Annotated in this window: 89 protein-coding genes, 1 tRNA gene and 8 pseudogenes (1 of these 98 running past the window's edge); 53 read left to right on the forward strand and 45 right to left on the reverse strand. The window is 70.4% G+C overall.

Annotation, left to right across the window (positions count from 1 at the left end; all coding sequences use genetic code 11):
- Positions 1-173: 173 nt before the first annotated feature.
- Together ACWEK3_RS20505 and ACWEK3_RS20510 are read right to left on the reverse strand one after the other, a co-directional pair.
- The gene (locus tag ACWEK3_RS20505) at positions 174-2,870 is read right to left on the reverse strand and encodes a cellulose binding domain-containing protein (RefSeq protein WP_453250266.1); all 2,697 of its coding nucleotides are present in this window, start codon (positions 2,868-2,870) and stop codon (positions 174-176) included.
- A gap of 188 nt (positions 2,871-3,058) precedes the next feature.
- Positions 3,059-5,977, reverse strand: a complete 2,919-nt coding sequence (locus tag ACWEK3_RS20510) for a glycoside hydrolase family 48 protein (protein ID WP_453250267.1) — start codon at positions 5,975-5,977, stop codon at positions 3,059-3,061.
- A 296-nt stretch (positions 5,978-6,273) separates the two neighbouring features.
- On the opposite strand from ACWEK3_RS20510, the gene ACWEK3_RS20515 reads away from it, so the two are divergent.
- The 4 genes and pseudogenes from ACWEK3_RS20515 to ACWEK3_RS20530 all read left to right on the forward strand — a co-directional run bounded on the left by ACWEK3_RS20515 (position 6,274) and on the right by ACWEK3_RS20530 (position 11,514).
- The gene (locus ACWEK3_RS20515; RefSeq protein WP_453250268.1) at positions 6,274-7,749 is read left to right on the forward strand and encodes a cellulose binding domain-containing protein; all 1,476 of its coding nucleotides are present in this window, start codon (positions 6,274-6,276) and stop codon (positions 7,747-7,749) included.
- 124 nt (positions 7,750-7,873) lie between these two features.
- On the forward strand, positions 7,874-9,595 hold the full coding sequence (locus ACWEK3_RS20520) for a glycoside hydrolase family 6 protein (RefSeq protein ID WP_453250269.1): 1,722 nt from the start codon (positions 7,874-7,876) through the stop codon (positions 9,593-9,595).
- Positions 9,596-9,773: 178 nt separating this feature from the next.
- Positions 9,774-10,694 (forward strand): class I SAM-dependent methyltransferase, encoded by a 921-nt coding sequence (locus ACWEK3_RS20525; protein ID WP_450543860.1) that lies wholly within the window; start codon positions 9,774-9,776, stop codon positions 10,692-10,694.
- A gap of 82 nt (positions 10,695-10,776) precedes the next feature.
- Positions 10,777-11,514: pseudogene (locus ACWEK3_RS20530) on the forward strand (SDR family oxidoreductase).
- Between the two features lie 19 nt (positions 11,515-11,533).
- Here ACWEK3_RS20530 and ACWEK3_RS20535 read toward each other — a convergent pair.
- The 4 genes from ACWEK3_RS20535 to ACWEK3_RS20550 form a co-directional block, all read right to left on the reverse strand.
- Entirely contained in the window at positions 11,534-12,229 is a 696-nt protein-coding gene (locus ACWEK3_RS20535) for a glycoside hydrolase family 75 protein (protein ID WP_450543862.1), read from the reverse strand.
- Between the two features lie 118 nt (positions 12,230-12,347).
- On the reverse strand, positions 12,348-13,184 hold the full coding sequence (locus ACWEK3_RS20540; RefSeq protein ID WP_450543864.1) for an aldo/keto reductase: 837 nt from the start codon (positions 13,182-13,184) through the stop codon (positions 12,348-12,350).
- A 124-nt stretch (positions 13,185-13,308) separates the two neighbouring features.
- The gene (locus ACWEK3_RS20545; RefSeq protein ID WP_450543865.1) at positions 13,309-15,135 is read right to left on the reverse strand and encodes an AMP-dependent synthetase/ligase; all 1,827 of its coding nucleotides are present in this window, start codon (positions 15,133-15,135) and stop codon (positions 13,309-13,311) included.
- A gap of 527 nt (positions 15,136-15,662) precedes the next feature.
- Positions 15,663-16,535, reverse strand: a complete 873-nt coding sequence (locus ACWEK3_RS20550; RefSeq protein WP_450546798.1) for a LysR substrate-binding domain-containing protein — start codon at positions 16,533-16,535, stop codon at positions 15,663-15,665.
- Between the two features lie 209 nt (positions 16,536-16,744).
- On the opposite strand from ACWEK3_RS20550, the gene ACWEK3_RS20555 reads away from it, so the two are divergent.
- On the forward strand, positions 16,745-17,761 hold the full coding sequence (locus ACWEK3_RS20555) for a bile acid:sodium symporter family protein (RefSeq protein ID WP_450546799.1): 1,017 nt from the start codon (positions 16,745-16,747) through the stop codon (positions 17,759-17,761).
- 40 nt (positions 17,762-17,801) lie between these two features.
- Here ACWEK3_RS20555 and fdhD read toward each other — a convergent pair whose 3' ends face one another.
- Positions 17,802-18,650, reverse strand: a complete 849-nt coding sequence (gene fdhD, locus ACWEK3_RS20560) for a formate dehydrogenase accessory sulfurtransferase FdhD (RefSeq protein ID WP_453250270.1) — start codon at positions 18,648-18,650, stop codon at positions 17,802-17,804.
- A 330-nt stretch (positions 18,651-18,980) separates the two neighbouring features.
- Here fdhD and ACWEK3_RS20565 point away from each other — a divergent pair, with 330 nt between their 5' ends.
- From ACWEK3_RS20565 to ACWEK3_RS20645, 17 genes are all read left to right on the forward strand, one after another.
- Positions 18,981-19,928 (forward strand): beta-ketoacyl-ACP synthase III, encoded by a 948-nt coding sequence (locus tag ACWEK3_RS20565; RefSeq protein WP_384434470.1) that lies wholly within the window; start codon positions 18,981-18,983, stop codon positions 19,926-19,928.
- A 221-nt stretch (positions 19,929-20,149) separates the two neighbouring features.
- Entirely contained in the window at positions 20,150-20,827 is a 678-nt protein-coding gene (locus ACWEK3_RS20570; protein ID WP_453250271.1) for a GntR family transcriptional regulator, read from the forward strand.
- Positions 20,828-21,106: 279 nt separating this feature from the next.
- A complete protein-coding gene (locus tag ACWEK3_RS20575; RefSeq protein WP_453250272.1) occupies positions 21,107-22,288 on the forward strand; it encodes an ROK family protein in 1,182 nt (393 codons plus the stop codon).
- A 285-nt stretch (positions 22,289-22,573) separates the two neighbouring features.
- Complete coding sequence (locus tag ACWEK3_RS20580) at positions 22,574-24,130, forward strand: sugar ABC transporter ATP-binding protein (protein WP_453250273.1); 1,557 nt, start codon at positions 22,574-22,576, stop codon at positions 24,128-24,130.
- Entirely contained in the window at positions 24,127-25,167 is a 1,041-nt protein-coding gene (locus ACWEK3_RS20585; protein ID WP_376551309.1) for an ABC transporter permease, read from the forward strand. Before ACWEK3_RS20580 ends, ACWEK3_RS20585 begins: the two co-directional genes overlap by 4 nt.
- A gap of 55 nt (positions 25,168-25,222) precedes the next feature.
- A complete protein-coding gene (locus ACWEK3_RS20590) occupies positions 25,223-26,266 on the forward strand; it encodes a substrate-binding domain-containing protein (protein WP_453250274.1) in 1,044 nt (347 codons plus the stop codon).
- A 79-nt stretch (positions 26,267-26,345) separates the two neighbouring features.
- The gene (locus ACWEK3_RS20595) at positions 26,346-27,566 is read left to right on the forward strand and encodes a Gfo/Idh/MocA family protein (protein ID WP_401770666.1); all 1,221 of its coding nucleotides are present in this window, start codon (positions 26,346-26,348) and stop codon (positions 27,564-27,566) included.
- 12 nt (positions 27,567-27,578) lie between these two features.
- Positions 27,579-28,580, forward strand: a complete 1,002-nt coding sequence (locus ACWEK3_RS20600) for a sugar phosphate isomerase/epimerase family protein (protein WP_390728117.1) — start codon at positions 27,579-27,581, stop codon at positions 28,578-28,580.
- Positions 28,581-28,900: 320 nt separating this feature from the next.
- Entirely contained in the window at positions 28,901-32,065 is a 3,165-nt protein-coding gene (locus ACWEK3_RS20605; RefSeq protein ID WP_453250275.1) for a ThuA domain-containing protein, read from the forward strand.
- A gap of 946 nt (positions 32,066-33,011) precedes the next feature.
- The gene (locus ACWEK3_RS20610) at positions 33,012-34,139 is read left to right on the forward strand and encodes an inositol-3-phosphate synthase (protein WP_453250276.1); all 1,128 of its coding nucleotides are present in this window, start codon (positions 33,012-33,014) and stop codon (positions 34,137-34,139) included.
- A complete protein-coding gene (locus ACWEK3_RS20615; protein ID WP_453250277.1) occupies positions 34,136-35,359 on the forward strand; it encodes an SCO3242 family prenyltransferase in 1,224 nt (407 codons plus the stop codon). The genes ACWEK3_RS20610 and ACWEK3_RS20615 overlap by 4 nt, the downstream gene beginning before the upstream one ends.
- A complete protein-coding gene (locus ACWEK3_RS20620; protein WP_450547394.1) occupies positions 35,356-36,318 on the forward strand; it encodes a sugar phosphate isomerase/epimerase family protein in 963 nt (320 codons plus the stop codon). The genes ACWEK3_RS20615 and ACWEK3_RS20620 overlap by 4 nt, the downstream gene beginning before the upstream one ends.
- Positions 36,315-37,019, forward strand: coding sequence for an EboA domain-containing protein (locus ACWEK3_RS20625; RefSeq protein ID WP_450547395.1), 705 nt, complete (start codon positions 36,315-36,317; stop codon positions 37,017-37,019). The genes ACWEK3_RS20620 and ACWEK3_RS20625 overlap by 4 nt, the downstream gene beginning before the upstream one ends.
- Complete coding sequence (locus ACWEK3_RS20630; RefSeq protein WP_384434438.1) at positions 37,019-37,867, forward strand: TatD family hydrolase; 849 nt, start codon at positions 37,019-37,021, stop codon at positions 37,865-37,867. Before ACWEK3_RS20625 ends, ACWEK3_RS20630 begins: the two co-directional genes overlap by 1 nt.
- A gap of 3 nt (positions 37,868-37,870) precedes the next feature.
- Positions 37,871-39,040 carry a metabolite traffic protein EboE gene (gene eboE, locus ACWEK3_RS20635; RefSeq protein ID WP_450547396.1) on the forward strand — a complete coding sequence of 390 codons (1,170 nt, stop codon included), beginning with the start codon at positions 37,871-37,873 and terminating at the stop codon, positions 39,038-39,040.
- Complete coding sequence (locus ACWEK3_RS20640; RefSeq protein WP_450547397.1) at positions 39,037-40,458, forward strand: alkaline phosphatase family protein; 1,422 nt, start codon at positions 39,037-39,039, stop codon at positions 40,456-40,458. Before eboE ends, ACWEK3_RS20640 begins: the two co-directional genes overlap by 4 nt.
- Positions 40,455-41,612, forward strand: coding sequence for a sugar phosphate isomerase/epimerase family protein (locus tag ACWEK3_RS20645; protein ID WP_450547398.1), 1,158 nt, complete (start codon positions 40,455-40,457; stop codon positions 41,610-41,612). The genes ACWEK3_RS20640 and ACWEK3_RS20645 overlap by 4 nt, the downstream gene beginning before the upstream one ends.
- A gap of 64 nt (positions 41,613-41,676) precedes the next feature.
- Here the strand turns inward: ACWEK3_RS20645 and ACWEK3_RS20650 are convergent, their stop codons facing one another.
- Positions 41,677-43,098: an OFA family MFS transporter gene (locus ACWEK3_RS20650; RefSeq protein ID WP_450547399.1), complete on the reverse strand. Its 1,422-nt coding sequence runs from the start codon at positions 43,096-43,098 to the stop codon at positions 41,677-41,679.
- A 311-nt stretch (positions 43,099-43,409) separates the two neighbouring features.
- Between ACWEK3_RS20650 and sucC the strand changes: the two genes are divergently transcribed.
- On the forward strand, positions 43,410-44,540 hold the full coding sequence (sucC, locus tag ACWEK3_RS20655; RefSeq protein WP_453250278.1) for an ADP-forming succinate--CoA ligase subunit beta: 1,131 nt from the start codon (positions 43,410-43,412) through the stop codon (positions 44,538-44,540).
- A 144-nt stretch (positions 44,541-44,684) separates the two neighbouring features.
- Positions 44,685-44,769, forward strand: a tRNA-Leu gene (locus tag ACWEK3_RS20660).
- A gap of 6 nt (positions 44,770-44,775) precedes the next feature.
- On the opposite strand, the gene ACWEK3_RS20665 is transcribed toward ACWEK3_RS20660, so the two are convergent.
- The 10 genes and pseudogenes from ACWEK3_RS20665 to ACWEK3_RS20710 form a co-directional block, all read right to left on the reverse strand.
- Positions 44,776-44,988, reverse strand: a complete 213-nt coding sequence (locus ACWEK3_RS20665; protein WP_450547401.1) for a hypothetical protein — start codon at positions 44,986-44,988, stop codon at positions 44,776-44,778.
- Between the two features lie 91 nt (positions 44,989-45,079).
- Positions 45,080-45,906, reverse strand: a pseudogene (locus ACWEK3_RS20670) (integrase core domain-containing protein); the annotation flags it as partial.
- Between the two features lie 85 nt (positions 45,907-45,991).
- Positions 45,992-46,324 (reverse strand): annotated as a pseudogene (locus tag ACWEK3_RS20675) (hypothetical protein); the annotation flags it as partial.
- Positions 46,325-46,379: 55 nt separating this feature from the next.
- Positions 46,380-47,606 carry a hypothetical protein gene (locus tag ACWEK3_RS20680; protein WP_450540174.1) on the reverse strand — a complete coding sequence of 409 codons (1,227 nt, stop codon included), beginning with the start codon at positions 47,604-47,606 and terminating at the stop codon, positions 46,380-46,382.
- 51 nt (positions 47,607-47,657) lie between these two features.
- Complete coding sequence (locus ACWEK3_RS20685; RefSeq protein WP_450540172.1) at positions 47,658-47,969, reverse strand: calcium-binding protein; 312 nt, start codon at positions 47,967-47,969, stop codon at positions 47,658-47,660.
- On the reverse strand, positions 47,966-48,343 hold the full coding sequence (locus ACWEK3_RS20690; RefSeq protein WP_453250324.1) for a hypothetical protein: 378 nt from the start codon (positions 48,341-48,343) through the stop codon (positions 47,966-47,968). The genes ACWEK3_RS20685 and ACWEK3_RS20690 overlap by 4 nt, the downstream gene beginning before the upstream one ends.
- Positions 48,344-48,767: 424 nt before the next feature.
- Entirely contained in the window at positions 48,768-48,890 is a 123-nt protein-coding gene (locus ACWEK3_RS20695) for a hypothetical protein (protein WP_450540170.1), read from the reverse strand.
- The gene (locus tag ACWEK3_RS20700) at positions 48,891-49,388 is read right to left on the reverse strand and encodes a recombinase family protein (protein ID WP_453250279.1); all 498 of its coding nucleotides are present in this window, start codon (positions 49,386-49,388) and stop codon (positions 48,891-48,893) included. It lies immediately after the preceding gene.
- The gene (locus ACWEK3_RS20705) at positions 49,389-50,132 is read right to left on the reverse strand and encodes a recombinase family protein (protein ID WP_450540167.1); all 744 of its coding nucleotides are present in this window, start codon (positions 50,130-50,132) and stop codon (positions 49,389-49,391) included.
- 492 nt (positions 50,133-50,624) lie between these two features.
- Positions 50,625-50,819: a hypothetical protein gene (locus ACWEK3_RS20710; protein ID WP_453250280.1), complete on the reverse strand. Its 195-nt coding sequence runs from the start codon at positions 50,817-50,819 to the stop codon at positions 50,625-50,627.
- Between the two features lie 277 nt (positions 50,820-51,096).
- Here ACWEK3_RS20710 and ACWEK3_RS20715 point away from each other — a divergent pair, with 277 nt between their 5' ends.
- The gene (locus ACWEK3_RS20715) at positions 51,097-53,430 is read left to right on the forward strand and encodes a metallophosphoesterase (RefSeq protein WP_453250281.1); all 2,334 of its coding nucleotides are present in this window, start codon (positions 51,097-51,099) and stop codon (positions 53,428-53,430) included.
- A 615-nt stretch (positions 53,431-54,045) separates the two neighbouring features.
- Positions 54,046-54,156 (forward strand): annotated as a pseudogene (locus ACWEK3_RS20720) (IS5/IS1182 family transposase); the annotation flags it as partial.
- Between the two features lie 78 nt (positions 54,157-54,234).
- On the opposite strand, the gene ACWEK3_RS20725 reads toward ACWEK3_RS20720, so the two are convergent.
- The 6 genes from ACWEK3_RS20725 to ACWEK3_RS20750 are packed head-to-tail and all read right to left on the reverse strand — an operon-like array spanning position 54,235 to position 58,818.
- On the reverse strand, positions 54,235-55,185 hold the full coding sequence (locus tag ACWEK3_RS20725) for a PDR/VanB family oxidoreductase (RefSeq protein ID WP_453250282.1): 951 nt from the start codon (positions 55,183-55,185) through the stop codon (positions 54,235-54,237).
- Positions 55,186-55,191: 6 nt separating this feature from the next.
- Positions 55,192-56,229 (reverse strand): Rieske 2Fe-2S domain-containing protein, encoded by a 1,038-nt coding sequence (locus tag ACWEK3_RS20730; protein ID WP_450540159.1) that lies wholly within the window; start codon positions 56,227-56,229, stop codon positions 55,192-55,194.
- Between the two features lie 54 nt (positions 56,230-56,283).
- A complete protein-coding gene (locus ACWEK3_RS20735; protein ID WP_453250283.1) occupies positions 56,284-57,081 on the reverse strand; it encodes an SDR family NAD(P)-dependent oxidoreductase in 798 nt (265 codons plus the stop codon).
- The gene (locus ACWEK3_RS20740; protein ID WP_450540155.1) at positions 57,078-57,500 is read right to left on the reverse strand and encodes a VOC family protein; all 423 of its coding nucleotides are present in this window, start codon (positions 57,498-57,500) and stop codon (positions 57,078-57,080) included. The genes ACWEK3_RS20735 and ACWEK3_RS20740 overlap by 4 nt, the downstream gene beginning before the upstream one ends.
- 35 nt (positions 57,501-57,535) lie before the next feature.
- Positions 57,536-58,630, reverse strand: coding sequence for a C45 family autoproteolytic acyltransferase/hydolase (locus ACWEK3_RS20745; protein ID WP_453250284.1), 1,095 nt, complete (start codon positions 58,628-58,630; stop codon positions 57,536-57,538).
- A complete protein-coding gene (locus ACWEK3_RS20750) occupies positions 58,603-58,818 on the reverse strand; it encodes a hypothetical protein (RefSeq protein ID WP_450540152.1) in 216 nt (71 codons plus the stop codon). The genes ACWEK3_RS20745 and ACWEK3_RS20750 overlap by 28 nt, the downstream gene beginning before the upstream one ends.
- A 236-nt stretch (positions 58,819-59,054) precedes the next feature.
- Between ACWEK3_RS20750 and ACWEK3_RS20755 the strand changes: the two genes are divergently transcribed.
- Positions 59,055-59,546: an Lrp/AsnC family transcriptional regulator gene (locus tag ACWEK3_RS20755; protein WP_450540150.1), complete on the forward strand. Its 492-nt coding sequence runs from the start codon at positions 59,055-59,057 to the stop codon at positions 59,544-59,546.
- Positions 59,547-59,607: 61 nt separating this feature from the next.
- Here the strand turns inward: ACWEK3_RS20755 and ACWEK3_RS20760 are convergent, their stop codons facing one another.
- The 3 genes from ACWEK3_RS20760 to ACWEK3_RS20770 form a co-directional block, all read right to left on the reverse strand.
- Positions 59,608-61,080 (reverse strand): APC family permease, encoded by a 1,473-nt coding sequence (locus ACWEK3_RS20760; RefSeq protein WP_453250285.1) that lies wholly within the window; start codon positions 61,078-61,080, stop codon positions 59,608-59,610.
- A gap of 158 nt (positions 61,081-61,238) precedes the next feature.
- Entirely contained in the window at positions 61,239-61,382 is a 144-nt protein-coding gene (locus ACWEK3_RS20765) for a hypothetical protein (RefSeq protein WP_450540146.1), read from the reverse strand.
- A 268-nt stretch (positions 61,383-61,650) separates the two neighbouring features.
- Entirely contained in the window at positions 61,651-63,438 is a 1,788-nt protein-coding gene (locus ACWEK3_RS20770) for an ABC transporter substrate-binding protein (protein ID WP_453250286.1), read from the reverse strand.
- A 115-nt stretch (positions 63,439-63,553) separates the two neighbouring features.
- Between ACWEK3_RS20770 and ACWEK3_RS20775 the strand changes: the two genes are divergently transcribed.
- The 3 genes from ACWEK3_RS20775 to ACWEK3_RS20785 are packed head-to-tail and all read left to right on the forward strand — an operon-like array spanning position 63,554 to position 67,074.
- A complete protein-coding gene (locus ACWEK3_RS20775; RefSeq protein ID WP_450540142.1) occupies positions 63,554-64,342 on the forward strand; it encodes a polysaccharide deacetylase family protein in 789 nt (262 codons plus the stop codon).
- A 58-nt stretch (positions 64,343-64,400) separates the two neighbouring features.
- Positions 64,401-65,645 carry a C45 family autoproteolytic acyltransferase/hydolase gene (locus ACWEK3_RS20780; protein WP_453250287.1) on the forward strand — a complete coding sequence of 415 codons (1,245 nt, stop codon included), beginning with the start codon at positions 64,401-64,403 and terminating at the stop codon, positions 65,643-65,645.
- Positions 65,646-65,700: 55 nt separating this feature from the next.
- Positions 65,701-67,074, forward strand: coding sequence for an APC family permease (locus ACWEK3_RS20785; protein WP_453250288.1), 1,374 nt, complete (start codon positions 65,701-65,703; stop codon positions 67,072-67,074).
- Positions 67,075-67,101: 27 nt separating this feature from the next.
- Here ACWEK3_RS20785 and ACWEK3_RS20790 read toward each other — a convergent pair.
- From ACWEK3_RS20790 to ACWEK3_RS20800, 3 genes and pseudogenes are all read right to left on the reverse strand, one after another.
- Positions 67,102-67,805: pseudogene (locus tag ACWEK3_RS20790) on the reverse strand (IS982 family transposase); the annotation flags it as partial.
- Positions 67,806-67,893: 88 nt separating this feature from the next.
- Entirely contained in the window at positions 67,894-68,244 is a 351-nt protein-coding gene (locus ACWEK3_RS20795; RefSeq protein ID WP_453250289.1) for a mycothiol transferase, read from the reverse strand.
- The gene (locus ACWEK3_RS20800) at positions 68,172-68,363 is read right to left on the reverse strand and encodes a hypothetical protein (protein WP_450540136.1); all 192 of its coding nucleotides are present in this window, start codon (positions 68,361-68,363) and stop codon (positions 68,172-68,174) included. Before ACWEK3_RS20800 ends, ACWEK3_RS20795 begins: the two co-directional genes overlap by 73 nt.
- Before the next feature lie 26 nt (positions 68,364-68,389).
- Between ACWEK3_RS20800 and ACWEK3_RS20805 the strand changes: the two are divergent.
- Positions 68,390-68,800: pseudogene (locus ACWEK3_RS20805) on the forward strand (transposase); the annotation flags it as partial.
- Between the two features lie 67 nt (positions 68,801-68,867).
- On the opposite strand, the gene ACWEK3_RS20810 reads toward ACWEK3_RS20805, so the two are convergent.
- On the reverse strand, positions 68,868-69,311 hold the full coding sequence (locus ACWEK3_RS20810; protein ID WP_306092228.1) for a winged helix-turn-helix transcriptional regulator: 444 nt from the start codon (positions 69,309-69,311) through the stop codon (positions 68,868-68,870).
- Positions 69,312-69,441: 130 nt separating this feature from the next.
- On the opposite strand from ACWEK3_RS20810, the gene ACWEK3_RS20815 reads away from it, so the two are divergent.
- Together ACWEK3_RS20815 and ACWEK3_RS20820 are read left to right on the forward strand one after the other, a co-directional pair.
- Positions 69,442-70,314: an aldo/keto reductase family oxidoreductase gene (locus tag ACWEK3_RS20815; RefSeq protein WP_453250290.1), complete on the forward strand. Its 873-nt coding sequence runs from the start codon at positions 69,442-69,444 to the stop codon at positions 70,312-70,314.
- A 139-nt stretch (positions 70,315-70,453) separates the two neighbouring features.
- Positions 70,454-70,711 (forward strand): hypothetical protein, encoded by a 258-nt coding sequence (locus ACWEK3_RS20820; RefSeq protein WP_453250291.1) that lies wholly within the window; start codon positions 70,454-70,456, stop codon positions 70,709-70,711.
- 179 nt (positions 70,712-70,890) lie between these two features.
- On the opposite strand, the gene ACWEK3_RS20825 is transcribed toward ACWEK3_RS20820, so the two are convergent.
- The gene (locus tag ACWEK3_RS20825; protein WP_376544925.1) at positions 70,891-71,127 is read right to left on the reverse strand and encodes a Smr/MutS family protein; all 237 of its coding nucleotides are present in this window, start codon (positions 71,125-71,127) and stop codon (positions 70,891-70,893) included.
- A 312-nt stretch (positions 71,128-71,439) separates the two neighbouring features.
- On the reverse strand, positions 71,440-71,763 hold the full coding sequence (locus ACWEK3_RS20830; protein WP_453250292.1) for a hypothetical protein: 324 nt from the start codon (positions 71,761-71,763) through the stop codon (positions 71,440-71,442).
- A 163-nt stretch (positions 71,764-71,926) separates the two neighbouring features.
- On the opposite strand from ACWEK3_RS20830, the gene ACWEK3_RS20835 reads away from it, so the two are divergent.
- Positions 71,927-72,901: a magnesium transporter CorA family protein gene (locus tag ACWEK3_RS20835; protein ID WP_453250293.1), complete on the forward strand. Its 975-nt coding sequence runs from the start codon at positions 71,927-71,929 to the stop codon at positions 72,899-72,901.
- Positions 72,902-73,060: 159 nt separating this feature from the next.
- A complete protein-coding gene (locus tag ACWEK3_RS20840; protein ID WP_453250325.1) occupies positions 73,061-73,822 on the forward strand; it encodes a MerR family transcriptional regulator in 762 nt (253 codons plus the stop codon).
- Positions 73,823-74,050: 228 nt separating this feature from the next.
- On the opposite strand, the pseudogene ACWEK3_RS20845 reads toward ACWEK3_RS20840, so the two are convergent.
- A pseudogene (locus ACWEK3_RS20845) lies at positions 74,051-74,278 on the reverse strand (integrase core domain-containing protein); the annotation flags it as partial.
- A 211-nt stretch (positions 74,279-74,489) separates the two neighbouring features.
- On the reverse strand, positions 74,490-75,413 hold the full coding sequence (locus ACWEK3_RS20850; protein ID WP_450540128.1) for a LysR family transcriptional regulator: 924 nt from the start codon (positions 75,411-75,413) through the stop codon (positions 74,490-74,492).
- A gap of 121 nt (positions 75,414-75,534) precedes the next feature.
- Between ACWEK3_RS20850 and ACWEK3_RS20855 the strand changes: the two genes are divergently transcribed.
- On the forward strand, positions 75,535-76,866 hold the full coding sequence (locus ACWEK3_RS20855; RefSeq protein ID WP_453250294.1) for a S28 family serine protease: 1,332 nt from the start codon (positions 75,535-75,537) through the stop codon (positions 76,864-76,866).
- Positions 76,867-77,577: 711 nt separating this feature from the next.
- On the opposite strand, the pseudogene ACWEK3_RS20860 reads toward ACWEK3_RS20855, so the two are convergent.
- The 4 genes and pseudogenes from ACWEK3_RS20860 to ACWEK3_RS20875 all read right to left on the reverse strand — a co-directional run.
- Positions 77,578-77,826: pseudogene (locus tag ACWEK3_RS20860) on the reverse strand (integrase core domain-containing protein); the annotation flags it as partial.
- Between the two features lie 139 nt (positions 77,827-77,965).
- Positions 77,966-78,844 (reverse strand): copper homeostasis protein CutC, encoded by an 879-nt coding sequence (locus ACWEK3_RS20865; RefSeq protein ID WP_453250295.1) that lies wholly within the window; start codon positions 78,842-78,844, stop codon positions 77,966-77,968.
- Positions 78,841-80,364 carry a M81 family metallopeptidase gene (locus ACWEK3_RS20870; protein WP_453250296.1) on the reverse strand — a complete coding sequence of 508 codons (1,524 nt, stop codon included), beginning with the start codon at positions 80,362-80,364 and terminating at the stop codon, positions 78,841-78,843. The genes ACWEK3_RS20865 and ACWEK3_RS20870 overlap by 4 nt, the downstream gene beginning before the upstream one ends.
- A gap of 252 nt (positions 80,365-80,616) precedes the next feature.
- Positions 80,617-81,867, reverse strand: a complete 1,251-nt coding sequence (locus tag ACWEK3_RS20875) for an ROK family protein (protein ID WP_453250297.1) — start codon at positions 81,865-81,867, stop codon at positions 80,617-80,619.
- Between the two features lie 311 nt (positions 81,868-82,178).
- Here ACWEK3_RS20875 and ACWEK3_RS20880 point away from each other — a divergent pair, with 311 nt between their 5' ends.
- The 5 genes from ACWEK3_RS20880 to ACWEK3_RS20900 all read left to right on the forward strand — a co-directional run bounded on the left by ACWEK3_RS20880 (position 82,179) and on the right by ACWEK3_RS20900 (position 88,789).
- Positions 82,179-83,996, forward strand: coding sequence for a peptide ABC transporter substrate-binding protein (locus tag ACWEK3_RS20880; RefSeq protein WP_453250298.1), 1,818 nt, complete (start codon positions 82,179-82,181; stop codon positions 83,994-83,996).
- Between the two features lie 179 nt (positions 83,997-84,175).
- A complete protein-coding gene (locus ACWEK3_RS20885; RefSeq protein WP_384436977.1) occupies positions 84,176-85,135 on the forward strand; it encodes an ABC transporter permease in 960 nt (319 codons plus the stop codon).
- Positions 85,132-86,031, forward strand: a complete 900-nt coding sequence (locus tag ACWEK3_RS20890; RefSeq protein WP_361409827.1) for an ABC transporter permease — start codon at positions 85,132-85,134, stop codon at positions 86,029-86,031. Before ACWEK3_RS20885 ends, ACWEK3_RS20890 begins: the two co-directional genes overlap by 4 nt.
- The gene (locus ACWEK3_RS20895; RefSeq protein WP_450540113.1) at positions 86,028-87,806 is read left to right on the forward strand and encodes a dipeptide ABC transporter ATP-binding protein; all 1,779 of its coding nucleotides are present in this window, start codon (positions 86,028-86,030) and stop codon (positions 87,804-87,806) included. The genes ACWEK3_RS20890 and ACWEK3_RS20895 overlap by 4 nt, the downstream gene beginning before the upstream one ends.
- Positions 87,807-87,868: 62 nt before the next feature.
- Entirely contained in the window at positions 87,869-88,789 is a 921-nt protein-coding gene (locus tag ACWEK3_RS20900) for an ROK family protein (RefSeq protein WP_453250326.1), read from the forward strand.
- Positions 88,790-89,458: 669 nt separating this feature from the next.
- Here ACWEK3_RS20900 and ACWEK3_RS20905 read toward each other — a convergent pair.
- Both ACWEK3_RS20905 and ACWEK3_RS20910 read right to left on the reverse strand, forming a co-directional pair.
- Positions 89,459-89,746 carry an aspartate racemase/maleate isomerase family protein gene (locus ACWEK3_RS20905; protein WP_453250299.1) on the reverse strand — a complete coding sequence of 96 codons (288 nt, stop codon included), beginning with the start codon at positions 89,744-89,746 and terminating at the stop codon, positions 89,459-89,461.
- Positions 89,747-89,837: 91 nt separating this feature from the next.
- Entirely contained in the window at positions 89,838-90,188 is a 351-nt protein-coding gene (locus tag ACWEK3_RS20910) for an integrase core domain-containing protein (RefSeq protein WP_453250300.1), read from the reverse strand.
- Positions 90,189-90,435: 247 nt separating this feature from the next.
- Here ACWEK3_RS20910 and ACWEK3_RS20915 point away from each other — a divergent pair, with 247 nt between their 5' ends.
- Both ACWEK3_RS20915 and ACWEK3_RS20920 read left to right on the forward strand, forming a co-directional pair.
- The gene (locus ACWEK3_RS20915) at positions 90,436-91,698 is read left to right on the forward strand and encodes a GH39 family glycosyl hydrolase (RefSeq protein ID WP_453250301.1); all 1,263 of its coding nucleotides are present in this window, start codon (positions 90,436-90,438) and stop codon (positions 91,696-91,698) included.
- A 302-nt stretch (positions 91,699-92,000) separates the two neighbouring features.
- A complete protein-coding gene (locus tag ACWEK3_RS20920) occupies positions 92,001-93,182 on the forward strand; it encodes an FAD-dependent oxidoreductase (protein WP_453250302.1) in 1,182 nt (393 codons plus the stop codon).
- Positions 93,183-93,333: 151 nt separating this feature from the next.
- Here ACWEK3_RS20920 and ACWEK3_RS20925 read toward each other — a convergent pair whose 3' ends face one another.
- The 4 genes from ACWEK3_RS20925 to ACWEK3_RS20940 all read right to left on the reverse strand — a co-directional run bounded on the left by ACWEK3_RS20925 (position 93,334) and on the right by ACWEK3_RS20940 (position 100,210).
- Positions 93,334-97,395, reverse strand: a complete 4,062-nt coding sequence (locus tag ACWEK3_RS20925; protein WP_453250327.1) for a lipopolysaccharide biosynthesis protein — start codon at positions 97,393-97,395, stop codon at positions 93,334-93,336.
- Positions 97,388-98,185 (reverse strand): polysaccharide deacetylase family protein, encoded by a 798-nt coding sequence (locus ACWEK3_RS20930; RefSeq protein WP_453250303.1) that lies wholly within the window; start codon positions 98,183-98,185, stop codon positions 97,388-97,390. Before ACWEK3_RS20930 ends, ACWEK3_RS20925 begins: the two co-directional genes overlap by 8 nt.
- A gap of 160 nt (positions 98,186-98,345) precedes the next feature.
- Positions 98,346-99,347: a glycosyltransferase family 2 protein gene (locus tag ACWEK3_RS20935; RefSeq protein WP_453250304.1), complete on the reverse strand. Its 1,002-nt coding sequence runs from the start codon at positions 99,345-99,347 to the stop codon at positions 98,346-98,348.
- Positions 99,344-100,210 carry a glycosyltransferase family 2 protein gene (locus tag ACWEK3_RS20940; protein WP_450571087.1) on the reverse strand — a complete coding sequence of 289 codons (867 nt, stop codon included), beginning with the start codon at positions 100,208-100,210 and terminating at the stop codon, positions 99,344-99,346. The genes ACWEK3_RS20935 and ACWEK3_RS20940 overlap by 4 nt, the downstream gene beginning before the upstream one ends.
- A gap of 907 nt (positions 100,211-101,117) precedes the next feature.
- On the opposite strand from ACWEK3_RS20940, the gene ACWEK3_RS20945 reads away from it, so the two are divergent.
- The 10 genes from ACWEK3_RS20945 to ACWEK3_RS20990 all read left to right on the forward strand — a co-directional run.
- On the forward strand, positions 101,118-102,347 hold the full coding sequence (locus tag ACWEK3_RS20945; protein WP_453250305.1) for a carboxylate--amine ligase: 1,230 nt from the start codon (positions 101,118-101,120) through the stop codon (positions 102,345-102,347).
- A gap of 23 nt (positions 102,348-102,370) precedes the next feature.
- The gene (locus tag ACWEK3_RS20950; RefSeq protein WP_450540098.1) at positions 102,371-102,859 is read left to right on the forward strand and encodes a hypothetical protein; all 489 of its coding nucleotides are present in this window, start codon (positions 102,371-102,373) and stop codon (positions 102,857-102,859) included.
- Positions 102,860-103,553: 694 nt separating this feature from the next.
- Positions 103,554-105,413, forward strand: coding sequence for a phage tail sheath family protein (locus ACWEK3_RS20955; protein WP_453250306.1), 1,860 nt, complete (start codon positions 103,554-103,556; stop codon positions 105,411-105,413).
- Between the two features lie 34 nt (positions 105,414-105,447).
- Positions 105,448-105,972: a phage tail protein gene (locus ACWEK3_RS20960; RefSeq protein ID WP_004003113.1), complete on the forward strand. Its 525-nt coding sequence runs from the start codon at positions 105,448-105,450 to the stop codon at positions 105,970-105,972.
- A 39-nt stretch (positions 105,973-106,011) separates the two neighbouring features.
- On the forward strand, positions 106,012-106,740 hold the full coding sequence (locus ACWEK3_RS20965) for a T4 family baseplate hub assembly chaperone (protein WP_453250307.1): 729 nt from the start codon (positions 106,012-106,014) through the stop codon (positions 106,738-106,740).
- A complete protein-coding gene (locus ACWEK3_RS20970; protein ID WP_450540092.1) occupies positions 106,733-107,494 on the forward strand; it encodes a hypothetical protein in 762 nt (253 codons plus the stop codon). Before ACWEK3_RS20965 ends, ACWEK3_RS20970 begins: the two co-directional genes overlap by 8 nt.
- Positions 107,495-107,564: 70 nt before the next feature.
- Complete coding sequence (locus tag ACWEK3_RS20975; RefSeq protein ID WP_450540091.1) at positions 107,565-108,527, forward strand: Pvc16 family protein; 963 nt, start codon at positions 107,565-107,567, stop codon at positions 108,525-108,527.
- Positions 108,528-108,564: 37 nt separating this feature from the next.
- Positions 108,565-110,526 (forward strand): ATP-binding protein, encoded by a 1,962-nt coding sequence (locus tag ACWEK3_RS20980; protein ID WP_453250308.1) that lies wholly within the window; start codon positions 108,565-108,567, stop codon positions 110,524-110,526.
- A complete protein-coding gene (locus ACWEK3_RS20985) occupies positions 110,517-110,801 on the forward strand; it encodes a hypothetical protein (protein ID WP_450544432.1) in 285 nt (94 codons plus the stop codon). Before ACWEK3_RS20980 ends, ACWEK3_RS20985 begins: the two co-directional genes overlap by 10 nt.
- A protein-coding gene (locus tag ACWEK3_RS20990; RefSeq protein ID WP_453250309.1) for an eCIS core domain-containing protein crosses the window boundary here: on the forward strand, positions 110,798-115,343 show its 5' portion. Its footprint extends 2,444 nt past the window's final position; the window shows 4,546 of its 6,990 coding nt (coding positions 1-4,546); the start codon lies at positions 110,798-110,800; the stop codon falls past the right edge of the window. Before ACWEK3_RS20985 ends, ACWEK3_RS20990 begins: the two co-directional genes overlap by 4 nt.

Here is a 115,343-nt window from a genome sequence, read left to right on the forward strand (position 1 = left end):
CGACAACGCGGCGTGGGGGTACCCCCGGCCGAAGGCTGGGGGAGTGCCGTGCCGGGCGTCGCGAGCCGGTGAACCTTTCCGGTCGCAGCACTAGAGGGGGAGCAAGGGGCGGTGAGCCCGCCGAGCCCGGACGAAGGGGCGCGTGCCGCGTCCGGCACGCGCCCCTCCCCCCGTCAGGAGACCGTGCAGGCCTGGCCGCCGACCGTGAAGGCGGCCGGTCTGCCGTTGGTCCCCGACCAGCTCCCCGTGAAGCCGAAGCCCACCGAGGAACCGGCTGCCACGGTGCCGTTCCAGCTCACGTTCCGCGCCGTCACCGATGTGCCAGACTGGGAGTAGTCGGCGTTCCACAGCTGGGTCACCTTCTGCCCGTTCGGGAAGGACCAGGTGAGCGACCAGCCGTTCCAGGCCGTGGAGCCGGTGTTGGTCAGCTGGACGTCGGCCTGGAAGCCGTCGGCCCACTGGTTGGTGACCTTGTACGTCACCGCGCAGGGGCCGGCCGGCGGCGGTGTCGTGCCTCCGCCCGTGTCCCCGCCGCCCGGGTCTCCTCCGCCCGTGTCCCCGCCGCCGGTGCCGGCGGTGTCGCCGTAGATCACGCCGCGGCCGTTGGTGGAGACGTACACACGGCCGTAGACCCGGGGGTCGCCCGTGATCGCCGCGCCGGTCCAACCCCACTGGTGGGCGTCGTCGTTGATCCGGGTCCAGCTCGCGCCCTTGTCGGTGGAGCGGAAGATGCCCCGCACCCCGCCGATCTTCGCGCTCGTGTACAGCGTCTGGTACGAGGCGCCGCTCGCCGCCTTGCCGAAGCCGATGGTGTCGGCCTGCTCGACGCCCGCCAGCTTGGTGAAGGACGCGCCCCCGTTGGTGGAGTGCCACAGCCCGTACGCGCCGTCGCTCGCGCCGCCCGCCAGCCAGATGTCGCCCTTCGTGCCCGGCAGCGCCTTGAAGCGCACGCTGTCACCGCTGGGCAGCCCCGTGGCCGACGAGGCGGTGAAGGTGGCGCCGCCGTCCGAACTCACATAGAACTTGCCGGACCTGAAGCCGTAGAAGGTCTTCGGATCCACCCGGTCCGACTCCACGACAGCGCCCGCCGGGATCCCGGCCGACGCCGACCAAGAGGACCCGAAGCCTGTCGTGTACCGCACGCCCGTGCCCGCCGGGCTCCACACGAACCGGCTTCCGTCCGCGGCGGCCGCGACCGTCCCGCCGCCGCTCACGCCCGACGGGTCGGTGCCGGCGAACCAGTTGGCGCCGTTGTCGGTCGAGAACCCGATGTGCGCGCCCGAATCGGTGTCGCCCACCCGCACCACCGTGTTCGGGTTCGTCTCGGCGAAGTCCAGACTGGTGCTCGTGGTGAGGGTGGGGGAGGTGAACATCATCGACGGGACCTTCGCCAGATCCGTGTGCCGGAAGCCGCCGATGTCGCCCAGCGCGCTGAGCAGCGGCGCTCCGGAGGGCGGCGACGCCAGGTCGTTCACCGCGGTCTCCTCCAGGCCCTGCACCATCGGGCGCACGGTGAACTGGCCGCCGCCGTCCCACCGGGTGAGGTTCTCGGTGCCGTAGATCGTCGCGCCCGTGCCGTACATCATCCGGTTGGAGTCGAACGGGTCGATCTCCAGCGCCTCCGTCATCCAGCCCAGTTTCGGGGTCTGTTCGGGCGGTGAGGGGTTGGCGCCGAAGGTCAGCCAGGGCGTGGACGACACGTCCATGGTGTAGCGGTTGGAGCGGTTCGGGTACGACGTGTAGTCCCAGGCCCGCGTCCAGGTCGCGCCGCTGTCGGTGGAGCGGAAGATCTGCGTGTCCGGCCACCAGGAGCTGTAGGCGGTCGCCATCACCGTGCCCGGGTGCTGCCGGTCGAGCGTGAGACCGCTGAAGCCGTAGTAGGTGTCGGCCACCGCGACCGGGCTGATGTTCGTCCAGGCACCGGTCGCGGTCGCGTACCGCCACAACTGGCCCTTGCCGCCGTCGTACGGTCCGCCCGTGTCGCTGTAGGCGAGGTACAGGTAGCCGTTCTTCGCGTCCAGTACGCCCTTGTGGGCCAGGTACCCGGTCGGCTGCCCCGGCAGCCGCTGCCAGGTCGCGCCCGCGTCCGTCGAGCGGTACACCGCGTTGTCCTTGTCGGCGACCCCGGCGTAGACGGTCTTCGTCGCGTTGCCCGGGGTGCCGGTGGACTCGTCGAAGGTGACCCAGACGACGCCCTGGTTGTCACTGGCGTAGCCGGACGTGTCGCTCGGGTCCTGCGCGTAGTTGCCCGGGTTGGTGAAGCTGGTGACCCGCGACCAGGTCGCCCCCGAGTCCGTCGACCGCCACAGGCCCTTGCCACTGGGCGCGCCCAGGTACAGCACGCTGTTCTTGTTCGGGTCGACCGCCAGCCGCTCGCCCATGCCGCGGCCTGGCATGTTGCCGCCGAGCTTGAACGGCAGGTCGGTCTTCTTCCAGCTCGCGCCCCGGTCCGTGGAGCGCAGCACGGCGCCGTTGCCCGGGTCCCAGCTGTTGGTGTAGGTGCCGACGGCCGCGTACACCCGGTCGGGGGCGGCGGAGTCGGAGGCGAGGGAGACGACGCCGGTGTGGCCCCAGTCGTCCCAGCCGACCGAGTCCAGCAGCGGGGTCCAGGTCTTCGTCGACTGCTGCCAGCGGTAGGCGCCGCCGATGTCGGTGCGGGCGTAGACCAGGTTCTTCTCACCGCGGTTGAAGACGATGCCGGGGACGAAGCCGCCCCCGTCGACGCGGGCGTTCTTCCAGGTGTACGTGTCCGCCGCGACCGCGGCCGGTGCGGCGGGCCGGGCCGCCGCGGACGGGGCGCCGGCAAGCAGTCCGGCGGCGAGTGCGAACACGGCCGTGAGGACACGGCCGGTGCGGGAGGTTCTTCGCACGGTGGGGCTCCTCTCGACGGAGGGCAGGAGGAGGGAAGGAAGGGAGGGAGGAAGGAAGGGCGAAGGCTGCCAGGAGGCAGGAGCGGGAAGGACGTGATGACCGGGCGGCTCCCCCCGTGAGGGAGCCGCCCGGTCGGGGTCCCGTCGGCGGATGACGGGCCCCGGTACACGGAGCGTTCAGCGGGGACTTATTCGAGGAGCTCCGCGTACGAACCCATGGCGAGCGCGATGTCCGCCTGCGCCCAGAACCGGTGGTAGGTGAAGACCGGGGCCGCGCCGCCCTTGAGGTAGGACTCGATCTTCGACCAGGCCGGGTCGTTCTTGTAGAAGGAACGGATCGAGGCGAAGGTCGACGAGGAGTCGATCTTGTCGCCGTTCGGCATCGTGCCGGTCCAGCCGCTCGGCACGTACACCTTGTCGCCGAAGCGGCTGTAGTCGGTGCGGGTCTCCGGGACGGCGATGCCCAGGCTGTCCTGGTTGTTGCTCCACATGCCGTCCAGCAGCGCCTTCGCCGTCGACTTGGCCTGCGCGTCCCCGGACCTGGCGGCGTAGTACGTCAGGGTCTTGGCGTACGCGGCGGCCACACCGACGTCGTTGGTGTAGTCGGCGACGGTGACGTGCAGCCCGCTGTTGGAGCCGGGGGAGGAGGCGTTCCAGGTGTCCGGCTGGCCCGACCACTGGAGCGTGGAGGGGATCTGGAAGGTGCCGTTGGGGTTGACCGTGGTCTTGGACAGCGCCCACTTGACCCACTTGTCGAGCACCGTCTTCGCGGCGGCGTCACCCGTCTGCTGGTAGTACTCGGCGACCCGCTCCATCGACCAGGCCTGGAAGCCGAACCACTGGTTGGACGGCGGGTCGTGGTAGACCGGCTGCCAGTCGTAGTACATGCCGTAGAAGGTCGGCGTGCCGGCCGGCGGGGTGGCGTAACGGCCCTGCCAGCTGTTGGTCGCGCCGCCCGCGATGGCGCCCTCGGAGGACTGGAGCCACCGGTAGAACTCCAGCTGCCGCTGGAGCGACTTGCTCCAGTCCGCCGCGCCCGTCGCCGACTTGGGCTTCAGGTCGGCGTTGCTGCTCAGCGCGTACGCCGCGAGCGGGTTCTGGTAGCCGCCGTGGACGTGGCTGGAGCCGATGCGCCAGGCCCAGCCCGCCGAGGTGTCGGTCGCCCCGCCCCAGGCGTAGTACCAGGAGAGCAGGTAGTGCGAGGCGTCCTTGCCGGTGCCGGCGGGGCAGGAGGAGGGCCCGGTGCAGTTGCCGATCTTCTTGAAGTACTTGTCGTACATCGAGTACCGCAGGTAGTCGCCCATCTTCGCAGCCTTGGCGACGGTGGCCGACACATCGGCTCCCTTGCCCTGCGCCTTGGCCCACAGATCGGCCCAGTACGCGGCCTGGACGGCGCGCGCGTCGGCGTCGGGGGCGTCGGTGTACTTCCACTGCTTGGCGTAGGAGTCGTCACCGGTGAACAGGTCCAGATAGCCGTTCTTGCCGCCGTACTTGAAGGCGTCGCAGGTGGTCTGCGGCACCGTCTCCCAGACCGACTCCTCGGCGCCGCGCTGGAAGGTGTTGATGTACGACGGTCCCTTGGCCGTGGGTCCGGCCTCGCACTGACCGCCCGGCGTGTTGCCGTAGCCGTAGACGTTGTCGACGTCCTCGATCCAGTGCATGCCGTAGATGTCGTCCGTGCCGTACGCGGACTTCAGCTCGGACGCGATCGGGTCAGGACCCACCGACACCCCGGAGTCGAGCCGGGCCGGGTACTGGTTGGGCGTGTCCAGCTCGGGCGCGTACGTCGCCGGCTTGGAGGCGGTGTAGAAGGAGTTGGTCGGCTGGTCGGCGTGGGTGGGGATCATGTACTTCTCCATGATCGACCAGGCGCCGTTGAACTTGGACCAGTCGCCCGTCACCTTGCCGTACATGGCCTGGAGCCACAGCAGGTAGCTGTACGCCTCCGACGTGGTCTCGTGACCGTGGTCGGGCGCCTCCACGATCAGCGTCTCCACCGAGTGGTAGGGGACGCCGTCGGGGGAGAAGTAGCCGTTCGCCGGGTTGGTGATCTTCCCGTACAGGTCCAGGAAGCGGGCGTCGTACGCCTTCGAGGCGGCCAGCTCCGTCACGGTGACCGTGGCCTTGGTGTAGCCGGTGGCCGAGGCCGTGAAGACCGCCGAGCCGGTGCCCGAGGAGTCCGCGGTGACGGTCACCTTCTGCGCGGTGTTCCAGTTGGCCGGGGTGAAGGTGAGCGAGGAGCCGCCGGTCACGGACAGGCCCGTGTTGCCGGACGTGCGGGACACGCCGACCGTCACGTTGGAGCTGGGCTGGTTCGACAACTTGACGTCGAAGGTCCCCGACTTGCCCTGCTGGACACCCAGTTGGGTGGGCGAGGCCACCACGGCGGGACCCGAGGCGACCGTGATGCCGACCGGCGTGGACTCCGCGGAGGCGCCGAGGCTGTCGTACGCCTTCGCCACCAGGGAATGACTGCCCACGGCCAAGTTGGAGACCGAGAGCGAGTACGGCGCGCTCGTGTCCGTACCCAGCAGGGTCGTGTCGTCGTAGAACTCGACCTTGCTGATGCTCGCGTTGTCGGCCGCCGCCGCGGTCGCCGCGAGCGGTACCGCGGCGCCCTGGGTGTAGACAGCGCCCGCGGCCGGGCTGGTCAGCACCGTCACCGGGGGCTGGTGCGCGCCGGCGCAGGTGGTGCCGTTGATCGCGAAGCTCGTCGGCGCGCTGTTGGTGCCGCTGTAGCTGAACTGGGCACCGGCGCTCACGGCGCTTTTGGCGGCGATCGTCCCGTTGTACGACTCGTTCTTCACGGTGATCGTCTGGCCGGACTGCGACCAGATGCCGTTCCAGCCGTTGCTGAGCTTCTGGTTGCCCGAGTAGCCGTAGGTCAGGGTCCAGCCGTTGATGGCGTCGGTACCGCGGTTGGTGATGGTCAGGTCCGCGGTGAAGCCGGAGCCCCAGTCGTTGGTCTTGTAGTCCACGCTGCACTGCAGGGCCGCCGCGTGCGCGGTGGTCGACCCCGTCGACAGCATGGTGAGCGGAAGGGCGAGGGCCGCCACGATGGCGGTCCACAGCCGCCGCACGCCGCGGCGTCTGCGTCGGGGATGCATGTGCTGGTTCCTCCTTGCGGCTCGGGGGAGGTGGGGGAGGAGCGTCAAGCCGTGAACCAGTGGGAGCGCTCCCATAGTGCGGACGGGTGTCCAGGGGGTCAAGGTCCTTGAAGAGTCGAAAAGATTCGACGCCATTCAACCTCCTTTAAAGGGTGCTGAGTTGAGGAAGTTCGACAAAAGTTCGCACTCCCTCTGTCCTTCGCCGTCACTTGCCGCTACCTTCACTCGAACCAGTGGGAGCGATTCCATCAGTCGACGCGGCCGTCACGGCGCGCCAGAGCTGCAAGGAGTCGCTCATGCGACACCCCCCGCGTTCAGTCCTTTTAGCCATCGCCGGTGCGGTCGCGCTCGTCGGGAGCGTGGTCGTGCCGGCGGTCACGGCGCACGGAGCCGCACCCGCGTGCACGGTGGAGTACACCGTCACCAATCAGTGGGACGCCGGCTTCCAGGGCGACGTGAAGATAACCAACAACCAGGCTCCGCTGAGCAGCTGGAGTCTGACCTTCGACTTCGCGGGCGGTCAGAAGGTCACCCAGGGCTGGAACGCGAAGTGGTCCCAGTCCGGTACGACGGTGACCGCCGCCAACGAGAGCTACAACGGTTCGCTCGGCACCGGCGCGAGTGTCAGCGCGGGTTTCCTCGGCTCCAAGTCGGGGAGCAATCCCGTGCCGACGGCGTTCAAGCTCAACGGCACCACCTGCAACGTCGACTCGGAGCCGTCCACACCTCCGACGGATCCGCCGCCGACCGGTGACGGCAAGGCGCCCGCCCTGCACGTCTCCGGCAGCAAGCTCGTCGACGCCGCCGGGAAGAACCGCCGGCTGCTCGGCGTCAACCGCTCCGGCGGCGAGTTCATGTGCGTCCAGGGCTACGGCATCTGGGACGGCCCCGTGGACGACGCCGCGATCAAGGCGATCGCCGACTGGAAGGCGAACGCCGTCCGTATCCCCCTCAACGAGGAGTGCTGGCTGGGTCTTTCCAACATCAAACCGCAGTACGCGGGCGCCAACTACATCAGCGCCGTCAAGGAGCTGGTGGCCCGGGTCGAGGCGCACGGCATGACCCCGATCGTCGAACTGCACTGGACCTACGGCCAGTACACCGGCAACTCGGCGGGCTGCTCCGACATCCACGCCACCTGCCAGAAGCCGATGCCCGACGTCCAGTACACCCCGTCGTTCTGGTCCTCGGTCGCCAGTACCTTCAAGGGTGACCAGGCCGTCGTCTTCGACCTGTTCAACGAGCCCTATCCGGACCGGGCGACCTCCAGTCTCACCGACGCCTGGAAGTGCTGGCGCGACGGCGGCACCTGTCCGGGCATCGGATACCCGGTCGCCGGCATGCAGAGCCTCGTCGACGCCATCCGCGGTGCCGGGGCCAAGAACGTCATCCTCGCCGGCGGTCTCGCGTACTCCAACGACCTCGGGCAGTGGCTCACCTACCGGCCCAGCGACCCGACCGGCAATCTGGGCGCCTCCTACCACGTCTACAACTTCAACACCTGCTCCAGCGCGAGCTGCTGGAACTCCACCCTCGCCCCGGTCGCGGCCCAGGTGCCGCTGGTGGCCGGGGAGATCGGCGAGAACACCTGCTCGCACGGATTCATCGACCAGGTCATGAAGTGGTTCGACGACCGTGGCCTGTCCTACCTGGGCTGGACCTGGAACACCTGGGACTGCTCCTCCGGGCCGTCCCTGATCTCCGCCTACGACGGTACGCCCACGGCGTTCGGCGCCGGGCTGCGCGACCACCTGCGCGCCCTCAGCCCCTGAGCCCCTCCCGCACGTCCGAGACCGCAACTCCCAGTCCACAACCCCGAGTCCGCATGTCCCTTTCCGAAAGGCCGCACGTCCCCCGTCCGCAAGTCACGTTCGAAAGAAGGAGCACTTCGCACTCATGAGCCGCACCAGAACATCGATACTCGCCGCCATGGCCCTGGTGGCCGGCGCCACGGGGACGGCGCTGACCGCCGCACCCGCCAGCGCCGCCGTCCCCTGTACCGTCGACTACAAGGTCAACCAGTGGGACAGCGGCTTCACCGCCGATGTCACCGTCAAGAACAACGGTGCCGCCAAGTCGAGTTGGTCGCTGAAGTGGACCTACGCCGGCAACCAGAAGGTCACCAGCGGCTGGAACGCGAAGATCAGCCAGAGCGGTGCCAACGTCACCGCGGCCAACGAGAGCTACAACGGCAGCCTCCCCACTGGCGGTTCCGTCAACTTCGGCTTCCAGGGCACCTACAGCGGCACCAACGCGATCCCGGCCGCCTTCACCCTCGACGGTGTCACCTGCAACGTCGACGGCGGTGGCGGCGACCCCGGTGGCGGCGGTGACCCCGGTGGCGGCGGCAACCCCGGCGGCGGAAGCCGCGTCGACAACCCGTATACCAGCGCCAAGGTGTACGTGAACCCGGAGTGGTCCGCGAAGGCCGCCGCGGAGCCGGGCGGCAGCCGGGTCTCCAACCAGCCCACCGGCGTCTGGATGGACCGCATCGCCGCGATCAACGGCGTGAACGGCGGCATGGGCCTGCGCGCCCACCTCGATGAGGCCCTGAAGCAGAAGGGCAGCGGCGAGGAGGTCATCCAGGTCGTCATCTACGACCTGCCCGGACGCGACTGCGCGGCCCTCGCCTCCAACGGCGAGCTCGGCCCGACGGAGATCGACAAGTACAAGACCCAGTTCATCGACCCGATCGCGGCGATCCTCGGCGACTCCAAGTACTCCTCGCTGCGGATCGTCACCACGATCGAGATCGACTCGCTGCCCAACCTCGTCACCAACACCGGCAGCCGCGCCACCGCCACACCGCAGTGCGACACGATGAAGGCCAACGGCAACTACGTCAAGGGCGTTGGCTACGCGCTCGCCAAGCTCGGCAAGATCCCGAACGTCTACAACTACATCGACGCCGGGCACCACGGCTGGATCGGCTGGGACGACAACTTCGGCCCGTCGGCCGACATCTTCAAGCAGGCGGCCACCAGCGAGGGCGCGTCCGTCAACGACGTGGCCGGCTTCATCACCAACACGGCCAACTACAGCGCGCTGAAGGAGAACAACTTCTCGATCACCGACCAGGTGAACGGCGTCTCGGTGCGTCAGTCCAAGTGGGTGGACTGGAACCAGTACGTCGACGAGCTGTCGTTCGCGCAGGCCTTCCGCCAGAAGCTCGTCTCGGTCGGCTTCAACTCGAACATCGGCATGCTGATCGACACCTCCAGGAACGGCTGGGGCGGATCGGCACGCCCGGCCGGTCCGGGCGCCAAGACCAGCGTGGACACCTACGTCGACGGCGGGCGCTACGACCGGCGCCTCAACACGGGCAACTGGTGCAACCAGGCGGGCGCCGGTCTCGGTGAGCGCCCGAAGGCCGCACCGGCCGCCGGCATCGACGCGTACGTGTGGATGAAGCCCCCGGGTGAGTCCGACGGTTCCAGCTCGGCGATCCCGAACGACGAGGGCAAGGGCTTCGACCGGATGTGCGACCCGACCTACGGGGGCAATCCCCGCAACAACAACAGCATGTCGGGCGCGCTGCCGAACGCTCCGGTGTCCGGGCACTGGTTCTCCGCCCAGTTCCAGGAGCTGATGAAGAACGCCTACCCGGCTCTGCCGTGATCTGAGGCGATCCGCCGGGGCCGGCCCTGCCGGGCGGCCCCGGCGGGCGGCGAACGGCTCCTCCCCGCGGCCGGGGGGCATCTGCCCCCCGGCCGTTTTGCCGCCTCGGCAACAGGACTGGCCCTCTCCCGGTGCGTCGGCGCAGGCTGGCCGCACCGGACAAGAGAGGCTGATCAGCATGGCGCACGCACCCCACGGACACCACGGCCACGAGGGGGCCCACCCCGGCCGGCACGACCACCACGGCCACGGTCACACCGACATCGACTGGGCCGTCATGGCTCCGCTGCTCGAAGCCCAGGCGGAGCTGTTCGCGCCCCTGTACGGGAAGGTCATGGCGTGGCTGGGGGAGAAGGCGCCCGAGCCCGGTCTGGTCGTCGACGCCGGCAGCGGGCCGGGTGTGATCTCCTGCCTCTTCGCCGAGGCGTTCCCGGGCGCGCGGGTCGTCGCGGTGGACGGCTCCGAGCCACTGCTGGAGCGGGCCCGGGCCCGGGCCGCCCGCCTCGGCCTGGCCGATCGCCTCGGCACCCTCACCGGTGAACTCCCCGGCGTGCTGGACGAATTGGAGTACCCGGCGGATCTGCTGTGGGCCGGCAACAGCCTGCACCACCTGGGCGACCAGCGGGCCGCCCTCGCCGCGTTCGCCGAGCGGCTGGCGCCCGGCGGCACGCTCGCCCTGCTGGAGGGCGGCCTGCCCGCCCGGTTCCTGCCCCGCGACCTCGGCATCGGCCGGCCCGGCCTCCAGGCCCGTCTCGACGTGGTGCTGGAGGACTGGTTCGCGCGTATGCGGGCCGAGCTGCCGGGCTCGGTCGCCGAGACCGAGGACTGGCCGGCGCTGCTGGCGTCCGCGGGCCTGAAGCCCGGCGGTACCCGCAGCTTCCTGCTGGACCTGCCCGCCCCGGTCTCCGATCCGGCCCGCGCCTATGTCGCCGCCGAACTGAACCGGCTCCGCGAGTCCCTGGAGAGCGGCATCGACGACGAGGACCGTGCCACCCTCGACCGGCTCCTCGACCCCGAGGACGAGGCGAGCGTGCACCGCAGGAGCGACCTCTTCGTGCTCAAGGCGTACACGGTGCACACGGGGGTGCGGACCGGCTGAGCCGGACGGGCACGGCGGTTGACTTCAAGAGCGCTCCAAGTGATGGACTCTCCCGCGTTCACCGACACGTAGGGGGGCAACCATGACCGACTCTCCTGTCACGCTCATCACCGGCGGCGGCTCCGGCATCGGCGCCGCCGTCGCCCGGCAGCTGCTCGGCGCCGGGCACCGGGTGGCCGTCACCGGGCGCGGTGAGCGGCGGCTCCGTGACTTCGCCGACGGACTGGGGCGTCCCGAAGGGCTGCTGACGATCGCGGGGGACACCGCCGAGTACGACCAGGTGCGGGCCGCCGTGGAGAGCACAGTGAGGGAGTTCGGCCGGCTCGACGCGGTCGTCGCCAACGCCGGGACCGCCACCCACGACACGGTCGCCGAGGGCGACCCGGCCGGCTGGCGGGAGAAGGTGCTGACCAATGTGCTCGGTCCCGCGCTGCTCGTCCGCGCCGCCATCGGCGCCCTGAAGGAGACCCGGGGGCGGATCGTGCTGGTCGGCAGCGTCGCCGGGTTCGTGCCTACGCCCGGAAACCTCTACGGGGCGACCATGGGGGTACCGCCCGCTCGAGCGAAGCCGAGAGTGGGGGAGGGCGGTCACCGCGCTCGCCGAGAACACCCGCCGCCAGGTCACCGAATGGGGCGTGGGGGTGACCCTGATCGCGCCCGGCCGGGTGGAGACGCCGTTCTGGGACGAGTACGGCGGCCTCCCGCCGGGACGTCTGCTGACCGCCGACCAGATCGCCGACTCGGTGCTGTGGGCGCTCCGGCAGCCGAGGGCGTCGACGTCAACACCGTCGTCGTACGACCGCTCGGCCAGCCCAACTGAGCCCGCCCGCCCTCCTGGCTCAGTTGGCGGCGATGAACTCCCTCGCCAGGCGCTCGCCGAGCGCGACCGCCGCGCCGTGGCTCTCGATCGGCGATGCCCGGGAGTTCTTGAACAGGATGTAGGTCACGCCGGAGTTCACGCCGCCGGTCACAGGGTCCGGGTTGATGCCGAGGGCCTTGGCGGTGGCGTACGAGGCCTCACCGATGATCTTCGAGGGGCCGGTGTCGCCGACGACCGCGTACTCGACCTTGTCGGCGTGGATCACCGCCACTACGCTGCCGCCGCGGATGCCGGCTCCGGCGTAGTTCCAGATGCTGCTCGCGCTCGGGACCACGACGTACGGCAGCGACTCGGACTTGAGCGGCCGGCCGTTGGACTGGTGGAAGGCCGTGTCGTTCTGGAACCAGGGGTCGATATTTTCGTTGCAGTGGGTGGTGCGCTGGCCGTCGCAGTCGATGTCCATGTCGGCCTTCCAGAACACCGCCCCGTTCTTGCCGCACACCGGGACCGTGGCCGAAGCGCCCGCGTCCTTGCGGTACTTGCCGTTGGAGATCTGCCGGCAGGTCTTCACCCTGGCGAGCAGGTCGGCGGCGCCGACCGAGCCCTCCCGTATGAACCGGGGTCCGGTGGCGCCGGAGGCGTGCGCGGGGAGTATTCCGGCGGTGAGCAGGGCCGCGCTCAGGGCCGTGGCGAGGGGCGGTCTTCGTATGTGCACTGCGGGCTCCTTCTGTCAGGAAAGTTTCCTTACCGGGAGGTGCGTTGCAACAGCGACGAAGCGCGGCGCGCCCCGGAACCGCGGGCAGTGGTCCGGGGCGTGCCCTACGCCGTCCGAGTCAGACGATCTCGAACGTCGCCGGGTCCGGGCCCAGGCGCCGGTCCTCGTTCAGGGCGCTGATCGCCGCGAGGTCCTCGTCGTCCAGGCTGAAGTCGAAGACCTCGATGTTCTCCCGGATCCGGGAGGGCGTCACGGACTTCGGGATCACGACGTTGCCGAGCTGGAGGTGCCAGCGCAGCACGATCTGGGCGGGCGTGCGGTTGTGCTTCTGTGCGATCGCCACGATCGCCGGGACCTCCAGCAGGCCCTTGCCCTGGCCGAGCGGCGACCAGGCCTCGGTGGCGATGCCCTGCTCCGCGTGGTACTCGCGGGCAGCGTGCTGCTGGAGGTGCGGGTGCAGTTCGATCTGGTTGACCGCCGGGATCACCGAGGTCTCGGCGATCAGGCGCTCCAGGTGCTCGGGAAGGAAGTTGGAGGTGCCGATCGCCCGGATGCGCCCGTCCGAATGCAGCTTCTCGAACGCCTTGTAGGAGTCGACGAACTTCCCCCGGGCCGGTGTCGGCCAGTGGATCAGGTAGAGGTCCACGTACTCCAGGCCGAGCTTGGTCAGCGACGTGTCGAAGGCGCGCAGCGTGGAGTCGTACCCGTGGTCGCTGTTCCAGAGCTTGGTGGTGACGAAGACCTCCTCGCGCGGGATGCCGGATGCGGCGATGGCCTTGCCGGTGCCCTCTTCGTTGCCGTAGATCGCCGCTGTGTCGACGCTGCGGTACCCGGCCTCCAGTGCGGTGGCGACGGCCTGCTCCGCCTCGTCGTCCGGCACCTGCCAGACGCCGAAGCCCAGCTGGGGCATCTCGACGCCGTTGTTGAGGATGATCGGGGGGACCTTGCTGCTCACGAGCTTCTCGATCCTTCGCTTGTCGTCGTGTGTCGGTCCCATCGTCAACGATCACGAGCCTGTTCGCATTCCTGAGCGGCCGATCCGGCCGGAACCCGTCGGGCGGCTGGGGCGTGCGGCCCGCTCAGACCTGGTACAGCGCCTCCACCTCGTCGGCGTACGCGTTCTCGATGGCCTTGCGCTTGAGCTTCAGGGACGGGGTCAGCAGACCGTGCTCCTCGCTGAACGGCTGGGCGAGGATTCGGAAGGTGCGGATCGACTCGGCCTGGGAGACCAGCGTGTTGGCGGCGACCACCGCACGGCGGACCTCCGTCTCCAGGTCGGGGTCGTGTACCAGCCGGGCCGCCGGCATCCGCGGCTTGCCCCGCATCTGGAGCCAGTGCTCGACGGCCTCCGCGTCGAGGGTGACCAGCGCGGCGACGTAGGGGCGGTCGTTGCCGACGACGATGCACTGGGAGATCAGCGGGTGGTCGCGCACCCGCTCCTCCAGGAGGCCCGGCGCCACGCTCTTGCCGCCGGAAGTCACCAGGATCTCCTTCTTGCGGCCGGTGATCGTCAGATAGCCGTCCTCGTCGAGGGAGCCGAGGTCGCCGGTGGCCAGCCAGCCGTCGTGCAGGGTCTCGTCGGTGGCCTTCTCGTTGTGGAGATAGCCCTGGAAGACGTTGTCGCCGCGCAGCCAGATCTCGCCGTCGTCGGCGATGTGCACGGTGGTGCCCGGAATGGGCTGCCCGACCGTGCCGTAGCGGGTGCGCTCGGGCGGGTTGGCGGTGGCCGCCGCGGTGGACTCGGTCAGTCCGTAGCCCTCGTAGATCTGCACGCCGGCGCCCGCGAAGAACAGACCGAGCCGGCGGTCCATCGCCGAGCCGCCGGACACCGCGTTCCGGATCCTGCCGCCCATCGCGGCGCGCACCTTGGAGTACACGAACGTGTCGTAGAACTGGTGCTGCATCCGCAGGCCGGCCGAGGGGCCGGGGCCGATGCCCCATGCCTTGGCCTCGACGGCGTCCGCGTACTTCACGGCGACCTCGACGGCCTTCTCGAACGGCCCGTCCCTGCCCTCCTTCTCCGCCTTGCGGCGGGCCGCGCTGAACACCTTCTCGAAGATGTACGGCACCGCCAGGATGAACGTCGGCCGGAACGCCTGGAGGTCGGGGAGCAGCGCGGAGGCGTTCAGCTGCGGCTGATGGCCGAAACGGACCTTGCCGCGGATCGCGGCGACCTCCACCATCCGGCCGAAGACATGGGCGAGCGGCAGGAACAGCAGCGTCGCCGCCTCCTCGCCCTTCTTGCTCTGGAACACCGGCTCCCAGCGCTCGATCACCGTGTCCGACTCGAACATGAAGTTGCCGTGCGAGATCACGCAGCCCTTGGGGCGGCCGGTGGTGCCGGAGGTGTAGATGACGGTCGCGACCGAGTCCGGGGTGACCGCCTCCCGGTGCCGGTGCACCACGTCGTCGTCGATGTGCCCGCCCGCGTCGTACAGCTGCTGCACGACGCCGGTGTCCAGCTGCCACAGCAGGCGCAGTTGCGGGAGCCGGTCGATGACGGTGGCGATCGTCATCGCGTGCTCCTCGTGCTCCACGACCGCCGCCGTGACCTCCGCGTCGTACAGCATCCAGAAGCACTGCTCGGCCGAGGAGGTGGGGTAGATCGGCACCACCTGGGCGCCGATCGTCCACAGCGCGAAGTCGAACAGCGTCCACTCGTAGCGGGTACGGGACATGATCGCGACGCGGTCGCCGAAGCGGATGCCCTGGGCGAGCAGGCCCTTGGCGAGGGCCAGTACCTCGTCGCGGAACTCGGCGCAGGTCACATCCCGCCACCTGCCGAACTCGTCCTTGCGGCCGAGCGCGATGTGGAGCGGGTCGTCCAGCGCATGCTGGAAGACGACGTCGGCCAGTCCGCCCACCGGCGGTGGCAACGTCGACGGAGGGTTGGTGAACTCGCGCAAACCCCGCTCCCGTTCCTTGTGACGCTCCCCACAGCGCCGTGAAAGCTACCCCAGCGCGGCAGGGGGCGGGAGGGCCCGCGAAGGCGGGCAGCGCCCCGGTGGACGCCGGAAAATGCCCTCACAAGGGGAAGGGTCGGACAGACTTTCTTACGGATCAGTAAGTTTCGGTGCCGTTATCTCCACCGAATCTGTACGGCCCGATTACGGCCCTCGCGACCGGCCGGCGCGACGTCGCGGCGACCGCCGTGAACAAGCCAGGCGCCGGTCGCGGCGACGGCCGTTGACGCCTCGGACCGGTCGCGGTCCAGGGTCTTTCGTTTGGATCAGGCCGGATCAGGGAGCGGGGTCTGGTGATGGGGGCACCTCCCACGCCGTTCAGGCAGTGGGGGAGGATCGCAAGGGCGGATGAGGGCGGCAGGGCGGAGCCCTGCCGCCCGACGACAACGCGGCTGGGGGTACCCCCTGCTCGAAGAGCTTGGGGAACGGTGCCAGGGCCCGCGAGCCCGGCATGATCCAAACGAGAGGCCCTAGCCGACTGCGCGCCGGTGGAGGCGGTCGCCGCTGGTCAGGATGGCCGTGGCCAGGGCGTCGGCCGCGTGGTGGGGCGTGTCGTGACGGCGGCCGTGGACGAGGACGAAGTCGACTCCGCCCAGTTCCGGCAGGCCCGCGCGGTCCGGGACGCGCACCAGGCCCGGCGGGATCAGGCCACGGGAGTGGGCCATCACGCCGAGGCCCGCGCGAGCGGCGGCGACCAGGCCGTTGAGGCTGCCGCTGGTGCAGGCGACGCGCCACGGCCGGCCCTGGCGCTCCAGGGCCTCCAGCGCGAGGGCCCGGGAGATGCCGGGCGGCGGGTAGACGATGAGCGGCACCGGGCGGTCGGGGTCCAGGCGCAGCCGCTCGGCGCCGATCCAGACCAGGTGGTCGCGCCAGACCGGCTCGCCGTGCGGGTCCTCGGGGCGCCGCTTGGCCAGGACCAGGTCGAGCTTGCCGGCGGCGAGTTGCTCGTGCAGGGTGCCCGACAGCTCCACCGTCAACTCCAGGTCGACCTCGGGATGCTCGTAGCGGAAGCCCTCCAGGATCTCCGGCAGCCGGGTGAGCACGAAGTCCTCCGACGCGCCGAACCGCAGCCGGCCGCGCACCCGCGCGCCGGTGAAGAACGCCGTCGCCTGCTCGTGCACCTGGAGGATCCGGCGCGCGAAACCCAGCATGGCCTCGCCGTCCTCGGTCAGCTCCACCGAGTGGGTGTCGCGGGAGAACAGGAGCCTGCCGGTCGCGTCCTCGAGGCGTCGCACGTGCTGGCTGACGGTCGACTGACGCAGCCCGAGCCGCCGGGCCGCCCCCGTGAAGCTCAGGGTCTGGGCCACGGTCAGGAAGGTGCGCAGCTGGGCGGGGTCGTACACGAGGCTCAGGTTAGCGCGGTTATCGCGGAACACGATGACAGTCAGAGCGGTATGACGGATTCCCGATCGGCCCCGGAAGGAGCACGATGGAGAGGGGATCCGTCGGCCCCGCACCGAAAGGGCCGCACGGGCGTGACGACGCCCGTACCGAACCGAAGAGCACGAGCAAGTGGAGCACCGTGAAACGCCTGCGCCGGACGACGAACTGGCTGCCGATCGACCCGTACATCGTCCTGTTGCTGGCGACAGTGGGCATCGCCGCACTCCTCCCGGCCCGCGGCACCGCCGCCCATGCGGCCTCGGGCGCCTCGACCGCCGCGATCGCCCTGCTGTTCTTCCTGTACGGCGTCCGGCTGTCCACCCGTGAGGCGCTGGACGGCCTGAAGCACTGGCGGCTGCATGTCACGGTCCTGGCCTGCACGTTCATGATCTTCCCGCTGCTCGGCATCGCCGCCGGCGGACTCGTCCCGGTGCTGCTGAACCAGCCGCTCTACCAGGGCCTGCTCTTCCTCACCCTGGTCCCGTCGACCATCCAGTCGTCGATCGCGTTCACCTCCATCGCCCGCGGCAACGTGCCCGCCGCGATCTGCGCCGGCTCCTTCTCCTCGCTGGTCGGCATCATCCTGACCCCGCTGCTCGCGGCGGCGCTGCTCGGCAGCGGCGGCGGCGGCTTCTCCGGGCACTCGCTGGTCACGATCGTGGTGCAACTGCTTGTGCCGTTCGCCGCCGGGCAGGTGCTCAGGCCGTGGATCGGCGGCTTCGTCGCCCGGCACAAGAAGGTCCTCGGGCTGGTCGACCGCGGCTCGATCCTGCTCGTCGTCTACACCGCGTTCAGCGAGGGCATGGTGCGCGGCATCTGGCACCAGGTCAGTCCCGTACGGCTCGGCGGGCTGCTCGTCGTCGAGGCCCTGCTGCTCGCCGTGATGCTCGCCCTGACCTGGTACGGCACACGGGCGCTTGGCTTCTCCCGGGAGGACCGCATCGCGGTGCAGTTCGCGGGCTCGAAGAAGTCGCTGGCCTCCGGGCTGCCCATGGCGAGCGTCCTGTTCGGCGCCCATGCCTCGCTCGCCGTGCTGCCGCTGATGCTCTTCCACCAGATGCAGCTCATGGTGTGCGCGGTGATCGCCAAGCGCCGGGCACGCGACCCCGAGGCACGGCAGGAGGGCGCCGAGCGGGCGACGGCCGCGGCGTCACGCACCGCGGTCGGTACGGCGCGTTCCCGTTGACTGTTCCCCGTTGACAGGTCCCGTTGACAGTGGGGGCGGCTCAGCCCTGGGCGGCCGCCTCCCGCACGGCGATCCGCTCCGCGCCGGCGTACACGTTCATGGAGCTGCCCCGCAGGAAGCCCACCAGCGTCAGTCCCGTCTCCGCGGCCAGGTCCACCGCCAGGGACGACGGCGCCGAGACGGCCGCCAGCACCGGTATGCCCGCCATGACGGCCTTCTGGGCCAGTTCGAAGGAGGCGCGGCCGGAGACCAGCAGGATCCTGCGGGACAGGGGCAGGTCGCCGTTCTGCAGGGCGCGGCCGATCAGCTTGTCGACCGCGTTGTGCCGGCCCACGTCCTCCCGTATGTCCAGCAGTTCGCCGTCCTCGGTGAACAGGGCCGCCGCGTGCAGTCCGCCGGTGCGGTCGAAGACGCGCTGGGCGGCCCGCAGCCGGTCGGGCAGGCTCGCCAGCAACTCGGGTCCGACCCGCAGCGGGGGCGTGTCGGAGATCGGCCAGCGGGCCGTCGTACGGACCGCGTCCAGGCTCGCCTTGCCGCACAGGCCGCAGGACGAGGTCGTGTACACGTTGCGTTCGAGGGTGATGTCGGGCAGGACGACGTCCGGCGCGGTCTTCACGTCCACCACGTTGTACGTGTTCGAGCCGTCCGCCGTCGCGCCCGCGCAGTACACGATGTTCACCAGGTCGGACGTGGCGGCCAGCACGCCTTCGCTCACCAGGAAGCCGGCCGCCAGCGCGAAGTCGTCACCCGGCGTGCGCATGGTGATCGCGAGCGGCTTGCCGTTCAGCCGGATCTCCAGCGGCTCCTCGGCGACCAGCGTGTCGGGACGGGACGAGACGGCTCCGTCCCGGATGCGGATCACCTTGCGTCGTTCCGTGACTCGTCCCATGTCCTGATCAGCCCCGGTTCTGTGCGCTCTCCGGCCGAAGCGGCCTTGACGATCTCCATTGTCCTGCACGCACGGCAGGGGGATCGCGACGGGAGAACCCCACCCATGGCGGCCGTGACCTGTCCTGACGCTGCGCTGAATACTGTCGACGATGTATTGTCTACTGCTTGCTGTCACGGGGGCAAGGGTCCCTGGCCGCGAGGGCGGGCGTCCCTCTGACGGAAGCCGACAAGCGGGGCCCGCCAATCCTGTGACTTCACCTGCCGCGTTACCCGTGAGTCACTGATCAGACTGGTGAATCCCGCTACCCACGGCCACGAGGGGGATCCCATGAACGGCTCGCGCATCACCGCCGTCGGTCACTACCAGCCCGCCAAGGTGCTCACCAACGAGGACCTGGAGGGCATCGTGGCGACCAGCGACGAGTGGATCAGGAGCCGGGTGGGCATCCGTACCCGGCACATCGCCGCGCCCGACGAGCCGGTCGACGAGCTCGCCGCGCACGCCGCCGCCAAGGCGCTCGCGGCGGCCGGCCTAGCGCCCGCCGACATCGACCTGGTGCTCGTCGCCACCTCCACGGCCACGGACCGCTCGCCGAACACCGCCGCCCGGGTCGCCGCCCGGCTCGGCGTGCCGCGGCCGGCCGCGATGGACGTCAACGTCGTGTGCGCGGGCTTCACCCACGCCCTGGCCACCGCCGACCACACCGTGCGTGCCGGCGCCGCGACCCGCGCCCTGGTCATCGGCGCCGACAAGATGACCGACGTGACCGACTGGACCGACCGCACGACCTGCGTGCTCGTCGGCGACGGGGCCGGGGCCGCCGTGGTCGAGGCCTGCCGGCCGGGCGAGGAGCGCGGAATCGGTCCGGTGCTGTGGGGCTCGGTGCCCGAGATGGGGCACGCGGTACGGATCGAGGGCACGCCCCCGCGGTTCGCGCAGGAGGGGCAGAGCGTCTACCGGTGGGCCACCACGCAGCTGCCGCCGCTGGCCCGGCAGGCCTGCGAGCGGGCCGGATTCGCGCCCGAGGAACTCGCCGCGGTCGTCCTGCACCAGGCCAATCTGCGCATCATCGAGCCGCTCGCCGCGAAGCTGGGAGCCGTCAACGCCGTGGTCGCCCGCGACGTCAGCGAGTCCGGCAACACCTCGGCCGCGAGCATCCCGCTGGCCCTGTCCAAGCTCGTCGAACGGGGCGAGGTGGCCACCGGCGACCCGGTGCTGCTGTTCGGCTTCGGCGGCAATCTGTCCTACGCCGGGCAGGTCGTGCGCTGCCCGTGATCGGCGGCCCGGGGGTCCTCGCCCGGTGGGTGTGAGGGGTTCACGCGCGCGGGCTTCACGCGCGCGTGTGCGTCGCGCGCGGGTGTGAAGCCCGCGACATCCGCTGATCGTGGCGACTGTGCATCGTAGACTGTAGACGAAGGGCGATCGACGCTCCGCCGAGTGTCAAGGACCCGGGTGTCCGCCTGCTGCGCCGGCGCCCGGCCGAGGAGGGGACCGCGATGTTGTCGACAGGACTGCCGCAGGGGGCGGTGCCCAGGCTCGAGCGCCCCGGCCCGCTGCGCGAGCGCGTCTACGAAGCCCTGCTGGAGCTCATCACCACCCGTGCCCTCGAGCCGGGTCAGCACCTCGTCGAGAGCGAACTCGCCGGGCATCTCGGCGTCTCCCGGCAGCCGGTGCGCGAGGCGCTCCAGCGGCTGAACACCGAGGGATGGGTCGATCTGCGGCCAGCCCAGGGCGCCTTCGTGCACGAGCCGACGGAGGAGGAGGCCGACCAGCTCCTCAGCGTGCGCATGCTCCTGGAGGCCGAGGCGGCCCGCCTCGCCGCCGCGAACGCGGACCGCGACGGCGTCACCGCCCTGGAGGAGCTGGTGGCGCAGGGGTTCGAGGCCGTCGCCGCCGACGACGTGGACACGGCCGTCGCTCTGAACGCCCGCTTCCACGCCAAGGTCGTGGAGCTGGCCGGCAACGCGGTGCTCGCCGAGCTCGCCGCCCAGGTCGACCGCCGGGTGCGCTGGTACTACACGCCGGTGGCCCGGCAGCGCGGCCGCCAGTCCTGGATCGAGCACCGCGCGCTCATCGAGGCGATCGCCGACGGCGACGAGCAGCGCGCGACCCGTCTGATGCGCGAGCACACGGAGCACACCCGCAGGTCGTACCACGGCCAGGCCAAGCCCTGACCCTGCGCGTCGAGCCCTGCACCCCGGGGCGATCTCTGACCCCGCAGGCCAAGCCCTGACCCGAACGAGCCCAGTCCCGACCTCATGAAGACCGGTCCGGGGCCCCCGCTCGGCGCCGCCAACTTTGTCCTGTCGGTGGAGAAAGTTGGCGGCAATCCATGCGCAACTTCTTCCCAGTTCCGGCAGTCGCTGCTACGTTCCTCTCTCAAGCAAGCGGCCAAGTGGCCGGAATCCCTTGCGCACAGGCCGAATTGAGGCGGGGAGGGGCACGTGAGACGTATGACGGCACGACCCGCCAACACACACCAGGCCCGGCTGCTGAAGCTGCTGCGCGACGGGGGGGCCAGCTCCCGGGCACAGCTCGGCGACCGCGTCGAGCTGTCCCGGTCGAAGCTGGCCGTGGAGGTGGACCGGCTCCTGGAGACGGGACTGGTCGTCGCCGACGGACTCGCCGCCTCGCGCGGCGGCCGCCGCTCCCACAACGTCCGGCTCGCACCCGAACTGCGCTTCCTGGGCGTCGACATCGGCGCGACCTCGGTCGACGTCGCGGTCACCAACGCCGAACTGGAAGTGCTCGGACACCTCAACCAGCCGCTGGACGTACGCGAGGGGCCCGTCGCGGTCTTCGAGCAAGTCCTCGCCATGGCCGCGAAGTTGAAGATGTCGGGGCTCGCGGAGGGCTACGACGGCGCCGGCATCGGCGTCCCCGGCCCCGTCCGCTTCCCCCAGGGCGTCCCCGTGGCACCCCCGATCATGCCGGGCTGGGACGGCTTCCCCGTGCGGGAGGCACTCAGCCAGGAACTCGGCTGCCCGGTCATGGTCGACAACGACGTGAACCTCATGGCGATGGGGGAGCAGCACGCGGGCGTCGCCCGCTCCGTGGGCGACTTCCTCTGCGTCAAGATCGGCACCGGCATCGGCTGCGGCATCGTCGTCGGCGGCGAGGTCCACCGCGGAACGACCGGCAGCGCGGGCGACATCGGGCACATCCAGGCCGTGCCCGACGGACACCCCTGCGTCTGCGGCAACCGGGGCTGCCTGGAGGCCCACTTCAGCGGCGCGGCCCTGGCCCGTGACGCGCTGGAGGCGGCCCAACAGGGACTGTCGGCCGAGCTGGCGACCCGGCTGGAGACGAACGGCGCCCTCAGCGCCGTCGACGTGGCCGCCGCGGCCGCCGCCGGCGACGCCACCTCGCTCGGCCTGATCCGGGAGGGGGGCACCCGCACCGGCCAGGTCATCGCCGGACTGGTCTCCTTCTTCAACCCCGGCCTGGTGGTGATCGGCGGTGGGGTCACCGGCCTCGGCCACACGCTGCTCGCCGCGATCCGCACCCAGGTCTACCGCCAGTCGCTGCCCCTGGCGACCGGCAACCTGCCCATCGTCCTGGGCGAGTTGGGGCCCGCCGCCGGAGTCATCGGCGCGGCCCGGCTCATCAGCGACCACCTGTTCTCGCCGGCCTGACCGGCGCGCACCACCCCGCACCACCGGCACGTCCCGCACCACCAGCACGCAGCACGGCACCACCGGCACGTCCCGCGCACCACCAGCACGTCCCGAGCACCGGCACGCACCACGTGCGACCGGCGCGCCCGCCCCGCGTATCCCAGCCCCGCACATCCCCGAGTACCCGCACACCCCCGTACCCCGACACCCCAGCACACGCCGCGTACCACGCACCGGCACCGGTACGCCCCGCGTACGTCAGCCCTGCCCTGAGACCGGCCGTATCCGCCGAGGGGAACCACCATGGCTCCAGAACCACCCCTGCTCAGCATGTCCGGCATCACCAAGTCGTTCCCCGGAGTCCGTGCCCTGGACGGAGTCGACCTGGAGGTCCTGGCCGGAGAGGTCCACTGCCTGCTCGGCCAGAACGGCGCCGGGAAGTCCACCCTCATCAAGGTCCTCGCCGGGGCCCACCAGCCCGACGACGGGAAGATCACCTGGCGGGGCGAGCCCATCACCCTGAAGTCCCCGATCGCCGCCATGAGCCTGGGGATCGCCACCATCTACCAGGAACTCGACCTGGTGGCACATCTGTCCGTCGCCGAGAACGTCTTCCTCGGCCACGAACCCACCTCCGCCGGCTTCGTCGTCCGCGGCCGCGAGGCCCGCTCCGCCGCAGCCGGCCTCCTCAAGCGGCTCGGCCACCCCGAGATCGACCCGGCCCGGCTCGTCGGCGACCTCTCCGCCGCCCAGCAGCAGGTCGTCTCCATGGCCCGGGCCCTCTCCCACGACGTCCGGCTCATCGTGATGGACGAACCGTCCGCCGCCCTCGACCCGGACGAGGTCGACAACCTCTTCCGCATCGTCGGCGACCTCACCGCCGACGGCGTCGCCGTCGTCTACATCTCCCACCGCCTGGAGGAGATCCGCCGCATCGGCGACCGGGTCACCGTCCTCAAGGACGGCCGCGCCGTCGCCGGCGGACTGCCCGCCGAATCCACCCCGACCCGCGAGATCGTCTCCCTGATGACGGGCCGCAACGTCGAGTACGTCTTCCCACCGCGCCCGCCGGCCGACGCCGTGCACCCCGCGCCCGTCCTCACCGTCGAAGGACTCGCCCGCGACGGCGAGTTCGCCCCCCTCGACCTCGAAGTGCGGCCCGGCGAGATCGTCGGCCTCGCCGGACTCGTCGGCTCCGGCCGCTCCGAGATCCTGGAGACCATCTACGGCGCCCGCAAACCCAGCACGGGCCGCGTCCTCGTGGACGGCAGGCCGCTGCGTCCCGGCAGCGTGCGCTCCGCCGTCCGCGCCGGACTCGGGCTCGCCCCCGAGGAACGCAAGGCCCAGGCCCTGTTGATGCTGGAGTCCGTCACCCGCAACGTCAGCGTCTCCACGCTGTCGCGCTTCGCCCGCGGCGGCTGGATCGACCGGCGCGCCGAACGGAACGCCGCCCGGCAGGCCACCCGCGAACTCTCCCTGCGCCCCGACCAACCCGACGCCCCGGTGCGCACGCTCTCCGGCGGCAACCAGCAGAAGGCGGTCCTCGCGCGCTGGCTGCTGCGCGGCTGCCGCGTCCTGCTCCTCGACGAACCCACCCGCGGCGTCGACGTCGGCGCCCGCGCCGAGCTGTACGCGGTGGTGCGCCGCCTCGCCGACGAGGGCCTGGCCGTCCTCCTGGTCTCCAGCGAGGTGCCCGAGGTGCTCGGCCTCGCCGACCGCGTCCTGGTGCTCCGCGAAGGGCTCGTCGTCCACACGGCACCCGCCCGGGAGCTGGACGAACACCGCGTACTCGACCTGGTCATGGAAGGAAGCCCCGTGTCCACGCAGTCCGTAATCGAGGAAGGGAGCGCGACGTCATGACGCAGCCCGCCACCCCGGCCCAGCAGGGCGGACCCGACGCCGGGCCGTCCCCCGCCGCCGACGCCCCGGCCGGCGGCGCCGGCCCGCTGCGCCTCGTGTGGGCGCGTGCCGACGCGCGCACCCTGTCGCTGCTCGGTGTGCTCGCCGCCCTCGTCCTCATCGGCGGCATCACCAAACCCGACCAGTTCCTGGACACCCGCAATCTGCAACTGGTGCTCACCCTGTCGTCCGTCATCGGCGTGGTCACCGTCGGGATGACCTTCGTCATCATGAGCGGCGGCATCGACCTGTCCGTCGGCGCGATCGTCGCCCTCGCCTCCGTGTGGGCCACCACCGTCGCCACCCAGGAGTACGGCTTCGTGGGCGTACTGTTCACGGCGGTGCTCGTCGGCGTCGGCTGCGGACTCGTCAACGGCGTCCTCATCGCGTACGGCGGCATGGTCCCGTTCATCGCGACGCTCGCCATGCTTGCCTCCGCGCGCGGACTCGCCCTGCTGATCACCGACGGCAAGACGCAGATCGTCTCCATCGACAGCATCCTGCGGCTCGGCAATCACGACTCCTACGTCCTCGGCGTGCCGCCGCTGGTCCTCGTCTTCGCCGCCGTCACCGTCATCGGCTGGCTCGTGCTGAACCGCACCACGTTCGGGCGGCGCACCGTCGCCGTCGGCGGCAACGCGGAGGCGGCCCGCCTCGCGGGCATCGACGTCCGCCGCCAGCGCCTCTACATCTACCTGCTGTCCGGGCTGTGCTGCGGCATCGCGGCCTTCCTGCTGATCGTCCTGTCCGGGTCCGGCCAGAACACCAACGGCAACCTGTACGAACTCGACGCCATCGCCGCCGCGATCATCGGCGGGACCCTCCTGAGCGGTGGCCGGGGCACCATCGTCGGCTCCGTCCTCGGCGTCCTGATCTTCACCACGATCACCAACATCTTCGCCCTGAACAATCTGCAGACCGACGTCCAGCAGATCGCCAAGGGCGCCATCATCGTCGCCGCCGTCCTCGTCCAGCGGCGCACCGCCTCCACCACGTAGCCCAGCCCAGCCGAGCCGCCCGCTCCGTACGGCCCTCACCGGAAAGGCCATCGCCATGCCTCAGACACCGAGCCGCAGAGGTCTGCTCTTCGGCGGCGCCGCCGTAAGCGCCACCGCCTTCCTCGCCGCCTGCACCAGCAACGAGCCCAAGAACGAGAAGCCCGCGCCGAACGACCAGCCCGTCGCCGCCGACGACAAGCCCGGCAAGCCCGTCACCATCGGCTTCGCCGGCCCCCAGGCCGACCACGGCTGGCTCAACGCGATCAACGACAACGCCAAGAGTCGCGCCAAGAAGTACTCCGACGTCACCCTGGAGATCACCGAGGGCTCCAACGACACCGCCGCGCAGATCGGGCAGATCGAGACCCTCATCAACAAGAAGGTCGACGTCCTGGTGATCCTGCCCGCCGACGGCAAGGCACTCACCCAGGTCGGTCTGAAGGCGATGCGCGCGGGCATCCCCGTGATCAACCTCGACCGGGTCTTCAACTCCCCGCAGGCGTACCGCTGCTGGATCGGCGGCGACAACTACGGGATGGGCTTCAACGCCGGGCAGTACATCGGCGAGAAGCTCAAGGGCAAGCCGAACGCGAAGGTCGTCGAACTCGCCGGCCTGGACAACCTGGAGCTGACCAAGCAGCGCACCCAGGGCTTCGACGACGCGCTGAAGAACTACTCCAACATCACCAAGGTGGCCCGCCAGGCCGCCGAGTTCACCGTCGAGTCCGGCCAGGCGAAGATGGCCCAGCTCCTCCAGGCGCAGAAGCAGATCGACGCGCTGTGGAACCACGACGACGACCAGGGCGTCGGCGCGCTGCGCGCCATCGAGCAGGCCGGGCGCGACGAGTTCCTCATGGTCGGCGGCGCCGGCGCGCTCTCCGCGTTCGAACAGATCAAGCAGGACAAGGGCGTTCTGAAGGCCACCGTGCTGTACCCGCCCACGATGGCCGCGTCCGCGATCGACCTGGCCCGAGCACTGGGCCAGGCCAAGGGCGTGTCAGGCATGGCGGAGTTCGAGATCCCGGCCTCCATCACGTTGTACTCGGCCGTGGTCGACAAGACCAACGTGGACCAGTACATGCCCACCGGCTTCAAGTGATGGGCGCTTCCATCCCCCCACATCGCAATCACGGCGTCGGGAACGCCGCTGCGAACGTTTACGAGAAGGAGTTATCGGTATGGGCCTGAAGGGACAGTCGGAGCAGGCCGAGAGCGAGCCCGCGGCCGGGAAGCCTCCGCTGCGTGTCGGCATGGTCGGCTACGCCTTCATGGGCGCCGCCCACTCCCAGGGATGGCGCACCGTGGGCCGCGTCTTCGACCTGCCGCACCGGCCCGTACTGGCCGTCGTCGCCGGACGTGACGGGGCGGCCGTGCGGGGCGCGGCCGCCCGGCTCGGCTGGGCCGACGCCGAGACCGACTGGCGCGCTCTGATCGCTCGCGACGACGTCGACATCGTCGACATCTGCACCCCGGGCGACAGCCACGCGGAGATCGCCGTGGCCGCCCTGGAGGCGGGCAAGCACGTGCTGTGCGAGAAGCCCCTCGCCAACTCGGTCGAGGAGGCGCGGGAGATGACCGAGGCGGCCGAGCGGGCGCGGGCCCGCGGCCAGGTCGCCATGGTCGGCTTCAACTACCGGCGGCTGCCCGCGACCGCCCTGGCCCGCCGCATGGTCGCCGAGGGCCGCCTCGGCACCCTGCGGCACGTACGGGTCAGTTACCTCCAGGACTGGCTCGTCGACCCGGAGTTCCCGCTGACCTGGCGGCTGCGCAAGGACTCGGCTGGCTCCGGGGCCCTCGGCGACCTGGGCGCCCACATCGTCGACCTCGCCCAGTACCTCGCGGGTGAGCCGATCACCGGGGTGTCCGCGGTCACCGAGACCTTCGTCCGGGAGCGCCCGCTGCCGGCCGGGGCGGCGGCCGGGCTCAGCGGCATCGGCGGCAGCGGCCGGGGGGAGGTCACCGTCGACGACGCGGCCCTGTTCACCGCCCGGTTCGGCTCGGGCGCGCTCGCCTCGTTCGAGGCGACCCGGTTCGCCTCCGGCCGCAAGAACGCGCTGCGCATCGAGCTCAACGGGGCCGACGGCTCACTCGCGTTCGATCTGGAACGGCTCAACGAGCTCTCGTACCACGACCACACCGAACCCGGGGTCAGCGCCGGTTTCCGGCGGATCCTCGTCACTGAACCCGACCACCCCTACCTCGAGGCCTGGTGGCCGCCGGGCCACGGACTCGGCTACGAGCACAGCTTCGTCCACCAGGCCCGCGACCTGGTGCTCGCGATCGCGGCGGGCACCGCGCCCGAACCGTCCTTCGCCGACGGGCTCCAGGTCCAGCGCGTCCTGGCCGCCGTCGAGGAGAGCGCGGCGAAGAATTCCCTCTACACGCCCGTCCCGGTCTAGGGAGGCCCGGTCATGTCACGCTCGTTCACCCTGTTCACCGGTCAGTGGGCCGACCTCCCGCTGGAGGAGGTCTGCCGCCTGGCCCGCGACTTCGGCTACGACGGACTCGAACTGGCCTGCTGGGGAGACCACTTCGAGGTCGACAAGGCGCTGGCCGACCCCGCCTACCTCGACGGGCGGCGTGCGCTGCTCGACAAGTACGGCCTGAAGTGCTGGGCGATCTCCAACCACTTGGTCGGCCAGGGGGTCTGCGACCACCCGATCGACGAGCGCCACCGGGGCATCCTGCCGGCCCGTATCTGGGGCGACGGGGAGCCCGAGGGCGTACGGCAGCGGGCCGCCGCCGAGCTCAAGGACACGGCACGGGCGGCGGCCGCGTTCGGCGTCGACACCGTCATCGGGTTCACCGGCTCCTCGATCTGGCATCTGGTCGCCATGTTCCCGCCGGTGCCGCCGGGCATGATCGAACGCGGCTACCAGGACTTCGCCGAGCGGTGGAACCCGATCCTCGACGTGTTCGACGCCGAGGGCGTCCGCTTCGCGCACGAGGTGCACCCCGGCGAGATCGCGTACGACTACTGGACCACCCGGCAGGCCCTGGAGGCGGTGGACAACCGGCCCGCGTTCGGGCTGAACTTCGACCCGAGCCACTTCGTCTGGCAGGACCTCGACCCGGTCGGCTTCCTCTACGACTTCCGGGACCGGATCTACCACGTGGACTGCAAGGAGGCCCGCAAGCGCCTCGACGGGCGCAACGGCCGCCTCGGCTCCCACCTGCCGTGGGGCGACCCCCGGCGCGGCTGGGACTTCGTCTCCGCCGGGCACGGCGACGTCCCGTGGGAGGACGTCTTCCGCATGCTGCGGTCCATCGACTACACCGGTCCCGTCTCGGTGGAGTGGGAGGACGCCGGCATGGACCGGCTCCAGGGTGCCCCCGAGGCGCTGCGGAGGCTCAAGGAGTTCGACTTCGACCCGCCGAGCGCGTCGTTCGACGCGGCCTTCGGCAGCGAGTAGCCCCGCCGGTCCGGCGGGGACGCGGAGTGCCGTCCCGGGCGTTGTCCGCCGGCGGCTGCGGGTCTGTTGTGGCTGGTCTCTGAGTTCCCCGCGCCCCTTTGGGGCGCGGGGTGCCCACCTGGCGCTCCAGCCTGCCCGGAAACCGCTTTGTCCTGATGCTGGAAAAAGTTCAACTTCTCTGTTGTGTAAGGGCTATCCGACTCCGACAAAGCCAGCTACGGTCCCAGAGTTGTACAGGACACGTACATCTCCGGGGTGACGGCGAACCCCGGAACATCGCAACCGCCCCGTACGACCCCCACCCTCCCGGAGGGATCTTCGTGCACAGGAAACGTCCCAGATTCCACAAGGCACTAGCGCTTCTCACCGGTTCACTCCTCGCGGGCAGCTCGCTCGCGCTCGCCGCGCCGCCGGCGAGCGCCGCCGACCCCGACACCGCCAAGCCGGCCGCCGCGGCCGCCGCTGCCGCCGAGGACTTCCAGCAGATCACCCTGGCCAAGGGCGCCCCCGAGGTCGGCGAGCCGATGTCGCTGGCCGTCCTCCCGGACCGCAGCGTCCTGCACACCTCCCGCGACGGCACCCTGCGTCTGACCGACGCAGAGGGCAACACGTCCGTCGCGGGCAAGCTGGCCGTCTACGACCACGACGAGGAAGGGCTCCAGGGGATCGGCATCGACCCCCACTTCGCCGAGAACCGGTTCGTCTACCTCTACTACTCGCCGCCGCTGAACACCCCGCCCGGCGACGCCCCCGAGAACGGCACGGCCGCCGACTTCGCCCCCTTCGACGGCGTCAACCGGCTCTCCCGCTTCGTCCTGAAGCAGGACGGCACCCTCGACACGGCCAGCGAGAAGAACGTCCTCGAGGTCAAGACGTCCCGCGGCATCTGCTGCCACGTCGGCGGTGACATCGACTTCGACAAGGACGGCAACCTCTACCTGTCGACCGGTGACGACTCCAACCCGTTCGCCTCCGACGGCTACACCCCGATCGACGAGCGGTCGACGCGGAACCCGGCGTTCGACGCCCAGCGCACCTCGGGCAACACCAACGACCTGCGGGGCAAGATCCTGCGGATCAAGGTCAAGCCGGACGGCTCCTACGACATCCCCGAGGGCAACCTCTTCGCCCCGGGCACCGCGAAGACCCGTCCCGAGATCTACGCGATGGGCTTCCGCAACCCGTTCCGGTTCAGCATCGACAAGCCCACCGGCAACATCTACATCGGTGAGTACGGTCCGGACGCCGGCGCCGCCAACGCAAGCCGCGGCCCCTCCGGCATGGTCGAGTTCAACCGCGTGACCAAGCCCGGCAACTACGGCTGGCCCTACTGCGTCGGCAAGAACCAGGCGTACATCAAGTACGACTTCGCCACCAAGCAGTCCGGCGACGCCTTCGACTGCAACGCGCCGAAGAACACCTCGCCGAACAACACCGGCCTGGTCGACCTCCCGCCGGCCCAGCCGGCCTGGATCGACTACGACGGCGGTTCGATCCCCGAGTTCGGCAACGGCTCCGAGTCCCCGATGGGCGGCCCGGTCTACCGCTACGACCCCGACCTGAAGTCCGCCGCCAAGTTCCCCGAGGCCTACGACGGGGACTTCTTCGCCGGTGAGTTCGGCCGCCGGTGGATCAAGCGGATCGAGCAGGACGGCGACGGCACCGTCAAGTCCATCAACCCCTTCCCCTGGTCCGGCACCCAGGTGATGGACATGGCCTTCGGCCCGGACGGCGCCCTCTACGTCCTGGACTACGGCCTGTCCTGGTTCGGCGGCGACGAGAACTCCGCGCTCTACCGCATCGAGAACGTCACCAACGGCCACGCGCCGACCGTGACCGCCAAGTCGGACAAGTCCTCCGGCCAGGCGCCCCTGAAGGTGTCCTTCTCCGCGACCGGCAAGGACGCCGACGGCGACGCGCTCACCTACAGCTGGGACTTCGGTGACGGCACCACCGGCACCGGCGAGTCGCCCCAGCACACCTACCGCACCAACGGTACGTACACCGCCGCCGTCACCGTGACGGACCCGAGCGGCTATACGGCCACCGCCAACGTCCACGTGGTCGTCGGCAACACCGCGCCCACCGTCACCTTCGAGACCCCGGCGGACGGCGCCCTGTTCAACTTCGGTGACACCATCCCGTTCAAGGTGAAGGTCACCGACCCCGAGGACAAGAAGATCGACTGCTCGAAGGTCACCGTCCGCTACATCCTCGGCCATGACAACCACGGGCACCCGGTCACCTCGGTCAACGGCTGCGAGGGCAGCATCACCGTGCCGGCCGACGGCGAGCACGACCCCAACGCCAACATCTTCGGGGTCCTCGACGCCGAGTACACCGACAACGGCGGCGGCGGTCAGGCCGCGCTGACCACCCACGCGCAGAACGTGCTCCAGCCCCGCCACCGGCAGGCCGAGCACTTCAGCGCCCAGAGCGGCATCCGCACCTACGACAAGACCCAGGCGCACGGCGGCAAGACCGTCGGCGACATCGACAACGGTGACTGGATCTCGTTCAAGCCGTACAACCTCAACGGCGCCCAGACGCTCACCGCCCGGGTCTCCTCCGGCGGCGCCGGCGGGTACCTGGAGGTCCGCACCGGAGGGCCGAACGGCACCCTGCACGGCTCCGGGGTCGTCCCGGTGACCGGCGGCTGGGAGACCTTCCAGAACATCGACATCCCGCTCAGCAAGCTGCCGAAGAAGACCACCGAGCTGTACCTGGTCTTCAAGGGCGGTGACGGAGCGCTCTTCGACGTCGACGACTTCATGATCTCGGACAAGAAGCCGGCGAGCGACGCCAAGCGGGTCCTCGTCTTCTCCAAGACGGCCGGCTTCCGCCACGACTCCATCGAGACCGGCGTCCAGGCGCTGAAGGACCTCGGCGGTCCGAGCGGGATCACCGTCGACTCCACCGAGGAGGCCAAGCAGTTCACCACGGCCAACCTCGCCCGCTACGACGCCGTCGTGTTCCTCTCCACCACCGGCAACGTCCTCAACACCGACCAGAAGCAGGCGTTCGAGAAGTACGTCGCCGGCGGCGGCGGCTACATGGGTATCCACGCGGCCGCCGACACCGAGTACGACTGGCCGTTCTACGGCGGCCTGGTCGGCGCCTACTTCGACTCGCACCCGCAGATCCAGAAGGCCACCGTCCTGGTCCCCGAGCACGACCACCCGGCCACCAAGGGCCTCGACGACAAGTGGGAGCGCACCGACGAGTGGTACAACTACCGCTCCAACCCGCGTGACAGCGTCCGCGTCCTGGCCTCCCTGGACGAGACCTCCTACCAGGGCGGCAACATGAAGGGCGACCACCCGATCGCCTGGTGCCAGGCCTACCAGGGCGGACGTGCCTTCTACACCGGCCTCGGCCACACCAAGGAGTCCTACGCCGAGGACGCCTTCCGCAGTCACCTGCTCGGTGGAATGAAGTACGCCACCGGCCAGGAGAAGGCCGACTGCAAGCCGCGCACCGCCTGAACCAAGGAAGAGCCGCCCGCTGAGGGCGCCTGAAACGGCGGCGGGCGGGAGACGCCGGACTCCCGCCCGCCGTCCCCAACCCAACCGGCCCGGCCCGCGCCCCCCGACCAGGGGCGGAACGGGCCGGCCCACCCCCGAACCCGGCCCCGGCACCCCGCCCCCCGACCCAGGCCGAAAGCCGACCTGGCCGGGAAGGCGGAGCCGGTACCGGGCCCCTGTTCCAACTCCGTTCCGGATCACGGTTCCGGCTCCGGTTTCGGATCCCGGTTCCGGACCCGAGTCAGGTCCGGGCTCCAGGTCCGGTCCCGGATCCGGTCCCGATTCCGGCCGGGGTCCTGGATCCGGTCGCGGGCTTGGTTTCGGTTGAGGCTGAGACCTTGCCCAGCCGGGATTCCGGCGCTGGTTCTGGATCTGGATTCCGGCCCGGTTCCGGATCCGGGTTCTGGTCCTGGATCGGGTTCCGGGCTTGGTTTCGGCTCAGGTCGAGGCCTCGCCCGGCCGGAAACCCGGTGCAGGCACATCGGTCACCGGACCGAGCCCGGTCCCGGATCTCGGTCCGGGTTCTGGCCCGGGTCCCGGTTCTGGGTCCCGGCCTTGGCTCCGGTCCCGGGCCAGGTCCCGGCCCAGGCCGAGGCCTCGCCCGGCCGGGAATCCGGCTCCGGTCCTGGCATCGGCTCTGGTCCGGATCTCGGTTCCGGCTCCGGTCCCGGTTCCGGTCTCGGTTCCGGTTCCGGCTCCGGTCCCGGTCCCGGTTCCGGTCTCGGCTCCGGTCCCGGTCCCGGTCCCGGTTCCGTGTCTGGGACCGGTCCCGGATCCCGAGCCGGTCCCAACTCTGGTCCCGGCTCCGGTTTCAGGCCGGTGCCTGGTGTCGGCGGCGCCCCGGAGGCCGCCCGACGCCCCACCACCCCGTCCGGCTTCCGGTTCGCGTACGACAAGGAGGCTGCCCATGTCCGCCGAACCTTCCGCTTCCCCCTCCCGCACCGGTGTCTGGCTGATCGGCGCGAGAGGTTCCGTCGCCACCACCGCCGTCACCGGATGCGCCGCCGTCGCCGCCGGACTGCATCCCGCCGCCGGCCTCGTCACCGAGACAGAGCCCTTCGCCGCGAGCGGTCTGCCCGCTCTGTCCTCCCTCGTCTTCGGCGGGCACGACACCGTGGACTGCCCGCTGCCCAAACGCGCCGAGAGCCTCGCCGCCGGCGGTGTCCTGCCGCACGGCCTGCCCGCCGCCGTCCGCAGTGAACTGACCGCCGCCGATGGGGAGATCAGGCCCGGCGGTCCGCTGCCCGGAGACACCCGGAGCGAGGACGCCCTCATCGACGCCCTCGCCGGCGACATCCGTGACTTCACCCGCAGCCACAACCTCGCCCGCACCGTCGTCGTCAACGTCGCCTCCACCGAACCGGCCCCCGAGGGCACCGCCCTGCCCGCCAGTTCGCTGTACGCGGCAGCGGCCCTGCGGGCGGGCTGCCCGTACGTCAACTTCACCCCGTCGACCGGGCTGCACCACCCCGCGCTCGCCGCCGAGGCAGAGGCCGCCGCCCTGCCCTACGCGGGCCGCGACGGCAAGACCGGGCAGACCCTGCTGCGGTCCGTGCTCGGCCCGATGTTCGCGCAGCGGGCGCTGCACGTGCTCGCCTGGTCCGGAACGAACCTCCTCGGCGGCGGCGACGGCGCCGCCCTCGCCGACCCGGCCGCGGCCGCGGCGAAGAACTCCGGCAAGGAACGGGTCCTCGCGGACACCCTGGGCACGGTCCCCCAGGGAGAGGTGCACATCGACGACGTGCCCGCGCTCGGCGACTGGAAGACCGCCTGGGACCACATCGCCTTCGGCGGGTTCCTCGGCTCCCGGATGACCCTCCAGACCACCTGGCAGGGCTGCGACTCGGCGCTCGCCGCGCCCCTGGTCCTCGACCTGGCCCGGTTGCTGGCCCGCGCCCACGAACGCGGACTGACCGGGCCGCGCCCCGAACTCGGCTTCTACTTCAAGGATCCCGACCCGGGCGCCCCCGCCGCGCTGGGGGAGCAGTACGCGGCGCTCCTGGACTTCGGCCGACGGCTGGGGGACCAGCGATGACCCGCCACGGTCTGGTGGCCATCGCCCTGGCGGTGACCGTCGCCGCCGTCGTCGGGGCGCGCGGATCCGCGTCCCGCGGCCGCCCGCGCCAGGAGGAGGACCACGGTCGCCCGTCACCACCGCCACAGGCGGAGCAGGGGCCGCGGTCGGACGCGAGACCCACCGGTTCCGCGGATCCGACCGACCCGGCGGGGGAGAACCCCACACCCACGGCCACCCCCGCCGCACCCACCGCCACGAGCCCGGCCCCCGCGCCCACCCCCACCCCGCCCCCGCTCCCACCCCGCCGCCCCGCCCTCGGCACCCCCGCCGACTGGGTCGAACTGCTGCGGCTGCCCGCCCTGTTCACCGTCCCCGGCGACGCCCTCGCCGGGGCCGCGGTGGCCGGGCGGGCCCCCGGGGCCCGTACCCTCCTCGCCATCGGCTCGTCCCTGTGCCTCTACCAGGCGGGCATGGCGCTCAACGACTGGGCGGACCGCGCCGAGGACGCCGTGGAGCGCCCGCACCGGCCGCTCCCGTCCGGGCGGATCGCCCCCGGCGCCGCGCTCGCCGCGGCCGGCGCGCTCACCGCCCTGGGCCTCGCGCTCGCCGCCCGCGCCGGCCGGCCCGCGCTCACCGTCGCCGTACCGCTCGCCGCCTCGGTCTGGGCGTACGACCTCGGCCTCAAACGGAACTGGGCGGGGCCGCCGGTGATGGCGGCGGCCCGGAGTCTGGACCTCGTGCTCGGCGCCGCCGCGAGCGGCGGCCGGGTCCGCGACGCCGTACCGTCCGCCGCCGCCCTCGGCGCCCACACCCTGGCCGTCACCGCCGTCTCCCGCCGGGAGACCCAGGGCGGCTCCACCGCCGTCCCGCTCGCGGCCCTCGCGGTCACCTCCGGCGTCGCGTACGCACTGACCCCGCCCGCCGTGGCCCTCAGACTCCCGGCGGACCGAGGCGGAGCAGCCCCCCTCGGTCCGCCGGGCCTCACCCCCGCACCGGGCGGTGCGCTCCGTGCGGCCCTCGCGCTCGGCTACGCCGCCACCGTCGCCCGCCCCCTCGCCCACGCCGTCCTCAACTCCTCGCCCCCGCTCACCCAGAGGGCCGTCGGCGGCGGGATCCGCGCCATGATCCCGCTCCAGGCCGCGCTGTCCGCCCGCGCGGGCGCACCGGTCACCGCCCTGTGCACGGCCGCCCTGGCCCCCCTGGCCCGAAGGTTCGCGAGGAAGGTGAGCGTGACATGAGCCCCGACCCCGCCGTGGCCCCGCGCTTCGGCTACGGCACCAACGGCCTCACGGACCTGCGCCTCGACGACGCCCTCGGCCTGCTCGCCGACCTCGGCTACGACGGCGTGGGACTGACCCTCGACCACATGCACCTCGACCCGCTCGCCCCCGATCTGGCCGCCCGCACCCGCCGGGTCGCGCACCGGCTGGACGCGCTCGGCCTGGGGGTGACGGTGGAGACGGGCGCCCGCTATGTGCTCGACCCGCGCCGCAAGCACGGCCCCTCCCTCCTGGACGCGGACCCGGCGGACCGCGCCCGGCGCGCCGACCTGCTGCTGCGGGCCGTACAGGTGGCCGCCGACCTCGGCGCCCACGCCGTGCACTGCTTCAGCGGCATCACCCCGCCCGGCACCGACCGGGACACGGCGTGGAAGCGGCTCGCCGAGTCCCTGGGCCCGGTCCTGGAGACCGCCACCGCCGCCGGCGTCCCCCTCGCCGTGGAGCCCGAACCCGGTCACCTCCTCGCCACCCTCGCCGACTTCCACCACCTGCGCCGCACCCTCGGCGACCCGGAGAACCTGGGACTCACCCTCGACATCGGCCACTGCCAGTGCCTCGAACCCCTCCCTCCGGCCGAGTGCGTCCGCGCCGCCGCGCCCTGGCTGCGGCACGTCCAGATCGAGGACATGCGCCGCGGCGTGCATGAACACCTCCCGTTCGGGGACGGCGAGATCGACTTCCCGCCCGTCCTCGCGGCCCTGGCCGCCACCGGCTACCAGGGCCTGACCGTCGTGGAACTGCCCCGGCACTCCCACGCCGGCCCGCACCACGCCGAGCTCTCCCTGCCCTTCCTCCGCCGAGCGGCCACCGCCGCCGCGTCCACGGTCGAGCCCCCGGTCCCCGCGGTCACCGGGCTTCCCGCCCCCGCGCGTCCAGCCTCCGAGCATCCGGTCACCCCAGAAGGGAGCACCCGATGACCCACCCGCACGGCACCGGCACCGCGGGCACCCCCGCGGCCGGCACCGCCCCCGCACCGAGCCCGACGGACGAGCTGCGCGCCCGTACGGACAGCGGCCTCACACCGGCCGCACGGGCCTGGCTCGACCAGGCGCTCGACGAGGCCGCCGCCCACCCCGGCACCCACGGGCCGATCTCCGTGTGGGAACTGCGCCTGGCCGAGGCGGGCCGCCGCTGCGGTCCCGCCCACGCCGACGCCGCCCGCGTCCTCATCCTGCACGCGGCCCGCGCGGGCCTCGACGCCCTCACCCGGGTCTACCGCCAGGGCACCGCCGACGAACGCCGCGCCGTCCTGCACGCCCTGCCCCACCTCGTGGCCGGCCCCGACGCCCTCCCGCTCGTCGAGGACGCGCTGCGCACCAACGACACCCGGCTGATCGCCGCCGCCGTGGGCCCGTACGCCGCCGGGCACCTGGCCCCCCACGCATGGCGGCACGCCGTGCTGAAGTGCCTGTTCACGGGTGTGCCCGTGGACAGCGTCGCGGACCTGGGCCGCCGCGCCCGCGGCGACGCCGAACTCGCCCGCATGCTCGGCGACTACGCCGCCGAACGCACCGCCGCGGGCCGCCAGGTCCCCGAGGACCTGCACCGCGTCCTGGCCCTGACCGAGCCCGACACCGCGCCGCACGGCCCGGTCGACCCCGACGCCAAGGAGTCCTGATGCGCATCTTCGATCCCCACATCCACATGACGTCCAGGACCACCGACGACTACGAGGCCATGTACGCCGCCGGTGTCCGCGCCCTCGTGGAACCGGCCTTCTGGCTGGGCCAGCCCCGCACCTCGGCCGCCTCCTTCCTCGACTACTTCGACTCCCTGATCGGCTGGGAACCGTTCCGCGCCGCCCAGTACGGCATCGCCCACCACTGCACCATCGCCCTGAACCCCAAGGAGGCCAACGACCCGCGCTGCCTGCCCGTCCTCGACGAACTGCCCCGCTACCTCGTCAAGGACCAGGTCGTCGCCGTGGGCGAGATCGGCTACGACTCGATGACCCCCGAAGAGGACACCGCCCTCTCCACCCAGTTGCAGCTCGCCGCCGACCACGGGCTGCCCGCCCTCGTCCACACCCCGCACCGCGACAAGCTCGCCGGGCTGCGCCGCACCCTCGACGTCGTACGGGAGTCGGCGCTGGCCATGGACCGCGTCCTGGTCGACCACCTCAACGAGACCACCGTCAAGGAGGCCAAGGACAGCGGCTGCTGGCTCGGCTTCTCCGTCTACCCCGACACCAAGATGGACGAGGAGCGGATGGTCGCGATCCTGCGCGCCCACGGCCCCGAACGGGTCCTGGTCAACTCCGCCGCCGACTGGGGCAGAAGCGACCCCCTCAAGACCCGCAAGGTGGGGGACCTCATGCTCGCCGAGGGCTTCACCGAGGACGAGGTGGACCGCGTGCTGTGGCGCAACCCGGTCGAGTTCTACGGTCTCAGCGGCCGCCTGAGCCTCGACGTCGCCGCGACCGACGCCACCCACGAGGGCAACAGCATCCTGCGCGGCGGGGAGTGATCGATGCGCTTCCGGCACCCCGACGGCTCCACCGTCCACCTCGCCTACTGCACCAACGTCCACCCCGCCGAGACCCTCGACGGCGTCGTGGCCCAACTGCGCGACCACTGCGAGCCGGTCCGCCGCCGACTGGGCCGTGACCGCCTCGGTATCGGCCTGTGGCTCGCCCGGGACGCCGCCCGCACCCTCGACACCGACCCGTCCGCGCTGCGCGCCCTGCGCGCCGAACTGGACCGGCACGGCCTCGAGGTGGTCACCCTCAACGGCTTCCCCTACCAGGGCTTCGGCGCCGAAGAGGTCAAGTACCGCGTCTACAAGCCGGACTGGGCCGACGCCGAACGCCTCGACCACACCACCGCGCTCGCCCGCATCCTCGCCGGCCTCCTCCCCGACGACGTCGGCGAGGGCAGCGTCTCCACCCTGCCCCTGGCCTGGCGCACCGCGTACGACGACACCCGCGCCGAACGGGCCCGTACCGCCCTGCGCGTCCTCGCCGAACGCCTCGACGCCCTTCAGGAGTTGACGGGCCGATCCATCCGGGTCGGCCTGGAACCCGAACCCGGCTGCGTCATCGAGACCACGCACGACGCCATCGCCCCGCTGACCGCGATCGCCCACGACCGCATCGGCATCTGCGTCGACACGTGCCACCTCGCCACCTCCTTCGAGGACCCGCACACCGCCCTGGACGCCCTCACGGCGGCCGGCGTCCCCATCGTCAAGTCCCAGCTGTCAGCCGCCCTGCACGCCGAGCACCCCCACCTGCCCGACGTCCGCGAGGCCCTCGCCACCTTCGACGAACCCCGCTTCCTGCACCAGACCCGTACCGTCACCGCCGCCGGGCTGCGCGGCACCGACGACCTCGGGGAAGCACTCGGCGGAGACGTCCTGCCCGACGCCGCGCCCTGGCGCGCCCACTTCCACGTCCCCCTGCACGCGGCCCCCGCCGAGCCCCTCACCTCAACCCTCCCGGTCCTCAAGACCGCCCTGACCCGGCTCGTCGGCGGCCCGCGGCCGCTCACCCGCCACCTGGAGGTCGAGACCTACACCTGGCAGGCGCTCCCGTCCGAGCTGCGCCCCCGCGACCGCGGCCGGCTCGCCGACGGCATCGCCGCCGAACTGTCCCTGACCCGCGACCTGCTGACCGACCTCGGCCTGAAGGAACTGCCATGACCCGGCCCGAGGGACCGACACCCCTGCTCGTGCTGGACGTCGTCGGTCTCACCCCACGCATCCTCGACCACATGCCTCACCTCAAGGCCCTCGGCCAGTCGGGCTCCCGCGCCGCGCTCGGCACCGTCCTGCCCGCTGTCACCTGCGCCGCCCAGTCCACCTTCCTGACCGGCACCATGCCCGCCGAGCACGGAATCGTCGGCAACGGCTGGTACTTCCGCGAACTCGGCGACGTCCTGCTGTGGCGGCAGCACAACGGCCTCGTCGCCGGCGACAAGCTGTGGGACGCCGCCCGCCGCGCCCACCCCGGCTACACGGTCGCCAACATCTGCTGGTGGTACGCCATGGGCGCCGACACCGACATCACCGTCACCCCACGGCCCGTCTACTACGCCGACGGCCGCAAGGAACCCGATTGCTACACCCGCCCCCCGGCCCTGCACGACGAACTCACCGAGAAACTCGGCACCTTCCCCCTGTTCCACTTCTGGGGCCCCGGCGCCGACCTCGTCTCCAGCCAGTGGATCATCGACGCCACCCGCCACATCCTGCGCACCCGCCGACCCGACCTGACGCTCTGCTACCTGCCCCACCTGGACTACGACCTGCAACGCTACGGCCCCGACGACCCGCGCTCCCTGCAAGCGGCGGCCGACCTCGACGCCGCCATGGCCCCCCTCCTGGACGACGCCCGCGCCGAGGGCCGTACCGTCGTCGTGCTGTCCGAGTACGGCATCACCCGCGCCGACCGGCCCGTCGACATCAACCGCGCGCTGCGCCGGGCCGGCCTGCTCGAAGTGCACACCCAGGACGGTATGGAGTACCTCGACCCGATGGCCTCGCGCGCCTTCGCCGTCGCCGACCACCAGATCGCCCACGTCTACGTGCGCCGCCCCGAGGACATGGACGCGACCAGGGCCGCCCTCGACGGACTGCCCGGCATCGAGAAACTCCTCGACGACGAGGGCAAGAAGGCCCACCACCTCGACCACCCGCGCTCCGGCGAACTCGTCGCCGTCGCCGAGCCGGACGCCTGGTTCACGTACTACTACTGGCTCGACGACGAGCGCGCTCCCGACTTCGCGCAGCTGGTCGAGATCCACCGCAAACCCGGTTACGACCCGGTCGAGCTCTTCATGGACCCGCACGACCCCTATGTGAAGGTCAAGGCGGCGACCGCGGTTGCCCGCAAGAAACTCGGGCTGCGCTACCGCATGGCGGTCGTACCCCTCGACGCCTCACCCATCCGCGGCAGCCACGGCCGTCTGCCCGCGAGCGACGACGACGGTCCGCTCCTCCTGTGCTCCACCCCCCGCGCCGTCGGCGACCGTATCGCGGCCACCGACGTGAAGTCCCTCCTGCTCCACCTCGCCGGTCTCGGCCAAGCAGACCACAAGTCCGAAGAGAGGCACCCGTGAACGACATCCAAGCAACCGACCAGGGCACCGACGAACTGCTGCGCCGCAGCCTGGGCATCGGCCGCCGCAGCTTCCTCAGCACCTGCACCGCCGTGGCGGCCGGGGCGATCGCCGCTCCCGTCTTCGGCGCGGCCCCCGTGCAGGCGGCCCCCGACGAGTCGAACGGCAAGGCCAAGGGCCACCTGCTCGTCCCCGAGGACAAGCGCGGCATCATCCTCTACACGGTGCGCGACGCCACCGGCCGTGACCCGTTCTCCACCAACCTGCCGTCCGGCTTCCGCGCCGTGTTCGAGCAACTGGCCCGCTTCGGCTACCGGCAGGTCGAGTTCGCGGGCTACGGCCAGCATCGCAACGCCCCCGGCGGCGCCAACCTGGAGAGCGTCGAGGGCGCCCAGCTGCTGCGCGGCTGGCTGGACGAGTTCGGGCTGCGGGCGCAGGGCAACCACGGTTTCATCCCGGGCTCCTGGCCGCTGACCACCGGGGACCTGGACACCTTCAAGAAGCACCTGGAGATCGCCAACATCCTCGGCATGCAGCACATGGGGACCGGCAACGACCCCACCGGCAGCAACTACAAGGCCGACTGGGACGTCGCCGCCGAGAAGTGGCACGTCCTCGGCGAGCTCGCCCGCAGCGCCGGGATCAAGCTCTACACCCACAACCACGACGCGGCCTACGGCTTCCTGCTCGACGGCGGCCCGCTCGACGCCCAGGGCCGGCCGACCCGCAGCTCCGGCATCCGCAAGCTGGAGTACTTCCTGTCCATCACCGACCCCAAGCTGATCTGGCTGGAGATGGACATCTACTGGGCGCACGTGGCCCAGTACAAGTTCCGCACCTACACCGACCACGACGGTGCCGTCCGGCAGAACATCTTCGACCCGGCGGCCCTGGTCGCCGCCAACAACAAGCGCTACCCGTTGTTCCACGCCAAGGACGGCGTCATCAACAACACCAACGGACAGGGCTACGACATGGTCCCGTTCGGCACCGGCGTCATCGACTACACCACCTTCTTCTCCCGGGTCGGCCACCCGAACTACCACAACCCGATGGTTGAGCAGGACAACGCCCCGAGCTCCTCCAACCCGGCCCAGTCGATGGAACACGCGCGGATCGGCTACGAGAACATGGCCGCGCTGCGCCGCAAGTAACGCACACCCGCGGAGGGCCTCCCCGGAAATCCCTGGGGAGGCCCTCCGCGCGCGGTTCACGCGGTCACGCCATGTCCTCGCCCAGGGGCCGGGGGTTGGCGGCGATACCGCGCCGGGACTGCGGCCTGCCCGGAGCCTTCAGGAACAGCGCCAGCACCGCGGAGGCCAGCCCGATCGAACCGGCCAGGACGAACGCGCCCTGGTAGTCCCAGGCCGCGACGACGACCGCGCCGAGACCTGAACCGACGAGCCCGGAGATCAGCTTGGAGCTGTAGACGATGCCGTAGTTGGCGGCGTTGTGGTTCTCCCCGAAGTAGTCGGCCGTCATGGCCGCGAACAGCGGGAAGATCGCTCCGCCGCCGAACCCGGACACCATGGAGCAGAACAGGAAGAACGGCATGCTGCCCATCTGGCCGGACACCAGCACACCGAACTGCGCCGTGCCGAGCACCAGACACACGATGATCAGGGTGTTGCGCCGCCCGCACTGGTCGGAGATCCAGCCGATGACACCGCGGCCGGTGCCGTTGACGATCGCCTTCAGGGACATCGCGGTCGCCACGATCCCGCCCGCGAACCCCATGTCCTTGCCGAACGGCACCTGGAAGGCGATGCCGAAGATGTTGATGCCGGCCGTGCACAGCAGGCAGAACCACATCATCCACATGACGGGCGTACGGGCGGCCTCGCCCGGGGTGTACTGCTTGACCGCCGGCGGGTTCTTCGCCAGCGCCCGGCGGATCTTCGGGTCGTCGGTCAGCTTCAGCGGGTCGACGTGAGCGGGCCACCAGTTCTTCGGCGGGTCCCGGAAGAACCAGCCGGCCGTCGCCACCACGAGACACAGTCCGACACCGACGCAGGCGAGCACCGTCCGGTAGTTGCCCAGGTCCATGAACGAGGTGAACAGGAACACGAACGGCACGGAGCCGTAGGCGAATCCGCCGTTGACGAAGCCCGTCTTGCCGCCCTTGCGCTCCGGATACCACTTGCCGACCATGTTCACGCAGGTCGCGTACACGAGACCGGCGCCGATGCCGCTGCACATGCCGAAGCCGAAGTACGCCACGATCACGTGCGGCGCGTAGGCCAGCGACAGATAGCCCAGCAGGGTGCCGACCGCGCCGAGCAGCATGGCCGAACGGGCGGGCAGCCTGCCGCTCTCCCGCAGCTGTCCGGCCGGGAAGGCCACGGCCGCCTGGAAGAACACCCAGACGCCCATCAGCCAGAAGATGTGCCCACTGCTCCACAGGTGAGCCTTGTGGAGGGTCTCCTCCGCCGATGTGAACGCGTATTCGGCGGAGCTGATGCCCATCATGCCCACCCAGGGGAGGATGACCATCCACCTGCGGCGACGCCCCATGATGTCGATGTCGGTCTCACCGATGCGGTAGACCCGCCCCCGGGAGTCGGTCACTTCGCGATACGAGCCGTGCGCCGAGCGGGCGTCGCGCGGCGTACTTCTGGTCGATAGGGGATCCGCGGTCATGTCTGGCCATCTCCTCGCCGTGTCGGTGGGGATCGGGGACGATGCGCCGGGCGTTCGATCGGCCCGGAGTCTTGCGGAACAGCGCCGTTGCGGCGCGGGGCGGGTCCGGTGCAGCCTGTGCGGTCGCGCGTACGGTCCGGGGACGGCCAGCGCTCACCGCCGGCTGCTCCCGGACTCGATCTGCTTGCCGACCGGTGCATTGCATACAGTCGACGAATACTGTATGAAGTTTGTTATCCCGCATCCCGTCAAAGGTGTCCAGGGGTTGCGCAGTACTTTTCAGCCAGGAGCCGTCCCGCACGGGAGCCGGAATGGACCTCTACGAACACCAGGCAAGGCAACTCTTCGAGGAGTACGGCATCTTGGTGCCGAGGGCCGAGGTCACCGACTCCTCCAAGAAGGCCCGCGAGATCGCCCGCAGGCTCGGCGGCCGGGTCGTCGTCAAGGCCCAGGTGAAGACGGGCGGGCGGGGCAGGGCGGGCGGAGTGAAACTCGCGGCAGACCCCGCGGCAACCGAACTGACGGCTCGGCAGATCCTCGGCATGGACATCAAGGGCCGCCGGGTCCGCAAGGTGATGGTGGCCGAACCGGTCGACGCCGCCGAGGAGTTCTCCGTCTCCTACGTCCTCGACCGCGCGACGGGCGGCTTCCTCGCGCTCGCCTCGGCTCGGGGCGGCACGGAGGCCGAGGCGGCGGCCGTGAGCCGTCCCGAGCGGGTAGCGCGCGTCCCCGTCGACCCGGCCGAGGGTGTCACCTCGTCGAAGGCGGCCGGGATCGCCGCGGCGGCGGGCCTGCCCCCGCAGTCCGTGGACACCCTGGTCCGGCTCTGGCGGGTCCTGGTCCGCGAGGACGCCCTGCTGGTGGAGGTCGACCCGCTGGTGCGGACGGGGCAGGGCCGGATCGTCGCACTCGACGGCAGGATCACCCTCGACGGCAACGCCCGGTTCCGCCAGGCCCGCTGGGGGGTGGAGCACACCGAGCACGACGACCCGCTGGAGGCGGCGGCCGCGGCCCGCGGCCTCACCTACGTGAGGCTGGACGGCGAGGTCGGCGTCATCGGCAACGGCGCCGGCCTGGTCATGTCCACACTGGACATGGTCGCCGGCCGCGGCGCCCGCCCCGCCAACTTCCTGGACATCGGCGGCGGAGCCTCCGCGCGGCTCATGGCCGACGGGCTGTCCGTCATCCTCTCCGACCCGTCCGTGCGGTCGGTCCTCGTCAATGTCTTCGGCGGGATCACCGCCTGCGACACCGTCGCCGAGGGCATCGTCCAGGCCCTGGACACCGTCCGGCTCACCCGACCGCTGGTCGTACGCCTCGACGGCGCCAACGCGGCCCGCGGCCGCGCGATCCTCGACGAGCGCGCCCACCCCCTGCTCGAACAGGCCGCCACCATGGAGACGGCCGCGAGCCGCGCCGCGGAACTCGCCCGAGAGGGATGAGCCCGTCGCGACCCGATCACGATCCGTGTCCACCGCCCCGGAGGCCCTCCCAGGGCGGATACGCAGGTGAAACGCACCCCGAAACCTTGGTATTGTTGTCCATGTCGCTGCGGGGAACACCCCCGGTCAGGCGGCAGACACCTGGTCCGGGTGGCGGAATGGCAGACGCGCTAGCTTGAGGTGCTAGTGCCCTTTATCGGGCGTGGGGGTTCAAGTCCCCCCTCGGACACTACTACTACTCGCTATAGCGATACGGAATCGAGGGCCTCGACCTAACGGTCGCGGTCCTCGTTGCGTTGTCGTAAGCGATGGTGATCCCCAGGGCCTCGTAGAGCGGCCCTTCCTTGTCGACGTCGGCGGCTTGGATACGCTGTGCGATGTTACCGAGCCTCTCGGTGATCGCCTTGATCTGGTCGGCGGTGAGGGGTGATTCCTTCTTCCGGGGCACGGCGGGCAGGGCGTCGAGCTTCTTCTGTGCCGAGTCCTTGTCCCGCTGCGCATCGTTGATCCTGTGGGGCTCGTAAAGTCATCGCTGCAGCTCAAGCCGTGTATCGGTACTTGTTGATGACCCCGCCGAGGACGCGGGTGCGCGCGAGACTGCGGGGCGCGCGATCGCGCAATACCGGTGGCTGTTGCCGGGCTTTGGGTGGTCGTTGGTCTCGTGATCGGTGTGGCCGATGCGTGTTGTAGTGCTCCTGGTACTCGGCGAGGACCTGGTGGGCGTGGGCTTTGTTCACGATCACGATGTGGTCGAGGACCTCGCGCCGGATCTGCCGATCACTCGCTCGCAGTGGGAGTTCATGCGCGGCGCCTGTGGCGCGCTGAGCAGCACGTCCATGTCTTCGGCCTCGAAGACGGCGTCGAAGGAGTCGGTGTACTTGCTGTCGCGGTCGCGGAGAACGAAGCGGAGCGAATCGACGCGTGCGCCGAGGTCGGCGGTCAGATTGCGGGCCTGCCGGGTCGCCCACTGCGCGGTGGGGTGGGCGGTGATGCCGGTGATGTGGAGCTGGCGGGTGCCGTGTTCGAGGACGCCAGCGCGTACAGCCGCCTGCCGGTGATCGTGTCGACGTGGAAGAAGTCCGCCGCGATGATCCACTCGGCCTGGGTGGTGAGGAATTCACGCCAGCTCGGGCCGGTGCGGCGCGGGCCGGGCCGATGCCGCCGCGTGCAGGATTTCCCAGACCGTGGACGGTGCGATCGGGTGCCCCAGCCGGGCCAGCTCACCCTGGATCCGCCGGTGGCCCCACCGCGGGTTCTCCTTTGCCAGATGCAGAACCAGCTTCTTGAGCGCGGCGGCCGTGGGAGGATGGCCGGTGCGGCGTCGGTCGGCGTGGTCCCACTTCTTGGCGATCAGCCTGCGGTGCCAGGGTGTTGTCACGCAGTTAGACACTCACCGACCCGCGACGCTTGAGGCTCCCGACCATAGAGTTCTGATTCCCTGCACATGCCGCTCACGGTACCGGCGACGCGTGGCCGAGCTGATGGCCAAGCTCGAGGCCAACTCCCGGCCGTGTGGCAGTCCCGCACCCCGCATCGCCAGCCTCCCGCATGCGCGTTTCCAGCGACGTGCTCCGTTCGTGCGGGTCGACCTCGGGGCCGTCTCCCGGGCGCGAGGCGGCGCGCTCTGCGCTGAACTCGGGGGTGAGGTAGCCGGTGAAGGTATCGCAGCCACCGTTGGTGGTGTCCACCTTGTAGGAGACGAGGGAGAACGTACCCGGCTCGATGACGACCTTCGCCGGGTCGTCCCAACTCATCACGACCTCGCGGCGCACGATGGTGCGTGCCGCGCCGCGAGGGGGGCAGTTCCATCCCGTGCGCCATGGCCAGTGTTGCGCAGCATCACGGCCGTGTGAACGGTGACTGTCGACGGCCGGCGGCTAGCGCGCTGAGGCGGTCGCCGATGACGGAGACACCAGGGCGGGGCTCGTTCGCGTAGTACCAGGGCTTGCGTCGGCGCAGCAGCGCCTCCCCGTGCTCGCTCCAGGTGAATCCAGGCTTCCGCAGCAGCTTTCGGAACACAGCGGCGACTGTCTCCGGGTGCGCGGCAGCCAGTCGGCGGATCGGCAGTGGCCCGATCGACTCCTCGCGCAGGTAGGTGCGCAGCAGGTCCTGGTACTGCCTGCGGCCCGCGAGCGCCGGGTCTGCGAAGAGGTCTCGCAGCATCCCGTAGTCCGCGTAGAAGTTGAGCCCGTCGACCTGATCGTAGATGACACCGATGGTGTCCGAGCCTGCCAGTTCCGGCGGCAACTCGAAAAAGGGCAGGTCCAGGCCGGGGAGCCGTCTGCCCCGGGCACGGTCGGGATGTCCGGCGACGGCGGACTCCTGGCGGTGGCGGTAGTAGGCGTTGAGGAGGTCCTCGGCTTCGGCAGGCGGAAGGACCAGTTCGTCGCCGCCGCAGAACTTGACGAACGCGGCCCGGTCCTCCCGCATCGCCTGCCATCCCTGCTCGACCTTCTGGGGGTTGCGGAAGACCAGTTCGGGCTGGCTGGTGGCCAGTTGCAGGGCGACCTGGGCGATCTCGGTTGCGCTGGACCTGGGGTAGCTCGACATCGCCCCGGACACCAGCCACGCCTCGCCGGCCGAGTGGACCGGTACCAGGCAGGTGTGGAGGAAGCTCCCCTTGGACACTCCGCGGAACGCCGCCTGCCCGACATTCGAGTACGTGCGGTACTCCAGGTCGTCGACCAGGTTCAGCAGGACGATGGCATCCCTTTCCTTGCGCTGGATCTCGAAGATGCCCTCGACCGGGTCGCGCCAGCCGAGCAGCATCTCCCGGTCGGCCGCGGTCAGGTCCTTGCGCCCGGCGACGAACCGGTCCACCACGGTCGAACCGTCCGGCAGGCGGTACCGCAGGATGAAGTGGTCGGTGATCCGGATCGCCTCGCCCTCGTCCAGCTGGCGCTCAGGCCCTGCGGCCTCCAGCAGGAGGGGCGTCAACCACCGGTCGAAGCGGGCGCTCTGCCCGAAGGCGACCAGCTGCCCTTTCAACTCGGCACTGCGCTCGATGAGGTCGGTCAGCGACGGTTCGCCGACTTCCCGATGCGTGCCCTGTACGGCGTCAGCCATGTTCAGCCCTTTCACACAGACCGGTTCCGCGTGGGTGTGAGGTGCCCGGCCTCAACCGGCCCAGTGGCGGTATGCCTCGATCCACTCCGCGCCCTCGGGCGCCGGGCTGGGCAAAGGCAGATCCAGGATTCCGATCGACTGCCGCATGCCTCCGCGAGAGCACAGGGCGACGATCCTGCCGTCCGGCGTGAGGTCGATGCCGCGCACGGTCACCTCGACGCCGAGAACCGCGGTGGTGAAGGGCAGGTCGAGGTGCTCCTCAAGCATGGTGAACAGTCCGGTCAGCTGCTCGTCCTCGTTGTAGGCGTCGACAGTCGCCTCTTCGATCATGGCCTCAAGCTGGGCCGTGTCCAACGCGCTCATGGGGCAACACTAACGACCCTCGGGGTGACACCGGGCGGCCATGACTCCGCTGCTACCACAACGTGCTCAACCAGGACGACGAGGTGCTGCTCATGGTGGGGGACCCTCCCTGGCCTGTTCAGGACGAGGCAGCATAACTGGGGGGGCACGCAAAGGCTCACCAGCATTTTCCGGGGACTCTGAAACCCCGGCTGTGGTGGTGTCCGCCAGTACCGCTGCCGGCTCCCGCAGGCCACCTGCTGAAACCGGTTCGGCAGCAGGTCGTGATGGCGCAGGATCAGCATGTCGGCGACGAGGCACGTGACCTCGGCGTCGTCGTCCCGGCCGGTCCACGCCGGATAGGAGCTGTCTCCCATGCCGCTCGGGTAGACGATGAGGTTTGCCTGGACTCCGGGTTGTCGAGGACGAGGATGCTGTCGGCGCTGTCGTCGTCCGGGACGGTGTTCTCCCCGCCGGTGAGCCTGCCGGTCGCCGCGGCCTCGATGAAGCAGCCCGTGCGGGTGTCCACGCCGAAGCCGTAATGGGAGGGGAAGTCACGCTGCCCACGTGGACGATGGTGACGGAGCGAAAAGCGGCTTTCCTGTCGAATCCGTGGGTCTCAACCCGAGCCGTCCTTGCGCGATCACGAGCGTATCGGTAGGGGTCAACTCGCCCTCGGACACAGAGTTGCCGCACGGCGCCCTGTTCTTGGGCAGGGGACATCGGCACCCGCTTCCGGCTCCCGGCCGGGGCGGGTGTTCATCGTTTCAGTGCTTTCTGTCTGGCTTCTCCCTTCGTCGACGTTTCGGTGGGCTTTGGTCAGCTGATGGTGATCCTTTCTGTCTGGGGTGTGTCCGCGGTCAGGGTCCTGGTCGCGGGGTCGTAGGTCAGGAGGATCTCCTGGCTGCGGAGGTAGGAGATCGCCTGGGCGGGTGTGGGCACTCACTCCCTGCTCACGGAAGCCGGCCCGAGGGGCTCCACGTGCCCGGTGAGGCGGAGCAGCAGGGCGGGCAGGTGCGGTAGAACGTGGTCTTCGCGCAGGTAGGCGTTGAGGGCGCGGCCCGGGTCGGGTCGGTGGGCGCTGGTGTGGCCGTGGCGGCATCGGTAGCCGGGATGGTCGTGGGTCCAGTGCGATTCCATGCGCCGCCGGCAGACCCCGCAGCACAGCAGCCCCGCCATCAGGTAGGTGCGTCCCAGTGACGCGTTCCGGCGGGTGCGGAAGTTTTGGACGGTGATGAAGTCGGCCTCGCTGACCAGGGCCGGGTGTGCAGATGCGGTGGAGATGATCCAGTCGGCAGGGGTGTTCCAGCGCATGACGTCGCGGTGGCCGAGGGTGGTGTTGGCGGGGTCGAGCAGGTCGTGGTCGGTGCGCTGGCGGTTCCAGACCTGTCGGCCGGTGTAGCGGGGGTTGGTGAGGATGGCCCGCACCGTGTTCAGCACTCAGCGCTGACCGTTGTGGTGCGGGTTTCGGGCCCGGTCGGTGGCGGACGGGCAGGGGATGCCGGCGTCGTTGAGGGCGCGGGTGATGCGGGCGATGCTGTGCCCGGCCAGGCGCTGGGCGAAGATCCAGGACACGATCGGCCCGCACTCGGAATCGACGTCGAGGCGCTGTATGCGGACGCCGCGGCGGGCGAGGGCCCGGTTGGCGTGCGGTCCGGCGTCGACGAGTCGGTAGCCGTAGGGCGGGCGGCCGCCGAGGTAGCGGCCCTGGTCGCGGGTCTGCACGGTCATCGCGGCCCGCACCCGGATCCGGGCCCGGGCGATCTCCCGCTTGGACAGGATGCCGAGCAGGGTCATCAGCTCCTCCAGCCCGGCGGTCTGTGGATCCGCCGCGCCGCCCAGTTCCGGCACCCACACCTCGATGCCATAGTGGTCGAAGAGTGGTGCCATGGTCGCGAACTGGTGACCGTAGAAGGCGCGTTCACTGGAGTCGATGACGACCGCGTCGAACTCCCGGTCGGGGTCGGCCAACGCGGCGAGCAGGGCCGCGGCCTCCGGGCGGCGTGCCCAGGGCACGGTGCGGCTGCGCCCGGTGTCGAAGAACTCGGCGACGATCCGTCCGTGTCCGGACACGAGGGCCTGGGCGCCGAGTAGTTGCCAGGCCCGTGACGTGTTCGGGTCCTGATGGTCCTCGGTCGACACCCGCCCGTAGAACGCAAATCGCAGACCACTGGCGGGCGGCATGCCGGCGGCGGAGGAGCAGGGAGTCCAATTGCTGGCCCATTCCGTCACAAGGACCTGGCCCGTAGCAGGGGCGGGGGGCTGTCTGGCCGGTCGGTGCGACCCTGTCACGATCGGCGCCTCCCGTCAGCCGTCGTTCCTTGCCTTACCGTGGACATGCGCGGACAGAGCGGACCGCCGCACAGAAATACAGAACGTTGACCCGAACGAGTGAAGATCGTTGTGCAGGGCTCCCTCTTCATGGCCGGGTCGCGCTGCTCCTCGAGGATTCATCGTCAACTGCTGCAGCAATCCGTCCTCTCCGGTCAGCTTGATCCCGTCGGCCTTGGCCCGGTCCGTCAGTTGGCTGATCAACTGGTCGTCCAGCGCGTCAGGCTTCAGGCCCGTCGGCTCACTTCCTCCACGGCCTCAGCCGACATGGACACGTCTGTCATCAGGTGTTGTTCGAAGATCCACCGTTGACCGGGCTCTGTTACGTAGTCGGTGGTGACGCACCTACTGCGCGGCAACCCCGAAGCACGCCGCGTAGTTCGTCAGCCAGGCCAAATGGCGAGGACGAAGGCCCTGCTTGGCGAGGGTGGCGAGGGCGTTGGCGATGACACCGGTGGAGCGGTTGATCATACGGGTGATCCTGGTGGTGGTGAAGGCTTCGCCGGGGTGGGCGTTGAGGTGGTCGATCTGTTCGGTCATACAGCATGGCGACCGGCACCTGTGGCCTGTGTCGAGCCCTCAAGAAGATCGCGGGCCGCCTTGCCTGTTCGCATCTCGTTCGTTGCGCGGACACGGGCGCGGCATAGCGTGCCGCGGGGCCGACGCCCCGCAGGGCAGCTAGGAACAGGACAGAAAAGTGACAAGAGCCAGCAGAGGAATCGCCACAGCGGCAGCAGCGGCTGCCGCTGTGCTCGTCTCGGTGGTAACCCCAGCAGCGCACGCTGCTGGGCCAGGCTTGGAGCGGATCACGCCGGCAGTGGATCCCACCAAGCCGGTGCAGGACGAGATGGTGCTCGCCGTGATCGGCGACTACGGCGGCTGCGGCGTGGACCGCACCTGCGCCGAGGAGAACCAGGTCGCCGGCATGGTGCACTCGTGGAATCCGCAGTACATCCTCACCACCGGCGACAACACCTACCAGCAGGGCCTTCCCCAGGAGGTCGTGAAGGCCCAGGCGCCGTACAAGTCCGACATCGACGCCGGCAAGTTCTTCCCGATCATGGGAAACCACGACTACGGCAACGGCTGCAGCCCGGAAAGCGTGCAGCCCAGCGTGGACTACTTCAAGGTGCCGGTGGCGTACGTGGCCGGCTTCGGCAACGGGCTCCTCGACTTCGTCAATCCCGACGCCAACTGCAACCAGTCGTCGGGCACCTCGACGCCGCCGATCTACGACCCGTACAAGAACACCGTCATCGGCAGCAGCGCCGAATGGGTCGTCACCGGTGGCCACCAGCCGATCTACTCGTCCGGCAAGGCCGGCAACAACATGGACCGGTCCTGGGAGATGATGCCTGGGGTCGACCTCATTCTCGCCGGCCATGACCACCACGCCGAGCACATCGTCACCGCAGACGGTTACAACATCGCCATCAGCGGCAACGGCGGAGCTGGGCTCACCCCGCTGTTCAGCACCGCGCCCGGCAGCCAGTTCCGTGACGCCGAGCACTTCGGTGCGATGCGGCTCACCGTCACCAAGGAGTCCCTGAAGGCCGAGTACATCTCGCTCGGGGGCACAGTCGACTACTTCTTCGTGCTGAAGAAGGATGCCCAGGGCAAGGCGTACGTGGCCGAGCGCTCCGACTGGGTCGACCCTCACCCGGGCTCCGGACAGGTCCCGGCCCCCAACAAGCCCACCGTCCTGTTCGACGTCGACAGCGGCAAGAGCGACGGGCTGACTTACCACGACTATGAGGATGGTCCCTTCCTCGAGACCGAGGTCGGCGGCCGGAAGGCGCTGGTGCTGCAGAAGAACCCCTTCGGCGGCGCCAACCAGCTCTACCTGTCGGTCGACGACGCCGCGATCTTGGGCGGACCGTACAAGGCCAAGGTCACGATCAGCTACCGCTCCCCGGCCGCCGGATCGTTCCTCCTGCAGTACGACTCCGCCGACGCAGGTTCGGCGTACCAGAAGTCGACGCCGGTGACCATCGGCGCCGACCAGGTCGACCAGTGGCTGACCGCGACCATCGAACTCCCCGACGCCCGGTTCGCCAATAGGCAGAACGGCGGCGCCGACCTGCGCCTGTCGGCGCCCGGAAACCTTCCGCTAGCGGTCTCCGCCGCGAGGGTCGACGTGGTCCCTCCCGCCCCGGCCGTCGACCACGTGTCGATGGACTTCTCCGGCGAACCCGACGGGCTCGACTGGATCCCCTATGAGAGCGGACCGGCACACGAGATCACCGTCGGCGGACGGCGCGCTCTGCAGGTGGACCGGAACACCTTCAACAGCGGCAACAACCTCTACCTGGGCGTGAACGACGCCTTCATCCATGGAGGCCCGTACGACGCGAAGGCGACCATCGAGTACCGCTCCCCGGTGGCCGGTTCCTTCGTTCTGCAGTACGACTCCGCGGCCACCGGATCGGCGTACCAGAGCACGCCACGGGTGCAGATCACGCCGGAGATGGTGAACACGTGGCAGACGGTGAAACTCGACCTGCCCCAGGCCATGTTCCGCAACCGTCAGAACGGCAACGCCGACATGCGCATCGTCGGTGCGAACAACCTGCCCTTCATCATCGGGTCGATGAGGATCGACCTGGCCGGTAGCCAGGCTCAGGCGCTGAAGGCCGCCCAAGACGCGGTCGCCGCCGCCGAGGCCGCTCCGTCGGCCGAGACCGTCAAGACCGCGGAAGAAGCGGTCGCCAAGCTCCGTGACCGTGCGGACGCCGACCCACTGACCGCGCGGCTCGCCGTCGTGCGGCACATCGTGCAGGCGCAGGAGTTGCTGGCGGGGATCGTCTCCGCCGACCTCAGCACCCAGGCCTCCATCGACGGCGCCGTCGCCGACCTCGCCGAGGCACGGACGATCATCGGCAAGCTGCCCGCCGACCGCCGCGGCGATCTACCCGCCGACGCGGCCGCGGCGCAGCGCCGTCTCGCCGACGCCATCAAGGCGTTCTTCGACGGCCTGCAGGCCGGCAAGCCGGACCGCATCGCCCGCCCGTGGCTGGACGTGCTGATCGCGGACACCTATGAGCGGACCGGCAAGGACGACCTGCAGGGTGAGGTGATACGGATCGTCAACCGTCACGCCACCGGTGCCGAGGTCGAGGCGGCCGTCAAGGAATTCCTCGCCAACCGGTGAGTTCCCGGCCCGCGGTCCCGGATCCGCGAGCATTTCGGTGAGCGTCCCAGGGCTGAGCAGCGCGCTCTCGGGGACCGCCCGGAGCCACCGTCGCCGAGGTTGGCCCGGCGCGGCAGCCGAACACCCACCAGGCAACCGTCACCCGCGGTCCACGGAAGGGCACCGGATTCCGGTGCTCTTCCTGCCGATGAGGTCATCGGCGCCCTCCAGGCCGCAGCCTCTCGGCGCTGACCCCGACGCGCCGACGTTACCCAGGAGACCAGGTCATGAGACGGGAGCGGGGCCTTTTGGCAGATCTTGCAGTCGGAGTGGCCCTTGCGCGGCCACGACCGTATCGGTAGAGGTCAACTCCCCCCTCGGGCACAAACAGTGGCAAGGGCCTGACCTTACGGTCGAGGCCCTCGTTGCGTGTTCGTAGATGATGGTGATGCCCAGGGCTCCGTAGAGGGGCCCTTTCCTGTCGGCATCGGCGGTGTGGATGCGTTGTGCGAGGTCTCCAAGACTCTCGGTGATCTCGCGGATCTGTCGCGTGTCGAGTTTCTTCCGCGCCGCCTCTTTGTCTTGTCGTTGATCGGCTGGGTGACGACGAGGGGGTCGGCTCCGGCTTCGAGGGCCATCGCCGATGCCACCGGCATCCCGCTGGCCGCCACCCTGACCGGCGGCAACCGTAACGACGTCACGCAGTTGATCCCGCTCCTCCAGGCCGTGCCGCGCGCGGCTGGCCGGTCCAGCACGGTCAGTTCCGGCCACTGCTCCCGCCACCGCGTCGGCTGGAGTCGCCGCCGAAGGGGGAGGGGCTGGCGTTCACAGGTCGAGGATCAGGCGTTCGCCCCGGCAGCGGGAGACGCAGATGAGCATGGTGCGGCCGGTGGCCTGCTCCTCGGGGGTGAGGAGGTCGTCGCGGTGGTCGGGGGTGCCGTCGAGGACGGTGGTCTCGCAGGTGCCGCAGATCCCGGCCTCGCAGGAGGAGGGGGCGTCCGCGCCGGCGTCCCGGACCGCGTCCAGCACCGTGGTGCCGACGGGTACGGTCACGCTCAGCCCGCTGCGGGCCAGTTCGACCTCGAAGGCGTGGTCGCCGTCGGCCGGGACCGGGGCCGGGTCGGGTGGGGTGAACCGCTCGGTGTGGACCGGGCCGGCGTGCAGTGCGCGCACGGCGTCGAGTAGCCCGCCGGGGCCGCAGGCGTACACCGTGGCGCCGGGCTGTCCGCCCAGGAACGCGGCCAGGTCGGGGCGGCCGGCCTCGTCCTCGGGGACGACGGTGACCTGCGCCGGGGGGAGTTCGTCGAGGAAGGCCATGGTGGCGCGGGAGCGTCCGCCGTACAGCATCCGCCAGGGCCTGCCGAGTGTGGTCAGGCGGCGGGCGATCGGCAGCAGCGGGGTGATCCCGATGCCCCCGGCCACCAGTAGGTACTCCTCCGCGTCGATCAGCGGGAAGTGGTTGCGCGGGGCGGAGACCGGCAGCGTCAGGCCGGTGCGGGCCGTGTCGTGGACGGCGGCCGACCCTCCGCGCCCGTCGGGTACGCGCAGCACGGCGATCCGGTAGTGCGTGAGGTCGTCGGGGTCGGAGCACAGGGAGTACTGCCGGACCAGGCCGGGGTCCACGTGGACGTCCACGTGGGCCCCCGGGGTCCAGGGCGGCAGGCAGGCACCGGCGGGGTCGGCCAGGGTCAGGGCGAGCACGCCGTCGGCGGTGGACTCGGCCCGGGTCACCCGCAGCGGGCGGGTGCCGGGCGGGGCGGGGTCAGTGCGGCTCATGGCGGTTCAGTTCCGTGCGGGGGTGTGCTCTCCGGCGAGCACGCGTTCGGTACGGTTCATCAGCTCGCCGAAGGCACGCCGGTAGTTGAGCGTGAACAGGTCGGCGGGAACGGAGAACTCGGGCACTTCGGCGTCCCAGGGGACCTCGCGGGGCTGGAGGTTCTCGACCACCGGCATGTCCTCCAGGTAGACCATCTCCTCCACGCGCAGGCACTCCTCCAGGGAGTCGCCCTTGAAGTCGCGCTCGTTGGCCACCCCCCAGAAGATCCTGACCTGCTCGTAGGAGACGGGGGAGGGGAATCCGGCGACCACCCGCAGCCCGGCCTGCTCGTAGTGGTAGCTGATGCTCGCGAAGCCGGGCGCGCTGCAGTGGTACGACATCAGGCAGTCGCCCTGGGCCGCCCAGTCACCGGAACTCGCGTCGAGCCTCCGCTCCATGAAGACGTCCACTCCGTCGCGGCGGACCTCCAGCGGCTCGACCACCTCAGGGGTCGGGCCCATGGAGACCTTGTGGACGAAGGGGAAGTGCGCCACATCGCGGAAGTTCTCGATCGCCGCGGCGACCCCGGTGGGCGAGTCGAGCGGGTCGGCGGCCAGCCACACCAGATCGCGGTCCCGCCACTCGGCGGGGTCGTACAGCTCGACGACCGGCTCCTCCAGCACCGTCCAGACGTGCCCGAAGCGCTCCACCGCCGGGTAGGCGCGGATCGCGGCCTTCGGCGGGATACGGTTCTGGTCGGCCAGGGACGGCACCCGGGTGCAGGTGCCGTCGGCGCCGTCGAACTCCCATCCGTGGTAGGGGCAGCCGATCGACCCGTTGTTCACGACGCCCTGGGACAGGTCCGCACCACGGTGCGGACAGCGGCGGGCGGTCACCCGGGCGGTACCCGAACCGTCGCGGAAGACCACCAGCCGCTCGCCGAGCAGTACGGCCGGCTGTGGGGTTTCGAGGTCGGCGGACCGGGCCACCGGGAACCAGGAGTGGCGCATCGCGCGCTCTGCCTGGTCGCGTTTGGTCGGGTGGGCTGTGGTGGGATTGGACATGGAATCCTCGATTCGTGAGCAGTGATGCTGGGCGCGGGTGGCTGGGACGCCCGCTCAGATGCCGACGAGCAGAGCGCCACCGTTCACGGGGATGGTCTGGCCGGTGATGAAGGCGCCGGTGTCGGCGGCCAGGAAGGCCACCGTCTCGGCGATCTCCCACGGCCGGCCCAGCCGGCCGATCGGCACGGCCGCGACCTCGGCGTCATGGTTCTCCGGCGGGACCATGCGGGTGGCCACCGCGCCGGGCGCGACCGCGTTGACCATGATCCGCTCCGCCACGAACTCCTTGGCCAGCGTCTTCATCAGACCGAGCTGGGCGGCCTTGGACACCATGTAGCCGTAGCTGTGGCCGTCGGGCACCTGGCCCCACTGCGAGGAGACGAACACCACGCGCGCGGCCCCGCTGCGCCGCAGATACGGCAGCGCGGCGCGGGTCAGGTACAGCGGTGCCCGGACGTTGACGGCCAGCAGCCGTTCGAAGTCCTCGTCGTCGGTGTCGGCCAGGCCGGTCATGGCGAACATCAGACCGGCGTTGTGGACCAGGATGTCGAGTCCGCCCAGCTCGGCGGCGGCCGACTCGATCAGGGCCTCGGCGGCGGCGCGGTCGGTGATGTCGGCGGTGAACACGTGGGCCCGGCCGCCGGCCTGCGCGACCTCGGCGGCGGTGACCGCCAGCTCGGCCCCGTCCAGGTCGACCAGGGCCAGTCGGGCGCCGCGGGCCGCCAGGGCGAGCGCATGGGCGCGGCCCATGCCCCGGGCGGCGCCGGTGATCAGCGCCGTCCGGTCGGTCAGGTCGCGGGCGCCGGCGGGAGCGGCGGCACCGGGCGTGCCGGGTGAGGACGTGCCGGTCACGCTGCGGCTCCCTTGTGGGGCTCGGTGACGTAGAGCATGTTGCCGTCCGGGTCGTAGAACGGGCGGTAGCGGTACCAGACGCCGCTGGGGTGCTTCCACTCGATCTGCTCGTCGGTGACCCAGGCGACCTTGCCGTCCAGTTCGGTGACGGCCTCGTCCAGGTCGTCCACCTCGAAGGCGAAGGAGTCGAGTCCGGGCGGGTTCTCGGGGTTGACCTCGGTACGGCGCGGGGTGTGCTCGCCGACCTCGGACTTGAAGAGGTACAGGGTGACGTTGCCGAAGTCGATCGCCGCCCACTCCTCCTCGGCCACGTACGGGAGCATGAAGGGCAGGCCCAGGACGCCGTGGTAGAAGTCGACGAGCCGCTGCACGTCGTGGGTGAGGATGTCCATGTTGTCGAGGCGCTTCAGTCGCAGCACGAGGAGCACTCCTTAAAGGTGTTGCCGTCCGGCTTTCAAGGTGTGTCGCCGGTGGGATTTCCGGGTGTGGGGTGCCCGCAGGGCGGGCCGGGTACGGCGCGCAGGGCGCGCGCGGCGAGGTCGATACGGACGCAGGCCAGGGTCTGGAATTCGAAGGGACCGCCGGAGTGCACGCACACCCCGCCGGTGTGGTCGGCCAGCGCGGCCAGAGCCTCCGCCTCTGTCAGGTCGCCGCCGCGGCCGTGCAGCCGGCGGCGCAGCACCTCGTAGCGCACCAGGGTGTCGGGGTCGGTGGCCGGTTCGGTATCGCCGTCGGCGGCGGGGCGGGTCAGGAAGTGGTTGGTGTGCAGCAGCAGTCCGTCCGGGTCGGGCAGCACATGGCCGGTGCCGCCGGGCCACAGCTCGGACGAGATCGCGGTTTTGCCGGCGCTGAGCGCTCCGACCACAGTGATCGTGGTGGACGCGGACACCCCGGCGGAGCCGATGATCTTCAGCGCCTCGGTGACCGTGTCGGTCTCGTCCAGCAGACGGCGGCTGACCACATGCACCGGCACACCCATCCCGGCGCCGTCGCGCCGGTGGTGGAGGATGTTGAACAGGCAGCCCACCCCGCGGTCGTTGACGCCGATCTTGCCGACGACGCCGAACTCGGTGAGCGTCCGGGTGCGGCGGCCGTCACGGTGCGGGATCTCCCACTCCAGCCAGTTGTCGGCCAGCCCGGCGTACCAGTCCCAGTTCTGCGCGGCGATCGCTTCCTCGTCCGGTCCGCCCAGCGCCACGAGCGTGGTGCACTCGCCAGGCCCGCTGCCGTCGCGGTGCGCGAGTATCTCGGTCCGGGCGTTCAGCGCGGCGACCCGGTCGACCGGCAGCGCGGCCCCCTCGGCGATGCCGTGGATCTCGTCCGCCAGGGCCGGCGCCCAGGTGCCGATCCGGGTCAGCGCCAGGGCGCCGTGCCCGTCCGGGTCGGGGACTTCGGCGCGGGCGAACAGGTCGCGGTAGTTCTCGGCGGTCGCGCGCACCCGTTCGCGCCAGGTCTCGCCGAACTCACGGCCGCGCTCGCGCGGGTGCGTCACGGTGGAGGTGAACCGGGTGTGGGCGGCGCTCATCGCGGACTCGGCAGCAGCGGGCACACGGTGGAGACCATGTGCCGGCGCTCGGGGCGGGCCGGGGTGCACTCCGCCGGCCAGGAGGCGTACGGCTGCCCGGGGGCTGCGGTGCCGCCGCCGGTGTCGATGGTCCTCGGCATACCCCGGACCACTTTGTACCGGCCCTCGGGCCGGGTGGTCGGCCGGCGGGCGCGGGAGCCTTGATGAGGCATCGGGACGACCCTCCTTCTCTGTTGGAAAGAGATGCGCGATGCGCATTACATGCGATCTTTTTCTGCGCATCGCCAAGTGAACGTCACTATATGGCGCGCATTGCGTAAACGCAAGAGGTTGACGTGCGTGAAATGCGGATGTTGGTAACGGCTGCTGCGCATATCGGCGCGGTGAACTAGCTGCGGCTACGCGATGCGTGGTCACGGCCCCTCGCCGGACTCCCTAGGATCGGCACATGACCGAACTGGACGACCTGGACCACGCGATCATCACCGCCCTCGAACAGGACGGCCGCCGCGCCTTCCGCGAGATCGCCCGCTCGCTCGGCGTGTCCGAGGGCACCGTGCGCGCCCGCTTCCGGCGCCTGGAGGAGGCCGGCGTACTCAAGATCGCCGCCTTCGCCGACCCCGGACGGTTCCGCGCCGGCCGCCTGGCCCTGCTGTTCCTGCGTGTCGCCCCGGAACACCACGAGGCCGTGGTCGCCGCACTGTGCGCCCGCTCCGAGATCAGCTACGTCTCGACCATGCTCGGCCGCGTCGATGTCTTCGCCCAGGTACTGGTCGCCGACGACAACGAGCTGTGGACCTTCCTCCAGCGCGAGGTCCGCCCCCTGGAGGGTGTCCTGGAGACCGAGGCTGTCCTTGAGGTCGCCGTGCACAAGCTCTGGTTCAACGGCCGCCCGCCCGCCGCGGCGGCGCCGCGGCCGGAGGGCGCAGCGGAGGGCTGAGCGGACGGCCGCGCCCCTTTGCTTCCCGGCCCCGCACGGACTCCGCCGCCGAGGTCCGTGCTTACGCCGACTTGGCCACGGGGTGCTCCTCGGTGAGTCCCCGCTCCACGGCCGCCGCCGGCTCGCGCCAGACGAACTTCTGGCCGTCCTGGACGACACGGCGGTAGGTGAACAGGACCACCGAGACCGACAGGACGATGACGCCGATCACCAGCTCCTTGGTGCTCCCGTAGCCGGTGATGCTGGCACTGAGGGCGCCCACCACCAGCAGCACCGCGTCCACGATGGCCAGCACGGCGGCCACATAGACCCACTGCCTGCCCAGCTTGATGGGCCGCGCGGCGTTCGGCTCGTCGCGCCGCAGGTTGAGGAACCCGGTGAGCGACAGCACATGGCAGAGGATGTAGCCGAGGATGCCGGCGACGATGACGGCGAGGGCCTCGCCGACGAAGAGGATCAGGATGACGTTGACGACGAGGTCCAGCGACATCGCCCGGCCCGGCACCTTGTGGCGGTTCAGCTCGCCGAGCTGCTTGATGGTGAGCCCTTCGAGGGCGCTGCCGTGCAGCACGCGGCCACCGTCGGCGGTGGTCATGACCATGAGCAGCATCAGGCCGGCGATGAGGCAGATCGTCATGATGACGTCGCCGCCGGGGAAGAGCCGCTGGAAGGCGTCGAGGTAGAAGGAGACGGGGTCCGCGGCGACCTTCGCCTGGTCCACCATGCCGCCGACGCCGAAGGGCACCAGGAGGTAGACGGCGACGACGAAGATGCCCGCGAGGCGCAGCGCGATCCGGCTGTCGCGGACGGTGTCGCGGAACTCGGGGACGAACGACGCCACGGCCTCGATCCCGTAGACGGACCAGGCGAGCACGAACATCCAGGCGATGGCCGTACGCCACCCCGGCGCCCCGCTCGCCGCCAGGTCCCAGTGCATGTTGCTCAGCGACCAGTCGCCGGAGAACAGCGGCACGAAGGTGAAGACGACGATGGGGATGAGCACCAGCGCGCCGGTGGCGTACATGATCCACATCGCTGGCCGCATACCGAGCACGTTGAGCAGCCAGCCGAGCACGAGCACGCCCAGCGCGACGATGTGCGGGAAGCCGATGTCGGCGAGCCCCGTCGAGAACGTCCACGTCTGGTGCGGGAACCACTCGGCCTGCACCAGTCTGCCGATCTGCAGGCCGTAGATGGCGAGCGAGCTCGACCAGGCGAACCAGTACCCGTAGGTGGCGAGCGGGCCGACCAGCGTCGAGCGGGTGCGCCAGCCCTGGTGCGCATACATCGAGATGCCGCCCACCTTGTTGTGGAACATGCTGGCCATCTCGGAGTAGATGAAGTTCTGCAGACAGGCGATGACCGCGACCCCTCCCAGCAGCGCCAGTGCGGTCCAGGCGCCGACGGAACCGATGGCGTACCCCATGCCGACGAACAGGGCGGCGGGGATGGAGAGGCTGATCGTGAAGCCGTCCCACCATCGCAAGGTCTTCTCATAGGCGTGGTCGGCGACGTTTCCGTCATGAGCGCTCATGGCACCAGATCTCCTTGATTGAGCCGTTCCCGGCGCGAAGAGGGGTACTCGCATTGCGCAGCGGATGCACGAGGAGTGCCACGCTGTCGCTCAGTGCGCCAAGCTAATGCTGTGATTCGCGTAGTACAATGGGTCACGCAAGACTGATTGCGCAGAAGTTACTCGCCTCGGTCGGCGAACGGGATCCGCTCCCACTCGGCCCGTCCGGGCGCGCCCAGGCAGAAGGCCGCGGCCGGCTCGTCGGCCAGCGAGTAGAGGACCGACGCGAAGGTCTCGCTCGACCGCCGCTCGGTGGGACGCATGGCGAGCGGAGTGGGGGCGAACAGGCGCGCGGTGCCTCCGGTACCCCGGATGCGAGGACGCGCAGTACGGCCTGGGAGCCGTCCATGAAGGCCGGCAGGTCCATGTTCTGGGCGAGCAGAGTCCGGCCGCCGGTCGCTCGGGCCGGCAACCAGGTCGACGGCCTCGTGGCGGTGCGCCGAACCCTTGCGCATCCCCTTCGACGTCCTGTCTCGTACGTCCTCATACGTTCTCGTACGCCCCGGGTCCCAGGGCCGCCCGGGGGACGGCTCAGCCGGACGGCAGGTGCAGCCGGCTCATCGAGCCGAAGTCCGGCGGGCTCAGCACCACCGAGCGCCCGTTCTGGATCTGCGACGTGATCAGGGGCTGCCCCAGCGTCGGATCCGAGGTGCCGTCCGGGAAGCTCAGCGGGGACTGCCCGCCGTCGGCGAAGCTGTAGATGCCGTTGAGCCCGCGGTGGACGTCCTCGCGCAGCGCCCGGCACGTCCCCGCGGGCACCGTCCCGCCGTTGCGGGCCCAGGCCCAGGCGAGCAACTGCACCTGGTCGAAAGCCGCACTGGCCTGTGTGGGCCCCGGCTCGACGCCGTACCGCAGCAGGTAGTTGCGCTGGAACCGTGTCGCCGTCACCGAGTCCGTCCGCGAGGTCGTCGAACTCCACACCGCGCCGTCGGCCAGCGGCCCCAGCAGGTTCCTGAAGCGGGGTAGCGACGCGGCGTAGACGTAGTGCACAAGGCCCGGGAAACCGGACTCGTGCAGCAGCCGGTGCAGCACCGCGATCTCGTCCGGAACGAAGTGCGCCACCAGTACCAGATCGGGAGACGCGCCCGTGATCTGCTCGACCACCCGCCCCCAGTCGACCCGGCGGACCGGGACCGTCGACCGCAGCGCCACCGACCAGCCGACCGACGCCAGTGACTCACCCAGGCCGCTGTCCGCGATGCGCGCGCTCGGGCTGTCCATCTCGACCACGGCGACCGTCCGGCTGCGCGCGGAGTACGAGCGGTGGTGCTCCAGCCCGCGGACGAACCGCACGAACGCCGACGCGTAGTACTTCTCCGACGGGCACGTCTGGAACACCATCCAGTAGCGCAGCGGATCCGACCGCACCAACTCCGCGTGCCGCTCGAAGGTGTCGAGGTGCAGGAACGGCCTGCCGTAGTCGGCGGCCATCTCCAGCAGGAACGGGTTCTCCGCGCTCAAGTAGTTGCTGGTGACCGCGTCCACCTCGGCCGCGACCAGCCGGTTCATCGCCGTCCGCACGGCGTCGGGATCGTCGATGTCGCAGTCCTCCACGACATGCTCGACCCTGCGCCCGCCGATCCCGCCGGCCGCGTTGATCTCCTCCACCGCGAGCGCCGTCCCGCGCAGATGCTCCTCACCGTCTTCGGCGGCGCTGCCGGAGAGCGACACCAGGCTCCCCAGCAGAATCGGCTTCCGGGCGGACGCCGGCGCCGGGGCCCACATGCGTTCGGGGTCCGTGCGGAACATCGTGGCGAACCTCTCGACCCCGACCACGGCCACCTGTGCCACGTCCTCGACCCCGCCCGGCATCGGCAGCGCCAGCAGATTGCTGTCCACCGCCAGTGCCGCCAGACCCGCGCGGCTGCGCTGACCCAGCTTCTGCAGCAGTCGCTCCACCTGGGTCGAGACGGTGCGGGGCCGGGTGCCGAGCCGCTCAGCGGCCTCGGTGTTGGTCAACCCGACCGCGACGAGCGTGAGCACGTCGATCTCGCGCCGGGTCAGGCCCCGTGCCGAACGCACCTCACCCGTGCTCACCAGGGCGTGGTCCTGCTGGTCCCCCCGCGCCCGGTGCCGTTCCATCCGCACATCCAGCCAGAGCCCGTCGGCCCGGTAGACGAACTGCACCTCGGGCCGGTTGAGCAGCAGGAACCCCCGCGCGTACAGCACCAGCCGCTCGGGCGGCACCGCGCCGCGCAGGACCACGGTCCGGCCGAGGTGGTCGGCGGTGAACTCGCCGGGACCGGACGGGGCGGCACCCGACGGATCGTGCCCCCGCAGACCTTGGCCCGGCCTGCCGGGCACAGGGCTCGCAGTCATCGCCGGAGCATACGTCAAATGACGCATGTCGTTCCCGGCAGGTGGCGTGAAACTGCCGTCTCAGCGTCGGCAGCGTCGTCAGCCGCATCGATCAGTCGCATCGAGGAGAGCGCTTATGTTCACCTGGCCCGAGGGGCACCGGTTCGGAGCCACGATCAGCTTCGACTTCGACGCCGAGGAGGTGTGGATCGGCGAGAACCCCCGGAACGCCGACCGCCCCGGAGTGCTGTCCCAGGGCGCGTACGGTCCCAGGGTGGCCGTGCCGCTCCTTCTGGAACTGCTCGACCGGCACTCGATCACCGCGACGTTCTTCTGCTGCGGCCGGGACGCCGAACGCCACCCCGAGTCGATCCGGGCGATCCTGGCCGCCGGGCACGAGGTCGCACACCACGGACTCACCCACACCTCGCCGACGGAGCTGTCCGCCGCCGAGGAGCGCCGGGAGCTGCGCGAGGGGCTGGCGATCCTGCGCTCCACGGGCGCGACGGTGACGGGCTACCGCTCCCCGTCCTGGGACTTCAGCGCCAACACCCTGGACCTCCTGGTGGAGCACGGTTTCGAGTACAGCTCGAACCTGCTCGACCACATCGTTCCCTACCGGCACGCAGCCCACGACCTCGTCGAGGTGCCCGTCTCCTGGATCCTCGACGACGCCCCGCACTTCTGGTTCGCCAACGACACCTGGAACAAGACCATCCGCTCCCCGCGCGAGGTCCTCGACGTTTGGCGTCCGGAGATCTCCGGTATCGCGGCATTGGGCGGCCACGTCATGCTCACGATGCACCCGATGATCATCGGACGCCCCTCGCGGCTGGCCATGCTCGACACGGTCCTGACTCAACTCGCCGAGGAAGGTGCCTGGTTCGGCACCGCCCATGAGACCGCCCGCCTCGCCCGCGCCTGACCATCCGCCGCCCAGCCCGAGCGACCACGTCGGCGAACCCGCGACCGAAGGAATCCCCATGCACGACACCCCCGCACCTGCCTTTCCGCGGATCCGTGTCCGCGGCACCGCGCGGGAGCGCGGCGTGCAGTACGGGGCACGGGCCCGGCCTCAGGTCCACTCCGCCCGGGACGGGTACGAGCGCTCCTTCGCCGAGCAGGGCCTGTCCTGGCCCGAGGCCGTCGCCTTCGCCCGGCGCCACCTTCCGGCGGTCACGACGGCGTACCCCGAGCTGGTCGAGGAGATGGCGGGCATCGCCGAGGGCGCCGGTCTGCCCTTCGAGGACATCTTCACGATCAACTGCCGCACGGAGATCCTGTGGTGGGCGCAGACGGACGGGCCCGCCCCGGCCGACGCGGCCCACGGGCGGGCCGAGGCCCCGGCCGGCAGAGGCCCCGGGGAGTGCACCTCCTTCGCGTTGGCTCCGCACCGCACCGCGGACGGCGTCACCCTGGTCGCACAGAACTGGGACTGGCTGGTGCACGGCGTCGACTCCGTGGTGGTGCTGGAGGTGGAGCGCGAGGACGGACCGAACTTCGTCACCCTCGTCGAGGCCGGGCTCCTGGCGAAGACCACCCTCAACGCCCACGGGGTCGGCATCGCGCTCAACACCCTGATCAGCTCCCGTGACGACGGCTCGCCCGGCATTCCCTTCCATGTGCTGATCCGCGCGCTCGCCGACTGCCGGCACGTCCACGACGCGGTCGGGATCCTCGCGGAGCACCGACGGGCCTCCTCCGGCAACTACCTGGTCGGCGCGGCGGGCGGGGCCATTCTCGACATCGAGTGCCTGCCCGGCGGCCCCGAGGGGGTACTGCCGGTCGTGGCCGAGAACGGCGTGCTCACCCACACCAACCACTTCCTGTCCGCCCTCCCCGCCATCCACGGCCACGACCTGGCCGTGCGGGCGATGCCCGACAGCTATGTGCGGCTCGGCCGGATCCGCGATCTGGTCCCCGGCCCCGGCCCGGAGCCGGTGACGCTCGACGCCCTGGACGCGGCGCTGCGCGACCACACCGACGCACCGAGTTCCATCTGCTGCCACCCCGACGAACGCTCCGCCCCGGCGTCGCGGTGGACCACCGTCATGTCGGTGGTCATGGACCTCGAACAGCGTGCGCTCCACCTGAGCGAGGGCAACCCCTGCGCGACTCCCCGCCTGCGCGTCGACTACGCCGACCTCCTGCGCGACCCCACCGACCGTACCGACCGTACGGTCCCCGCCCGGACCCGGACCCAGCCCCAGTACGTGGCCCAGGCCTGACCCACACCGGTCCGCCTGACCCCCGCACCGCTTTCCAGACCAGGAACCCATGACCATGACCCCATCGACCACCTCCGCCCCCACCTCCGCCCAGGCCCCGGCCCCGGCCGCCGAGGGCCTGCGCAAGGTCCTCGGACTACCCGCCGCCGTCATGTTCGGCCTGGCCTACATGATGCCGCTCGCGTCGTTCACGACATATGGCGTCGTGAACACCATGACCGAGGGCCACGTCGTCACGTCGTACTGGATCACGCTCGTCGCGATGCTCTTCACGGCGGCCAGCTACGCGGCCATGGCCGGTGTGTACTCGGCCACCGGCGGCGCGTACACCTACACACGTCGGACCCTCGGCGGTCACGTCGGCTTCCTCGGCGGCTGGACCATCCTGCTCGACTACGTGCTGCTGCCGATGATGGCCTACCTGGTCATCGGCGTATACCTGCACCAGTCCTTCCCCGCCGTCCCGCAGGGCGTCTGGATCGCCGGGGCCATCGCGCTGGTGACTGCCCTGAACATGGTCGGGATCACGATGCTGTCCAAGGTCAGCTCGGCGATCGTGCTCGCCCAGACCGTCTTCCTGGTGCTGTTCGCAGTGCTCGCCGTGAGGACCGCCCGAGGCCAGCAGATCCCCTCCCTGTGGGACGCGCTGGCCGGCCGGGGCCCGGGCACCGCAACCGCCCTCGCCGGTGCCGCGATCCTCTGCTACTCCTTCCTCGGCTTCGACTCGGTGGCGTCTCTGGCCGAGGAGACCCGGAACGCGCGGCGCACCATCCCGCGCGCCATCCTGCTGGTGACGCTCCTCGGCGGGCTGCTGTTCATCGCGGTCTCCCTGGTGTCCAGCCTGGCCTTCCCGCACTGGCAGGACTACACGAGCGTCGACGCCGCCTCCCTCGACGTCGTCCGCGCGGTCGGCGGCAAGCTCTTCGAGTCGTTCTTCACCGCGGCGTTCGTCGCGGGCTGCTTCGGCGCCGTACTGGCCCAGCAGGCCACGGTGTCCCGCGTGCTGTTCTCGATGGGCCGCGACGGCGTGCTGCCGCGCAGGGTCTTCGGCTATCTGCACCCGGTGTGGCGCACCCCGGTGTACGCGACCCTCGTGGTGAGCGCCATCGGCCTGGTGTCGCTCTTCGTGGACCTGACCCTCGCCTCCTCGCTCATCAACTTCGGCGCGCTGACGGCCTTCTCCCTCGTCAACATCGCCACCGTCAAGCACTACGTCATCGACGGGAAGCGGCGCGGTGTCGGACCGATCCTCCGCTACCTGGTGGCTCCGGTGATCGGACTCGCCCTGAGCGTGTGGCTCTGGACGAGCCTCTCCGAACAGGCCTTCGTGATCGGCCTCTGCTGGCTGGGTGTCGGCCTCGTCTGCCTGGTGGCGATGACGCGCGGATTCCGCGTCGCGCCCCCGGACCTCGACATGGCCGAGGCCTGACGAGGCCGAGGCATGAACGATCTGGGTCTACGCCCTGGGTCTGGACGAGTCATTCCGATGTGAGCAGTGGCCGTAGGCGATCAGGGATCGCAAGACTTGCTGTCCGGTCTTGTGGTTGTGCCAGATCGCCGCGGCCAGCGCGAGGACGCGCTGAGAGAGCGGACGGCGACGCCCTCGAAGGTCCGGCCGCCAGGCTGTTCCACGTAGAGCTGGCCCTTGAGGGTGTCGTTGACCGACTCGATCAACTGCCGCACCGACTTCAGCAGGGACTCGCCCTTGCGGCGTTTCTCCCGCTTGAACGACGGCCGCAGCAGCTCTGCCCCGCGCAAGGCCGGATCGGCCTCGAACTCCTTGGAGGCGAAGCCCATGTCCGCGATCAGCAGCAGGCCAGGCCGACCGGTGACCGCGTCCGGCTCGCGGTCCAGCATCGCCGTCAACACCTCGCGCTCGTCGAGCTTCGGGTTCGCCAGAGCCCACAGGATCGGCATCCCGGCCGGGGTGTACACCAGGTACAGCCGCAAGCCTCAGAAGAACCAGGAGTGGCTGGCGCAGTACCCGTATCCGGCCGAGCCAGCCAGGCCCGACCGTTTCACCGTGGGCCGCGAGCGTCCGCACTCGATCGGGATGGATTCGATGATCCAGTGGTTGTCGAACCAGAAGTCGGTGTCCGTTGCAAGGAGCCGTATCGCCCGCTTGACCAGTGGCAGAGCGGCCCTCAGCCGCTTGTTCCAGAGTTCACACGACCCTTGATGATCACGCGGTGGCCGTTTGGGTTTCGCACACAGCACCGACCCGAGATCGCGAAGCCGGACCGCAGTGCTAGGTCAGGACCAGCCAGCGGCGGCCGTCGATGAGCTCTCGGGCCGCATCGAGGTGGCCGGCGTGGCATGCAGTCTCGGTGATGACGTGCAGCAGGACGTCGCGCAGGGTGTGCAGATGCGGTTCGCCGAACAGGTCATGGGCCCACCAGGCCAGGCTGGCGTCAGCGGGGGTGGTGGTGATGACAGCGTCGGCGAGCTCTGCCTCCTGCCGGTATCCGTCAAGCACGTCGACGGCCGGTACTTCCGGTGCCACGCTCCAAGCTTCGTCGCCACTCGTCAGGCCATGGATGATCTCCTCGTCCCCTGCGACGACTGCACGGAACCAGTCCACTGGTCCAGCGCCCCGCACAGAATGTCTTCGCGCAGGTTGACGGTGCGCGGGTGGGTGAGGTCGGGGTAGAGGGCTTGTTCCTGGTCCTTGAATTCGCAGCGGTAGTAGACGTGGTTGCGGATGGTGGCGGGCTGCATCTTGCGCCTGCAGAGGCTGCATCGGACCCGTCCGCGCAGGGCGTAGGGGCGTGCGCCGTGCTTTCCGGCGCGTTCCTGCCGGCCGTGGGCGTGGGCTCGCGCTTTGCGGGCCTTTGCTGCGGGACGACAGCACCGTGCAACTGGACGCCGGCTACGACTCGGACAAGACCCGCACCGAACTCGCCGCCCGCAACCTGTACGGCCGCATCGCGCACAAGGGCGAGAAGGCGCCGATCCAGGCCAGCGAGCGGTGGCACGTCGAGCGCACCCACGCCTGGCAGAACGCCTTCCACCGCCTTGCCCGCTGCTACGAGCGTGGTGCGACCGTCGCCAGCGCCTTCTTCGACCTCGCAGACACGATCATCACCGTCCGTAGCCTGATCCGCCGAGCCTGGACCACCCACCGCTGGGACGACCGCCCCAAGCGACGTCCTTGAGCCCCGTCCATCTGACCGGCCTCTTACGCGCAGACCGTTCGGCGCTGATGAGCAACCCTGGTGTGGTTCAGGCGACGCGGGTGTCGTAGGTCTCGCGGTTGGCAAGCACATCGTCCATGTGCGTCTCGGCCCAGGCCTTGAGGCCCCGCATCATCTCGTACAGCGACAGGCCGAGATCGGTCAGCTCGTAGGAGACCGTGACCGGCACGGTCGGCACCACAGTGCGGGACACCAGGCCGTCGCGCTCCAGGGAGCGCAGCGTCTGGGTGAGCATCTTCTGGCTGACGCCGGCCAGCAGGCGCTGCAGCTCCGAGTAGCGCATCACCCGGGGCCCGCCGGCGCAGTCGGCGCCGGGCTGATGCGCGCTGTCGCTGCCGAGCGCGGCCAGGATCAGCGTGACCCACTTGTCCGAGATCCGGTCGAGCAGCTTGCGGCTGGGGCAGGCCGCCACGAAGGCGTCGTACTCCACCTTGGCCTGTGCCCTTTGCTGGGCTGCCGTCATCGTCGCCATGGACCATTCCTCTCACCCGTGGGTGCCTTACGCACTTCGAAGTGCCTACTTCCCGACAAGAAGCTACGCACCAATAGTGGTGCAAGGCGCCGTCAGGCACCATCCCCTGGCTCAACACGAAAGGCACACCATGGGCACCCTCTCCGCCTCGCTTCCCGGCGGCACCTGGACCCTGGGCGACCTGACCGTCACCCGGTTCGGCTACGGCGCCATGCAGCTCGCCGGCCCCTGGGTCATGGGTCCGCCTGCCGACCGCGAGGGCGCACTCGCCGTTCTCCGCGAGGCCGTCGGTCTCGGCATCACCCACATCGACACCGCCGACGCCTACGGGCCACACATCACCAACCAGCTGATCCGCGAAGCGCTGCACCCGTACTCCGACTCGCTGCACATCGTGACCAAGGTCGGGGCGACCCGCGACGAGGAGGGAGGCTGGCCCCCGGCACGCAAGCCTGAAGAGCTGTGCCGGGCCGTCACCGAGAACCTGGAGATCCTCGGCCTCGACACGCTGGACGTGGTCAACCTCCGGCTCGGCGACGCCCGGGGCCCCGTGCCCGGTTCGCTCGTGGAGGCGTTCGGGGCGCTCGTCGACCTCCAGCGGCAGGGCCTCATCCGGCACCTCGGCGTGAGCAACGCGACGGCGGAACAGGTCGCCGAGGCACGCTCGATCGCGTCGATCGTGTGCGTGCAGAACATGTACAACCTCGCCCACCGCCACGACGACGACCTGATCGACGAGCTCGCAGAGCAGGGCATCGCCTACGTGCCCTTCTTCCCTCTCGGCGGCTTCAGCCCGCTGCAGTCCTCGGCACTCACGGCCGTAGCCACCCGGTTGGACGCGACGCCCATGTCGGTCGCCCTGGCCTGGCTCCTGCAGCGGTCGCCGAACATCCTGCTGATCCCCGGCACCTCATCGGTGGCACACCTGCGCGAGAACGCCGCCGGCGCGGGACTCCCGCTGTCCGACGACGATCTCGCCGAGCTCGACAAGATCGGCCGCTAACCCTACGGCGCTCACCAGCGGCTGGGCCGGATCGACCGCGGGCGGCGAGGCCGCGGACGACCCATGGTTGGTGATCAAGCTCGTGACCTGGCCGGATGATTTATCGGCACCCGCAGTGCCGCAGCTTGCCCAACGGTAGATGGTGGAGCAGCCCGGCGAGGGCGCCGGGCTCGGTATCGGTGAAGGCGGGCTTGCCAACCTGGCGTTGCAGTACAAGCAGTTGGTGCCGCAGGACGAGGATCTCGTTGTTTTTGTCGCGGTCGCTCACCGGCAGCAGGCGCAGGAGCGACAGGGTGTTGGTCGCAGCGAGGTAGGTCAGGCGCAGCAGCGCGAGAGCATGGTGCCGTCCGCGGCTGTGCACGTGAAGACATCGGAGTTGTCGTCGAGCAGGGCCTGAGGGGTCAGTCGATCAAGGCATCCACCTGAGTGGATGATGTATCTGCACCCGCAGAGACGAAGCAACACGAGTGCTCATCCTGCCGCAGCACTGAACAAGCCCCTGAGCTGCATGGATGACATTCTCGGCAGGCGCAGGTTTCCACCAACGCACGGTGCCCGTCGCGTCCGCCGGCGGGGTCATCGAAGGTGGACCAGGACCCGGCCGGCGTTGGTCGCGTCGGTCTCCACGCGGACGTAGAGCTTCTTGATGTGCTTCTGCGCCAGCAGGGCCAGCACCCGCTTCTTGAGCTGGCCCCTCCCCTTCCCTGGGATGATCTGCACGACGTCGACCCCAGTAGCGGCGGCCTTGAACAGGGTCTGGCGCAGCGCGACGTCGATGTCGCGGTTGTTGCGGAAGATCGGGTGCAGATCCAATGTGAGCAGGGCAATCGCCTCCGATGCGCTCGATCACCGGCCGCAGCCGGGTCCCCGTGGGCCGTGCAGTGGCAGCGTACGACGTCCTTTCGACCCTGTCCCACCCCTGGGGGTTGCGGACTTCCGCTGGTGCCGCCAGAAGCGTGCTGGCGTGCGGGTGAACCTGCGGCAGCCGCGACAGGGGCAGCCCGACGTAGCCGTATCGCGACGGCTTGGTCAGGCACAGCCGTAGCCTGAGCTTCCCCCGAGATGCGGAAGGTGTTGACGGAGGGTCAGATGGGTTTCATGAGAGGAGCCCAGCTGGGGCTTTGGTCAGCTGATGGTGATCCCTTCTGTTTGGGGTGTGTCCGCGGTCAGGGTCCTGGTCGCGGGGCCGTAGGTCAGAGGGATCTCTTGGCTGCGGAGGTAGGAGATCGCCTGGGTGGGGGTGGGCAGCGCCCACTCCCTGCTCACGGAAGCCGGCCCGTGGGATTCCACGTGCCCGGTGAGGCGGAGCGGTAGGGCGGGCAGGTGCGGCAGAACATGGTCTTCGCGCACGTAGGCGTTGGGGGTGCGGCCTGGTTCAGGGCGGGTGGCGCTGGTGTGGCCGTGGCGGCACCGGTAGCCGGGACGATGGTGGGTCCAGTGAGATTCCATGCGCCGACCGCAGACGCCACAGCGCAATAGCCCTGCCAGCAGGTATACGCGCCCGGGTGCCGTCTCCCGGCGGGTGCGCAGGTGTTGGACGCTGATGAAGTCGGCCTCGCTGACCAGCGCCGGGGTGAGAACTTCTTACCCCGGGGCCTTACAGTGCCGCGCCATGACGCGAACACGGCTCTACCGCAATGGAAACCTGATCCTGGAGGACTTCCCGACCTCCGATATCTCCCAGTACGTGAATGATGCCGACGCGGCAGTCTGGCTCGATCTGTGCGACCCGTGTTCCGCCGACTTCGACATGATCAGCGAAGAGTTCGGGCTGCATGAACTCGCGGTGGAGGACGCACGTCACGATCACCAGCGACCCAAGCTGGACCGTTACCGCACCCACGCCTTCCTCAGCGCCTACGCCGTCGGCACGGATGAGAGCAGCGGGCAACTGACGGCGATCGAGTTGTCGGTGTTCATCACACCCACGGCATTGATCACCATCCGGCCCGACGACCGCTTCGACATCCAGGAGGTCGTCGAACGCTGGGACAACAACAGCGATCTCGCCAAGTACGGGGTGGGGTTCCTCCTGCACGGACTGCTGGACCACATCGTCGACGGGCATTTCGCCGCCGTCCAGGACCTGGACGACCGCATCGAAGCGGTCGAGGACGTGCTCTTCGAAGAGGGGCGCGCGCAGACGGACTCCGTTCAGCGTGATTCCTACGCGCTGCGCAAGAAGCTGACCAAACTGCGTCGCGTGGTGTTGCCGATGCGGGAAGTCGTCAACAGTCTTCTCCGGCGCGACCTGCATATCGTCGCCGAGCCGCTGCTCCCCTACTACCAGGATGTCTACGACCACGTCCTCAGGGCCACCGAGTGGACCGAGTCGCTACGGGACATGATCACCTCGATCATGGAGACCAATCTGACCGTTCAAGGCAACCGTATGAACCTGATCATGAAGAAGGTCACCAGCTGGGCGTCGATCATCGCCGTGCCCACCGCCGTCACAGGCTTCTACGGGCAGAACGTGCCCTACCCGGGCATCAACACCCATATCGGCTTCCTCACGTCCGCCGGCGTCATGGCGGTCGTATCCGTGGTGCTCTACCTGACCTTCAAGCGCAAGGACTGGATCTGAGAAGCCGTTCCCAGTCAGGTCCGGCGGGTCGAGCCTTCGGACGGCCGCAGCCGTGGTTCTTCGACCCGGTGCGGGTTCCGGCTTGCGGTTTCCGCTACGTCAACTTCTACCGTCTTCGGTGTGGCCGGAGAGACCGGCCCGGCGATGGGAGGCGGGGCAATGGCCTGGTCGATTGCTGATGTGGGCCGGGTGTCCGGGGTGACGTCCCGGACGCTGCGGCACTACGACGAGATCGGCCTGCTGCCGCCGGCGTGGATCGGGAGCAACGGGCACCGCTACTACGAGGAGGCCGATCTGCTGCGGCTGCAGCAGATCCTGCTGATGCGGGAGCTGGGCCTGGGGCTGCGGGAGATCCAGGCGGTCCTGGACAGTCAGGTAGATCAGCTGGCCGCGCTCCGCGAGCACCACCGACGACTGCTTGCGGAATGCGACCGGCTGGAGACGCTCGCCCGCACGGTCGGCCGCACCATCGCCGAACTGGAGGAAGGCAAGGACAACAGCGACATGGCAAAGATCAACAGGCCGGAGAACCTGTTCGAGGGGTTCGAGCCCGGCCGCCACGAGGCGGAGGCACGCGAGCGGTGGCCGGAGCAGTGGGAGCAGTCCCAACAAGCCATCGCGGGGATGACGGCCGAGGGTATGGAGCAGTGGCAGCGTGAGGCGACGGCGCAGATGATCCGCATGGCGGAGTTCATGGTGGCCGGCACACCCGTCGCCGATCCTGCGGTGCAGACCGAGGTGGACGCCCACTACCAGGGCGTGTGCCGGTTCTGGACCCCGTGCGCGGCCGCGTACAAGGGACTGGGCCAGACCTACGTCGACGACCCTCAGTTCCGTACCAACTTCGACAGGATCGCCGACGGACTGGCCATCTACCAGTGCGACGCGATGGCCGTCTACGCCGACGCGCGGCTGAGCTGACCGACAGCTCTCACACTGCTGGGGGGCTGCAGACCCCGGCGGCAGGCAACCAGCGCAGCAGCAGTTCCCGCTGAGGCCCCTTGGTCATAACGGGCGTGGTCAGCTGCAACTGCGCGTCGGCGGCGCCGGAACCGGCGGCCCGGTGAGCCCACAAAAGTCAGTCACGGCCCAGAGCGCGGCATGTAGACCGACATGCCAATCGACCCAGCTCCTGCGTCAAGCTGGCGGGGCGAAGACGGCGTCGAAGGCGGCGGTGAACTTCGTGTCGCGGTCCCGGATCAGGTGGATGAAGTCGGTTGCTCGGTCGCCGAGGCGCCAAACCAGTTGGCGGGCTTGCTGGGTGGCCCAGGCGGCGGTGGGGTGGGCGGTGACGCCGAGAATGTGCACGGTGCGGGTGCGCACTTCCATCACGAAGAGGGCATACAGCCGCTGGAGTCCGATGGTGTCCACGTGAAGAAGTCGGTGGCGAGCACGCCGATACGCCCGGCCGCACCCTGGTGAGCAGTCGCTCGACCGGCGGGTGCTGTACCGCAAAACGACGACCGATCATGCCGGACCGCTGATCAGGCACATCGCTTGAGGTCAGCGACGGCGAGCCAGTTTTGTACTACGGGCGATTTCACTCAAAGCGGCCTCACCGACCCGGTGACGCTCACGGCCGACCGGCTCAGCCCCGCGCGGCCGTTCCCGACGGCTGCGTCGCCCGCCGGTGCACTTCCCGCACGGCCTCCACCAGCACCGGGGCGCGGGGTGCCAGCGCGCTGTCGCGGTGCCATGCCAGCAGCAACCGCATTCGCACGGATCCGCCGGCGATGGGCCGCACCGCAATGCCCTCGCCGCCCCTGTACGAGGCCTGGCAGGCGGAGACCGCGCGCCCGGCCGCAACCAGCTCCGTACGCATGCTGGTCTGCTCCAGCCGGTAGCGAACGCGCGGACGGAAGCCCGCGCGTTCGCACTCGTCCAGCAGGTGCTCGGGCCAGCCGGTGCCGTCCGAAGGCGACAGCGCCCAATCCTCGTCGGCGAGATCCGCCAGCCGCACCTCCTCCCGGGCGGCCGCCGGATGCCCGGCGGGCAGTGCCACATGGACGGGCTCCGTGGCCACCTCGGCGTACCGTACGGCTGGCTGCGGGCGCAGCTCGAAGCCTGGGTAGTCGGTGAGCAGCGCGCCGTCGAGCCGGCCGGTGGCGATACAGTCGAGCAGCAGCCCGGTGTAGTAGGCGACCTGGATCTCGGTGCGGGCCCCGGGCAGCAGCGTCGCCACCCGCTCCACGACCTCCAGCGCCACCGGGCTCTCGTATGCGCCGAAGCGCACCACCGACTGCGGCCCGGCCCGTCCGGGGGCGCGGTCCAGCAGGTCGTCGATGTTGCCGAGAGCCGCACGCGTGCGTGACATCACGAACTCGCCGAACGGCGTCAGCCTCACCCCGTGCCGTCCCCGCGTGAACACCTCTCCGCCCAAAAGTCTCTCGATACGCCGGAGTTGGGCGCTGAGGGCAGGCTGTGAGACGCCCAGCGCCGCTGCGGCCCGGGTGACGCTGCCGTGTCCGGCGATGGTGCTGAGCGCCCGAAGGTGTCGTATTTCGAGTTGCACGGATGAACCCTAACTTTCCATAACAGCATGGTGTTATGACCGTTTGGGATTACTCAAGGGACACGTGGTGAGGCAAGGTCAGCCGGACCCCCCGCGCTGCCCAGAGACACCGGAGGCCAGAGTGCGTACCCGCACCATTCCGACCCTGCTGCTGTCCGCCGCCCTCACCGCGGGCGTCCTCGCCACGACCGCGGCCCCCGCCGTTGCGGAGACGGCCGCCACTGCCGAGGCGTCCTTCGCGGACCAGTTGCGCGCGATACCCGGCGTGACCGTCACGGACGTCACCGACAAGGAGGGCTACCCGCTCTACTCGCTCACCATCACGCAGCCGATCGACCACAGCAAGCCCGAACTCGGCACCTTCCGGCAGCGATTCAGCCTCTGGCACAAGTCGGTGACCAAGCCGGTTGTCTTCTACACCGGTGGATACGGCCTCTCCAGCGCCACCCGTGAGCCCACCACCATCCTCGACGCCAACCAACTCAGCGTCGAGCACCGCTTCTTCGGTCCCTCCCGCCCGGCCGACGTCGACTGGTCGAAGATGACCGTCTGGCAGGAGGCGAGCGACGAGCACGCCATCGTCGAGGCGATCCGCCCGCTGTACGACAAGAGTTCCAAGTGGCTCAGCACCGGCGGCAGCAAGGGCGGCATGACGCAGACGTACCACCGCCGCTACTACCCCGAGGACGTTGACGCGGTCATCGCCTATGTCGCTCCCAACGACGCCAACAACAATGATGACAAAGGCTACGAGCGGTTCTTCGAGACCGTCGGCACCAAGGAGTGCCGTGATGCGCTGAACGCGGTCCAGCGTGCGATGCTCGAACGCCGCGACGCCCTGCTGCTAAAGTTCGAGGCGACGGCGAAGGAGAAGGGCTACACCTTCACCAACACCCTTGGCACCACCGATCGTGCCTATGAGTTCGCCGTCCTGGACCAGGTTTGGAACTTCTGGCAGTCTGGCACCGCCGCCGACTGCCCGACCGTGCCCGACGCCGAGACCGTGTCCGACGACGACCTCTACACCTGGTCGCTCGGCCACGGCCTGTCCGTCTACGAGGACAGCTCACTCGGCGCCAACGGCTCAGGCCCGTACTACCGGCAGGCCGCCGCTCAACTGGGCTGGGCTGGCCTGAAGTTCAAGCACCTCAAGGGCGTCCGCCACTACCCGGACATCTACCAGCCCAACTCGGTGCTGCCTGCCGACATGCGCACCAGTTACAACGGCAAGGCCATCTCCGACGTCGACAAGTGGGTGCGGAGCGACTCCGAGCGCATGATGTTCGTCTACGGGCAGAACGACCCGTGGAGCGCCGAGCAGTTCGAGCCGAGTTCCCACGACTCGTACAAGTACATCGTTCCCGGCTCCAACCACGGCGCCCGTATCTCCGCTCTGCCCGCCGACCAGCGGGACGAGGCCACTGCCACGATCAAGCGCTGGGCCGGACAGTGAGAGTTCGCCCGATGGGCGGCTGACATGCGTTCCCGCGGCCCGCAGGCCTGGCGGGCGGCGAGTTCGTTGCGGACGGCGCGCATCCGCAGGCCCGCGGCCCGGTAGGTGCGACCGGTCGAAGCCGCCGGCCCAGCCATCGTGCACGACCACGGGGCGCTCCTGGGTGGCCTCCGGCGGGGCGGGGCCGACCGGTTCCACGCCGAGGCTGCCCAGGGGTGTGCCCCGACACCCATCGGCCGGTGGTGTGGTCCTGCACGGCCCGGGTCGGCGGACGCAGGGGTCGCCCGCCGACCCGGGCCGTCCCTCAGTAGCCGCGGCTCGCGGAAGACCTGCCCGAGCCGGACCGCGATGGTATTGACGCGGTTGCGCGGGTTCCGACAGCCCGATAGCTGGCGGACGTTGGCCGTCTACACCGGTTCCGGCTCGGTCTTTCACGAGGAGATGCTGGGAGCACCCTGCGGACCTTGCACCCTGAGGTGTCCTTGCGCCACGACGACCGTATCGTCAGCGGTCGAATCCCCCCTCGGACACAACCGCTGACGATACGCGGATGAGGGCTTCGACCTTACGGTCGCGGTCCTCGTTACGTTTTCGTCACTGACTGTGATGCCTAAGGCCTCGTAGAGTGGGCCTTTCTTGCCAGCGCCAGCTGCGTGGATGCGCTGTGCGATATCGCCAAGACTCTCAGCGATCTCTCGCATCTGTTGCCTTCTCGCGCGCGAGCTGCAGGACCTGCTTCTTGAGCGCCGCCTTGGTCGGTGGGCGTCCGGTACGGGCGCGTCGGGCGCTGTAGTCCCACTTCGCCGATATGAACCTGCGATGCCAGGCCAGCAGTGTCCCCGGCGTGACCTGGAAGATTTCGTGCCGGCGGCGGCGGGGTATCAGGCCGGAGAGGGCGGCGAGCCAGAATCGGTCCGCAGACTCGTAGCGGACCGGGCCGGCGATCTGACGGCGCAGCACCGCGTTCTCAGTACCGGATTGCTGATCTCCCCCGCTTCGGTGATCGGTTCCGGTACACCCTCCCGCCCCGAGAGTCCGCGGTCCCGCGCGAACCGCGGACTCCCGGGGCGGCGCGCTCCGGCAGGGAGCGCACGGCCGGTCAGCCGGTTGCCCGCGATTCCAGCATTCTCCTGGCCTCGGCGACCACCGCTGGGTCGGTGACGAAGTACGTGTCCTGCTCGGCGGAGGCGCTGGAGGCGCCGAGCGGGATCCACGCACCCCCGCGCCGGGGTTCGGCGCGGCGCTTCGCGGAGAGGTGGACGCCGGCGACACCGGCGGCGGTCAGGGCCGGGATGTCGGCAGGGCGCACCCCGCCGCCCGCCATCACCTGTACGCCGGGCGCGGCCTCGACCATGGCGGCGAGCGCGGCGAGTCCCTCTCCGGCGGCCGGGGCGCCGCCGGAGGTGAGCACCCGGGTGAGCCCCAGGGCGGGCAACAGCGCGGCGGTGGCGACGGGGTCCGCGGACAGGTCGATCGCGCGGTGCAGGGTCACCTCGACGGGGCGGCCCGCGTCATGAGCCGCTGCGGCGAGGCGGGTGACGGCGTCGGTGTCGAGGCCGCCGTCGGCGGTGAGCGCGCCGACGACCACGCCGGAGGCGCCGGAGGCGATCACGGACCGCACCTCGGCGACCATCAGGGCGATCTCCTCGGCGTCGTGGACGAAGTCGCCCGGTCGGCAGCGGACCAGGACCTGCACCGGCAGGCCTACGGCGGCGACCGCCTCGACGAGGGCGGCCGACGGGGTCAGACCGCCCAGTTCCAGGCCGGTGCAGAGCTCGACGCGATCGGCTCCGTGGTCGAGGGCGACACGGGCACCGGCCGGTGATGTGACGGCGATCTCCAGTGCGGGCCGGCGGACCGGTCCGGCTGGGCCGGTCCGCCCGAGCCCGGGAACGTCGTCGGCCGCCACCGGTGCCGGGGCCCGGCCCGCGCCGCCGGCCCGGGGCGGGCCGAGGGGCCGGGTGGTGTGGTCGGTCATTCGTCGTCCCCGGTGAGCGGCTGGTCGGAGGCCGGGATGACACGGGCTGTCAGGTCCGGGTCGGCCATGTCGCGGTCGAAGGGGAACATCGGGCGGCGGATGCGGCGGTGACCGAGGCGTACCAGGTCCTGGTCGACACCGCCGGGAGTGAGGGCCATCTTCCAGCCGACCGACATGTCGAACAGCTCGGGCTCCAGGTAGCCGATCTTGACGATCACGATGTCGGCGGAGCGCGGGTCGAGGTCGAGGTCGGTGAAGTCGTGCTCGTGGTGGTACGGCTTGCGCAGCCCGGTGAGGATCGCGTACACGCTGCCGACCCGGATGACGACCTCGGTCCCGGCGTCCCGGTCGCCGTGCCGGATCGCGTGGACCACGCCGGTGAGGGTGACGGGGCCGGCGTGCCGGTCGTCGACCTCGGCGCCGGCGCTGACGGTGACGGTGGCGCCGACCCCGGCGGCGACGGCGGTCTCGATCGCGGCGGGGCCGGGTACCGAGGCGTAGATGACGGTCGGCCCGTCCTCCTTCTGGAACTCGGGGCGCTCCAGCAGCCGGGTCAGGCCCCAGGTGACGTCACCGGCGCCGCCCGCGGTGGGGTTGTCGCCGGTGTCGCTGATGAAGTACGGCCGCTGGTCGGAGGCGAGGGCCTCGTCGAGGAGTTCGTCGTAGGTGCCGGTCGGGGCGACGAAGTCGAAGTCGTGGCGGGCGTTCCAGAAGCCCCGGGCGAGTCGTTCGGCCCCGGCCGAGACCGCCGCCGTGTCGTCGCCGGTGACGACCACGACGGCGCGGTTGCGGGGTTCGTCGGCCCAGGCGTAGCCGACCCAGATGGCGGCGTCCGTCACGCCGTCGGCGGCCTCGACCTCGTCGACCGCCGCGTACACGCTCTTCGCGGGTTCGATCCGGGTGGAGGTCTGCTCGCCGGCCAGCAGCACCGGGACCGGGACCCACGCCTTGACCGGGCGGGGGGCGCCGGACGCCAGCAGGTCCACCAGGTTGCGGACGGCACGCTCCTTGGTCTCCATGTGGTCCTCGTGCGGGGCCATCCGGTAGCAGGTGATCAGGTCGCTGCGGTGGGTGAGTTCACGGGAGACGTTGCCGTGCAGGTCCATCGAGGTGGAGATGATCACGTCGGGGCCGACGGTGGCGCGGATCCGCTCCAGCAGCACGGCCTCGGCGTCGTCGATCCCCTCCACGGTCATGGCGCCGTGGATGTCGTACCAGAGACCGTCCAACCGGGGCAGCGCGGCGAGGCGTTCGATGAGCTCGTCGGTGAGCGCGGTCCAGGCGGTGGCGGTGACGGTGCCGCCGGGCAGCGACTTGCCGACCAGAGCGCCATGCCATTCGGCGGCCTCACGCAGTTCCTCGCCAGGGGCGAGGAAGGGGTACCGGTCGAAGATCTCGGCGCCGCGCGAGGGGTGGAAGGCGGGGGCTTCGGTGCGGGCCGGGGAGAAGGTGGAGGACTCGATGCCGAGCCCGGCGACGGCGATGACCGGGCGGGCGGCGGGGGTGCGGGTGTGCGACATGGCTCCTCGGGCGGGGTGTGGTGCGTGAGGCTCGTTCCGCGGCCCGCCACGAGGGGGCGTGCCGCGGACTTCGATATCTGGGCGGGTGCGGGGACTTCGGGAATGGCCCCTGGACAGGCCCATGGGTTCAGGGCTCGGGGGCCGGGACCGGGGGATCGCCCGGGAGCCGGGGTACGGGCCGCGGTTCCCGGGCGAGTACGCCGCCGTGCGCGCGGAGTAATTTCCGCGACTGTCAGGCTTTTTGCAGCGGCGTCAGATCCCTCCGCGGCCCGCGGCGGTGTGCTGCCGGTCGGCGCCGGGGGTGGCGCGGCCGATGTCGCCGAGGGCGTGGGTCAGGGCGCGCTGCAGGGCGAAGAGTCCGGCGCCGACCAGGCCGGCGTCGGCGCCGAGACTGGCCCGCTCGATGGTGAGGTGTTGGGTCACCAGCGGGTGGCAGCTCTCGTAGAGCTTGCTGCGCACCGCGGCGACGAACGGTTCGAGGGTGGAGAGGATGCCGCCGAGGTAGACGGCGTCCGGGTTGAAGAAGTTGACGTTGGCGGCGAGCACCTGGCCGAGGTGGTCGCCTGCCCTGCGGACGGCGCGGGTGGCTTCCGGGTCGGCGTCGGTGGCGAGCCGTACCACGTCCTCGGGGCTGGCGACGTCGAGACCGCGTTCGCGCAGGATGCGGACGAGCGCGGCGCCGGACGCCACCGTCTCCAGGCAGCCGGTGTTGCCGCACGAGCAGGGGATGTCGGCGCCGCCGTCGATGCGGATGTGGGTGATGTCGCCGGCGGCTCCGGTGGCGCCCCGGTAGAGGCGACCGTCGGCGATGACGCCGGCACCGATTGCCGAGCCGATCTTCACCATGATCGACTGCTGGTGCTCGGCGGGCCTGACGCTCTGCTCGCCGACCGCCATGCAGTTGGCGTCGTTGTCGACGGCAGCCGGGACCCCGAAGTGCTCCTCCAGCCAAGCGGCGACCGGGAAGCGGTTCCAGCCGAGCATCCGGGACGGCAGGACGACGGCGCCGGAGGCGACGTCCACCGGCCCGGGCAGTGAGAGCCCGACGCCCCGGAGCCGATCGCGTCCACGCTGCCCGGCGAGGGACTCCAGGTGCTCGACGAGCCTCGGCAGGGCGGCCTCGGGACCGTCGGCGACCTCGAACGGGACGTTGGCGACGTCACGGACACCGCCGCCCGGGAGCACCACACCGATCCGGGCATGGCGGCCGCCGACGTCGGCGGCGACGGCGTACTCGTCGTTGCTGCCCGCCCTGAGGACCCTGCGGGGGCGGCCGCCGGTGGAGGACTGGGTGCCCTCCTCGGCGATGAGCCCGCGCTCGACCAACTGAGCCACGGTGAGGGAGATGGTGGAGGCGGCCGTGCCGAGGATTTCCGCGAGTTCGGCGCGGGACGACGCCTGGCCCGAGGCCACGAGTTCGAGGACCCGCGTGGCGAGGGTGGCCGTGCCCTTCGGGGACACGCCCTTGGTGGTCTTGCGGTCCCGTGCACTTATTTCAGTCATGTACGAAGTAACTTCCGCAACGGTGGGTGTGACGGAGACAGTACGCCCGTCCAGGCGGGCGGGGAACAGCTCCATGAAGAAAGTGGAGAGTGTCGATGCAAGCGAAATCGCCTCAAATTGACGCATAGACACCGTCTGAGGCGCCTGGAGTGGATGGATGTGACTTTTGTCGAGACTGCAGAAACTTACTTTTTACTAATTCTTGTTTGTTTGTTCGGCGCGTCCGTCGTTGACTGTCGGGCGTACACAGCGCCGACCCCGCGGCGCCGACCCGGTCTCCCGGGACGGGTCCTTTCACTCTGAGGAGAGCCATGTTCCTTGCTCACACGGCGGCCGGCCGCCGCTGGGCCCTCGTCGCGGGTGCCGCCGTCACCACCGGCGCGCTGCTCACCGGCTGTTCCGGCGGCGGTACCTCGTCGTCCTCCGGCTCGGCGTCGTCGGACACCATCAACTACGCCCTCCCGGCGAACTTCACGCCGAACTGGATCCTCCCGGTCGGCACCGCATCGCACCTGAACACCAACAACTCCTCCATATCCCAGGCCGTCTGGGAGCCGCTGATCGCGTACGACGGCTCCACCGGCAAGGTCGGCTGGAACAAGGACAACTCGCTGGCCACCGACGCGAAGTTCGCCGCGGACAGCAAGAGCGTGACGATCACCCTCGGCGATCGTCACTGGAGCGACGGCAAGCAGATCACCTCGCGCGACGTGGAGTTCTGGTTCAACCTGGTCAAGGCCAACAAGGCGGACTGGGCAAGCTACAGCCCGGGCAAGGCACCGGACAACTGGACCTCCTTCAAGACGATTGACGACACGCACTTCACGATCACCTTCGACAAGGCGTACAACCAGGAGTGGATGCTCGCCAACGAGCTGAGCATGATCCGCACGATGCCGCGGCACGTCTGGGACAAGACCAGCGACTCCGGCGCCGTCTCCGACCTGGACCGCACTGCCGCCGGCGCCAAGAAGGTCTGGACGTACCTCAACAACGCCGCCAAGAAGATCTCCGGCTACGCGACCGACCCGCTGTGGAAGACGGTCAGCGGCCCGTACACCATCAAGTCGTTCTCCACCGCGGGCAAGGTCGAGCTGACCGCCAACGCGAAGTACGACGGCGGCGGCAAGGCCAACATCAAGAACGTCAACCTGCTGCCGTTCACCACGACCGACGCCGAGGAGAACGCCCTCCGCGCCGGCACCGTCGACTACGGCTACATCAACGCCACCGACCTGAGCCAGGAGTCCTCCTTCAAGGCCAAGGGCTACTCGGTGAAGCCGTGGACCGGCTGGGCGATCACCTACATGCCGTACAACTTCAACAACCCCGCCATGGGCCCGGTGTTCAAGCAGCTGTACGCCCGCCAGGCGATCCAGATGTCGGTGGACCAGGCCACCCTCTCCAAGGTGGTCTTCAACGGCACCGCCGTCTCCACCTACGGCCCGATCCCGCAGGGCCAGGACTCGTCCTTCGTCTCCCCGGAGCAGAAGACCAACCCGTACCCGTTCGACACGGCCAAGGCGAAGAAGCTGCTCACCGACCACGGTTGGACCGAACAGGGCGGCACCATGGTGTGCAACAGCCCCGGCACCGGCGACAACCAGTGCGGCGCGGGCGTCGACAAGGGCACCAAGTTCGAGATGCAGGTGCTGTCCCAGTCCGGCTCGACCGTGACCGACAACATGATGAGCGCGCTGCAGTCGTCGTTCGCGAAGACCGGCATCAAGTTCGGCATCAAGACCGCCCCGGTCAACTCCGTCCTGTCGCAGTCCGGCCAGTGCACGGCCGACGAGTCGAGCTGCAAGTGGCAGCTGTCCTTCTTCGGCACCGCGGGCAGCTGGTACTTCCCCGCCTACCCGAGCGGTGACTCGCTGTTCGCCACCGGCGGCGGCTCCAACTTCGGCAACTACTCCAACGCCGAGGTCGACAAGCTGATCACCGAGACCACCACGTCCTCCTCGAACGAGGCGGTGCAGAAGTACAGCGCCGCGCTCGCCAAGGACCTCCCCGTGATCTGGCTGCCGGAGCCCGACTACCAGATCTCCGTGGTCAAGGACGGCCTCGGCGGCTTCGCCCAGGACTCCCTCGCCAACTTCCACCCCGCCATGTGGAAGTGGACCAAGTAGGCCCGGTCGGTGCCCGCGCGGGCCGACGGCACCCGGCCGGCTGCCCGGGGCCCGCGCGCGTCCGCGCCACTTTGGCACCCGCCACTTTGGCACCCGCCACATCGACACCCACGTCGCAGTGACGTCCATGTCCAGGTGACACCCGCGCGCACCACAGAGACGAAGCGACCGGAAAACACATGAGCACTTCCTCGTACCTGATCAGACGCGTCCTCCAGGCCGTCGCGGTGATCGTCATCGTGACGATCGTCGTCTTCGGCCTGCTGCACGCGTTGCCCGGAGGCCCCGCACGCGGGATCCTCGGGCCGCAGGCCACCGCACAGCAGATCGCCCACTTCAACCACGAACAGGGCCTCGACAAGCCCCTGCCCGTGCAGTACTTCTACTACCTCGGCCAACTGCTGCACGGGGACCTCGGGACCTCGTACACCCTCAACGAGCCGGTCTCCCAGCTCATCACCGAACGGCTGCCGAAGACCTTGGTCCTCACCGTGCTGTCGGCTCTCGTCGGCCTCGTGCTCGCCATCCCGATGGGCATGTGGCAGGCCGTGCGCCGCAACAAGCCGGTGGACTACGTCATCACCACGCTGAGCTTCATCGCCTACTCCACGCCCGTGTACTTCCTCGGGCTGATCCTGGTGCTGGTCTTCAGCCAGGCGCTGGCGTGGTTCCCGTCGCAGGCTCCGCAGGGCGAGACGCTGGGCCAGGTGTTCTCCGAACCGCAGGCCCTGGTACTGCCGGTGGTCGCCGGCGCGGCCTCCATGATCGCGGTGTTCAGCCGCTACATGCGGGCGGCCACCCTGGAGAACCTCTCCGAGGACTATGTCCGCACGGCCAGGGCGGGCGGCTCCCGCGCCCGCGCCATCCTGTGGCGGCACGTGTTCCGCAACTCGCTGACGCCCGTGGTCGCCATGCTCGGCTACTACGTGCCGGTGCTCTTCGGCGGTGCCCTGGTCGTCGAGCAGCTCTTCAACTACCCCGGCATGGGGCTGCTGTTCTGGACCGCGGCGCAGTCCTCCGACTACCCGGTCCTGCTGGGCTGCGTCCTGGTGATCGCCGTCGCCACCGTTGTCGGCACCCTGCTCGCCGACATCGTCCAGCGGATCATCGACCCCCGAGTGAAGGCAGGCCGGGCATGAGCGCCGTCATCCAGCCGGACATGGCCCCGACGAAGGCCGCCGAGCCGCGCGAGGCCTCCGGCGCACGACTCGCCGTCCGCCGCTTCCTCCGCAACAAGCTGGCCGTCGTCGGACTCGCCGTCGTGGTCCTCTTCTTCCTGTTCTGCTTCGCCGGTCCGCTGGTGTACTCCACCGACCAGACCCACACCATGCTCCAGCAGGTCAACCTCGCCCCCAGTGGCGCGCACTGGCTCGGCACCGACGCCGTCGGCCACGACGAGCTGGGCCGGCTGATGTACGGCGGCAAGGTCTCCCTGATCGTGGGCGTCGCCGCGGGCGTCCTCGCCACCGTCATCGGCACGCTGTGGGGCGCCGCCGCCGGTTACGCGGGCGGCTGGATCGACGCCGTGATGATGCGGATCGTCGACGCCGGCATCGCCATCCCCGCGCTGTTCATCCTGCTGGTGGTCTCCGCCATCACCACGCCGGGCCTGACCGGTCTCGTCGTCATCCTGGGCCTGGTGTCCTGGCTGGTGCCGTCCAGGCTGGTCCGCGCCGAGACGCTGACCCTGAAGAACCGGGACTACGTCCTGACCCTGCGCGCCATCGGCGGCACGCACGCCCGGGCGATCCTGCGTCACATCCTGCCGAACTCGGTCTCCACCATCATCGTCGCCGCGACCTTCCAGGTCGCCGACGCCATCCTGCTGGTCGCCTACGTCTCCTATCTGGGCATGGGAGTCCGGCCGCCGCAGACCGACTGGGGCGGCATGCTCTCCGCCGGTCTCACCGCCGCCTACTCCGGCTACTGGTGGCTCATCCTGCCGCCCGGCCTGGCCATCATCCTGGTGGTGTGGGCGTTCAACGCGATCGGGGACGGACTCCGCGACGCATTCGATGTGAGGGGACGCGGATGACCGCCACCACCAAGGGCTCCGCCGCCCGCACTGCGGCGTCCGGCCCGATCCTCGAACTCGACGACCTCGGCGTCGTCTTCACCACCGAGACCGGCGACGTACCCGCGGTCAGGAGCGTGTCCCTCGAGGTCCAGCCGGGCGAGACGCTGGCCCTGGTCGGCGAGTCCGGCTCCGGCAAGTCGACCATCGCGCTCGCCGCGATGGGCTTGCTCGCCGGGAACGCCCGCGCCACCGGCAGCGCCGTCATCGCCGGCACCCAGATCGTCGGCGCCTCGGAGAACGGCCTCGCGGCGCTGCGCGGCAAGACCGTCTCCATGGTGTTCCAGGAGCCGGCCACCGCGCTCGACCCGCTCACCCGGATCGGGAAGCAGATCACCGAGGTGATCCGCAACCACCGCGAGGTGTCCGCCAAGGGCGCCGCCGCCGAGGCCGTCGAACTGCTGCGCCGGGTCGGTATCCCCGAACCGGAGAAGCGCGCCCACGCCTACCCGTTCCAGCTCTCCGGCGGACAGCGCCAGCGGGTCGTGATCGCCATGGCCATCGCCAACGAGCCAGGTCTGCTCATCGCCGACGAGCCGACCACCGCCCTCGACGTGACCGTGCAGGCCGAGATCCTCGACCTGCTGCGCCGGCTCGCCGTCGAGACCGGCACCGGCGTGCTGCTCGTCACCCACAACATGGGCGTCGTCGCCGACTTCGCGGACCGGGTCGCCGTCATGTACCACGGCGAGATCGTGGAGACCGGACCGGTCGAGGACGTCCTGCTGCGCCCCGCCCACGACTACACCCGGCGCCTGCTGGCCGCCGTGCCCCGGCTGTCCGTCGCCGAGGCCGCAGACGGCACCGGCCGGCTTGCCGCGTCCGTGCCGGTCCAGACGAACCGTTCCGCGGCCGAGCCGTCGGCCTCGCCTGCCGGGCCCGGCGGCCCCGAGGGCGAAGCGGTGGTCGAACTGCGTGACACCAACGTGGTGTTCGGCCGTGGCAAGGCCGCCGTACGCGCCCTCGACGGAGTGTCGTTCCGGGTCGGGCCGGCGGAGACCCTGGGCCTGGTCGGCGAGTCCGGCTCCGGCAAGTCCACCGCCGCCCGGGTCGCGCTCGGCCTGATCCCGCCCACCTCCGGCACCGTCTCCCTGTTCGGCGCCGACCTCGGCCGCACCCGCGCCCGGGCCCGCCGCGCCCTGCGGGCCGGTATCGGTGTCGTCCTCCAGGACCCGGTGGCCTCCCTCGACGCCCGGATGACCGTGGGCGAGTGCATCGCCGAACCCCTCCGGGTGCACCGTCGCGACCTGTCCGCCAAGGACCGGCAGGCCAAGGTCGCCGCCGTCCTCGACCGGGTCCGGCTGCCACGCGAACTCGCCCGGCGCGCACCCCGCGAACTCTCCGGCGGACAACGCCAGCGGGTCAGCTTGGCCCGGGCCCTGATCCTGGAACCCCGGCTGCTGGTCGCCGACGAACCCACCAGCGCGCTCGACGTGAGCGTGCAGGAAGCGGTCCTGGAGGTCATCACCGAACTCCAGGGCGAACTCGGCTTCGCCTGCCTGTTCGTCTCCCATGACCTCGCCGTCGTGCAGCACTTCGCGCAGCGCGTCGTCGTGATGCGCGCCGGCCGCATCGAGGAGCAGGGCTCCACCGGGACGACCCTGCTGCATCCGGAGACCGACTACACACGCCGTCTGCTGGCCGCCGTGCCGGTGCCCGACCCGGTGGTGCAGCGAGGCCGCAGGGCCGAACGCCTGGCCACCCTCGCGGCCGGCCGTACGGAGGCCCAGGCGTGACCGGACCTCTTCTCTTTCCCTACACCCCGCGGGACCCTGCCATTTCCACCACCCTCCGGCCGCTGTTCGCCGGCATCGACATCGGCGGCACCACCACCCAGGTGGTGGTCTGCTCGGACGACCTGACCGTCCTCGACCGCGCGGAGGCCGCCACCCCGGCGCTCGAGGGCGGCCGGGCCATGGTCGGCGCCGCGCTCGACGCGCTCGCCCCGCTGCTGGCCCGCACCCCGGGCCGCCTGGTGGGCGCCGGAATCGGCGCCGCCGGGGTGGTGGACTCCGCGAACGGCCGCATCCTGGTCGCAAGCGACTCCTTCCGCGGCTGGGCCGGCTTCGCCGTCACCGCCGCCGTCGAGGAGGCCCTCGGCGTCCCGGCCTTCCTGGACAACGACGTCAACGCCTTCCTCTACGGGGAGGTCTGCGGCGGAGCGGTGCGCGGCGAGGCCGACGTCCTCGGCGTGACCCTGGGGACCGGCGTCGGCGGCGCTCTGTGGACCAACGGCTCCCTGTACGCGGGTCCGCACGGCGCGGCAGGCGAGATCGGGCACATCCCCGGCTTCGGTGACCTGCACTGCTCCTGCGGCGGCCGGGGCCACCTGGAGACGTTGGCCTCCGGCCGCTCCATCGGGGCTCGTTACGCCGACCGCACCGGCCACCGCCTCACCGCCCGCGAAGTCGCCGAGGCCGCCGCCCATGGCGACGAGGACGCTCTCGCGGTGTACCGCGCCGCGGGAGCGGGCATCGCCCGCGCGATCGTCATCACGGCGGGCGTCGTCGACATCACCACGGTGGTGGTCGGCGGCGGCGTCAGCCGCGCCTGGCCCCTGCTGGAGCCCGTCATCCTGTCCGCCCTCGCCGTCGACCCCCCGGTCAGCGGCCACCCCGTCCGCCTGGTGCGGGCCGCCCTGGCCTCCGACGCCGTCCCGGTCGGTGCCGCCGCCCGCGCCCGACGCGAACTGGGCACGGAGGTGAGAGCGACGGCGTAGCCGCGAAGAACATAACGGGGGATTGCGGGTGGCGTCGTGGGCGGAGGGGCAGGGGATGCCTTCCCGGGTGAGCTCGGCGGCGATGCCGCTGTCGCTCATGCTGTCCCCGTACATGGTGAAGATCCGCTGTACGACGGGTGCGGCGGCGGGGTCGGGTTCGAGTTTGTGGATGCGCTGGCCGATGGCTGCCTTGGACGGGTTGGGGTGGGGGCCGGCGTCGGTGATCCGGTAGCCGTAGGGCGGTCGTCCACCGAGGTAGCGGCCCTGGAGCTGGGCCTGGGAGCCCATGGCGGTGCGGACCCGGATCTTGATGCGGTTGGGTTCTCCCTTGCTCATGCCGCCGAAGACGGACATGACGAGGTCGTGGGCCTCGTTGTCCGGGTCGATCGGCCCGCCGACCTCCGGGACCCACAGGGGCATGCGGAAGTGGACGAAGACGGGGACGGTGTTGCCGAACTGGTTGCCGTAGAAGGTGCGCTGCGGCGCCCCGATCACGACGGCGTCGAATCCGCGGTTGGGGTTGCGGAGCGGCTGTGGCGGTCGCCGCAGACAGCACCGGCAGTCCCAGCTCGCCCTCGACCGGCCGGTTCGCCCGGCAGTGACGGCATCTGCACGCGGGCCGACAGCACCACGGCGTCCGCGTCAGCGAGCTTCAGCCGCTTGTAGTGCTCACGCAGGTCCTGGAGGGTCGAGCCGGGCGACTGCCAGGTTGTCGGGCACCTCCAGGCCGAGCGCGTCCACGACCTCGACGTCCGCGTCCTCGATGTACTCGGCGACCAGGCGCGTGAGCGGCTGCATGTACGGCGTGACCATGGCGACCTTCTTCGCGCCCACTGCGGCGATGCCGTCGAGCAGGGCACCCGTGCTGGACACCACCGGGACCTGCACCCCCTGATCGCGCAGCACAGTGGTGATCTCGTTCTCGGCGTTGCAGCGGTGGGCCGGCGCCTGCGCCATGATGGCCACCAGGCAGGCGGTGGCCAGGATGTCCGGCCGCGCATCGGCCGGCTCCAGTGCCCCGAGTTTCGTAGAGTCCGGTGATCTTGTTTCAGGCGGACCGCGGGGCTTGCTCCGACTTCCGACAGTAGTCGTGTTCGTATTCAGCAGGCGGTAGGTAGTCGAGGGCGGAGTGGAGCCGTTCCTCGCTGTACCACGTGGCCCATTGGAAGATCGCCTGCTCGGCCTGGTCGAAGTTCTTGCGTCGTGCCAGTCCACTCGCCGGTCGTGATCTCTTTTCAGGAAGTTGGATTCCATCTGAATTAGTGATCGCGGAAAAGAGCCGGAGGTGAGAATCGCACCTAGTTCGGCGGCCATAAGGAGCAAATCTGCCCCTCAATTCGAGGAGTACCAAAGCCCCAATACGTCGCTGCTGCTCGGGCTGGAGAAATGACTGCGACACGCCACCGAACAGTCAAAGAGCGCGGACAGGTCGAGCGCTAGGGTGTTTGGCGGTCAAGAGCGCAGAGGCCCGGCGCTCATTTGGTTCGCTATGCCTCTGATGCCCGGTATTCGCGTTCCTTATTGCGTTCGCAGGCGAGCATTCACCCTTGTGGGAGAAAGACGGAGCAGCGGTGCGAGAAAAAAGGACAAACGCAACTCGAAACACTCGCACGGGGCGGTTGGCCACGGTGGCGGTGGCGTCGGCGATGCTGACGTCGGCCACTCCGCCCGAACAGACGAAACCGGACGTCGGCTGGGGCTTCACGCACACGCAGTACAGCGCCGACGAGGGCAGCGGCACCGCCACCACGCATGTCGAGGACCTGCTCTCCGGGAGCGGGATGCCGGAGAACCAGCACATCATGGGGTGGGGCGTGGGCAATCCTGAGCCGGTCAAGGGCCGTTACGACTTCAAGGGGTTGGACCGCCGTATCGACTTCATACGCAAGTCGGGCGGCACGCCGGTCGTGACGCTGTGCTGCGCCCCGGACTGGATGAAGGGTGGTCAGGCGGGCGCGGACAACACCGACTGGAGCCAGTCCGCCCTGGAGACCGCCCCGACGCCGGATCACTTCAAGGACTTCGCCACCCTCGCCGCCACCGTCGCCAAACGTTATCCGGACGTGCGCCACTTCGTCGTCTGGAACGAGTTCAAGGGCTTCTGGAACAACGCCGAGGGCCGCTGGGACTACGAGGGCTACACCGAGCTGTACAACCTCGTATACAAGGCGCTCAAGCAGGTCAACCCCAAGATCATGGTGGGTGGCCCGTACCTCGTCATGGACAGCGTCGACCCGCGGCGGAAACAGGACGCCTCCACGACGCTGCGCGGCACCTGGGGCGTCATGGAGCAGCAGGCCCTCGACGCCTTCGCCTACTGGAACAAGAACAAGGTGGGCGCCGACTTCGTCGTCGTGGACGGCCCCAGCTACACCAAGGACGACGACCTGCTGCCCGACGAGTTCGCCGCCACCGACAAGTTCACCGCCGTCGGTTCCTGGGTGCGGAAGCAGACCCACGATCTGCCGCTGTGGTGGGCCGAGTACTACGTGGAGCCCGCCGAGGGCAACGGCGACCGCAAGGGCTGGACGGAGGGCCACCGTGTCGCCGTGCAGGCCACCGGGATGATCGCGATGGTCAAGGGCGGTGCCTCCTCGGGCTTCTACTGGAACCCGGAGGTGGAGAAGGGCGCCGACTGCCCGGGCTGCCTCTGGACGCCGACCGACCCCGCGGGCGGCGGCAAGGCGCTGCCCATGTACGACCTGGTCTCCCGGTTCGGCAAGGAGTTTCCCCCGGGCACCGAGTACCGGACGGTGCCAGTGGCCAAGAACGACGTCCCCAACGTCCGGGTCCTCGCCACCGACAAGGTCGTCCTCGTGGTGAACACCCTCGACCGTACGATCAGCGCGCAGGTCGACGGCAAGAGGTTCGAAATGAAGGCGTACGAGGTGAAGTGGCTCCAGCGCTGAGCCGCATGGGGCTCAGCTGATCTGCAGAAGCCGCAGTTGACGCACGCCGGGCCTCACCGCGAACCGAACCACCTCGCGGGCCGTGAGCATCAGGACCAGTGCCACGGCCGCGAGCCCCCCGACCAACGACCACGGCGTCCAGGTCACCCGCGGCCCAGTCGGCCCCGGATCCGGTCAAGATGCCGTCGGGCCACCGGCTTCCGCCTGCCGGTGCATTGGTCCTCGGCAAGGGCAAGGACGCGCGGTCTCTTGATCACCCCCCCCACGAGGCTGCCTCGCGGGCTACCTCAAGGAGGAAACACATGTCCACGACGGTCGTCGTGATCGGGGCGGGCCCTTACGGTCTGTCCACTGCTGCGCATCTCAAGGCGCGCGGCCTGCGGGTCAGGGTCTTCGGCTCGCCGATGGCGAGCTGGGCCGAGAACATGCCCGCGGGCATGCTGCTGAAGTCGCCGCCGAGCGCGTCGGTGCTGTCCGCGCCGAAGCAAGGGTTCACGTTGGACGACTACTGCCGGCAGACCGGGGAGACCCGGCTGACCGGACACGATCCGGTGCCGGTCGAGGTGTTCGTCCGCTACGGGCGGTGGTTCGCCGAACAGTGGGTGCCAGAAGTGGAAGACGTTCGGGTGCTCGGTGTCGACCGTCAGGTCGACGGTTTCCATCTCAAGCTCGCCTCCGGTGAGGAGCTGCGGGCGGCGGCCGTCGTCGTGGCCAGCGGCCTGGACGGATTCGCGTACGTGCCCGAACCGCTGTCCGCCCTCGTCCCTGAAGGTTTGGTCTCGCACAGCTCCCAGCACGCCGACCTCGGGAAGTTTGCCGGCCGGGACGTGGTCGTCGTCGGTGCTGGGCAGTCCGCGCAAGAGAGCACGGCGCTGCTGCACGAGGCCGGGGCACGTGTCCAGCTCGTCGCCCGCACGGACAAGTTGGTGTTCGGGGCTGGGCCGACGCCTCCGCCGCACTGGCAGCCGGACACCCCTCTCGGGCGGTCCTGGGGCCTGTACGCGTTTGTCCATCAGGCGGCGGCTTTCCGTTTCCTGCCCCAGGCCACCCGGCTGCGGCTGGTGCGGCGAGTGCTGGGGCCGTTCGGTTCCTGGTGGCTCAAGCCGCGCCTGGACGGGGTGGTGCCGGTGCACCTGGGGCGGCACGTCATCGCAGCCCAGCGCGATGGTGACGGTGTCACCCTGACCACCCGGGACGGCGATGGGCGGACCCGCACGATCGAGACTGCCCACGTGTTGGCCGCCACCGGTTACCGGGTCCACCTGGACGCGCTGGACTTCGTCGCTCCCGAGGCGCGGTGCGAACTGGCGCGTACGGGCGGGTTCCCGGCCTTGGACGCCGGACTGCAGTCGTCCGTGCCTGGCCTGTACTTCAGCGGCATCCAGGCGGCGGCGACCTTCGGACCGCTGCTGCGGTTCACGTGCGGTACGAAATTCGCGGCACCGCGGCTGGCCGCCGCTGTGTTCGCGAACAAGAGGCAGTGAGGCGAGTTTCTCTTTCGTCGCCGCAGCGGTGGTCCACGCGAGTGCCTGGACCACCGCTGCGGCGGCGAGCGGCTGTCCGTCACTGTTCATCGGCTATGCGAAGTACCGGCGGCGCGGTCGCTGAGGTCCGTCCGGCTGATCAGACGTTCTGTCAAGCCAGGGTTGAGAACCGTTCCACCAGCGAGGCCACCAGTGCCACGAGCAGCGGCAGCGAGAAGAGGAAGCTGTTCTGCAGCCAGCGCTGCTGTCGCACACCGGGCGCCACCGCCACCCGTACGACCTCACGCACCGCCAGCAGGAGGATCAGCGCCACGGCCGCCAGCGCACCCACCACCGACCACGGCGTCCATGTCACCCGCGGGCCGTTCGGCCCCGGATCGGCGTTCGCCGGCCTCCCGTCCGGCTCCTTGCGCAGGGCATAGATCGTCGCGTCGTCGTTGGCGAAGACCCTCTTGAGCTCCTGGCGCTGGTCCAGGGTTCGGATGAGCCGGGACTTCCAGGTCGCCGAGTAACCTGCGTTGAGTTCGAGAACGACGGCCTGGCTCTCGTTGATCACCAGATACGAGCGGGGGCCTGCGTCCTTGAGCGCCTTGACCAGGTTCGACACCAGCATCGGATCGGTGGGCGCGAGGGTCGGGACGTAGTGCACCTTCTCCATGTCGCGCGCGCCCCAGGGCAGGGCGGGCGTCACGTCGTGCGCGGTGTCTCTGCTCATCCACAACAGACGCACCGTCGGATCGTCGTGGGCATACACGTAGTCCATCGCCGCTACCTCGCCGGTCCGCACACGTTCGAAAGACTCGTTGCCCCACCGCACCACCAGGAAGCCACCCATCAGCAACAAGCCCACCAGGAGAGCCGCCAGCGGGGCCGGCCTGACTCGGTCGCGGTTTCGCTCCGCCGCGGTGACACTCGTGTGTGGGAACAGCGCAAGACCGGCGAGCAGCGCCGCGCCGGGCAGTGCGAACATGAAGACGCGCAGCGCCATTTCGCCGCCGTAGGACTGCATGCCGAAGCCGAGGAACGGTGCGAAGGCGAGCACAGGTAGCGACCGTTCGCGATACTCGGCCTTGCGCCGGCGCCACCAGCCCCAGCAGGCCATCGCCATGACACCGCCGGCGAGCACCAAGCGTGCGTACAGCACGCGTTTGTGGGCCGAGCTGCCGCCGTTGATGCGTCCGGACACCGATGAGGACACATTGCTGCCGACGCCACCGAAACCGCCGAACAGCTCGTTGAAGTGGCCCGACCAGTACGGCTCGGCGACGAGGCCCACCCACACGGCGACCAGCACCGCGAACAGTATCGGAAGCCCGCGCAGTTCGCAGCGACCGAGCAGCACAAGGGCGGTGAGGACGCCCAGCATCATGAAGGGCGTGAGCTGGTGGGCCGAGACGGTCGCCCCGAACAGGCCGATCACGACGAGCAGCAGCACCGTGCGCCGGGGGCGGTTGGCGGGTTTGACCTCCTCCTCGCCCGGGCGCAGCCCGGTTCCCAGCACGCGCGGGGGCTGGAACCACACCAGCAGCATCGCGACGAAGACCAGATACAGCAGATAAGTGAAGCCCTGGGGGGAGAAGTAGTCCTGGCCGACCCAGTTGCCCATGACGAAGATCCAAGCGCCGGCCCACTTGGCGCGCCAGCCTGCCCGGATGGAGCGCATCAGCAGGAACATCGGTGCCAGATAGAGGAGTTGCATGACGACCGGCCACCAGCGAATGACCTCGGTCATGTCCGTGACGCCGCAGGCCTGGGCGACGAAGGCGGCCGCGGCGAAGAAGCCGGGCCAGCTCCAGCGTGCGTCCAGGTAGGGCAGGGCGGAGCCCGTCCGGTCGATGTATTCCAGGAAGCCGATATGCTGCCAGGCCGTCGCGAACCGCGGCTCGGTCTCAATGACCGCGGGCAGCACGTGCAGTGACACCACGGTGGCAAGAAGCGTGGCCGGCAGCAGGAGCCGGTGCTGCCGGTCCATCCACAACAGCGAGGCGAAGGCGACGGTCAACAGGGCGGCGCCCAGCAAGGTGGGCTCGGGCAGGACAGACACCAGCCCGAGCCCGTCCATGCGGTCAAGATCGCGGTCGTGCAGGCCCAGCGCGGGCAGCCAGTACAACCCGAGCGCGGTGGCCAGCAGCACGGCCACCACGGTGCCGCCGGCCGTCACGCGCGCGTGCCCGGCGCTGTGAGGGAATGGATCCAGCGACGCATCGCCCCGGGCCTGCTCGCCCTTCCTCGCATGCCGGCCCTTCTTCGCCCGGCGGACCTGCTCGACCTCCCTCGCATGCCGACCCTTCTTCGCCCCGCGGGCCTGCTCGCCCTTCCTCGTATGCCGGCCCATCTTCGTCCGGCCGACCTGCCGAGTCCGCTGGGCCTTTGGGGCGCACCCGGCCTGTGGGATTTTCCCGGATTGCCGATCCTGCGGGGGTTCCTTCGCGCGGGAAGGCACCTCCGACGCAGGAACACTCCCTGGTCCCGGCGGCGCCGTTCCCTCCTCCCCGCCTTCCGGCTTGTCGAGGGGCGGGGACGCCGCATGCGATTCGTTCCGTGGCCCGGGCAGCGCGAGGGGAGGCCTGCCGGCCCGCGTCGGCCGGTGGTCCGCGGCACCCCTGTCCCGCCGCGGACCGTTGGGCGAGGGCGCCCTGTAAGCAGGTGTGCCGGACGTCGGCTGGACCTCCGCTCTGCGTTCCAGGTGGTCAGCGTCGCGCCGGACACGGAGCGTCAGGGTGGTGGAGTCGAGGGAGGTGCGCAGCGCCCGGGCTGGTCCGCGGTGCGTCATCCCCGCACGGGGCCGCGTCGCCGCGTCGGCGGTGCCCAGGTCGGCCAGTTTCCCGTCCAACGCCGCGGAATCGGTTGCGGAGGGGGTGGCCCGGACGATCCGGTAGAGCCCGGGCGTCGCGATGGCCACGATCACCGAGAGGCTGGAGACTTCCGCAACACCCGCACCGGTCAGGCCCATTCGGGGGAGCAGCAGCAGCGTCAACCCCAGCACCAGCACACACAGCAGGCCCTGAAGGTAGGCGAGTCCGGAGGTGCGGCTCTGCGCGCGCAGCGCCGCGAAGTAGATCTCCATGACGACCCGCAGCAGCGCGCCGACCGCGAACCAGCGCAGCAGCGGGGTCGCCGCGTCCGCGTACCCCCCGCCGAACATGCCCAGGATGACCGGCGCGCCGAGGAACAGTCCCCCGCACACCGGCAGCATGATCCGCAGCATCCGGCGCAGCGCCGCCCGAGTGTTCGCCGCGAGGCGCGCCGGGTCGTGCGAGCCCTCGACGGTCAGGGACGCACCCATGTTGATGGCGAGCACATTGACCGTGCTGCTGATGGTCATGGCGATGTAGCAGTACGCGTTGTCGACCGAGCTCACCTGGGCGGCGACGATCACTGGGACCAGGCTGACCACGGCGAGCGAGAACAGCGAGCCGGTGCAGTCGCCGGCCAGGAACCGGCCGATCTCGCGCAGCGTCGGCGGCTGGGTCCGGCCCTGCGTCGCCTTCATGTGCTGCGGCACAAGACGCCGGAGCACCAGCCAGCCGAGCGGCACCGCGGACGCGGCGATGGATGCCACCCACGACACGAAGACGCCGGTCGCGGGGAGGGCCACCGCCAGGGCGACCAGCAGCCCCAGCTTCACCGTGGAGAACACAGTGTTGCCGACCGGCACCCACAGCGCGCTGCGCAACCCCATCAGCACAGCGTCCTGCAGCGTAAGCAGCGACCAGGCGACCACGGCGGCGATGAAGCCGAGGCCGCTGAGGAGCCCGTGCAGGAAGTGGTACGAGGGGCCCCATACGTCGAGCGTCAGCAGGAAGGCAGCCGCGGCCAGCGCCACGACCACCGAACTGGCCGCGTACGTAAGGAAGATCAGATGGCTCGTGGTGCGGCCCGCCACCGGAAGGAAGCGGGCCAGCGCGCCCATGAGGGTTACCGCGGTGAGCCCCGCGAGGAGCTTCATCGCTGCGATCGCCGCGGAGCCCTGGCCGACCGCGTCCTCCGTGTAGTAGCGCGCGGCGGCAAGCCAGAAGCCGAGGCCCAGCACCGCGCTGATCCCGGTGTTGAGCATCAGCGCATAGGCGTTGCGGAACAGTTGGTTGCCGCCGCCAGACCCCCAGCCCCGTTTGAGTGGACGCAGCTTCCGGCCGGTTGTCGGCTGCGGCTCGACTGTGGGGGCCGCGGAGGGATCGGAGGAATCAGTCCGAGCGGTGGTCGCGTCAGACACGGGTCCGGGTTGCCTTCCGATAAATCTTTCGGGCTCCGCGGACCACGGCGTACCCCTTCGTGAGAGCACGGTCCCGGGCGAACGTACGGGCGATGGCCTGACCGTGGGCAAGCCGTGCGAACTCATCGATCGTGGTGGAGCGGCGAACGGTCACGCGCCGCAGTGCGTACGGTCCCTGACGGCGTCGCGCCAGGGCATTGCCGACCGCGAGGGACTGCTCGAAGCCGGCCTCGCGCACGGCACGGCGCACCCTGCGGCTCGAGTACCCGTACGGATACGCGAACGAGGCGGGCCGGGTGCCGAGCTCGGCGGCCACGATCTCCTTGCAGCGCCGCAGCTCCCACCCAAGCGCCTCGTCCCCGAGCTGGTCCAGCTGCGGGTGCGTATGGCTGTGCCCCCCGACCTCCACTCCGGAGTCGGCGAGTGCGCGCACTTGGTCCCAGTCGAGCATGCTGTCGAGGCCGCCGCCGGTGTCGTGGGCGCCCCGGATCCAGCCGGTCGAGACGAACAGCGTGGAGACGAAGCCGTGTTTGGCGAGCACGGGCAGGGCGTGCCGGTGCACGCCTTCGTAGCCGTCGTCGAAGGTGATCAGGACTGGGCGCCGCGGCAGCGGCCGTGAGGACCGCCAGGCGGCGAGGAGTTGCGCCGTGGTGAGCGGCGTGAACCCGCCGTCCCCGAGCAGCGCCATCTGCTCGGCGAACGCCTCGGGTGCCACGGACAGGGCGCGCGTGGCGAGGTTCGGCGTGTGCGCGACGGAGTGGTACATGAGGATGGGCACGGGTAGGTTCATGCGGCACCGCCCTTGTGTGGGACACGAGGTGCGGTCCCACGGCCGGGCCTGGCGGGCCGACGGCGCGAACAGGCCCGGATGGGGCTTTCGAGCGTGGCGCCGCGGGCCTGATCCAGTGCGGACACGAGCCACAGTCGGCTGGAAGCGCGTCTGACCCTGCTCATGCTGCCCCCTTGCTGTCCGGGCTCTCCCCGGCCACTGCGACGCGGAACGCGACGCCGCCCCTGCGCGCACGGAAGCTGCCGACCACATATCCGCCGGCCGCCGAGGCAACCCCGGCGACGATCGCTCCCGCCCGGCCCGCGGCGCCGGGGCGGGCCAGCAGGGCGTCACGCAGTCCGCGGGCCACTCCGGCGGGCAGCACCCGGGTGGTGTAGCGGCGCTCCGACTCGAGTCCCTTGTCTGCGCCGACGCTTCGGGTCACGAGCGCTTTGGACAGACCCTCGGCGTAGGTACGGGTGCGGAAGTACGCGAAGTGCTCGCGGGGTTCGGGCACGCGGTGGTGGATCACGGCGCGGTCGTCGATGAGCAGGATCGCGTCGGGTCTGGCCCGGGTGAGGCGGATGCACAGTTCCGTCTCCTCGCAGCCCAGCGGCCGCTTGTCGCCGTCGCGCCCGATGCCGGTGGCGAAGCCGCCCGCCGCCTTGAACGCCGCGCGGCGGAAGGAGGCGTTGCCGCCGAGGACGTTGCGCACCCGGACCCGGCCGGGCGGCAGCCCCTTGTATGTGCAGCCCACCACCCAGTCGAACTCCTCCGGGAACCAGGCCGGCCGGCGGCCCGACGCCCAGATCGGCATCGTGCGTCCGCCGACGGCCATGACGCGCGCGTCGTCGTACCCTTCGGCGAAGTGCCTCAGCCAGTCGCGCTCGGCCACGGCGTCGTCGTCGAGGAAGGCGATGATCTCGCCGTGCGAGGCGGCGATCCCGGTGTTGCGTCCCGCGGACAGGCCGCGGGGGCCCGCGTTGGCGAGCACGCGGACCTCCTCGACCTCCTTGTACTCACCGGTCAACCGTTCCAGCAGGACCTCGTTGTGGTCCACGACCAGCAGCGTCTCGCGTGCCGGGCGGGACTGCGCCCACACCGAGGCGACAGCCGCGAGGATGTCCTTCCAGCGGTCCTCGGTGTAGACGCAGATCACCACGGAGATGTCCGCGTTGCTCAAGACATCTCTCCCCGGCCCGTATTGAGCGCCACCATGCGCGGGCGCCGGCGCAACGCACGCCGGTTGGAGCGCTCCTTGAGGATCACCTTCAGCACCCGGAAACCGTCGTGCACCGCGCGCAGGTTGCTCGCGCCGTGGATGCGGAGATATTCGTGGCTGGGGATCTCCTGCACCTTGAGCCCCGCCTTGACCACTCGGATGTTCATGAGGGTCTCGACCTCGAAGCCCGTGCAGTCGAGGTCGATCTCGTCGAGGCAGTGCCGCCAGAACGCGTTGTATCCATAGCACAGGTCGGTGTAGCGGGCGCCGAACTTGGCGTTGACGATCGCGCACAGGACTCGGTTGCCCAGTTTGCGGATCGGTGTCATGTCGGAGGTGCCGCCACCGTTGGCGAACCGCGAGCCCTTCGCGAAGTCGGCGCCGGACACCAGGGCGGAGACGTAGCTGACGATCTCCTGGCCGTCCGCCGAGCCGTCGGCGTCGACCATGACGATGATGTCGCCCGTGCAGGCCTCGAAGCCGGTGATCAGGGCGTCGCCCTTCCCCTTGCCCTGCTGCCCGACTACCTTCACGCCGGGCCACATTTTCTGCGCGACCTCCACGGTGTTGTCGGTGGAGTTGCCGTCGACCAGGACCACTTCATGAATCCAGTCGGGAAGGGTCTTGAAGACGTAGGGGAGATTCTCCGCCTCGTTCATGGCGGGAATCACCACACTCACCGGCGGCGCAATCGCGAGGTGGGAAGAGATCGGATGATACTGTCCCGGAATTAGTGCGTTCGCGATCTCAGGAGTCTTGCCACCTGAGGGTGGCGGCTTGGGCGGCTCTTGGCCCGGTGCCGTCAGGCGAACATCAGAACTCACGATACCGTCCTCTCTTCCGATGGACCGCCCACGCGTGGGCGGTCCGGCTCCTCGTCCAGTTCGCGCATGCCGAGCATGGCGGTTCCTTGCGTAAGGGCATGGGCGGGCAGAATCGGATCCCGAGAGCGTCCATTCGCTCCGGACAATCCGTCCAGTGGTTCTGGACGATAGTGGGGCGGGTGGTTCCCGGCAGGGCGACTCGCGGAGGTCGCTTCTCAATTTCTCCAGCCGTAGATGGTGAACAAAATTTCGGCGAGTAACCGCATGTGATGGCTGCTGGTGATGCCCAGCGAACGGGATTGTGTGGCGGCGTGGTTGGATCTTGCGGTGGCGGATCCTGAGTCGCTGCCGCAGGAGGAGCTCGTCGTCCTCCCCCCGGCTTCAGGACGCGCGGAGGTGCGGCCGAGCAGGTGCTGGAGTCCGTCGGGGGTGGTGTCCCCGGTCTGCTCGGCGATCGTCCAGCCATTCGAAGTCAGCCGATCACGGGGCTGACGCCTGACGTGATTGCTGAACCCGTAGCGGAGCTAATCCCGTTGTGACGCGAACGGCACCAGGCTCACCAGTCGATCAGCGATCCGTAGGCCGCGAATGCCAGTCGCATGTCGTCCGCGGCTACTTCGGTGGGCGGCACGTTCACCACAATTTCGAATAGAACGCTTTGGGCTTCTGATCAACAAGCCACTGACGTACGGTCGTCGGCGTGTCTGAACGCCACGATTGGTAAATATTCCTGAAGAATCTGGTTCAAGTCCTCAGATCTGCCACGAACATGCCTGGAGGAACGTATGCGACACCGGAAGCGACGCCCGTGACAGCCGACGTCTCTGCGCGACCTCTCAGGTTCCTTTCAGGTCGTGGTCCGGGCAGGTGGGCCGTGAATGCCGGGACCGTTGGAGGGAAGTCCGTGGTGGAATCCGGGTTTGCGATCGACCCTGCCGTACCGGGGCTGATCGTGAAGATCGGGAACTATCCGCTGCACCATGGCGGGGTGGGAGCGATCCGCAGCCTGGGGAGGCTCGGGGTTCCCATGTACGCCATCACCGAGGACCGCTACACGCCCGCCGCCGCATCCCGCTATCTGAGCGGGCGGTTCGTCTGGCCGACCACCGGGCAGGAGCCGGCGGAGCGGCTGGTCGAGGGGCTGCGCAGGATCGGGCGCAGGATCGGGCGCCCCACGGTGCTGATCCCGTCCGACGAGGAGGCGGCCGTGCTCGTCTCCGAGCACGCCGACGAGCTGGCCGAGTTCTTCCTCTTCCCGCGTGTGGAGGATCCGGGGCTGATCCGGCGGCTGGCCAGCAAGCAGGGGCTGCACGAGCTGTGCGTGCAGTACGGGGTGCCCTCACCGCAGGCGGCCTTCCCCGACTCGTACGAGGACATCGAGGAGTTCGCCGCTGGCGCCTGCTTCCCGATCGTCGCCAAGAACCGGGAGGCATTCGAGCGGCGCCGTACCCCGGCCGTGCCGGGCACCACGCGGATCGAGGGGCCGCGAGAGCTGCTGGAGCTCGCGCGTGGCTGGGGGGCCAAGCCCGGAGTGATCCTGCAGGAGTACCTGCCCCGGGAGGAGGCAGAGGACTGGATCGTGCACGCGTACTTCGGCGCGGGCGCGGCCGAGCCAGTGATCTTCACCGGGGTCAAGGTCCGCTCCTGGCCACCGCACGCCGGGATGACGGCGTGCGCGTATGTCGCCGCCAATCCCGAACTCGCAGAACTGGCATCACAGTTCTGCAAGAGCGCCGGCTTCCAGGGCATCGCCGACCTCGACTGGCGCTACGACCGCCGGGACGGCCGCTACAAGCTGCTGGACTTCAACCCGCGCATGGGCGCCCAATTCAGGCTCTTTGAGTCGGCGGCCGGGATCGATGTCGTACGTGCCCAGCATCTCGACCTCACCGGGCGCGAGATCCCGCGCTCCGGGCAACGGGAGGGCCGCCGCTTCGTCGTCGAAAACATCGACCTGCCCGCGCTCCTCGCCTACCGCCGCAGCGGCTACACCACGCCGCACGCACCCGCCCGCGCCAGCGGCACCGAACTGGCCTGGCTGGCGGCGGACGATCTCAAGCCGTTCGTCACCATGCTCGCCCGCTTCGTGCGGCCGGGAGCCAAGCACCTGCTGCAGATGTACCGGTCACGACGTTGAACCACGACGCGGCGGGACCCCTCATGACGACGCCGACGGTCCCGGGAGACTGCGCGACACGGAAGTCCGACATCGGGTACTTCGAGGATAAATCGCCAATGCAAACCACCGGCATCAAGCCACCGGCACCGGACACCCGGCGGGTCCGGCAACCTTGGCGGAGAGACCTGCTGCTCGCGGGCGCGGCCGCCGCCGGAGGGGTAGGCGCGGTTCTTGCGTTCACCGACGTGAACTCGCCGCTGCGCGGCCCGTTCATGCTTTTCTTCCTCCTCGCGGCACCGGCAGCCGCCATCGGAGCCGCCCTGCACGGCCTGGAGCCGGCCAGCCGCCTCGTGGTGGCCCTGGCAGGGGCGTTCGCGGTCAACCTCCTCGTGGCCCAGGCGATGCTCGCCGCGCACAGGTGGTCTCCCTGGGGCGGGGTCGCAGTCGTCGCCGCACTGAGCCTGCTCATTTTCCTGCTGGTACTGGTACAGCGGCTGTGCAGCCGTACGGGGAGAAGGCGGGCTTCATGACGCGGACATCAGCAGCTATTCACCGCCCCTCGCACGGTGGATTTTCGATCGGCGGAGGAGGACCGCCGACGTGTGGATACCCACGGGCCACCCACCCCGTGCGTGCCTCCCCGCACCGTGGTGATCAAGTGACAGGAACTTGAGGGCGGGCCGCTGGTGGCGACCTCCGGCGTCCGGGGGGTACGGCCCGGACCGGGTACGCCTGCGGATTGCGCCACTGTGGATTGTGTACGACCGGGGGAGGGCTCGAGGATGCGCGGCGAGCCGAGGGCGGGCGCCGCGATGTTTCCCGGGTTTCCGGGCATGCCGGGACAGGGTGGTCGTACTGCCCGACACCGCCTGTGCGAATTCTGTGGCCGTACTGTCGAGGGCGCGCGGGCATGATGCGCGATTACCAGGAATTGACCTTCACCCAACCTTCTCTTGGCGTGGCTGAAAGCCGCCTTGTTGGCCAAGTCCATGCGCAACAAGGTGGGTTGCGTACTTGAGCATCAGGAGTCACAAGCGACTTGCTTGACTCGGGCGGCCAACCGCCCGGGCGTTGACGGGGGAACTGATGCGGTGCGCTCGTCCACCGTCGACCGGCCGGTCGCGCGGGGCCGTTTGCCGTACCGAACCGGATCATGTCTCCCCTCCGCCTTTCTCTTGGTGCCTTTGTCCGGTGCCCGAGGCAGGGATAGGAGGGGGAAAGCCGATGAGCGCGGTGAGCGCCGCCAAGCCGACGTACCCCGGCGTCTACGTCGAAGAGCTTCCCAGCAGTACCCGCACCATCTCGACCCTGACCACGTCGGTGACCGCCTTTGTGGGTCACACCCGGCGCGGTCCGCTCAACGAGCCGGTACGCGTCACCAGCTTCACGGAGTTCGAGCGCCGCTTCGGCGGTCTGAGCGCGCGCAGCGCCGTCGGCTACGCCGTCCATCAGTTCTTCGGCAACGGTGGCAATGTCGCCGTGATCGTCCGCGTCACCAAGGCCGGCAGCGGCAAGGCCTCCAGCGTCACCCTGAAGTCGACCGAGGGCCGCAGCGCGAGCAAGGTCCTCGAGGTACACGCCAAGGAGCCCGGGGTCTGGGGCAACGGCCTGCGCGTCGCCGTCGACCACGACACGCCCTGCCCCGACGAAACATTCAACCTGCGTGTGTACGACGCCAAGGGCGAGGCCAGGGAGAGTTTCACCGGTCTGTCCATGGACCCTGCGGGCGGCCGCTTCGTCCAGACCGTCGTCAACGCCGGTTCCCGGCTGATACGCGTCGAGGCGGTCGGCGAGGGCCGCCCCGACCCCTCCGGCACCGTCTCCAAGCCCTTCGGGGACGACCTGCCCGACCTGGCCGTCGACCTCACCGTCAAGATCGGTGACGTGGAGCGCGAGTTCACACTCCACGACCCCGACTCCGACGGCGAGGTCCCGACCTCCGTGACCGGGCTGGCCCTGCTCCTGGAACGCAAGCTGCGCGCTCTGCCCGACGCACCCGGCAAGCATGCCTTCTCCGGCGTCCAGGTCACCCCCTTCAGTCGCCGAGTCCAGGTGGTCGCAGGCTCCACCGACCCCGAGGACGTCGTCCGCTTCCTCGGCGAGTGCGCCAACGACCTCGGCCTGGAAGCCTCCGTCAACCCGCCCGTGTTCCCGCTGGCCGGCGGCGAGGACGGCGAGGCCCCCGGCCCGCGCGACCTCATCGGCTCCGAGGCCGACAAGACCGGTATCCAGGCGCTGCGCGGGGTGGCCGACGTCAACCTGCTCGTGCTGCCCGAACTGGCCGCCTACGAGCAGACCGAGGACGCCGTCACCGTTGTCTCCGCCGCCCAGCGGCTGTGCCAGGAGCGGCGGATCTTCCTGCTCGTCGACGCGCCGGGCACCTGGGTCAGCGTGGACACGGCACGCGCCGGACTCGCCGCCTTCGACGCCGTACGCGGCAACCACGCGGCTTTGTACTTCCCGCACCTTCAGCTCACCGATCCGCTCACCGGGCGGCTGCGCTCCTTCCCGCCCTCCGGCGCGGTCGCGGGTGTCATCGCGCGCACCGACTCCGAGCGCGGCGTGTGGAAGGCCCCGGCCGGCACCGAGGCACGGCTCGCCGGCGTCCACTCGCTCACCGTCGACCTGACCGACCGCGAGACCGGGCTGCTCAACCCGCTCGGAGTCAACTGCCTGCGCAGCTTCCCGCTGACCGGCCCGACCGTCTGGGGCGCCCGCACGCTGGAGGGCTCCGACGCGCTCGGCAGCGAGTGGAAGTACGTTCCCGTACGGCGGCTCGCCCTGCACGTCGAGGAGAGCCTGCAACGCGGCCTGCAGTGGGTGGTGTTCGAACCCAACGACGAGAACCTGTGGCAGCAGATCCGGCTCAGTGCCTCCTCGTTCCTGCACACGCTGTTCCGGCAGGGCGCCTTCAAGGGCGGCACCCCGCGCGAGGCCTACTTCGTCAAGTGCGACAGCGACACCACGACCGACGAGGACATCGCGAACGGGATCGTGAACGTCCTGGTCGGCATCGCACCGGTCCGCCCGGCGGAGTTCGTGATCGTCAAAATCCAGCAGACATCCGGCCAGTTCGAGCTGTAGTCCCGCGGGAATCGTGGAGAGCTGAAGGAATCCGATGGCAGAGTTCACCGTCAACGCCCATCGTTTCGACCCCTACAAGAACTTCAAGTTCCTGGTCCTGTGGGACGGTCGTACGGTCGCCGGCATCAGCAAGATCAGTCCGCTGAAGCGGACCACCGAGGTCGTCAAGCACCGGCACGGCGGCGACCCCTCCTCCCCGCGCAAGTCGCCCGGGCGCTCCGAGTTCGAGGGCATCACCCTGGAGCGCGGGGTCACCCACGACCCCGAGTTCGACCGCTGGGCCAACAAGGTCTGGCAGGTCGGAGCCGGGCTCGGCTCCGAGGTGTCCCTCGCCGACTTCCGCAAGGACATCGTCATACAGGTCCTCAACGAGGCCGGACAGGTCGCCGTCTCGCACAAGCTCTACCGGACCTGGCCCAGCGAGTACCAGGTGCTCGGCGAACTGGACGCCAACGCCAACGCGGTGGCGATCCAGAGCCTGAAGCTGGAGTGCGAGGGCTGGGAGCGGGACTACGAGGTGCCCGAGCCCGAGGAGCCCTCGTTCCTCAACCCGGCCTGATTCGACACGAGGTGAGGTGAGGGGACCCGGGGGGAATACATGGCGATCACCGGGGCGGCCGGGCTGCTGGCCACCTGGGAGGCGGGGCTCGCCGAGGCGCCCGCCGGGCGTGCCCTGCTGCTGCACGGCACGGCGCGCCCGGACCTCGACGCCGCGGCGCTGCCCGCCGTGCCGCTGGGCGAGCGCGAGTCCGACCTGTTCGCCCTGCGCCGCGCCCTGTTCGGGGAGCGGATGCAGGTACGGCTGGAGTGCCACGCGTGCGGCACGGACATGGAGTTCGAGCTGGACGCAGGGGAGTTCGCCAGGTCCCTCGCCAAACCCGGACAGCCGGTCGTACGGCTGACGGAGGACGGCTGGGACGTCACCTTCCGGCTGCCCGCCGCGGCCGACCTGACGACCGCGGCCCGGGCAGCCGACCCGCGCGCCGCGCTGCTCGCCCGCTGTCTGGTCTCGGCGGTCCACGACGGCACGCCCTGGACTGCCGACGCCCTTCCGGCGCCGGTGCAACGGCGGATCGCCGAGGCCGTCGAGGCCGTCGACCCGGGCGCCGACGTGACGCTGAACGCCGGCTGCCCCGAGTGCGGCACGGCCACCCGGGCCGAACTCGACATCGTCTCCTACCTGTGGACCGAACTCGACGCCTGGGCACGGGAGGTGCTCCTCGACGTCCATCTGCTCGCCACCGCCTACGGCTGGAGCGAGCCGGAGATCCTGGCGCTCAGCCCGCTGCGGCGCCGCTACTACCTGGAGCTGTGTGCGGATGTCTGACTCCTCTGTGTCCGACCCGTCCCGGGCGCTCGCGCCGGAGCCCGACTTCCTCGACCGGCTGATCGCCCGGCACGCCGTCGCGTCATCGGACACCGTCCGGGTACGGCCGCGGCTGCCCGGGCCGTTCGAACGCGTCGAGGCGGTCCGGGCCGGTTCCCCGGAGCCGCACGCCGCCGACGCCACGGCGTGGCCGCCCCCCACCCCCGCGGTCGTGCCCGACTGGGACGGGCCACGGCCCGCCGCCGAGATCCGGCGGCACACGGAACGCGAACGGACCGTCGTACACACCGAACGGGCCCCCGCGGAACCGGAGGCGGCGCGACCCGCCCCGGCCGCCCTGATCGAGGCACCGCTGCTGCGCCCCGTCGCCGCGCCCCCCGCGGCCGGGCCGCTCCCGGTGTCTCGGACCGGTCCGCGCAACTCCGGGCGACAAGGCCCGGAAACGAGCGTGGACCGATCCGCGGCGTCCGCCCCAGCCCCCCTGGGCGCCGGCGCCGCTCGCGCCGTCGTCGTGCCCACGGCACCGAGCCCCAGCGCCGCGGACACGACGGCGGCCCGCACCGCCGCACGACACGCCGCCGCACGCCGGCCCGGGCGTGCGCCCGAGCAGGTGGTGCGGGTGCAGATCGGCCGACTCGAGGTGACGGCCGGCCAGCCGTCCTCGCGGAACGGGGCACGGCAGAGCGCCCGCCCCGCCGAGCGGCCGGGCACGACCCTCAGCCTGGCGGACTACCTGACCCGGGGGCGCGAGTGAACCACGCGGCAGTGACAGCGACACGAGGGGCAGTTCGAGCGACACGACCAGGAACCGGGGAACTGACGCCGTGAGCAACGCACTCGCCATCGCCCATGTCAGCCAGGCCCTCGCCCTGCTGATCGAGTCCCACCTGCAGCCGGAGATCGACATGGCCGTCAAGGTGGAGCCGCGCAAACCGCCCGCCGAGCCGCCGACGGACCCCACGATCTCCGTCTTCCTCTACCAGGTCACCCCCAACACCTCACAGCGCAACAACGACCTGCCGACCCGCGCCGTCGACGGCACGCTGGTGCGCCGGGCCACCGCGGCGCTCGACCTGCACTACGTGATCAGCGCGTACGGCGACGAGACCGAACTGGTCGGGCAGCGGCTCATCGGTTCGGTGGTGCGCACCCTGCACGAGATACCCGTCCTGCCCAAGGACGTTATGGAACTCGCAGGTGAAAGACCGTACTTGGCAGGCAGCAACCTCGCGGAGGCGGCCCAGCGGGTGCGGTTCACGCCGACCGTGATGGACGTCGACGAGACGTCGAAGCTGTGGGGGATGCTCTACCAGACCCCCTACGCCCTGTCCGTCGTCTACCAGGCCTCCCTCGTCCTCATCGACGGCCTCGAGACGCCGGTTCCGGCCAAGCCGGTCGAACGGCCCGAGGTACGGGTGCTCCCGTTCGGCGCGCCGGGAGCGCCGATCCCGCCGCGGGCCGGGACCCGGCCCACCGAGACGCCGGCCGGGGCGAGCCGGGAGGAGGGGAGCCGCGCGCTGGGATGCCGTGAGCAGACCGAAGCCCAGGAGCCCGCCCCGAAGAAGGCGGCCGAGGCCGGGGCCAGGACCGCGGCGAAGATCCCTGCGAAAGCCCCCAGGAAGATCGCTGCGAAAACCCCCGCGAAGACGCCCGCGCGTGCCCGCAAGAGCACGCCCCGGGCGGCCGAGCCGGCGCAGCCATCCGCCCGGAAGACGGACGGCGGACGCGGCGGCAGCGGCAGGAACGGCGGGAAGGGCGCGGACGGCGCCGAGAACACGGAGAACTGAGTCGGCATGAGCGACACGAAGGGGGGCGGGTGAACAGATGGGCACGAACGGGCGGAGCACACCGGACACGGGCGACGGCACGGCGCTGACCGCCGGGATCCGGCGCGTCCTGGCCCGCGTCGACGCCCACGCGGCACGCGTCACCGAACAGCAGACCGCCGACCCCGGCACGGCCGTCGTACCCGTGCCCGGTACCACCACCCCGCTCGACGCGCTCGTCGCCCTCTTCGGACTCACCCCTTTCGAACGCGACCTCGTCCTGCTCACCGCCGCCGACGAACTCGAGCCCACCACCGCCGCCCGGTGCGCGGCGGCTGCCGGCGCTCCGCAGCGGGCGTACCCCACCTTCTCGCTCGCCCTCGCCGCACTCGACGAACCGCACTGGAGCGCACTCACCCCCGTGGCACCGCTCAGGCGCTGGCGGATCGTCGAACTCGAGGACGAGACCCGGCTGACCGTCTCCCGGCTCCGGCTGGACGAGCGCATCCTGCACTTCCTGCTCGGCTCGCCCTACCTGGACGCCCGGCTCCACGGCCGGCTCCGCCGCACCACGGCCCCCGACACGCTGCCCCCCTCCTACGACCTGGCCGCCGGCCGGCTCGCCGAGGGCTGGACGGAGGAGGGGCGCAGCCCCGACGCGCCGCTGCTGGTCGAGGTGACCGGCGGCGACCTGCGCAGCCGCGCCGAGATCGCCGCCACCGCGGCCGCCCGCTGCGGACTCGGCCTCTACGCCATGAGCGCCGAGGACGTGCCGGCCGACCCCGTCGAACGCGACCGGCTGGCCCGGCTGTGGCAGCGGGAGGCGATCCTGTTGCCCGCCGCCCTGATGGTGGAGGCCGGGGACCTGGACCGCGACCAGCGTGCGGCCACCGAGGCGTTCCTGAGCGGAGCCGCGGTACCCGTCGTCGTCTCCAGCGAGGACCCGCTGCGCACGGGGCGCCCGCACGGCACGCGCGTGCCCGTGCCGCCTCTGGGCGACGATGAGCAAATCGCCCTCTGGGCGGAGGCGTTCGGCGAAGTGGCCGACCTTGACGACGGAGAACTGCGTTCACTGGTCGCGCAGTTCCAGCTGCCGCCGCACGTCGTGCGCTCTGCTGCCGCCGCCGTGGGCCGCCGGCTGCCCCACGAGGAGGAGGCAGACGCCGCCGAACTCGCCTGGCGGGCCGGTCTTGACGAGGCCCGGATCGGCATGGACGAACTCGGCCGCCGGATCGAGCCGCGGGCCGGCTGGGACGACCTCGTCCTGCACGAACGGCAGACGGCCGTCCTGCGGGAGATCGTCGCGCACGTGCGGCAGCGGCCGACCGTCCACCAGGAGTGGGGCTTCGCCGCGACCCTGCGCCGCGGCCTCGGCGTCACCGCCCTGTTCGCGGGCGGCTCCGGCACCGGCAAGACCCTTGCGGCCGAGGTCATGGCGAGGGAACTGGGCCTGGACCTGTTCGTCGTGGACCTCTCCCAGGTCGTCAGCAAGTACATCGGCGAGACCGAGAAGAATCTGCGCCGTGTCTTCGACGCCGCCGAACGCGGCGGCGCCCTGCTGCTGTTCGACGAGGCCGACGCCCTCTTCGGCAAACGCAGCGAGGTCAAGGACAGCCACGACCGATACGCCAACCTCGAAGTCAGCTACCTGCTGATGCGGATGGAGGCCTACCGGGGCCTCGCCATCCTCACCACCAACATGAAGCAGGCCCTCGACACGGCCTTCCTGCGGCGCATCCGCTTCGTGGTCGACTTCCCCTTCCCGGCCGAGCACGAACGCGCCGAGATCTGGCGCCGCGTCCTGCCGCCGCAGGCACCGGTGAAGGACATCGACCCGGACCTGCTGGCCCGGCTCACCGTCGCCGGCGGCTCGATCCGCAACATCGCCCTGTCCGGGGCGTTCCTCGCCGCCGAGGAGGGCGACCGGCTGCAGATGCGGCACATGCTCGCGGCCGCCCGCACCGAGTACCTCAAGCTGGAGCGCTCACTGACACCCGCGGAGGTGCGCGGATGGGTGTGAACAGGCGACCCTCGGCGATCCGCGTGGAGATCGGCGAGCTGGTGCTGGACGGCTTCCAGGCGGACCCGGCCCGCGTCTCGGCCGCGTTCGAGCGTGAACTCGCCCGCCTGCTACGGCAGCACGGCGTGCCGCTGGCAGCGAACGGCGCCGTGACCGTGGACGCGCTCACCGGCCTCGCCCCGCTGCCCGCCGGACTGTCGGCCCGCCGCCTCGGCCAGGAGCTGGCCCGCGCGGTCCACGAAGGGCTCAGCGGCCACGGGGAGGTGACCCGGTGAGCTCCCGGACCCAGGGCGCCGGCGCGCAGCAGTCCGCCGAACAGCGCCGCCGCAAGCGCAAGGAGCGGGCCGCCAAGTCCCGCGCCCCTGAGCCGAAGAACATCGTCAGCGGCGCCGGCCAGCCCCTCGACCCCGGCATCCGACGCGAGTTGGAGGAGCAGCTCGGCCACGACCTGAGCCGGGTACGCCTGCACACCGGCCGGGACGCCGGACAGCTCACCCAGTTGCTCGGCGCCGACGCCGTGGCCGTCGGCCAGGACATCCTCTTCAGCGAGGGCGCCTTCAAGCCGGGCACTGACGAGGGGCGCCGCCTCCTCGCCCACGAGCTGCTGCACACCGTGCAGAACCCGCACGGCCTCGGCGCGCTGCGGGCCGGCCGTGAACTGGGCGCGGTGAGCCTGCCGCAGCAGGCCATCGAGCGCGAGGCCGAGTCGACCGCCCAGGACCTCGTACGCCCGTCCACGGCCGGCCCCGAGGCGTCCGCGCCCCAGGTGGCGGAGGACCAGGCCACACCCGGCTGGCTGCGCTACGCCACCGTCGACGCCGACCGCAACCGCACGGAGGCGATGGACCCGGCGACCCTGCTCGACCGGCTCGCCAACTCGGTCATACGCTCCCTGCGCGGCGACCCGGAGGACCTGTCCCAGCGGACCCGCAAACAACTCGCCCGGCTCCCCGAGGAGTTGCTCGACGGCGTTCTCGTCCGTCTGGAGAACCGGCTGCTTGCCCCGGAGCACGACCGGGTGCTCGACCTCGTCGACGAGGTCGAGGCGTACGACGACCATGCCCAGGATCTGGAAGTCAACGCGCACGATGCCCCGGAGATCGAGCCCGACGTGGCCGAGCAGGTGCGCACCGAGCGCGAGAGCGCCGTGCGGACGGAGGAGCAGCGACGGGCCGGGGAGGAGCGGCCGGGCATCGCGCCGGGACCGGAGAAGGAACGGGCCGTCGACCAGGGCGCAGCCGGCAGCACTCCGCAGAACGGCGGCACGCCGGAGCACGGGACCACGCCGCGGGGCGGGGGCGCGCCGCGCCGCGCGCAGGAGAAGGTGCCGGGGGCGAAGGGACCAGGCTCCGGGCAGGGCTCGGCGACGGCGCCGGGGGCACGGGGGCAGGGCTCGGCGACGGCGCCGGGAGCGGCGGCAGCCCCCGCTCAGCAGGAGCAGGCCGCGCCGTCCTCCGTATCCGGCGGCTCCTCGGGCGGCGGTCAGCAGGGTGACAAGCAATCCGCGGCATCGGCGGGCCAGGCACAGGGCGAGAAAGCGGACTCGGGCGGCCAGGAGCAGACCGAGCAGACACAGGCGCCGGCCGCGAGCAAGGAAGAGTCCGCGGCGGAGAACCGCCCGGGCGCGGCCGAGGCCGCTGTGGCCGGACAGCAGCCGAAGCGGCAGGACCGGCGCGGGCAGGAGAAGCCCGCCGGCTCGCCGACCGCCTCCGGCACGGAGGCCCAGCTCCCGGGCCCGTTCAGCACCCTCGACGGCAAGCGCGGCCGGGACATCGACGGACCGGAGCAGCAGACCGACGACGACCCCTTCGGCTCTGGCAGCGAGTCGGAGGTCGAGGTCGGGGGAGGGGAGTCGAGCGCCTGGGACGTCAAGCTCCAGCCGGACGACTTCGTACCCCCGCAGGACCTCGACGTGTCCGCCGTGCCGACCGCGGACAAGCTCGATCCCACCGCGTCCGCGGCCCAGTCGGTCCCGTCCTTCCCCGCCCCGCCGCCCACCAAGGCGGAGCGGGTACAGGCCGAACGGGACGCGGAGGACGCCGAGGACGCGACGGCCGAGCCCGACGACGCAGCGGCCGAGCTCGACGTCGAGCCGGGGCTCTCGGCGAAGGAGACCGAGGGCGGTCCGGACAGCGGTGCCGGACCGGACGGTCTCGCGCTGGAACAGGCCGCCGCGGCGCCGCAGGTGTCGGGCACCCGGGATCCCAAGAGCGGCGACGACCCCAAGGCGGGTCCCGTCGGCGCGCAGACCACGGTGCAGGAGGCGCCGGGCAGGGCCGAAGGGCTGTCCGAGGGCGGCGGCGCGGCCGGGGAAGCGGCCGCCAAGGAGGAGAAGGGCACCGCCGCCGCGGGCGACAAGGGCGCCGGCGGTCAGGAAAGGGAATCCCAGAAGGCGACCGGCGGCCAGTCGGCGCAGGGGGACGCCCAGGCGAAGGAGCCGGGCGCGGGTGCCGTCTCGGCCGAGCCAGCCGGACGGGAGGCGGAGGGCGCGCAGGGCGCCGGGGCCGCGCAGGCCGTGCAGAACGCGTCAGCCGTCGCGGGCGGGTCCACGGCGCCGGGCGCGCCGTCCGGAGCCTCCGCGGCGTCCGGTGCGTCGCATGAGGCCGGGGCGGGCGAGGCACCGGCCCACGAGACCCGTACGGCACCGCATGCCCGTACGGAGGCAGCGGCGCCGAAGCCTCAGGCCGCCCCTGCTCCCGCCGCGGCGAAGCCGGCACCGGTGCCCGTGAAGACGGCCACGGAATCGCCGGCCGAGCCGGAGTCGGCGCCGGCGCCGGCGCCGAAGGCGGCCACAGGGGGAGTTTCCCGGAGCGCCGGCGGGGGCGGTGGAGGTGGAGGTGCCGCTCCGGCTCGGGGCAAGGGCAAGAAGGACTCCGCCCCGGTCCCGAGCCTCTCCGGGGTCTCCCCGGAGGCGGGCCTGGCGACGGCCTCGAAACTCAAGCCGCACAAGGCACTTCAGTCCATGGGCGGCGTCGGCGGCGCGGTGGACCGCTCCGTCGGCGACGAGCACAAGGCACTCGCGTCCGCCCCGCCGTCGATGCAGCGTCCGGCGGGCGCGCCGCAGACGCTGGAGGGCAAGCCGAAGACGGACGCCCCGGCCGAGTACTCGCAGGACAAGCCCCAGGAAGCCCAGGCACCGGAACAGAAGGACGCCGAGGTCACGGGCGCCACGGAGCCTCAGGGCCAGATCGAGGCGGAGAAGGCCGAGGAGCCCGGGGGCTGGGACACCTTCAAGATGGCCCTGGGCTTCATCGGCGGCAAGATCGTGAACGGGGTCGCGAGCCTCTTCGGCGCCGACAAGCCGGTCGTGGATCCGCAGGCACTGGCCGCCAAGTTCGCGGGACTCCCGACGAAGGACGAGGCCCTCAAGCAGGCCCAGGCCGGCAACGCGCCGGGTGTCGACATGAAGGGCGCGGCGGAGCGGACGGCCGGGGATCAGGACGGCCATGTCGACGCCAAGGGCCAGGAGGCAATCGGGACGGCCCGGGACGATGCCGGCCGGGGAATGGGCGAGGACCAGGTCTACCCCGATGCTCCCAAGGAGAAGATGACCGCCAAGGTGCCCGGCGCACAGGGCGGCCGGGGCGGGGCGGTCGAGAGCGGCGGGGTCACCGGCGCCGTACCGCCGGAGGCCGCCTCCGAGGTGGCGGAGCACGACCGGGGCCCGCAGTTCCAGGCGGCGTTCAGCGACGGTACGAAGGCAATGTCCGAGGGCCGGCAGGCCAAGGACCGCGACACCCGCGACTCGCAGGCCCAGCACAAGCAGAAGGTCGACGCCGAGATCGCGGCGAACACCAAGACGCAGGCCGGCGAGCGCGAGAAGGCCATGGGTGACGTCACCGCCCAGCGCGAGGACTGGCGCAAGGAGCAGGACGAGCAGCTCAACTCCCTCGGCGACAAGAAGAGCGAGCGGCACGACAAGGTCCGCAAGGACGTCGAGGACCAGGAGAAGAAGACCGACGACGACGTCGACAAGGAGAAAACGGGCAGCGACAAGAAGATCCAGGACGAGAGTGACAAGGCCGAACGCGACGCGGACAACAAGCGCGACGGCGCTGTCAAGGACTCGGGCAACTGGGTCAGCAAGGCCTTCGACTGGATCAAGCAGAAGGTCATCGAGATCAAGGACGCGATCGTCCGGGTCATCCGGGCGGCCCGCGACGCGGTCATCGGCTTCATCAAGAACTTCAAGGACACGGTCGAGCGCTGGATCAACGACGCCCGCAAGAACATCGTCGACGCGATCAAGAACCTCATCAAGGACCTGATTGAGTTCGCGCTGGCGATGGTGCGAGCGGTGATCGAACTCGCGGCCAGGATCCGCAAGTTCATCATGAGTCTGATCTCGGCGGCGATTGCCCTCGTCAACCGTCTCGCCCGGGCCTTGAAGCAGGCTGTCTCCGACCTCCTCGACGCCATCGGCAAGTTGCTCAGCAGCATCCTGGACATCCTGAAGAAGGCGCTCCGGGCGGCGGTCAAGGCGGTTGTCTCGGCGGTGAAATCGGTCCTGGAGTTCGCGTCCAAACTCCTGAGCGCGCTGGGCGCCTGGATGATGATCGCGGTCGACTTCCTCTCGGACCCGGGCGGTTGGCTCGGCGGCGCGAAGAACTCCGCGGTGGACGGCGCGAAGAACCACCTCTTCCGCGAGGTGTCCTCGGCTGTCAAGGCCTGGTTCCAGGAGAAGATCCAGGAGATCATCGGCGTCCCCAAGGCGATCATCGACAAGCTGATCAAGGGCGGCTTCGGCCTGGAGCAGATCGTCAAGGAGGCCTGGGACGCCGTGGTCCCCCAGCTCCCGCTCATCATCGGCGAGTTGG

It is taken from the genome of Streptomyces sp. NPDC004721 (assembly GCF_053601495.1).

Bases quoted from the DNA above. Each gene is read 5' to 3' on its own strand.
- ACWEK3_RS20570 (WP_453250271.1), top strand. From the start codon at position 20,150: ATGTTGTCGACAGGACTGCCGCAGGGGGCGGTGCCCAGGCTCGAGCGC.
- ACWEK3_RS20705 (WP_450540167.1), bottom strand. From the start codon at position 50,132: ATGCCGCCCGCCAGTGGTCTGCGATTTGCGTTCTACGGGCGGGTGTCG.
- ACWEK3_RS20610 (WP_453250276.1), top strand. From the start codon at position 33,012: ATGTCCGCCGAACCTTCCGCTTCCCCCTCCCGCACCGGTGTCTGGCTG.
- ACWEK3_RS20640 (WP_450547397.1), top strand. From the start codon at position 39,037: ATGACCCGGCCCGAGGGACCGACACCCCTGCTCGTGCTGGACGTCGTC.
- ACWEK3_RS20835 (WP_453250293.1), top strand. From the start codon at position 71,927: ATGACGCGAACACGGCTCTACCGCAATGGAAACCTGATCCTGGAGGAC.
- ACWEK3_RS20510 (WP_453250267.1), bottom strand. From the start codon at position 5,977: ATGCATCCCCGACGCAGACGCCGCGGCGTGCGGCGGCTGTGGACCGCC.
- ACWEK3_RS20895 (WP_450540113.1), top strand. From the start codon at position 86,028: ATGACCGCCACCACCAAGGGCTCCGCCGCCCGCACTGCGGCGTCCGGC.
- ACWEK3_RS20565 (WP_384434470.1), top strand. From the start codon at position 18,981: ATGAACGGCTCGCGCATCACCGCCGTCGGTCACTACCAGCCCGCCAAG.
- ACWEK3_RS20930 (WP_453250303.1), bottom strand. From the start codon at position 98,185: ATGAACCTACCCGTGCCCATCCTCATGTACCACTCCGTCGCGCACACG.
- ACWEK3_RS20575 (WP_453250272.1), top strand. From the start codon at position 21,107: ATGACGGCACGACCCGCCAACACACACCAGGCCCGGCTGCTGAAGCTG.
- ACWEK3_RS20770 (WP_453250286.1), bottom strand. From the start codon at position 63,438: ATGACTGCGAGCCCTGTGCCCGGCAGGCCGGGCCAAGGTCTGCGGGGG.
- ACWEK3_RS20515 (WP_453250268.1), top strand. From the start codon at position 6,274: ATGCGACACCCCCCGCGTTCAGTCCTTTTAGCCATCGCCGGTGCGGTC.
- ACWEK3_RS20755 (WP_450540150.1), top strand. From the start codon at position 59,055: ATGACCGAACTGGACGACCTGGACCACGCGATCATCACCGCCCTCGAA.
- fdhD (WP_453250270.1), bottom strand. From the start codon at position 18,650: ATGGGACGAGTCACGGAACGACGCAAGGTGATCCGCATCCGGGACGGA.
- ACWEK3_RS20810 (WP_306092228.1), bottom strand. From the start codon at position 69,311: ATGGCGACGATGACGGCAGCCCAGCAAAGGGCACAGGCCAAGGTGGAG.
- ACWEK3_RS20890 (WP_361409827.1), top strand. From the start codon at position 85,132: ATGAGCGCCGTCATCCAGCCGGACATGGCCCCGACGAAGGCCGCCGAG.
- ACWEK3_RS20620 (WP_450547394.1), top strand. From the start codon at position 35,356: ATGAGCCCCGACCCCGCCGTGGCCCCGCGCTTCGGCTACGGCACCAAC.
- ACWEK3_RS20730 (WP_450540159.1), bottom strand. From the start codon at position 56,229: ATGTCCAATCCCACCACAGCCCACCCGACCAAACGCGACCAGGCAGAG.
- ACWEK3_RS20870 (WP_453250296.1), bottom strand. From the start codon at position 80,364: ATGTCGCACACCCGCACCCCCGCCGCCCGCCCGGTCATCGCCGTCGCC.
- ACWEK3_RS20580 (WP_453250273.1), top strand. From the start codon at position 22,574: ATGGCTCCAGAACCACCCCTGCTCAGCATGTCCGGCATCACCAAGTCG.
- ACWEK3_RS20880 (WP_453250298.1), top strand. From the start codon at position 82,179: ATGTTCCTTGCTCACACGGCGGCCGGCCGCCGCTGGGCCCTCGTCGCG.
- ACWEK3_RS20725 (WP_453250282.1), bottom strand. From the start codon at position 55,185: ATGAGCCGCACTGACCCCGCCCCGCCCGGCACCCGCCCGCTGCGGGTG.
- ACWEK3_RS20815 (WP_453250290.1), top strand. From the start codon at position 69,442: ATGGGCACCCTCTCCGCCTCGCTTCCCGGCGGCACCTGGACCCTGGGC.
- ACWEK3_RS20765 (WP_450540146.1), bottom strand. From the start codon at position 61,382: ATGCGTCCCACCGAGCGGCGGTCGAGCGAGACCTTCGCGTCGGTCCTC.
- ACWEK3_RS20820 (WP_453250291.1), top strand. From the start codon at position 70,454: ATGGTGGAGCAGCCCGGCGAGGGCGCCGGGCTCGGTATCGGTGAAGGC.
- ACWEK3_RS20750 (WP_450540152.1), bottom strand. From the start codon at position 58,818: ATGCCTCATCAAGGCTCCCGCGCCCGCCGGCCGACCACCCGGCCCGAG.
- ACWEK3_RS20590 (WP_453250274.1), top strand. From the start codon at position 25,223: ATGCCTCAGACACCGAGCCGCAGAGGTCTGCTCTTCGGCGGCGCCGCC.
- ACWEK3_RS20875 (WP_453250297.1), bottom strand. From the start codon at position 81,867: ATGACTGAAATAAGTGCACGGGACCGCAAGACCACCAAGGGCGTGTCC.
- eboE (WP_450547396.1), top strand. From the start codon at position 37,871: ATGCGCTTCCGGCACCCCGACGGCTCCACCGTCCACCTCGCCTACTGC.
- ACWEK3_RS20615 (WP_453250277.1), top strand. From the start codon at position 34,136: ATGACCCGCCACGGTCTGGTGGCCATCGCCCTGGCGGTGACCGTCGCC.
- ACWEK3_RS20830 (WP_453250292.1), bottom strand. From the start codon at position 71,763: ATGGAATCTCACTGGACCCACCATCGTCCCGGCTACCGGTGCCGCCAC.
- ACWEK3_RS20955 (WP_453250306.1), top strand. From the start codon at position 103,554: ATGAGCGCGGTGAGCGCCGCCAAGCCGACGTACCCCGGCGTCTACGTC.
- ACWEK3_RS20985 (WP_450544432.1), top strand. From the start codon at position 110,517: ATGGGTGTGAACAGGCGACCCTCGGCGATCCGCGTGGAGATCGGCGAG.
- ACWEK3_RS20685 (WP_450540172.1), bottom strand. From the start codon at position 47,969: ATGAGCGCGTTGGACACGGCCCAGCTTGAGGCCATGATCGAAGAGGCG.
- ACWEK3_RS20585 (WP_376551309.1), top strand. From the start codon at position 24,127: ATGACGCAGCCCGCCACCCCGGCCCAGCAGGGCGGACCCGACGCCGGG.
- ACWEK3_RS20625 (WP_450547395.1), top strand. From the start codon at position 36,315: ATGACCCACCCGCACGGCACCGGCACCGCGGGCACCCCCGCGGCCGGC.
- ACWEK3_RS20915 (WP_453250301.1), top strand. From the start codon at position 90,436: ATGCTGACGTCGGCCACTCCGCCCGAACAGACGAAACCGGACGTCGGC.
- ACWEK3_RS20595 (WP_401770666.1), top strand. From the start codon at position 26,346: ATGGGCCTGAAGGGACAGTCGGAGCAGGCCGAGAGCGAGCCCGCGGCC.
- ACWEK3_RS20920 (WP_453250302.1), top strand. From the start codon at position 92,001: ATGTCCACGACGGTCGTCGTGATCGGGGCGGGCCCTTACGGTCTGTCC.
- ACWEK3_RS20520 (WP_453250269.1), top strand. From the start codon at position 7,874: ATGAGCCGCACCAGAACATCGATACTCGCCGCCATGGCCCTGGTGGCC.
- ACWEK3_RS20680 (WP_450540174.1), bottom strand. From the start codon at position 47,606: ATGGCTGACGCCGTACAGGGCACGCATCGGGAAGTCGGCGAACCGTCG.
- ACWEK3_RS20630 (WP_384434438.1), top strand. From the start codon at position 37,019: ATGCGCATCTTCGATCCCCACATCCACATGACGTCCAGGACCACCGAC.
- ACWEK3_RS20800 (WP_450540136.1), bottom strand. From the start codon at position 68,363: ATGCAGCCCGCCACCATCCGCAACCACGTCTACTACCGCTGCGAATTC.
- ACWEK3_RS20710 (WP_453250280.1), bottom strand. From the start codon at position 50,819: ATGACCGAACAGATCGACCACCTCAACGCCCACCCCGGCGAAGCCTTC.
- ACWEK3_RS20780 (WP_453250287.1), top strand. From the start codon at position 64,401: ATGCACGACACCCCCGCACCTGCCTTTCCGCGGATCCGTGTCCGCGGC.
- ACWEK3_RS20600 (WP_390728117.1), top strand. From the start codon at position 27,579: ATGTCACGCTCGTTCACCCTGTTCACCGGTCAGTGGGCCGACCTCCCG.
- ACWEK3_RS20650 (WP_450547399.1), bottom strand. From the start codon at position 43,098: ATGACCGCGGATCCCCTATCGACCAGAAGTACGCCGCGCGACGCCCGC.
- ACWEK3_RS20885 (WP_384436977.1), top strand. From the start codon at position 84,176: ATGAGCACTTCCTCGTACCTGATCAGACGCGTCCTCCAGGCCGTCGCG.
- ACWEK3_RS20980 (WP_453250308.1), top strand. From the start codon at position 108,565: ATGGGCACGAACGGGCGGAGCACACCGGACACGGGCGACGGCACGGCG.
- ACWEK3_RS20865 (WP_453250295.1), bottom strand. From the start codon at position 78,844: ATGACCGACCACACCACCCGGCCCCTCGGCCCGCCCCGGGCCGGCGGC.
- ACWEK3_RS20760 (WP_453250285.1), bottom strand. From the start codon at position 61,080: ATGAGCGCTCATGACGGAAACGTCGCCGACCACGCCTATGAGAAGACC.
- ACWEK3_RS20840 (WP_453250325.1), top strand. From the start codon at position 73,061: ATGGCCTGGTCGATTGCTGATGTGGGCCGGGTGTCCGGGGTGACGTCC.
- ACWEK3_RS20775 (WP_450540142.1), top strand. From the start codon at position 63,554: ATGTTCACCTGGCCCGAGGGGCACCGGTTCGGAGCCACGATCAGCTTC.
- ACWEK3_RS20950 (WP_450540098.1), top strand. From the start codon at position 102,371: ATGACGACGCCGACGGTCCCGGGAGACTGCGCGACACGGAAGTCCGAC.
- sucC (WP_453250278.1), top strand. From the start codon at position 43,410: ATGGACCTCTACGAACACCAGGCAAGGCAACTCTTCGAGGAGTACGGC.
- ACWEK3_RS20970 (WP_450540092.1), top strand. From the start codon at position 106,733: ATGTCTGACTCCTCTGTGTCCGACCCGTCCCGGGCGCTCGCGCCGGAG.
- ACWEK3_RS20785 (WP_453250288.1), top strand. From the start codon at position 65,701: ATGACCCCATCGACCACCTCCGCCCCCACCTCCGCCCAGGCCCCGGCC.
- ACWEK3_RS20525 (WP_450543860.1), top strand. From the start codon at position 9,774: ATGGCGCACGCACCCCACGGACACCACGGCCACGAGGGGGCCCACCCC.
- ACWEK3_RS20905 (WP_453250299.1), bottom strand. From the start codon at position 89,746: ATGGCGCAGGCGCCGGCCCACCGCTGCAACGCCGAGAACGAGATCACC.
- ACWEK3_RS20965 (WP_453250307.1), top strand. From the start codon at position 106,012: ATGGCGATCACCGGGGCGGCCGGGCTGCTGGCCACCTGGGAGGCGGGG.
- ACWEK3_RS20960 (WP_004003113.1), top strand. From the start codon at position 105,448: ATGGCAGAGTTCACCGTCAACGCCCATCGTTTCGACCCCTACAAGAAC.